At 57.1% G+C, this 115343-nt stretch carries 94 protein-coding genes (2 of these 94 only partly in view); 52 read left to right on the top strand and 42 right to left on the bottom strand.

Annotated features, from left to right (window positions below; all coding sequences use genetic code 11):
• From GBK02_RS11285 to GBK02_RS11265, 5 genes are all read left to right on the top strand, one after another.
• Positions 1 to 1693: the 3' portion of a type IV secretion system DNA-binding domain-containing protein gene (locus GBK02_RS11285; RefSeq protein WP_203466769.1), read on the top strand. 50 nt of this gene lie to the left of the window's left edge; the window shows 1693 of its 1743 coding nt (coding positions 51–1743); its start codon lies off the left edge, out of view; the stop codon is at positions 1691 to 1693.
• A 90-nt stretch (positions 1694 to 1783) separates the two neighbouring features.
• A complete protein-coding gene (gene mobF / locus GBK02_RS11280) occupies positions 1784 to 4492 on the top strand; it encodes a MobF family relaxase (RefSeq protein WP_203466768.1) in 2709 nt (902 codons plus the stop codon).
• Positions 4493 to 4554: 62 nt separating this feature from the next.
• Entirely contained in the window at positions 4555 to 4830 is a 276-nt protein-coding gene (locus tag GBK02_RS11275; protein ID WP_203466767.1) for a hypothetical protein, read from the top strand.
• Complete coding sequence (locus tag GBK02_RS11270) at positions 4830 to 5117, top strand: hypothetical protein (protein WP_203466766.1); 288 nt, start codon at positions 4830 to 4832, stop codon at positions 5115 to 5117. The genes GBK02_RS11275 and GBK02_RS11270 overlap by 1 nt, the downstream gene beginning before the upstream one ends.
• A complete protein-coding gene (locus tag GBK02_RS11265; protein ID WP_203466765.1) occupies positions 5110 to 5514 on the top strand; it encodes a hypothetical protein in 405 nt (134 codons plus the stop codon). Before GBK02_RS11270 ends, GBK02_RS11265 begins: the two co-directional genes overlap by 8 nt.
• A 139-nt stretch (positions 5515 to 5653) precedes the next feature.
• On the opposite strand, the gene GBK02_RS11260 is transcribed toward GBK02_RS11265, so the two are convergent.
• Positions 5654 to 6823, bottom strand: coding sequence for an IS4 family transposase (locus tag GBK02_RS11260; RefSeq protein ID WP_203466764.1), 1170 nt, complete (start codon positions 6821 to 6823; stop codon positions 5654 to 5656).
• Between the two features lie 607 nt (positions 6824 to 7430).
• Between GBK02_RS11260 and GBK02_RS11255 the strand changes: the two genes are divergently transcribed.
• From GBK02_RS11255 to GBK02_RS11170, 19 genes are all read left to right on the top strand, one after another.
• Entirely contained in the window at positions 7431 to 7754 is a 324-nt protein-coding gene (locus GBK02_RS11255; protein ID WP_203466763.1) for a hypothetical protein, read from the top strand.
• Positions 7755 to 7772: 18 nt separating this feature from the next.
• A complete protein-coding gene (locus GBK02_RS11250; RefSeq protein ID WP_203466762.1) occupies positions 7773 to 8165 on the top strand; it encodes a DUF6573 family protein in 393 nt (130 codons plus the stop codon).
• A gap of 3 nt (positions 8166 to 8168) precedes the next feature.
• A complete protein-coding gene (locus tag GBK02_RS16990) occupies positions 8169 to 8297 on the top strand; it encodes a hypothetical protein (protein WP_256435906.1) in 129 nt (42 codons plus the stop codon).
• Between the two features lie 399 nt (positions 8298 to 8696).
• Entirely contained in the window at positions 8697 to 16229 is a 7533-nt protein-coding gene (locus GBK02_RS11245) for a type I polyketide synthase (RefSeq protein WP_203466761.1), read from the top strand.
• A complete protein-coding gene (locus GBK02_RS11240) occupies positions 16226 to 17545 on the top strand; it encodes an aminotransferase class I/II-fold pyridoxal phosphate-dependent enzyme (RefSeq protein ID WP_203466760.1) in 1320 nt (439 codons plus the stop codon). The genes GBK02_RS11245 and GBK02_RS11240 overlap by 4 nt, the downstream gene beginning before the upstream one ends.
• A gap of 119 nt (positions 17546 to 17664) precedes the next feature.
• Complete coding sequence (locus GBK02_RS11235) at positions 17665 to 18759, top strand: hypothetical protein (RefSeq protein ID WP_203466759.1); 1095 nt, start codon at positions 17665 to 17667, stop codon at positions 18757 to 18759.
• Positions 18749 to 19552: an ABC transporter permease gene (locus GBK02_RS11230; protein ID WP_203466758.1), complete on the top strand. Its 804-nt coding sequence runs from the start codon at positions 18749 to 18751 to the stop codon at positions 19550 to 19552. The genes GBK02_RS11235 and GBK02_RS11230 overlap by 11 nt, the downstream gene beginning before the upstream one ends.
• Positions 19549 to 20205 (top strand): ABC transporter ATP-binding protein, encoded by a 657-nt coding sequence (locus GBK02_RS11225; protein WP_203466757.1) that lies wholly within the window; start codon positions 19549 to 19551, stop codon positions 20203 to 20205. The genes GBK02_RS11230 and GBK02_RS11225 overlap by 4 nt, the downstream gene beginning before the upstream one ends.
• A 5-nt stretch (positions 20206 to 20210) precedes the next feature.
• A complete protein-coding gene (locus tag GBK02_RS11220; protein WP_203466756.1) occupies positions 20211 to 23678 on the top strand; it encodes a methyltransferase in 3468 nt (1155 codons plus the stop codon).
• Between the two features lie 16 nt (positions 23679 to 23694).
• A complete protein-coding gene (locus GBK02_RS11215; RefSeq protein WP_203466755.1) occupies positions 23695 to 24924 on the top strand; it encodes a hypothetical protein in 1230 nt (409 codons plus the stop codon).
• 1 nt (position 24925) lies between these two features.
• The gene (locus GBK02_RS11210; RefSeq protein WP_203466754.1) at positions 24926 to 25318 is read left to right on the top strand and encodes an adenylyltransferase/cytidyltransferase family protein; all 393 of its coding nucleotides are present in this window, start codon (positions 24926 to 24928) and stop codon (positions 25316 to 25318) included.
• Between the two features lies 1 nt (position 25319).
• A complete protein-coding gene (gene wecB / locus GBK02_RS11205; protein ID WP_203466753.1) occupies positions 25320 to 26426 on the top strand; it encodes a non-hydrolyzing UDP-N-acetylglucosamine 2-epimerase in 1107 nt (368 codons plus the stop codon).
• Positions 26423 to 28486: a glycosyltransferase gene (locus GBK02_RS11200; protein WP_203466752.1), complete on the top strand. Its 2064-nt coding sequence runs from the start codon at positions 26423 to 26425 to the stop codon at positions 28484 to 28486. Before wecB ends, GBK02_RS11200 begins: the two co-directional genes overlap by 4 nt.
• Positions 28487 to 28570: 84 nt before the next feature.
• Complete coding sequence (locus tag GBK02_RS11195) at positions 28571 to 29743, top strand: polysaccharide biosynthesis/export family protein (RefSeq protein WP_203466751.1); 1173 nt, start codon at positions 28571 to 28573, stop codon at positions 29741 to 29743.
• Positions 29744 to 29838: 95 nt separating this feature from the next.
• Positions 29839 to 30987: a glycosyltransferase family 1 protein gene (locus GBK02_RS11190; protein WP_203466750.1), complete on the top strand. Its 1149-nt coding sequence runs from the start codon at positions 29839 to 29841 to the stop codon at positions 30985 to 30987.
• On the top strand, positions 30974 to 32008 hold the full coding sequence (locus GBK02_RS11185; RefSeq protein WP_203466749.1) for a beta-3-deoxy-D-manno-oct-2-ulosonic acid transferase: 1035 nt from the start codon (positions 30974 to 30976) through the stop codon (positions 32006 to 32008). Before GBK02_RS11190 ends, GBK02_RS11185 begins: the two co-directional genes overlap by 14 nt.
• Positions 31960 to 33231 (top strand): capsule biosynthesis protein, encoded by a 1272-nt coding sequence (locus GBK02_RS11180; protein WP_239002986.1) that lies wholly within the window; start codon positions 31960 to 31962, stop codon positions 33229 to 33231. The genes GBK02_RS11185 and GBK02_RS11180 overlap by 49 nt, the downstream gene beginning before the upstream one ends.
• Positions 33228 to 33986 carry an SDR family oxidoreductase gene (locus tag GBK02_RS11175; protein WP_203466748.1) on the top strand — a complete coding sequence of 253 codons (759 nt, stop codon included), beginning with the start codon at positions 33228 to 33230 and terminating at the stop codon, positions 33984 to 33986. Before GBK02_RS11180 ends, GBK02_RS11175 begins: the two co-directional genes overlap by 4 nt.
• Positions 33976 to 35496, top strand: coding sequence for an LTA synthase family protein (locus tag GBK02_RS11170; RefSeq protein ID WP_203466747.1), 1521 nt, complete (start codon positions 33976 to 33978; stop codon positions 35494 to 35496). The genes GBK02_RS11175 and GBK02_RS11170 overlap by 11 nt, the downstream gene beginning before the upstream one ends.
• Positions 35497 to 35554: 58 nt before the next feature.
• Here the strand turns inward: GBK02_RS11170 and GBK02_RS11165 are convergent, their stop codons facing one another.
• Positions 35555 to 36649 carry a site-specific integrase gene (locus tag GBK02_RS11165; RefSeq protein WP_203466746.1) on the bottom strand — a complete coding sequence of 365 codons (1095 nt, stop codon included), beginning with the start codon at positions 36647 to 36649 and terminating at the stop codon, positions 35555 to 35557.
• A gap of 332 nt (positions 36650 to 36981) precedes the next feature.
• Between GBK02_RS11165 and GBK02_RS11160 the strand changes: the two genes are divergently transcribed.
• Together GBK02_RS11160 and GBK02_RS11155 are read left to right on the top strand one after the other, a co-directional pair.
• On the top strand, positions 36982 to 37158 hold the full coding sequence (locus tag GBK02_RS11160) for a hypothetical protein (RefSeq protein ID WP_203466745.1): 177 nt from the start codon (positions 36982 to 36984) through the stop codon (positions 37156 to 37158).
• 114 nt (positions 37159 to 37272) lie between these two features.
• Positions 37273 to 39465, top strand: a complete 2193-nt coding sequence (locus tag GBK02_RS11155) for an EAL domain-containing protein (RefSeq protein WP_203466744.1) — start codon at positions 37273 to 37275, stop codon at positions 39463 to 39465.
• A 30-nt stretch (positions 39466 to 39495) separates the two neighbouring features.
• Here the strand turns inward: GBK02_RS11155 and GBK02_RS11150 are convergent, their stop codons facing one another.
• The 4 genes from GBK02_RS11150 to GBK02_RS11135 are packed head-to-tail and all read right to left on the bottom strand — an operon-like array spanning position 39496 to position 42003.
• A complete protein-coding gene (locus GBK02_RS11150) occupies positions 39496 to 40074 on the bottom strand; it encodes a YceI family protein (RefSeq protein WP_203466743.1) in 579 nt (192 codons plus the stop codon).
• A gap of 27 nt (positions 40075 to 40101) precedes the next feature.
• Complete coding sequence (locus tag GBK02_RS11145) at positions 40102 to 40653, bottom strand: YceI family protein (RefSeq protein WP_203466742.1); 552 nt, start codon at positions 40651 to 40653, stop codon at positions 40102 to 40104.
• 1 nt (position 40654) lies between these two features.
• Positions 40655 to 41197: a cytochrome b gene (locus GBK02_RS11140; RefSeq protein WP_203466741.1), complete on the bottom strand. Its 543-nt coding sequence runs from the start codon at positions 41195 to 41197 to the stop codon at positions 40655 to 40657.
• An 11-nt stretch (positions 41198 to 41208) separates the two neighbouring features.
• Entirely contained in the window at positions 41209 to 42003 is a 795-nt protein-coding gene (locus tag GBK02_RS11135; protein ID WP_203466740.1) for a class III extradiol ring-cleavage dioxygenase, read from the bottom strand.
• 95 nt (positions 42004 to 42098) lie between these two features.
• On the opposite strand from GBK02_RS11135, the gene GBK02_RS11130 reads away from it, so the two are divergent.
• From GBK02_RS11130 to GBK02_RS11120, 3 genes are all read left to right on the top strand, one after another.
• Entirely contained in the window at positions 42099 to 42980 is an 882-nt protein-coding gene (locus tag GBK02_RS11130) for a LysR family transcriptional regulator (protein WP_203466739.1), read from the top strand.
• A 74-nt stretch (positions 42981 to 43054) separates the two neighbouring features.
• Positions 43055 to 43831: a response regulator gene (locus GBK02_RS11125; protein ID WP_203466738.1), complete on the top strand. Its 777-nt coding sequence runs from the start codon at positions 43055 to 43057 to the stop codon at positions 43829 to 43831.
• Between the two features lie 19 nt (positions 43832 to 43850).
• On the top strand, positions 43851 to 44426 hold the full coding sequence (locus GBK02_RS11120; protein WP_203466737.1) for an SCO family protein: 576 nt from the start codon (positions 43851 to 43853) through the stop codon (positions 44424 to 44426).
• A 9-nt stretch (positions 44427 to 44435) separates the two neighbouring features.
• Here GBK02_RS11120 and GBK02_RS11115 read toward each other — a convergent pair whose 3' ends face one another.
• A complete protein-coding gene (locus tag GBK02_RS11115) occupies positions 44436 to 45359 on the bottom strand; it encodes a LysR family transcriptional regulator (RefSeq protein WP_203466736.1) in 924 nt (307 codons plus the stop codon).
• Positions 45360 to 45458: 99 nt separating this feature from the next.
• Here GBK02_RS11115 and GBK02_RS11110 point away from each other — a divergent pair, with 99 nt between their 5' ends.
• The 3 genes from GBK02_RS11110 to GBK02_RS11100 all read left to right on the top strand — a co-directional run bounded on the left by GBK02_RS11110 (position 45459) and on the right by GBK02_RS11100 (position 49060).
• Positions 45459 to 46235, top strand: a complete 777-nt coding sequence (locus GBK02_RS11110; protein ID WP_203466735.1) for a ferredoxin--NADP reductase — start codon at positions 45459 to 45461, stop codon at positions 46233 to 46235.
• A gap of 106 nt (positions 46236 to 46341) precedes the next feature.
• Positions 46342 to 47664, top strand: a complete 1323-nt coding sequence (gene rimO / locus GBK02_RS11105; protein WP_203466734.1) for a 30S ribosomal protein S12 methylthiotransferase RimO — start codon at positions 46342 to 46344, stop codon at positions 47662 to 47664.
• Entirely contained in the window at positions 47639 to 49060 is a 1422-nt protein-coding gene (locus GBK02_RS11100) for an FAD-binding oxidoreductase (protein ID WP_203466733.1), read from the top strand. Before rimO ends, GBK02_RS11100 begins: the two co-directional genes overlap by 26 nt.
• Before the next feature lie 31 nt (positions 49061 to 49091).
• Here GBK02_RS11100 and GBK02_RS11095 read toward each other — a convergent pair whose 3' ends face one another.
• Positions 49092 to 49526, bottom strand: coding sequence for a MarR family winged helix-turn-helix transcriptional regulator (locus tag GBK02_RS11095; RefSeq protein ID WP_203466732.1), 435 nt, complete (start codon positions 49524 to 49526; stop codon positions 49092 to 49094).
• Positions 49527 to 49586: 60 nt separating this feature from the next.
• Between GBK02_RS11095 and GBK02_RS11090 the strand changes: the two genes are divergently transcribed.
• Complete coding sequence (locus tag GBK02_RS11090) at positions 49587 to 50777, top strand: PLP-dependent aminotransferase family protein (RefSeq protein WP_203466731.1); 1191 nt, start codon at positions 49587 to 49589, stop codon at positions 50775 to 50777.
• On the opposite strand, the gene GBK02_RS11085 is transcribed toward GBK02_RS11090, so the two are convergent.
• The 5 genes from GBK02_RS11085 to GBK02_RS11065 all read right to left on the bottom strand — a co-directional run bounded on the left by GBK02_RS11085 (position 50758) and on the right by GBK02_RS11065 (position 57208).
• The gene (locus GBK02_RS11085; protein WP_203466730.1) at positions 50758 to 52116 is read right to left on the bottom strand and encodes a HAMP domain-containing sensor histidine kinase; all 1359 of its coding nucleotides are present in this window, start codon (positions 52114 to 52116) and stop codon (positions 50758 to 50760) included. The two genes, GBK02_RS11090 and GBK02_RS11085, sit on opposite strands and share 20 nt — an antisense overlap.
• Positions 52113 to 52994: an Hsp33 family molecular chaperone HslO gene (locus GBK02_RS11080; RefSeq protein ID WP_203466729.1), complete on the bottom strand. Its 882-nt coding sequence runs from the start codon at positions 52992 to 52994 to the stop codon at positions 52113 to 52115. Before GBK02_RS11080 ends, GBK02_RS11085 begins: the two co-directional genes overlap by 4 nt.
• Positions 52991 to 53335 carry an arsenate reductase gene (locus GBK02_RS11075; RefSeq protein WP_203466728.1) on the bottom strand — a complete coding sequence of 115 codons (345 nt, stop codon included), beginning with the start codon at positions 53333 to 53335 and terminating at the stop codon, positions 52991 to 52993. The genes GBK02_RS11080 and GBK02_RS11075 overlap by 4 nt, the downstream gene beginning before the upstream one ends.
• A 75-nt stretch (positions 53336 to 53410) precedes the next feature.
• Positions 53411 to 54733, bottom strand: coding sequence for a ferric reductase-like transmembrane domain-containing protein (locus tag GBK02_RS11070; protein ID WP_203466727.1), 1323 nt, complete (start codon positions 54731 to 54733; stop codon positions 53411 to 53413).
• A gap of 129 nt (positions 54734 to 54862) precedes the next feature.
• Positions 54863 to 57208, bottom strand: a complete 2346-nt coding sequence (locus GBK02_RS11065) for a Tex family protein (RefSeq protein ID WP_203466726.1) — start codon at positions 57206 to 57208, stop codon at positions 54863 to 54865.
• Between the two features lie 117 nt (positions 57209 to 57325).
• On the opposite strand from GBK02_RS11065, the gene fliW reads away from it, so the two are divergent.
• Positions 57326 to 57772 (top strand): flagellar assembly protein FliW, encoded by a 447-nt coding sequence (gene fliW, locus GBK02_RS11060; RefSeq protein ID WP_203466725.1) that lies wholly within the window; start codon positions 57326 to 57328, stop codon positions 57770 to 57772.
• Between the two features lie 48 nt (positions 57773 to 57820).
• Here the strand turns inward: fliW and GBK02_RS11055 are convergent, their stop codons facing one another.
• Genes GBK02_RS11055 through GBK02_RS11045 form a run of 3 tightly spaced genes read right to left on the bottom strand, consistent with a single transcriptional unit; the run spans position 57821 to position 60059 of the window.
• Entirely contained in the window at positions 57821 to 58342 is a 522-nt protein-coding gene (locus tag GBK02_RS11055; protein ID WP_203466724.1) for a gamma carbonic anhydrase family protein, read from the bottom strand.
• Between the two features lie 17 nt (positions 58343 to 58359).
• Positions 58360 to 59640, bottom strand: coding sequence for a nucleotide sugar dehydrogenase (locus tag GBK02_RS11050; protein WP_203466723.1), 1281 nt, complete (start codon positions 59638 to 59640; stop codon positions 58360 to 58362).
• A gap of 41 nt (positions 59641 to 59681) precedes the next feature.
• Positions 59682 to 60059 carry an Mth938-like domain-containing protein gene (locus tag GBK02_RS11045; RefSeq protein WP_239002985.1) on the bottom strand — a complete coding sequence of 126 codons (378 nt, stop codon included), beginning with the start codon at positions 60057 to 60059 and terminating at the stop codon, positions 59682 to 59684.
• 98 nt (positions 60060 to 60157) lie between these two features.
• On the opposite strand from GBK02_RS11045, the gene GBK02_RS11040 reads away from it, so the two are divergent.
• Positions 60158 to 61387, top strand: a complete 1230-nt coding sequence (locus GBK02_RS11040) for a pyridoxal phosphate-dependent aminotransferase (RefSeq protein WP_203466722.1) — start codon at positions 60158 to 60160, stop codon at positions 61385 to 61387.
• A 44-nt stretch (positions 61388 to 61431) separates the two neighbouring features.
• A complete protein-coding gene (locus GBK02_RS11035) occupies positions 61432 to 62742 on the top strand; it encodes a homoserine dehydrogenase (RefSeq protein WP_203466721.1) in 1311 nt (436 codons plus the stop codon).
• 206 nt (positions 62743 to 62948) lie between these two features.
• Here the strand turns inward: GBK02_RS11035 and GBK02_RS11030 are convergent, their stop codons facing one another.
• The 5 genes from GBK02_RS11030 to GBK02_RS11010 all read right to left on the bottom strand — a co-directional run bounded on the left by GBK02_RS11030 (position 62949) and on the right by GBK02_RS11010 (position 70032).
• The gene (locus GBK02_RS11030; RefSeq protein WP_203466720.1) at positions 62949 to 65102 is read right to left on the bottom strand and encodes a PAS domain S-box protein; all 2154 of its coding nucleotides are present in this window, start codon (positions 65100 to 65102) and stop codon (positions 62949 to 62951) included.
• Between the two features lie 249 nt (positions 65103 to 65351).
• On the bottom strand, positions 65352 to 66245 hold the full coding sequence (locus tag GBK02_RS11025) for a patatin-like phospholipase family protein (RefSeq protein WP_239002984.1): 894 nt from the start codon (positions 66243 to 66245) through the stop codon (positions 65352 to 65354).
• 98 nt (positions 66246 to 66343) lie between these two features.
• Positions 66344 to 66847, bottom strand: a complete 504-nt coding sequence (locus tag GBK02_RS11020; RefSeq protein ID WP_203466719.1) for a Spy/CpxP family protein refolding chaperone — start codon at positions 66845 to 66847, stop codon at positions 66344 to 66346.
• A gap of 112 nt (positions 66848 to 66959) precedes the next feature.
• Positions 66960 to 68909 (bottom strand): DNA topoisomerase IV subunit B, encoded by a 1950-nt coding sequence (parE, locus tag GBK02_RS11015; RefSeq protein WP_203466718.1) that lies wholly within the window; start codon positions 68907 to 68909, stop codon positions 66960 to 66962.
• Positions 68910 to 68979: 70 nt separating this feature from the next.
• Complete coding sequence (locus GBK02_RS11010) at positions 68980 to 70032, bottom strand: PHB depolymerase family esterase (RefSeq protein WP_239002981.1); 1053 nt, start codon at positions 70030 to 70032, stop codon at positions 68980 to 68982.
• 142 nt (positions 70033 to 70174) lie between these two features.
• Between GBK02_RS11010 and GBK02_RS11005 the strand changes: the two genes are divergently transcribed.
• Positions 70175 to 71116, top strand: coding sequence for a DUF808 domain-containing protein (locus GBK02_RS11005; RefSeq protein WP_203466717.1), 942 nt, complete (start codon positions 70175 to 70177; stop codon positions 71114 to 71116).
• Positions 71113 to 72162, top strand: coding sequence for a serine endopeptidase (locus tag GBK02_RS11000; RefSeq protein WP_203466716.1), 1050 nt, complete (start codon positions 71113 to 71115; stop codon positions 72160 to 72162). Before GBK02_RS11005 ends, GBK02_RS11000 begins: the two co-directional genes overlap by 4 nt.
• Positions 72163 to 72189: 27 nt before the next feature.
• On the opposite strand, the gene nfsB is transcribed toward GBK02_RS11000, so the two are convergent.
• Together nfsB and GBK02_RS10990 are read right to left on the bottom strand one after the other, a co-directional pair.
• Entirely contained in the window at positions 72190 to 72843 is a 654-nt protein-coding gene (nfsB, locus tag GBK02_RS10995) for an oxygen-insensitive NAD(P)H nitroreductase (protein WP_203466715.1), read from the bottom strand.
• A 181-nt stretch (positions 72844 to 73024) separates the two neighbouring features.
• The gene (locus GBK02_RS10990; protein ID WP_203466714.1) at positions 73025 to 73393 is read right to left on the bottom strand and encodes a YajD family HNH nuclease; all 369 of its coding nucleotides are present in this window, start codon (positions 73391 to 73393) and stop codon (positions 73025 to 73027) included.
• 116 nt (positions 73394 to 73509) lie between these two features.
• On the opposite strand from GBK02_RS10990, the gene GBK02_RS10985 reads away from it, so the two are divergent.
• The 3 genes from GBK02_RS10985 (at position 73510) to GBK02_RS10975 (ending at position 78829) form a co-directional block, all read left to right on the top strand.
• Entirely contained in the window at positions 73510 to 73935 is a 426-nt protein-coding gene (locus GBK02_RS10985; protein ID WP_203466713.1) for a thioesterase family protein, read from the top strand.
• A gap of 3 nt (positions 73936 to 73938) precedes the next feature.
• Positions 73939 to 74829 carry a radical SAM protein gene (locus tag GBK02_RS10980; protein ID WP_203466712.1) on the top strand — a complete coding sequence of 297 codons (891 nt, stop codon included), beginning with the start codon at positions 73939 to 73941 and terminating at the stop codon, positions 74827 to 74829.
• 178 nt (positions 74830 to 75007) lie between these two features.
• On the top strand, positions 75008 to 78829 hold the full coding sequence (locus tag GBK02_RS10975; protein ID WP_203466711.1) for an S-layer family protein: 3822 nt from the start codon (positions 75008 to 75010) through the stop codon (positions 78827 to 78829).
• Positions 78830 to 78862: 33 nt separating this feature from the next.
• On the opposite strand, the gene gcvA is transcribed toward GBK02_RS10975, so the two are convergent.
• Entirely contained in the window at positions 78863 to 79807 is a 945-nt protein-coding gene (gene gcvA / locus GBK02_RS10970) for a transcriptional regulator GcvA (RefSeq protein WP_203466710.1), read from the bottom strand.
• A gap of 5 nt (positions 79808 to 79812) precedes the next feature.
• Between gcvA and GBK02_RS10965 the strand changes: the two genes are divergently transcribed.
• On the top strand, positions 79813 to 80142 hold the full coding sequence (locus tag GBK02_RS10965; RefSeq protein WP_203466709.1) for a hypothetical protein: 330 nt from the start codon (positions 79813 to 79815) through the stop codon (positions 80140 to 80142).
• A gap of 17 nt (positions 80143 to 80159) precedes the next feature.
• Here the strand turns inward: GBK02_RS10965 and GBK02_RS10960 are convergent, their stop codons facing one another.
• Positions 80160 to 81368 carry an MFS transporter gene (locus GBK02_RS10960; protein WP_203466708.1) on the bottom strand — a complete coding sequence of 403 codons (1209 nt, stop codon included), beginning with the start codon at positions 81366 to 81368 and terminating at the stop codon, positions 80160 to 80162.
• Positions 81369 to 81451: 83 nt separating this feature from the next.
• Between GBK02_RS10960 and GBK02_RS10955 the strand changes: the two genes are divergently transcribed.
• Together GBK02_RS10955 and GBK02_RS10950 are read left to right on the top strand one after the other, a co-directional pair.
• Positions 81452 to 82243 (top strand): helix-turn-helix transcriptional regulator, encoded by a 792-nt coding sequence (locus GBK02_RS10955; protein WP_203466707.1) that lies wholly within the window; start codon positions 81452 to 81454, stop codon positions 82241 to 82243.
• A 68-nt stretch (positions 82244 to 82311) separates the two neighbouring features.
• A complete protein-coding gene (locus tag GBK02_RS10950; protein WP_203466706.1) occupies positions 82312 to 83007 on the top strand; it encodes a YecA family protein in 696 nt (231 codons plus the stop codon).
• 129 nt (positions 83008 to 83136) lie between these two features.
• On the opposite strand, the gene GBK02_RS10945 is transcribed toward GBK02_RS10950, so the two are convergent.
• From GBK02_RS10945 to GBK02_RS10930, 4 genes are read right to left on the bottom strand one after another with little or no spacing between them, the layout of a single operon-like run.
• Complete coding sequence (locus GBK02_RS10945; RefSeq protein WP_203466705.1) at positions 83137 to 83703, bottom strand: SRPBCC family protein; 567 nt, start codon at positions 83701 to 83703, stop codon at positions 83137 to 83139.
• A 10-nt stretch (positions 83704 to 83713) separates the two neighbouring features.
• A complete protein-coding gene (locus GBK02_RS10940) occupies positions 83714 to 86803 on the bottom strand; it encodes an efflux RND transporter permease subunit (RefSeq protein ID WP_203466704.1) in 3090 nt (1029 codons plus the stop codon).
• Positions 86800 to 87927, bottom strand: coding sequence for an efflux RND transporter periplasmic adaptor subunit (locus GBK02_RS10935; RefSeq protein ID WP_203466703.1), 1128 nt, complete (start codon positions 87925 to 87927; stop codon positions 86800 to 86802). Before GBK02_RS10935 ends, GBK02_RS10940 begins: the two co-directional genes overlap by 4 nt.
• Positions 87924 to 89159: a TolC family protein gene (locus tag GBK02_RS10930; RefSeq protein ID WP_203466702.1), complete on the bottom strand. Its 1236-nt coding sequence runs from the start codon at positions 89157 to 89159 to the stop codon at positions 87924 to 87926. The genes GBK02_RS10935 and GBK02_RS10930 overlap by 4 nt, the downstream gene beginning before the upstream one ends.
• 64 nt (positions 89160 to 89223) lie before the next feature.
• On the opposite strand from GBK02_RS10930, the gene GBK02_RS10925 reads away from it, so the two are divergent.
• Entirely contained in the window at positions 89224 to 89910 is a 687-nt protein-coding gene (locus GBK02_RS10925; RefSeq protein WP_203466701.1) for a response regulator, read from the top strand.
• Positions 89897 to 91264 carry a sensor histidine kinase gene (locus GBK02_RS10920; RefSeq protein WP_203466700.1) on the top strand — a complete coding sequence of 456 codons (1368 nt, stop codon included), beginning with the start codon at positions 89897 to 89899 and terminating at the stop codon, positions 91262 to 91264. Before GBK02_RS10925 ends, GBK02_RS10920 begins: the two co-directional genes overlap by 14 nt.
• Positions 91265 to 91314: 50 nt before the next feature.
• Here the strand turns inward: GBK02_RS10920 and GBK02_RS10915 are convergent, their stop codons facing one another.
• Both GBK02_RS10915 and GBK02_RS10910 read right to left on the bottom strand, forming a co-directional pair.
• Positions 91315 to 91773, bottom strand: coding sequence for a CreA family protein (locus tag GBK02_RS10915; RefSeq protein WP_203466699.1), 459 nt, complete (start codon positions 91771 to 91773; stop codon positions 91315 to 91317).
• An 8-nt stretch (positions 91774 to 91781) separates the two neighbouring features.
• Positions 91782 to 92639, bottom strand: coding sequence for an exonuclease domain-containing protein (locus GBK02_RS10910; RefSeq protein ID WP_203466698.1), 858 nt, complete (start codon positions 92637 to 92639; stop codon positions 91782 to 91784).
• Between the two features lie 189 nt (positions 92640 to 92828).
• Here GBK02_RS10910 and msrA point away from each other — a divergent pair, with 189 nt between their 5' ends.
• A complete protein-coding gene (msrA, locus tag GBK02_RS10905) occupies positions 92829 to 94136 on the top strand; it encodes a peptide-methionine (S)-S-oxide reductase MsrA (RefSeq protein ID WP_203466697.1) in 1308 nt (435 codons plus the stop codon).
• A 15-nt stretch (positions 94137 to 94151) separates the two neighbouring features.
• Here the strand turns inward: msrA and GBK02_RS10900 are convergent, their stop codons facing one another.
• The 3 genes from GBK02_RS10900 to GBK02_RS10890 are packed head-to-tail and all read right to left on the bottom strand — an operon-like array spanning position 94152 to position 99381.
• On the bottom strand, positions 94152 to 97643 hold the full coding sequence (locus GBK02_RS10900; RefSeq protein ID WP_203466696.1) for an AAA family ATPase: 3492 nt from the start codon (positions 97641 to 97643) through the stop codon (positions 94152 to 94154).
• The gene (sbcD, locus tag GBK02_RS10895; RefSeq protein ID WP_203466695.1) at positions 97640 to 98860 is read right to left on the bottom strand and encodes an exonuclease subunit SbcD; all 1221 of its coding nucleotides are present in this window, start codon (positions 98858 to 98860) and stop codon (positions 97640 to 97642) included. The genes GBK02_RS10900 and sbcD overlap by 4 nt, the downstream gene beginning before the upstream one ends.
• A gap of 32 nt (positions 98861 to 98892) precedes the next feature.
• Positions 98893 to 99381 carry an RNA methyltransferase gene (locus GBK02_RS10890; RefSeq protein WP_203466694.1) on the bottom strand — a complete coding sequence of 163 codons (489 nt, stop codon included), beginning with the start codon at positions 99379 to 99381 and terminating at the stop codon, positions 98893 to 98895.
• 307 nt (positions 99382 to 99688) lie between these two features.
• Here GBK02_RS10890 and GBK02_RS10885 point away from each other — a divergent pair, with 307 nt between their 5' ends.
• Positions 99689 to 100696: a toll/interleukin-1 receptor domain-containing protein gene (locus GBK02_RS10885; RefSeq protein ID WP_203466693.1), complete on the top strand. Its 1008-nt coding sequence runs from the start codon at positions 99689 to 99691 to the stop codon at positions 100694 to 100696.
• 590 nt (positions 100697 to 101286) lie between these two features.
• Here GBK02_RS10885 and GBK02_RS10880 read toward each other — a convergent pair.
• The 6 genes from GBK02_RS10880 to GBK02_RS10855 form a co-directional block, all read right to left on the bottom strand.
• Positions 101287 to 101760, bottom strand: a complete 474-nt coding sequence (locus tag GBK02_RS10880) for a DUF2141 domain-containing protein (protein ID WP_239002979.1) — start codon at positions 101758 to 101760, stop codon at positions 101287 to 101289.
• A gap of 139 nt (positions 101761 to 101899) precedes the next feature.
• Positions 101900 to 102754, bottom strand: a complete 855-nt coding sequence (locus tag GBK02_RS10875; protein WP_203466692.1) for a M48 family metallopeptidase — start codon at positions 102752 to 102754, stop codon at positions 101900 to 101902.
• 4 nt (positions 102755 to 102758) lie between these two features.
• Positions 102759 to 103202 (bottom strand): YbjQ family protein, encoded by a 444-nt coding sequence (locus GBK02_RS10870; protein WP_203466691.1) that lies wholly within the window; start codon positions 103200 to 103202, stop codon positions 102759 to 102761.
• Between the two features lie 3 nt (positions 103203 to 103205).
• Positions 103206 to 103520 (bottom strand): YbjQ family protein, encoded by a 315-nt coding sequence (locus GBK02_RS10865; protein WP_203466690.1) that lies wholly within the window; start codon positions 103518 to 103520, stop codon positions 103206 to 103208.
• Between the two features lie 110 nt (positions 103521 to 103630).
• Positions 103631 to 105127, bottom strand: a complete 1497-nt coding sequence (locus GBK02_RS10860) for a YdiU family protein (RefSeq protein WP_203466689.1) — start codon at positions 105125 to 105127, stop codon at positions 103631 to 103633.
• A gap of 120 nt (positions 105128 to 105247) precedes the next feature.
• The gene (locus tag GBK02_RS10855; RefSeq protein WP_239002977.1) at positions 105248 to 106135 is read right to left on the bottom strand and encodes a hypothetical protein; all 888 of its coding nucleotides are present in this window, start codon (positions 106133 to 106135) and stop codon (positions 105248 to 105250) included.
• 126 nt (positions 106136 to 106261) lie between these two features.
• On the opposite strand from GBK02_RS10855, the gene purL reads away from it, so the two are divergent.
• Complete coding sequence (purL, locus tag GBK02_RS10850) at positions 106262 to 110200, top strand: phosphoribosylformylglycinamidine synthase (protein ID WP_203466688.1); 3939 nt, start codon at positions 106262 to 106264, stop codon at positions 110198 to 110200.
• A gap of 70 nt (positions 110201 to 110270) precedes the next feature.
• Here purL and GBK02_RS10845 read toward each other — a convergent pair whose 3' ends face one another.
• Positions 110271 to 111056, bottom strand: a complete 786-nt coding sequence (locus tag GBK02_RS10845) for a PhzF family phenazine biosynthesis protein (RefSeq protein ID WP_239002976.1) — start codon at positions 111054 to 111056, stop codon at positions 110271 to 110273.
• Positions 111057 to 111072: 16 nt separating this feature from the next.
• A complete protein-coding gene (locus GBK02_RS10840; RefSeq protein WP_203466687.1) occupies positions 111073 to 111396 on the bottom strand; it encodes a DUF2917 domain-containing protein in 324 nt (107 codons plus the stop codon).
• Positions 111397 to 111537: 141 nt separating this feature from the next.
• Between GBK02_RS10840 and GBK02_RS10835 the strand changes: the two genes are divergently transcribed.
• The 3 genes from GBK02_RS10835 to tpx form a co-directional block, all read left to right on the top strand.
• On the top strand, positions 111538 to 112962 hold the full coding sequence (locus GBK02_RS10835; protein ID WP_239002975.1) for a PLP-dependent aminotransferase family protein: 1425 nt from the start codon (positions 111538 to 111540) through the stop codon (positions 112960 to 112962).
• Positions 112963 to 113087: 125 nt separating this feature from the next.
• Complete coding sequence (locus GBK02_RS10830) at positions 113088 to 114974, top strand: SurA N-terminal domain-containing protein (protein WP_203466686.1); 1887 nt, start codon at positions 113088 to 113090, stop codon at positions 114972 to 114974.
• Positions 114975 to 115105: 131 nt separating this feature from the next.
• Positions 115106 to 115343 carry the start of a thiol peroxidase gene (gene tpx, locus GBK02_RS10825; protein ID WP_203466685.1) on the top strand. 266 nt of this gene lie beyond the right edge of the window, so only the first 238 of its 504 coding nucleotides appear in the window; it begins with the start codon at positions 115106 to 115108; its stop codon lies off the right edge, out of view.

Genomic DNA, 115343 nt, shown 5'->3' with positions numbered 1-115343 from the left:
TTCCGTCGCCGGTTATAACCTTGTCTGGTCGCCAGACTGGCAGGAAAAGCGCTGGCCAGAAACCCAGCTGCGCGCCGCGTATGTAAGCTCGATGGCGCGCGCCCTAGTTGATTTTTCGGGAACAGAAAAGGAGGTTTTACTCCAGCGCCAACTGCAAAACTATGACCCAGAGATTGAAACGAAAATCTTCAACGGCGTCCTGTTTTCGGTGGGATTGTCGCTTCTACTGACGGCCGCTACCGCTTTGCTTCCCGCGCTGGCCGGAAGCGGGAAAGAAGGCCGCATTCGAGGGGCAAGGCTGGTCACTGCGCTTCTGTTAAGGCGTGAGCTGTGGTGGCGAGAAAACAAGAAAGCCGTCCTGCTGGGCGGGGTCTATGCCGTGTTTTTTTCGTTGTCTGGCCTGTTGATGTTTAAGAGCGCCTTGGCCGTGCCTGTTGGCTGTGCCCTTGGCCTGGTTGTATTCATCGTGGCCGAGCGCGTCAGCGCCAAGCCAAGGCCCGCCCAGGTGCACCTCGGCGGCATCCCCATCCCCCGAGAAGCCGAAGGGCGGCACACTTGCGTTTTCGGCACAACCGGCAGCGGCAAATCCATGGCCATCTATGGTGTCATCCTCGATGCCCGCCGCCGGGGCGATCGTGGGATCGTCGCCGATATCGGCGGCGCCGCCATGCAGCGATTTTTCCGGAAAGGCGATGTGGTTCTCGCCCCTGGCGAGACCTGGGCGACTGCCAAATGGAATCCTTTCTGTGAAATCCGCCGGGCGACGGACTTCGCCGAGATGGCCGCGAACGCCATCCCGGACAGCCCTGGCGAGAATCAACAGTGGGTGGACATGGCCAGAGTGTTGCTGGCCGAGGTGATGAGGAGCCTCTACAACAGCGGAGAACACTCCGTTAGCCGCCTGCTGCATGTTTGCTGTGTGGCCAGTCGTGAAGAAATGGCCCCGATTGTGGCCAATACGCCTGCGGCCGTATTTACCGCCGACGATGCCGATAGGTTGTTGGTGAGCGTCCGCTCAGTGCTGGGCACTGCCCTGTCAGGTTGGCAAACCCTCGACGACCAAGGCAACTTTTCGCTTCGGGAGTGGGTTCGCACCGCACCGCCTGGGCAGTGGCTGTTCATGCGCTACACAGACGGCAACGTCCGAGTCATGCGGCAGCTGCTGGCGACCTGGCTGAAAAGCGCGATCTCACAAACGATCAGTGACGATAAAAACGTTCCACCGCCAACGTGGTTCGTCGCAGATGAATTCTCTAGCCTTGGCCAAGTGCCCAGCGCCGCAGATGGCGTCTCTAAGCTGCGCCGCTACAACGGCAAGATTTTGTGGGGCGTGCAATCAGTGGCTCAGTTGTGGACGACCTACGGCCGCGACGGTGCAACGGTGCTCCTCAGCTGCCTGAACACGAAGCTGTACCTGGCAGCCGGCGACCCCGAGACGGCGGAATGGTGCGCCAAGGCCATCGGTGACCAGGAGCGCATCCGCCAGGAGCAGAGTCGCAGCCGGCGGGGCCTGTTCGGCCTGGGCGGCGACCCGTCGAAGTCGGAAGCGGAACGGCGGGCGATAGAAAAGCTGGTTCTGCCATCCGAAATCGAAACACTGCCGGCTTTGCGTGGTTTTCTGAAGCTCGCTGGAGATCATCCAGTAGCAAAGGTGAAGATCCCGATCCCCGCATGTGAAAAGCGACTGAGCTAACACCCAAACCCCGGAAAACCGGGGTTTTTGTTCGTTTGGTTCGCGCTGGCGACATAAAGCAGTGTCACCCACAAAAAAGGAACACTGCCCATGATTCGCTGCACCAATGTGGCCGCCAGACAGGCCGAATCTTATTACTCGCGGGACGACTACTACACCCAGGACAATCCACCAGCCTCCTGGTACGGCAAAGGGGCGGCGGCGCTGGGCCTCTCCGAGGACAACGCCGACCGCCTGTTTGGCGATCTGCTGCGCGGCAAGCTGCCGAACGGCGAGGAAATTCCGGGCGGGCAGGGCGGCAAGCACCGTGCCGGCACCGATCTGACCATTTCGGCCCCGAAAAGCGTCAGCATCGCCGCCCTGGTTTATGCCGATGCCCGCGTCACCGAAGCGCATAACGCGGCCGTCAGGGCTGCCCTGGACGCCGCAGAAAAGCGGATTCAGGCCCGCATGGTGGGGCCGGACGGTAAAACCATCACCGTCGACACCGGCAACCTGATCGCCCGCACGGTCCTCCACGACACCAGCCGCGCCGCCGACCCGAATCTGCATACCCATTGCGTGCTGATCAACGCGACCCAAACGCCGGACGGCCGTTGGCGTGCCATGGAAAACCGTGAGCTCTTCAAAATGCAGCGCGAACTCGACGTGCATTACAAGTCGGAACTGGCGGTGCGCCTCGCTGAGCTGGGCTACCAGCTGCGCCACAACAAGAGCGGCTTCGAGCTGGCCACGGTCAGCGATAACCAGATTAAATCCTTCTCGACGCGCACGGCAGCCATCGACGCCGCCCTGGCAGCGCGGGGTTTGAGCCGGGAGGAGGCGAGTGCCGAGCTGCGCGACAAGACCGCGCTCGACACCCGCGACCGGAAGGTTCACTACGACCGGGATCTGCTGGTCGCAGCCTGGCGCGAACGCGCCGCCGAACTGGGCCTGGCCGTTTCGCTGCCGGCCGGCCAATTGCCTGGACTGGCACGCGACTCGAAGGAGGCAGCCCAGGAGGCGATTAAATTCGCCATCGGCCACCTCTCCGAGCGCGAGGCAGCCTTTGAGCAGAAGGATTCCATGGCGGCAGCTATGTCCGTCGCCTATGGCCGGGCTACGCTGGCCGAGGTTGAGGCGGCATTCAACAAGGCGCTGGCCTGGGGCGACCTGGTTCAGAAATCGGACGGCCGCATTACCGATCGCGCCTCGATCGCCCGTGAGCAGCGCATGCTGGAGGTCGAGTTGCTGGGGCGTGGGGCCGTTCGGGCGATTGCATCGGGCACGCTGTCCCTTGACCCCAAGTTGAACGAACGCCAACGGGCAGCCGTTGAGGCGGCGTTGACCACCACGAACCGCATCACCGGCATCCAAGGTCTGGCCGGGGTTGGAAAGACAACCCTTCTCAACGAATTCCGCCAGCAGGCCGAGGCCTGCGGCTACACCCTGGCAGGGGTAGCGCCGTCGCACGGCGCCGTCAAGGCGCTGGCCGAGGCCGGCATCGAGGGCAAGACCCTCCAGAGCTGGGAGGTCTCAGGCTCCAAGCTGGACGATAGGACGATCCTGGTCATCGACGAGTCGTCGCTGGCCAGCACGCGGCAACTGGCGGAGGCCGTGATTCGTGCGGAAAAGGCGGGGGCACGCGTCCTCGTGGTCGGCGACAGCGATCAGTACCAGAGCGTGGAAGCAGGCCGAGGCTTCCAGCAGTTGCAGCAAGCCGGGATGCAGACGAGCATCGTCGACACCATGCTGCGCCAGCAGACCGACATTACCCGCGAAGTCGCCCAGTTGGCCGCCGAGGGCAAGGGCGCCGCCGCCCTGGAGGCGCTGGCGAAGGCGGGCGGTGTGGTGGAAATCAAGGACGAGGCGCAGCGCCTGGCGGCGATTGCCGCCGATTTCTGCGCCCTTCCGGCGGAGGAGCGCCGGGAAACCTTGGTCCTCACCGGCACCAACGAGGCACGCCGCCAGATCAATGCTGCCGTGCGGGAAGGCCTCAGCCTGGCGGGGCAGGGGAAGACGGTGGAGACCTTTGAGCGTGGCGATCTGACGGCAAATCAACAGCGCCGGGCACAGTTCTACGCCGAAGGGGATGCTGTGCGTTTCGATAAGGATTACCGCAGCCTGGGGGTGAAGTCCGGCGACATTCTCAAGGTCAAGGCAATTCGTACGAACGAAATTGAACTCGCCCGGCCGGATGGCTCTACAGTGACGTTCACCCCGGCCAACCTCTCCGGCAAGGGCTGGACCGTCGGCAGAACAGACCGGCGCGAGTTGTCAGCTGGCGACCGGATTCGCGTCACGGGCGATATTGCGGCCACCGGGGAGCGCCTGCGGAACGGCCAGCGCGCCACGGTGCTCGCCATCTCGGACAAGCAGATGCAGGTGCAACTGGATGGCGGCAAGAAGGTTGCGATCAATCTGGAGAACGGCAAGCCGCTCTCCCTCGACTATGGCTATGCCGCGACCGGCCACTCCGCCCAGGGCCTGGGCGCCAAGCGCGTGCTCCTGGAGCGCAGTTCGGCCTGCCGTACGGCAAGCCAACGCGAGTTCTATACCGATGTGACCCGCGTGAAACAGGAGCTAAAGGTCTACACCGACGACCGCGCCAAACTCGGCAAGGCGGTCCAGAAGCAGACCGACAAACACCAGGCGCTGGAGCAGTCGAACGACGGCGGCGACCTGGGCAACAGCTTTTCTGAGAAGGCGATGGAGACCAGCGAACAGGCCCACGAGCTGGTGGACAAGATGCGTGACCTCGCTGACAAGTCCCGCGATATCAGCCGCCTGGCTCGGGATTTTATGCAGTTCGGCCTGTGAGTCGGCGTTTTGGGTTCGCGCTGGCGCCATAAGAGGTATGGCCCACTCTTTCAAGGATCGTTATGAAGCCAACTCCCCTACCGCCGCCGCCTTTGCCCAAGGCGTACGGCATGGCGATTGCGCCGCATTGCAACATGCTCGCCGCCCGCACGGTGTCCTGTCATTTGAAGCCTGACGGCTTTCTGCTGCTGACCTACCAGCTCGACGATGGCGATACCAAAACGGTGCGCCTGGCTGCTGACCGGCCACCGCCCCGGCCCGGTCAGCCGGTCCTGATCTGGTTCGAGACCAACGGCGAGCCCCTCCGTTTCACCACCCTACCGCAAAGGAGTATCTGATGAGCAGCAAATCCATCCTGAAGCCGGCGTCTGCCGCTGCTTCCGTGTCGTTCCGTGTCCCGGCCGAGCTCGCCGCCCGCCTGACGGCCGTGCGGGCGGCTTCGCAACCCCTTGGCCTGGTGCTCGATATCGAACCGGCCTTGACCAAGGCGCTGTCGCGCCTGGTCAGGCAGGCCGAGGCCGAGCTGGCGGCATCCGCAGCGCCTGTGGCCGCTGGTCCGGAGCCGGTTGCGGTTTCTTCCGCCCCTGTTTTTGAATCGGTGTCCCCGGAGGTGCAGCATGTCTGATGGCGTCTTGTTCGTCGATATCTTCTCACCAGAGCAGATCATCGGCTTTCGGAGCCAGGTGCTCGATCATCTTCAGCAGATGGACGAGGATGCTTGGCTGTCCTTCCGCCATCACGATGCCTTGATGGAAGATCGTTGGGTGACTGGCGATCTGTCATCCGATGCGGTGCTCGCCTTGACCCGTGAGGATCTGGTTTTGCGCTATGTGTCGTCGTCCAATGTGCCAGCCGAGCAGCTTCGCCTGCTCGGTCGTCGCTGGATCACTATCGGCACGATCGAGGATTCACCCATCTGGTTTTCTCGTGCTTGTGGCATCTACTACTGGGCCATGGCGCCGGATGCTCCGCACACGCTCGACCTTTGGCTGTCGTTCCCGGCATTGCCTCGCCGTTGGTAGCGCCCGGCGCTTGTCGTCAAACAGGGCCGATATATGTCCGATATATCGGCCCTGGTTTGCTGGCGTTGTCGGATGCGAGGTTGGTGTCGTCAAACATGTCCGAAGGTTAGGACATATATCGGCCCTCAGTGGTGTCCGGTTAAAACGCGAATAGATTCAATTGGTTGCAATCGCCGATCGGTTCTGAAGTGTAGCTGCCGCCCGCAAAGGCTTGCTGGATGGGCATCTTCTCGAACAGGGTGAGCGAAAAAATCTGTAGCAAAGTGTAGAGCGAAGCGTCGAGGTTCAGCCGCTTCTTTACGATAGCAACGAGGACATAGACCGACACGGCAATCCAGATTTGCGACTTCACCGCATTCTCCGACGTGCTGTAGAACTTCTTGATACGAAGATGCTGCTTGATCCACTTGAAAAACAACTCGACCTGCCAGCGGCTCTTGTAGAGCGCGCAGATAGTGGCTGCCGGCAGCGCGAAGTTGTTTGTCAGGAACACCAGCGTCTTGCCGGACTCGGTATCCCTGAAACGGATGCGTCGCAGATGCGCCGGGTAGTCCTTGCCGGTCTTGTAGCCGTTGAGGCCGATCGTCTGGTCGCAAATGATCCCCGTGCTTCGGTCGGTGGTTGCGGAATAGATTCGCCGAGCATCCATGTTCGATTTGGCGCGGGTTACGAAGAAAGCGCTGGCCTGATCCATGGCGTACAGCCGAGCGAAGTCCAAGTAGCCGCGATCCATGACGTAGATTGCGCCCGCTTCCGGCACCAGAAGGTCGAGCACATTGACGTCGTGCAGCTTGCCGTTCGAGATGTGGATGAAGCTGGGAATGCTGCCGCGCAGATCGAGCAGCGTGTGCATTTTCACCGCCGCCTTGGTCGTGCGAAACGGCGCCCACGGAAACAGCGACAAGGAAAGATCGATGGTCGTCGAGTCGAGCGCGTACGCCGTGTTCTCCAACTCGAAGCCCAGACTGTCGCCGGTGTAGAGCTTTCTGGCTTGGTTGATCAGATGTTGAGCGAAGGCTGCATGAACACGCCAGTCTCTCGCCTCGTTGGCATCGGCCAGCGTCGAACGCTTGATCTCCTGCCGAAATCCCATGTGGTAAAGCTTGGCCGACTGCGCCGAGAGACAGACCTCGATGTCGCGCAGGCTTTCGCGGTAGGTCAGTTGCGCGAAGGCCATCACACGGAATTGCTCGGCGCAGGTCATCGACTTGACGTAGCGATCGCCGTCGTGGCGATCGACAATGCGATGAAAAGTCTTCCATGGCAGGAAATCCATGAGTTGGGCGAACAGTGTCTTGCCGAGATTCATCGGCGTCTCCGGCGAATTCAAAGCCGACAGACTGCCCGATCGGCAAATCGCCGTTCAAATCGGGGACAGGAAAAAAGTCGCCGAAAGTCCCTCCAGTTCTTGGTTTCAGGCTCATGGGGTGCGTTTTAACCGGACACTACTGATCGGCCCTATGTTCTGTTCGGCGAATCGGCCGAGGGCCGAGCGGGTTCTGCCAGGGTAGCCGAGTCAGGCTCGGCTATCTCCCCGCAAAGCGGTGAGAAAACCCTTCTGCCCCCTTTCGCTTGCGCCGTCCCGGCGCTGTAGGGGCTAAAGCCCCGGCCGCTGCGCGGCAGTCAGTCGGCCGATAAATCGGCCTTTGGTGGCTGGAAGCCGTTGATCTACGGTGCGCTTCCTTTCCCTAAAACCGTCTTAAACGCATGCAGCGCCCTAAAACGCCGACGTGTAACACGCCAGCGCTCCCTGCAAGGGCCGGGCTTCGCCCTGAAATCCGCGCCCGTTCGGTCCTCGCTGCGCTGCGGTCCGCATGCGGCCTGTGGTTTCTCCCTTTCTGGTCGCTTTTCCTGGCGTGTTCCTCGACGGCACGGGCACTGCAAGCAAGACGGATCTAGGAAAAGGAGAAACAGCCATGCACGCACATCAACAACCAGCCACCACAAGCAAAAGCCAGGTACGGGATGCAGCAATCCAGATCAGCAAACCCCAGACCCTGAACAGCCACCCGATTACCTGCGAAACGCTCGATGGCGCTTCCTACTTCAGCACCACCCGCCGGGGCGTTCATTACTGCGCTTACAAGCAACACGACAGCGATCAATGGTGGGTTTCAACGCACCGTATCGCCCTCGGGTCGATGCACATCGGAGGAGGGCGCTACTACCGGGATCTCAACGATCTGGCTGCCAACTGCAAAGCCTTTGCCGCACTGCCGGCCCTTCTTCCCCTCATCTAAGACCACCAGGAGCAAACCATGAATGCAATTTTCGGTGACGTGATCTACGCCTATACCCGCGCCCAGGCGATCGAGGATGGCGTATTGGTCGATTTTTCCTATCCGGAGAGTGATACCGCGCCGGTTTGCCGCCAGCACTACAAATTCCCGGTCGCCGCTACCGCTGCGGTGTTCGAGGTGATGCAGAAGGCCGTGGATAACCGGAATTACTGCAACAGCTACGCCGGAATCCTCCACGACATGCTTTGGATGAGCCGCGCAGCCGGCCGCAAGCTGGACGAATCCACCGTGGTTTTCCCCGTGATCATCGCGGGCGCCGGTCGCCGCCGCAACTTCGAATTCAAGCTCGTCGTTGGCCCAGGCGACCAGGGCGAGCTGGTGATCACGATCATGCTGCCGCACGAAGACTAAGACATGAGTCGCGTTCAGATCCTTTCCATGATTTTCTTCTGGTCAGCCGTGCTGGCCGTGGATATGTACGCCTCTATCAACCCTCCCCCCGAGCCGGTTCAACTCGGCCGGGAGGCATGGGATCTGAGCTGATTTTCCACAGCACCGATACACCAGCGCCAATTAACGAAAGGTGAAAAATGGCCTTCAATAAAAGCAGTTCAACGTTCTCGAAACCCTCGGCTTTCGAGGCATGTATTTCCAGTAAAGCGGCCGACTTATCTCCGTCAGGCCGGCATCCCGCTTCCTTCAAGCGGTAGCGGCGTGGAAATGAATTTGTAGGGCCGACCTATTGCGTTGGTCATATCGTCAGTTTCAGGTCAATTTGATACAATTAGAAATGTTACTTTCAAGCGAAAATTGCGTTTTGCATATATCGATAGGGTTTTTGCAAAATGCGCTAAATGAGTTTTGTCAAAAAAAAATATAACAAGGATGTGTCAGGAAATTGATCCTGCGAGGGATGCATTGGTGGCGCGGCTTGATGTAGGGATGCCTATCGCGATCACCGGTTTGTCTTTTCGCTTGCCCGGTGATCTAGGTGAGGAAGATGAATTCTGGCGCGCGTTGCTAGAGCGACGCGATCTGGTCACCCAAATTCCCGAGGATCGCTGGGCGACTGCTGAGTTGCAGCATGACAAGCGATCCGAGCCGGGGCGTAGCATTACGTTTTCGGCGGGGGTTCTGTCGCGCATTGACGAGTTCGACGCGGGGTTTTTCGGCATTTCGCCCCGTGAGGCTGCGCTTTTAGACCCCCAGCAGCGATTGCTCCTCGAGCTGTCCTGGGAGGCCATGGAGAATGCGGGTGTGCCGCCTTCGTCATTGGCTGGCACCAATTGCGCGGTCTATATAGGAATTTCTGGGTTCGATTACGGCATGCGGGGGGCGGACGACCTCTCGGTCCTTACGTCGCACTCCATGACGGGCAACACGCTGAGTATTGCCGCCAATCGTCTCTCGTACATTTTCGATCTGCACGGCCCCTCGCTGGCTGTCGATACGGCGTGCTCGTCTTCTCTGGTCGCTCTCCATCACGCCTGCAATAGCCTGCGCAATGGCGAAGCATCCAGTGCGCTGGTCGGTGGGGTCAATCTGCTATTGCACCCCCAGCCATTCATCGGGTTCACCAAAGCATCAATGCTTTCCGCTGATGGCCGCTGTAAATCCTTCGATGCTGCCGGAGACGGTTACGTGCGGGCCGAAGGTGGTGTTGTACTGTTGTTGAAGCCGCTCGATGACGCATTGGCTTCAGGGGATCAAATCCATGGCGTGATTCTGGCCAGTGGTGTCAATGCTGATGGCGCTCGCAAAACAGGCATCACCATCCCCAGCAGCGAAGGCCAGGCGGAACTGATGCGCAAAGTCTTGGCTCGTAGCGGCTTGGCTGCTGGCGATATCGACTTTGTCGAGGCGCACGGAACCGGAACATCCGCGGGCGACCCCATCGAGACGGCTGCGATCGGTGCTGTCTATGGTCAAGGCCGCGTCAAGCCCTTGCCGATTGGTTCGGTGAAGGCAAACCTGGGGCACCTTGAGCCGGCATCCGGCTTGGCGGGTTTGGTCAAAACGGTGGTTGCCCTCAAGAACCGCGCGTTGCCCCCATCGCTCCACTTGCATACGCCAAATCCGCGCATCGATTTCAAGAAGCTGAATCTCGAACTTGTTACCGATTACAAGCCGCTAACAAAAGAGAACGATAAGCCGCTCACCGCTGGCATCAACTCCTTCGGGTTTGGTGGTGCCAATGCGCACGTGCTGCTCCAGGAGTTTGTCCCCTCCGTTGATGAATCGCGTGACGTTGCAAAGGATATTTCCTTGCCGCCGCTCGTTCTCTCGGCACGCACGGATGCGGCGTTGCGCGCTATGGCTCGACGTTATGCAGAGTTGCTGAGTGGAAAATCAGCAGAGGACTATTACGACATCGCCTATGCCTCGGTTTTCCACCGTGAGCGTATGGAGAAGCGCCTCGCATGCATGCCCGATTCGGTCGATGCAGCGGTCAAGCTTCTTCAGCGCTACGCGGCCGGTGAGTCACCTGCCGGCATCACGGTTGAAGACGCGCTGCCATCCGAAGGGGATGTTGCCTTTGTCTATTCGGGAAATGGTGCCCAGTGGGTCGGCATGGGGCAGGTTCTCATGCTCGAATCCCCGCGCTTTGCCGAACTGCTTGCCGAAGTCGATAACGTCATGCAGCCGCTGGTTGGGTTCTCGGTTATTACGGAACTCCAGGCCGATCATGCTGCAGCCAGAATTGACGACACGACCGTCGCTCAGCCCTTGCTCTTTGCCATTCAGGTGGCCATCACCACGCTGCTGAAGGAAGCAGGCATCGCCCCGGCGGCCACGACCGGGCACAGCGTTGGAGAAATCGCGGCTGCCTGGGCAGCGGGAGCCCTTGACCTTGAGCAAGCCATTCACGTGATCGTGGCGCGCAGCCAGGCACAAGGTCTTACGCGCGGCACCGGGCGGATGGCGGCGGTCGGCATGTCGGCTGAAGCTGTTGGCCAACTGATCGCTGAGCTGGGTAACGCTTCAGACGTAGAAATCGCAGGTATCAACAGCCCGGGCAATGTCACCCTTTCCGGTAGCCTGGAAGCCCTGCACAAAATTCAAAACATGGTTGAGACGCGTGGCGGTTTCTTCCGGCTGCTTGATCTCGACTACGCCTTCCACAGTCGGCAAATGGAGCCGGCACGGGCTGATCTCGCACAGCGGCTCGAAGGCTTCAAACCAGCGGGCCAGGAAAATGCCTTTTTCGTGTCTACCGTTACGGGTGACATCCTTGATGGTGCGCAGCTGGATGCCGAATACTGGTGGCGCAACGTTCGCGAGCCGGTGCGCTTTGCCGATGCGGTAGGCCGGTTAGCGAAACTGGGCTGCCGGGTGTTCGTCGAAATTAGCCCGCATGCCATCTTGCAGCGCTACATCAGCGAGTGTCTGACTGCGGCAGCAACCAAAGGGCGCGTCATCTCCACCTTGCGCCGGAATGACGATGGCCAGGAAAGAGTGACCGAGGCAGCTTTGCGCATTCAGTTGCTCGCTGAACAGCCTGCATGGCAATCCTATTTTCCGCATCTTGGTCGGCAAGTGCGGTTACCGAACTATCCCTGGCAGCGCGAACGGCATTGGCACTCAACTACCAGTGAGGGTTTGCTGTCTATCCAACGCCACCGCGTCCATCCTCTGCTGGGTTGGCGCATGCATGGTGCAGATGCCGCTTGGGAAAATGTGCTCGACCCCATCGCTCAGCCGTGGCTGGCGGATCACCGAGTGGCGGGCGCCATCGTCTATCCCGGGGCGGCTTATATCGAAATGGCCCTGGGTGCTGCCCGTGAATATTTCGGCGGCGAAACGCAGGAGCTTGAAGAACTTGACATTGTGGCGCCGATCGTTTTCGACGGCGATCACGCGCGCAGCATCCGTCTCGACCTGAGCCTGCGTGACGGTAGCTTCCAGATTCGCAGCCGCCAGCGTCTTTCCGACGACGAATGGGCACTCAATGCTTCGGGACGTCTGCTCGGGGCGGTCAGCGGCTATGTCGCTGGAGAATCAGCCGCAATTGCCGATGGTGAGGCAACGGTAGATCGCCAAACCCATTACCGCCTGGCCCACGAACTCGGTCTTGACTACGGCCCGCTCTTCCAGGGCATGGCCCAGGCCAACCTGGTTGGTAGCTCACTCGAAGGGCGCTTTGAATCGCAGGTCGATCTGAATCTGGAGGATGAGTCCTGGCTGCTGCATCCAGCCATCGTCGACGTCTGTTTCCAGTCGTTGCTCGATTTTTTTCAGTCCGAGATCGAGGCCGGCCTCGGCCTGCCTTTGCTACCCGTCAAGGTCGGCCGGCTGCGCTTGCTAGGCAAACAACCGATTGGCGCCTTCCGCACGCGCATCCTGCGCCGCAGTCTGCGCTCCGTGCTGGCTGAATTCGAGTTGCTCTCGGTCGATGGCACCAAAGTGGCTGTTCTGGAAAATTGCCGTTTCCGCGCTGCGTCGTTGCGGCAGGATGGCAGACAGGTGCCGGCCTGCTGGGAAATCCGCCCGGTCGTGCAGCCGGGTGCATTGGCTGCCGCTACAGCCGCATTGCCAGAAGTCCATACGCTGGTCCAACAACTGAAGGAATGGTTTGTCGACTGCGAGGATGATCTACGACGCAATGCCTACTTCGGCGAGGCGCAACCCTTGTTCGATGCTCTGGTCAGCGCTTTTGCCAGCGAAGCCATGCAGGCCTTGCTTGCTGCCAAGCCGACTGAGGCGGGAAGCTGGCTAGACGAAACCGTGATCGTCAATGACGAGCACCGCAGCATATTGGCCTGGGTACGCGACCTGTTGCTTGAGCAGTCCTATCTGGCGCGGGACGAAGAAGCTTGGCGACTGACCAACAGCGATCTGCCGCCTGCTGAAGAAATCTGGCGGACCCTGCTGGCGGAATACCCGGAAGCCATGCCCGAATTGATCCTGGTTGGACGCATGGGCCACGCCCTGTTGCCGATGCTGGCCGGGGATCTGGCTCCTTCGGCACTGGCTGCCAACTTGCGATGCAGCCACCAGTTCGAAACCCTGTTCGACGATTCAATCACTTACCGTGGCAGCCGCCTGGCTGTTGAGCAACTCCTTGAGGCACTGGCCCGGGGGGGGCCGGCCAACCGTCAACTGCGCGTGCTGGAAATTGCTGCAGGCCTGAGCGAGGTACCCCGGCAACTTGGCCATCGAGTCCCGACTGATTCTATCGATTACGTGCTGGCTCACGGCGACGCAGAGGCCTGCGACCATCTGCGCCATGAATATCAGGACGATGAGTGGATCAGCGTTGCCGAACTGGAGATCTCACCGCCGGCCCTCAAGGCGAAATGTTCTTTGCCTGCCTGCTATGACGTAGTGGTTTTCCGGCATTCCCTGAACAGTGTTGCCGATCACCGTGCGATGCTGGTCTGGGCCAAGGCCAACCTTGCCAATGGTGGCCTGCTCGTCTTGGCCGAGCGCCATGCCGATCTTGCCGCCGACCTGGTCTGGGGAGCTGGCCGTTTGGCAGCCCCGCAAGCCTGGCAGATCGAACTCGAAACCCTCGGTTTCGATGAGGTTGAATTGTGTCGTGAGCCGGCAGGGGAGGGGAGCCCCGCAGGGGCTTACTTATTGCTTGCCAAAGCGCCAGCAACAGCGGCCGCCGAAACCACGCCAGATACAGCGCGTTGGCTGCTGCTGGCTGGTGATGCGCCAGCAGCCGAGCTGGCGCAGTCCCTGCAACAAATCATGGTGACTCGCGGCCAGGTAGCCGTCGGCATCGAGATTGGCGAGCACTTGCGCAGCCAGCAGACGGCGGCTGCCCTGCTGGCCGACCTGAAAAGTGAATTTGATGGCGCTATCGATCGGGTTCTGCTGATTGCTGGTGATCATGGACGGGACGACACCAGCCTGCCGGCCGATGCGCTGAATCTGGTGCAGGCGCTGACAGGCCTCGCTCAAGCACCGCAGCTTGGCTTCGTGACACGCGGCGGCGTTCCCGTCGATGGCCTGCTCGATGCCCATAACTGCAATCCTGCCCACGCGGCCCTGTGGGGATTCGGGCGGGTGGTGATGAACGAGTATCCGATCCTCGCGTGTCGCCTGATTGACCTGCCTCAGCAGGACAAGATCCCGTTGCCTTCGCTTGGTGAATTGTTAGTCGACGAGTTACTTCATCCGGATGGCGAGAGCGAAGTCGTACTCCAATCGGCCAATCGGCATGCCCTGCGCATGTTCCATACCCACCTGACGGCGCCCCGGCAGGACACCGGCGACGCCCGACACTTCCGCCTCGATTTCCGTGTTCCGGGCCAATTGCGCAACCTGCTCTGGCTGGAACAACCAGTACGCGAACTGGCTGCCGACGAGATCGAAGTGCGCCCGGTCGCCACCGGCCTTAACTTCCGCGACATTATGTACGTTATGGGCCTGCTGCCCGACGAGGCCGTCGAACACGGCTTTGCCGGCGCTAGCTTGGGCCTAGAGTTTTCCGGTATCGTCACGCGCGTTGGCCACCGGGTAGACGAATTCGTCCCTGGCGATGCGGTGATGGGCTTCGGCTCAGCTTGTTTCGCCAGCCATGTCGTTACGCGCGCCAATGCCGTGACGCCCAAGCCTGAGGGATGGTCCTTCGAGGCCGCAGCAACGGTACCAACCGCTTTCTTTACTGTCTATTACGCCTTGCGCCAGCTGGCCAACCTGCAGCCGGGCGAGCGCGTGCTGATTCACGGCGCCGCGGGCGGCGTCGGCATTGCCGCGGTGCAGCTGGCCCGGCATCTGGGAGCCGAAGTATTTGCGACAGCCGGCAGCGACGAGAAGCGGCAATTCGTCGCACTGCTTGGCGCCGACCATGTCTTCGATTCGCGCAGCCTCGCCTACGGCGAACAAATACTGGCGGCGACCGGCGGTGAGGGCGTCGATGTTGTCCTTAATTCGCTGGCCGGCGAAGCCATCCGCCGCAACCTGCAGGTTCTGCGACCCTTCGGTCGCTTCCTCGAACTCGGCAAGCGCGATTTCTTCGAGAATACGCCAATCGGTCTGCGCCCCTTCAAGGACAACATCAGCTATTTCGGCATCGATGCCGATCAACTGCTGATATCCCGGCCCGACCTGGCTGGCCGACTCTTCCGCGAGGTGATGGCGCTCTTCCGGAGTGGTGTGCTGACACCGCTGCCGGTGCGTGCCTTCCCCGCCGAGCGGGTGGTTGATGCTTTCCGCTATATGCAGCAGGCCAAGCAGATCGGAAAGGTGGTGGTCAGCTTCGAGGGCGCCCGCCTCGTACCGCAGGCCATACAGCCACAACACCCGCGTATCGAATTTGCCGGTGACGGCGCGTATCTGGTGACCGGCGGCATTTCAGGTTTCGGTCTTGAAACGGCCCGCTGGCTGGCCCGCCACGGCGCCGGCCAACTGGTCCTGCTCAGCCGGCGCGGTGCATCGACACCTGGAGGCGAGGAGGCAGTTGCCAGCTTGCGTGCCCTCGGCGCCCAGGTGCTTGTGCTTGCCTGTGACGTGGCAGATCGGGCTTCTCTGGCAGAAGCCTTGAGGCATCCGGATATCCTGCCTCTAAAGGGGGTATTCCATGCCGCCATGGTGATCGACGATGCCCTGATGGCCAATCTCGATCCCGAACGTATGGACCGCGTGCTGGTTCCCAAAATTAAAGGGTCGTGGAACCTTCATGAACTCACCCACACGCTGCCGCTTGATCACTTCATGCTCTATTCGTCGGTAACCACCTTCATCGGCAACCCGGGGCAGGCCAATTACGTCGCCGGTAATGCCTGGCTGGAAGGCTTGGCCGTGCTGCGTCGGGCAGAAGGACTGCCGGTGACCTGCATCGGCTGGGGGCCAATCGGCGACGCCGGTTATCTGACCCGCAACCAGGTAGTCAAGGATAGCCTGGCCAGTCGCCTTGGTGCCGAGCCGCTGAGTGCCGAGGGAGCCTTGCGCATGCTCGGGCTGGCTTTGGCTGCGCCCCAGTCCAATGTGGCGATCGCGGATTTCCAGTTTTCTGCACTAGCCCGCCTGTTGCCGTCGGCCCAGGGGCCACGTTTCAACAGCCTGCGCCGGCATGGTGCCGATGCGTCGGCTGGAGCCGAGAGCCTGGATGACTTCAAGGCAATGATCGAGGGCAAATCGTCCAGTGAGGTGCAGGCGCTGGTTGCCCAGCTGGTAACCCAGGAGGTGGCGCAGATTCTCGCCGTGAGCGCCGAACGTATCGACCCGGCCCGCTCGCTGCATGATTTGGGCCTGGATTCGCTGATGGGTGTCGAACTGGCTCTCAGCCTGGAAAAGCGTTTCGGCATACAGGTGCCGGCCATGCTGCTGAACGAAGGCCCAACGGTTGAAAGGGTGACGGCACGCATTTTGGAGCGCCTGACTACGACGGATAGCACAGACGATGACGCCAGCAACCTGGCTGCTACCGCCCACGGCATGGCCGCCCAGCACGGAGAAGCGGTGTCGCAAGAAATTATCGATGCGGCCCTGGCCGATATCCAGAAGAAACAGACAAGCGCATGAGCAAGCAAAATTTCGGCCTCGTCGGTAACGCCAAGGAGCAACTCGTCAAGCGCTTCCTGGCCCGGCGCAACAGTCAGCCTGAGGTGGCGGGAGTGATCCCACGGTCGACACCGAATCTCGCCCAAATTCCGGAAAAGTTCTGCCGTTTCGACAAATTCCCCGGCTATGAGAAGGTCGCTATTCCGCAAGCGGCGGCCCGCAAACTCGGCATCGAGAATCCGTATTTCAAGATGCACGATGGCGTTGCCGATGCCACCACCATCATTGGCGGCAAGCCCTACATCAACTTCTCCAGCTATAACTACCTGGGCTTGTCAGGCGACCCGCGGGTCAACCAGGCGGCGAAAGACGCAATTGACCGTTACGGCACATCGGCCTCGGCCAGCCGTCTGGTGGCAGGCGAGCGCCCGATCCAGCGTGAACTCGAAGAAGCGATTGCCGGCCTTTACGACGTCGACGACTGCATCGTCTTCGTCAGCGGCCATGCCACCAACGTCACCACCATTGCAACGCTATTCGGCCCCAAGGATCTGATCGTCCACGACAGTCTGATTCACAACAGCGTTTTCGAAGGCATCAGGCTCTCCGGTGCCACACGTCGTGCCTTCAACCACAACGACCCGGAATCGCTGGAGCGTGTCCTGACCGAACTACGTGGCAATTTCGAACGCACGCTGATCGTTGTCGAAGGCCTTTACAGCATGGATGGCGACATCCCGGACCTGCCGCGTTTCATCGACATCAAGCAACGTTACAAAGCCTTCCTGATGGTGGATGAAGCGCACTCGATCGGCGTTCTCGGCCAGACCGGGCGCGGGATTCGCGAACACTACGGATTGCCCGGCAATGCCGTGGATATCTGGATGGGGACCTTGAGCAAGGCTTTTGCCAGCTGCGGCGGCTACATTGCCGGGGAGCGGGCTCTCATCGAGCACCTGAAATATGCGGCGCCCGGTTTTGTCTATAGCGTGGGTATTGCCCCGGCCATGGCTGCTGCTTCGCTCGAAGCCATCCGCATCATGCTGGCCGAACCTGAGCGCCTGGTCGGCTTGCGCGAACGCGCTACCTATTTCCTCGAGCAAGCCCGCAAACATGGCATCGATACCGGCCTCTCACAAGGCTACGCCGTCATTCCCGCCATTATTGGGAGCTCTTTGAAGGCAACCAAGCTTTCTCAGCAGCTATTCGAACAGGGCATTAACGTACAGCCGATCATTCATCCGGCAGTTGAGGAGCGGGCAGCGAGGTTGAGATTTTTTATTAGTTGTAGCCATGATGTATTACAAATTTCGAAAATAATTGCATTGTTGGTTTGATTGCCATTGCGTGATGCGATTTATGTTTTTTTGAAAAATAGATAAGCAGCATATCAGAAATAAGGTTTGATGGTTTCGATATGGTGAGTTTTGATTGAGAATTTAATAGGTAAATTTTTATGAAGCGTTTTTTTAAAGATCGCTTGTTGGTGGCAACGACGATATTGCCAACGCTAGTTTCAATAGTATATTTTGGTTTTGTTGCCTCGGATTTATATGTCTCTGAGTCGCGATTTGTTGTTCGCAGTCCAAGCAAGGAAAACTCTTCTCCTTTAGGGGTTTTTTTGAAAGGGGCCGGGATTTCAAAAGCCCAAGATGATTCTTATGTGGTGCAGGACTACATCACCTCACGTGATGCGCTTAAGTTATTAGATGACGATTTAAAAGTTAGGGCTTCCTATTCGTCGAGCAATGCTGAGTATCTAAGTCGATTTGCTAGTTTTGGAAGGGATGATGGACTGGAGTCTTTTTACGAGTATTTCGAGAAAAAGATAAATTTAAAGTTGGACTCAACCTCTTCTATTAGTACGTTATATGTTAAGGCTTTTACAGCTGAGGAGGCTAGAGCAATCAATGACAAATTAGTTGAATTGGCCGAGCAGTTGGTGAATAAGATTAATTATAGAGCCCAGCAAGATGCGATTAAATTTGCTTACGATGAAGTTGAAAATGCTGAAAAAAAAGCTAAAGACGCATCAATTGCTTTGGCAGCGTATCGTAAGGAAAAGGGTGTATTGGATCCAGAGAAACAGTCTCAAATCCCTCTTCAGCAAATCGGTAAATTACAAGATGATTTAGTCGCAGCAAAAGCGCAATTGTCTAGCTTGCAGAAGTTGGCAAGCTCTAATCCTCAAATTCCAAGCATAAAACAGAGAATAGCGTTTTTGGAGGCTGAGATTTCTTCCGAAACAGAACGGGTTACAGGTGGGGAGCGATCACTATCTGGAAAGGCTGTTACCTATCATCGACTGTTGCTTGAAAAAGAGTTTTCTGAACGTCTTCTTGTAAGTGCGTTGAACTATTTAGAGCAGGCGAGATATGAGGCGCAAAAAAAGCAGCTGTATCTTGAAGTGATATCCAAAGCCCAGATTCCCGATAAGGCTGTTGAACCCAAAAGATTGCAGATTATATTGGGTACGTTTTTGATCGGTCTGGTTTTGTGGGGGATTTCAAGTATTCTTGTAGCAGGAGTGCTGGAACATCATGATCATTAATGCTGATAGTTATAAGAACTTTTTTTCGGCATTGAAGGTGCAAAAGCGGGTAATTTGGGCATTGTTGATGCGCGAAATAATTACCCGCTATGGAAGAGAGGGGTTGGGGATATTATGGTTTTTTGTCGAGCCTCTTATGTTTATTGTTGGCGTTTCGGTGCTTTGGTCGATGGGGGGGCAAAGAGAAATGTCGACAGGAAGTGTCGCGGAATTTGCTTTGGTTAGTTATTCAACGATTTTGCTTTGGAGAAACTCAACTAATAGAATGAGCAAGTCGATCGAGGTTAACAAGCCATTACTCCACCATAGACCGATACGAGCAATGGATTTTTTCTATTCGAGGCTAATTCTTGAGTTATCGAGCGTGACCGCTTCGACATTTGTTTTGTACTTGATATTTTATTTTTTGGGTATATCTCATCTTCCGCAAGAGCCACTTTCGATGATTCTTGGCTGGTTGATGATTGCTTGGTTCACATTTGGCTTTGCAATTTCAATTGGCGCTTTGTCGGAAATTAGTGAAACGATTGATAAGATAAGTCATGTTTTGTTGTATTTTATGTTACCGGTTTGTGGAGCATTTATTCCGACCTATCTTATTCCTGAGCCGGCTCGAACATATGTTTTGTACTTTCCGTTGGTCAATTGTGTTGAGTATTTTAGATATGGTTATTATGGTGTTTATATGAAATCATATTTTGACATTCAGTATACGATTGTTGCTAATCTTGGATTGACGCTGGTTGCGTTATTGCTTTTGAAATCGGCCATACGAAAAAACGAGTCGTCATGATTAAAATAAGGGGTGTAACGAAATCCTATTTAACGAACCACGGTAAATCAAATCGGATTATTCTCAACGATGTTAATTTGACGATACGGCCAGGGGAAAAAATAGGGATATTGGGGCGTAATGGAGCAGGAAAATCAACTTTAATAAGGTTAATTAGTGGAGCAGAAAAGCCTCAATTTGGAATCATAACAAGAAGTATGTCAGTTTCTTGGCCGCTAGCGTTTGGTGATGCATTTCAAAGCTCACTGACTGGGCGCGATAATGCGAAATTGATTTGTAGAGCGTATGGGATTGACTTTCAGAGTGCAATCAAATTCATCGAGGATTTTTCTGATTTAGGTTCATATCTGCGTGAGCCAATAAAAAATTACTCTTCTGGAATGAGTGCCAGATTGGCTTTTGCGATTTCAATGGTCGTTGAATTTGATTGTTATTTGATAGATGAAGTAATTGCTGTTGGGGATTACCGATTTGTTGAGAAATGCGAGCGTGAGTTATTCCAAAAGAGATCCGATAGAGCAATGGTGATGGTTTCTCATAACTCTGAATTTATATCCAAACATTGTCATAAGGTGGCTGTTTTGCACGAAGGTAGGCTTTATGAGTTTGATGATGTCGATACGGGTACGAAATTTTATTATGAAAAGTCATAGTCTAAATGATGGACAAAGTTAACTCGCTGGATTATTGGGATAGGCGATTTCAGGAAAACTGGGAGAGCTTGAATGGTCGACATCAATCTCGGTTTTTTTCAAAAATTGCTATAAAAAATTTACCGGATTGGCTTGTTAGAGAAATAAAATCGGAAAAGCTGTCTATAACTGATTGGGGATGTGCCTTGGGAGATGGCACTGACCTGATTAAGTCATCTTTTCCTGATTCGCATGTTGTTGGCGTAGATTTTTCGAAGTCTGCAATTGATGATGCAATTAAGCATTATGCATCGATTGAATTTCGTTGCGAAGATTGGATATCGAGTACGAAAAAACCGATACCGATGCGCTCGGACATCGTTTTTTCGTCTAATGTGCTAGAGCATTTTGAGGATTGGAAATCCGTTTTATCTAATTTGATTTTGAAAGCAGAAAAGGCAGTTTTATTGGCTCTGCCTTTTAACGAGGAAGATAGAGATCTAGAGCATTTTGTTTCATTTTATGAGCATAGCTTCTCACTCGTTCTGGAAGACGATTTTGTTCTCGCGTGGGCAAAAGTTGTAGATTGTCGTGATATCGAAAATACGCGTTGGTTAGGTGAACAGATCATTCTAGTCTATGCGAAATCTGACTGGTTGAGATCGCTTAATTTGACATTAGGTGAATCTAGATTTTTGTTAAATTCTAATTTTTCGAATTTGAATTCGATTGAAAGATTCGGTGATTTTTTCAAAGAGGTTTTTAGGGATAAAGAGCTTTTATTGGAAGATAATAATAGGTTGCAGAGAAATATTGCTGACCTTGATTTTTCTTTTGGTTTGGAAAAAAGGTCTCTCCTCGAAAAAATTGATCGAATTGAGAATGATCGTGATGAGGTGCTGGGACAGTTAGATAGCTTGAGGGTTGAACTTGATAATGCCCGCATGGCTATTATAAGTAACGATTCCAATCATAAAATCCTTTGTTCTGAAATTGATGATTTAAAGCAAAGTCGTGATGCTTTAATAAATCAATTGTCGAACTTGGAAGATGAGATAAATAAGTCTTGGCAGGAGAGGTTGTCAGAGAAAGAATTTTATCTGGCGGCGCTGAGGCAAGAACATGAAGAAAGTTTACTTCTTGAGTCCCAAAACCAAGAGAGACTACGCGAAGAAATTCGTTGGCTCGATCGAGAATTTAAGATATATCAAAATGAACAGCATGAGTCTTTGGTCAAAGAGCGTTTGCGATATGAAGAAGATTATGAAAATCAGAAAAATAATCTAGAGGCAAAGATTGGGGTTTTGAATCGTTTTCTTGAAATTACTCAGTCTAAGTTAAGTAGTATTGAGACAGAAAATTCAGAATTAAAAGAAAAATGTCATCAAGGCACCTTGCTCATTTCCGAATTTCAGTTGGCTTTAAATAAAATTGAGTCTGATAAGATTGTTTTGGAAAATGAACTATCTCAGGCTAATTTTATATTAGGGAAGCTAGAGGCTGATAAAAAGCAATTGGAAATTGATCTTTTGAACGAAAAATCCAGTTATCTGAGTTTTGTTGAAGAATCAAAAAGCCTTCGGGAGCAACTGAGTCGTAGAATTGACGTTGAAATTGAAAATTCGAATTTATTGCGGAAAAATCTTGATGACTCGAGATTGAGCCACGATCAAGATTTGATCTTGTTGAACGAAATTGGCCCTTTGTTAAAAGAGATTGATGAAGAAGTAAATAGACTGCGGTCAGGTTTTTTGTTCAAAATATTTTTGTTTTTTTGTCCTTCCAGGAAAGCTTATATTCCTAGAGTTGTCTCTTCTAGGCTAAATGATTATCTAACGACTTGTCAGGTTAATATGAATTCGAAAATCGATATAGAAGAATTGCTTTCGCTACATGGCGAAGAATTTATTAATAAAGCGTATTGGTATGCGCTGAAGCGAGAGCCTGATGTTTCTGGTTATGAGGAATATAAGAAACAGCTCGATCGCGGTGTGGCTAAAATCGATATTGTTAAACAGCTTGTATCCTCTAAAGAGGGGAAGGCTAACGATAATAATATTGTTGGATTAGGATCGAAAATACTTGCTCATAAATTGGCGCTGATGCCGTTCTTTAGATTATTTAGTAATGCTGCTTGGCTTGACCGTCGCCTGAATGTTATCGAGGAGCGTTTGTTTCAGATTGGCGATGCTATTGATCGCTATATTCCAAAGCTTCAACGTGGCGTCGCGGAATACGCTGGTGAGGTAAGCTCAAAGGATGCAGTGATTGCGGAGCTTCAAGAGAAAATTTCAAGCAAAGAGGTTAGTATTTTTGAGTTAAATAATATTATAAACGATAAGCAAGGCATAATTGATTCTGTTCGGTCATGTACTGATTTGAGTTGGGAACAGTTCAATTCCCAGATTCTCTCTAATCGAAATTTTTATAAGGGGATTTTCGTCCAAGAGACAATTATTGATTGGAATGTTCCGCTCTATCAACGTCCGCAGCATATTGCTTCTGCATTTGGTCGGCTCGGTTATTTGGTAATCTATAAAACAGCTAACTGGAGCGGTGATAATGTCAACGGATTTAGGCAGGTTGCACCTAACGTATGGTTGAGTAATAAAGTTAATGAAATTGACACACTTGATGGTGTAGTTAGATCAGTCTACTCAACCGCCTATGCTGAATCGCATGATCGGTTGTTGGAGAATGGGCGAAGGGGCGTTATGGTTTATGAATATATTGACCACATTGACCCCAAAATCAGTGGTGACGAAGCTAATATAAGACGATTGCTTAATCAGAAAAATTGGGCATTTGGTGGTGGTGCCGATTACGTTGTTGCGTCGGCTAAAGTTCTGGCTGATGAGGCAATAAATGAAGTTGGCGAGAGCAAGGTTATTCTTGCACAGAATGGTGTGGATACTAGGCATTACCGAAACCCTGTTCATAATTCAACTCAGCTGCCGCAAAATTTAATTGATTTTAAAAACAAATACACAAAAATCGTTGGTTATTTTGGGGCGCTTGCACCTTGGCTCTGGTATGACGTTATTGCTGAATTAACAAAACTGAGGCCTGATATTGGTTTTGTTTATATTGGACCTGATTACTATGGTGGAAGTGAAAAGCTGCCGGTTGATGAGAATGTACTTTATCTTGGTACTGTAAATTACCAGGTATTGCCCGCGTATGCTCGGCAATTTGATGTATGTTTTATTCCTTTCGAGCCAGGTGAAATTGCGCGAACCACATCACCGCTTAAATTGTTCGAGTATTTTGCACTTGAAAAACCCGTTGTTGTTACTTCAGAGATGTTGGAGTGTGTGGCTTTTGAGGAGGTTTTCTCGGGTGGATCAGCATTGGAGTTGAGTCTAGCAATTGATCGGGCATTCTCAATAGCGCATGATCTCGCTTATAAGCGCCGCTTGGCAACACTGGCGGATCAGAATGATTGGGATCAACGTGCTCGTGCATTCGAAAAGTGTTTCGATGATTTAAAATAATATAAAAATTGATACTATGCATCCTGCTGACTCATTACGACTGGCTTGCCGAAATTTAATTAACTGGATTCAATACAGCGGGTTTGGGGATTGGGTATTCAGAAGGCCTGTTCCTTTTTCTTTCATATCCCCTGATTCCAAAAGGGAACTAGCTGAAAGCATCGGTTATTTTTGGGATAGTCCGAACCAAATTTGGAAGCATTTCGATGAGGTTTTTGAATTGCCGCCACGATTCGGTGATTACTGGAGCAGCGAACGTTCCTGCTCTCTATTCGGTGATTTGAGACACATAGGATGTGATTTATTTGAGGCTTCTGCAGATTCGAAAAATAATAGGCAGGGAGTCGCTCGTTCTTCTGATCGGTGGCTCCTGAGAAATATTTTTGGGGTTAATTTTGATGATTTTGTTATTGGGTATATAAAGAAAAATATTCGTGGCTCGTCGTTGTATAGTGATTCAGAAATTATTTCCGAGGGATTGATTTCAATTTTATCGGCTATGTTCAGAATGGATCAACCGAATAATTATTCGGTGCAATGTGAGTTGAGAGATATTTTGAGTGATTTTATCAACAAAATTTGTTACTCCAATTTTGCTCAGCAACATGTTTTTGATACCTTGCAGCCACTTGTTGCATTAGCGGATTTGCGTATTACTACTCATGGCGCCGCTCGTCCTTTTTCTATGTACGATAGTGATTCTCTGACGCATCTTATCGATACAACGAGTAGTTTTATTGCTGATTGTGAAAAATTTGGTTTTGATGCCTGTGTCGGTTTCGGAAATGCGTTAGGGGTTGGTCGCGAGGGTATGTTTTTAGATCATGATTGTGATCTGGATATCATATTAGGAGGAGGTTCAGTTTCCTTAGAGAACCATATCGCACTAAGGTCTGACTTATTTGAGAAGTTGGGAGCTTTGGGCTGGCGTTGTTCCATATTTGATGAAGCTTATCCCGATGCTCCTAATTTTTATGTCGAGAGATTCGACGCGATACATAACGGGCGTCCGGGATTCTCTGGTCTTGAACCAAACTTGATTTATGATACATCCGATAAAGAAAATGTTGATCTATCCCATCTAAAGTCGAAGCTAAAGTGGAGTTATTTATTTCCCGCCAATGAAATAGATTTGTATGGTGGAAAAATTAAAGTTCCAAATAGTATTTGTGATTATTTGGAAGCGCAATATGGTCCAACTTGGCGGATATCTAGGCCTTATGCAGTAACGTGGAATTCAGACTGAAATGATTACAGTGATAACTTATGGGACTTTTGATCTGCTCCATTTTGGACACATAAAATTGCTCAGTCGTGCCGCTAAATTGGGGGATCGTCTTGTTGTCGGTTGCTCCACCGATGGGTTTAATAAGATTAAAAATAAAGTCTCCGTTCAGTCTTACGATGAACGTGTTGAGATGCTTTTGTCATTAAGATTTGTGGATAAGGTTATTCCTGAATCATGTTGGGAGCAGAAGCGCTCAGATATTTTTCGCGAGGAAGCCTCCATTTTTGTAATGGGTTCTGATTGGTCAGATAAATTTGATGATTTAAAAGATATCTGTACCGTGATCTATCTCCCAAGAACTGATGGTGTTTCCACTACATTGATTAAAAGAGTGATGTCGGAAGGATCGTAAATTGAAAAAAATTCTTTGTGTAGTTGGTACCAGACCGGAAGCGATTAAAATGGCACCGGTTATTCTTGAGTTGCAAAAAAATCCGGATTTTGATGTGCGCATTTTGGCAACGGCACAGCATCGCCACATGCTTGACCAGGTTCTGGGTTTTTTCAATATCGATCCACATATTGATTTGAACATCATGCGGCCAAATCAAGCTTTGACAACGCTGACGGCCCGCCTGCTTCTGGAGCTGGATGATGTTTTACTTGAAGAAAAGCCGGATGTAATTCTTGCTCAAGGTGACACGACAACCGTGATGACGGTCGCTTTGGCTGCCTTTTATCATCGTATTCCTTTTGGCCATGTCGAAGCTGGTTTGCGCACTTGGGATATGCAGAATCCTTTCCCGGAGGAGGCAAATCGTGTCATTGCTGGGCGGTTGGCAAAATGGCACTTTGCTCCGACGAAAGGTTCTAAAGAAAATCTGTTGCGCGAAGGGGTTGTTGATAGCGATATTGTTGTCACAGGGAACACTGTGATTGATGCACTTCTGATGACAGCCGATAAAGATATCGAAATCGGGATTGATTTACCTGCTGATAAGAAAATCGTTTTGGTTACCTCTCACCGGCGTGAGAATTTCGGTGAGCCGTTTAATGATATTTGTCGCGCTTTAAAGCATTTGGCGTTGAATAATCAGAATGTGCATTTGCTATATCCGGTTCATCCGAATCCCAATGTGCATAAAGTTGCCCATGATGTATTGTCCGGGATCGATAATATAACGCTTTGTGATCCTCTTGATTACGCTCCTTTTGTTGCGGCAATGAAAAGAAGTTATTTCATTATTAGCGATTCCGGTGGGGTGCAAGAGGAGGCTCCAGCCCTTGGTAAACCCGTTTTGGTGCTACGCGAAGAAACAGAGCGCCCGGAGGCTGTGCAAGAAGGTGTTGTTGAATTGGTTGGTGCGAGTTTTGCGAAAATTGTCGCAAGTACTCAAAAGCTATTGGATGATACAGCTGTTTATAGCGAAATGGCTCGCGGGGTTTCTCCTTACGGGGATGGTTTGGCGTCCAGAAGAATTAGTGGTGTTTTGAAGGAGTATTTCGATAAAAAGAAATGATTTTGACTATGGTTTATAAAAATAATAATGCAAACAAGTTGATGTTTGTGATTAAAAAAGAAATCAAGTCGACAAGTCGTTGGGTGTGGCGGAAATTTGTTGTCAGGAATGTATTGAAAATAAGAAAGATTACTCTGTCTTTCTTTAGATTCAGTCCGAAGGATATCTATCTTTCTGCCGCCTCTACTAATGATGGGCCGGATTATTTTTTATTTGGTGTCATAAATTGGCATTTTCGTTATCAGCGACCACAACAACTTTCCAGTTCGCTATCGGCTTTAGGGCGGCGGGTTTTTTATATTTCTTCTGATTTTTATGAAGACGCCCGTCCCGGATTCTCGTGTGAGCCTCTGGATGATTCTGGGAAATTGTTTCAGATTAAGTTGTTTTTAAATAATCCCAAGGTTATTTATCATAATGCGCCAGATGAGACTGATCTCAAGCAATTGAGGGCGGGTATTGGGCAGTTGCTGAAATGGGTTGAAGGGCGTGCGAGTGTTTCGTTGATTCAGCACCCGTTTTGGTTTGATATTGCCAGGGTTATTCCGAAGACCACGGTTGTTTATGATTGTATTGATTACCACGATGGTTTTGGTAATAATTCGAGTCAAATAATCGATTTGGAGAATAGGACAATCGAACATTCTGATGCCTTGGTGCTGACTTCTGAGTGGTTGAACGATTTTATTGGTCGGCGCCATTCGAATAAGATGGTCATTCGGAATGCCTGTGATTTCCAATTTTTCTCGAAGCGGCCAGGTGTTGTTTATCGGGATCGATTTGATAGAAAAATTATTGGATACTTTGGGGCAATTGCATCATGGTTTGATGTCGATCTGGTTCGCCACGTTTCAGAGGCTTTCCCGGATTGCTGTATTTTGTTAATTGGTGCGGATACGGTTGCTGCTGGTGCCAAGTTATTCGAGAGGGGTAATGTCGAATTTGTTGGCGAGGTTGAATATTCAAGATTGACCGAATATTTATATTCTTTTGATGTGGCAATTCTTCCGTTCAAGGTTCTTCCTCTCACCCTGGCTACTAATCCTGTCAAGGTATATGAGTATTTGTCGTCGGGTTGTCCGGTTGTTTCGGTTGATTTGCCTGAGATGCGTTTTTTTGATGACTGTGTCGACGTTGTGACTAATGTGCCGCAGTTTATCGAACGTATTGCAGAAAAGCTCAATCGCAGTGAAGACGAAGGATTGATTGTCAAGAGAAAGGCTTTTGCTGAAGCTCAAACTTGGGAATCCCGCGCGCGTGATTTGGCCGGTTTTGTCGAAAAATGGGGCGCTCGACCAAAGGTTAGTGTTATTGTGGTTGCGTATAACAATATTGCGTTAACTAAGGCTTGTTTGGATAGTATCGATTCCCATTCTGGCTGGGATAATTTGGAACTCATTGTTGTCGATAATGGTTCTACTGATGGTACGGTAGATTTTCTAGGTGATTGGAGTGCTAATTCTGATCGCAGATTGTTTATTAATAATGGTGAGAATCTCGGTTTTTCCGCTGCTAATAATATCGGTCTTTCACATGCCTCTGGCGAATTTTTTGTTTTATTGAATAATGATACCTATGTCACGCCTGGCTGGTTGCACGGTTTGATTGGTCATTTGATGAATGATGACAGTCTCGGTTTGGTTGGTCCTGTTACAAATAACATTGGGAATGAGGCGAAAATCAAAATTGACTATTCGTCTATGGATGAAATGATGGTAAAATCCAACGATTTTACTATTCGGCATTTGGGTGATTTGTTGTATTTGAATAACCTGGCTTTTTTTTGTGTCGCCTTTCCCAGAAGAGTTTTTGATCTGGTTGGAGGCATGGATGAATCTTTCGGCCTTGGTTTTTTCGAGGATGACGATTATTGTCGGCGCGTGGCTAGCCACGGCTTAAAGATCGCATGCGCGCAAGATGTTTTCGTTCATCATCATTTATCGGCTTCATTTATGAAAATGGATCGTGATGAAAGACGCCAGCTGTTTGCGGATAATAAAGCGCGTTTTGAAAAAAAGTGGGGGCGCTGGGATGCTCACAAAACGATTAAGAGGGGGTGACTTTGAGTTCGCCTTGTTTGCCGACCGTCGAGTGCTCCTTGCTTTTTTTGCCTCTGAGTCGCTGTATTCTTGGTTCTTGTTGATATGAAACTGCCCGTTTTTTCCAGATCGCACGTTTTTTCATTGTTGCTGGCGTTGGAAGCGATCTTCTTGGCTTCTTGCTCTAGTCTACCTTCAGCTGGCGCTAACAAAGCCGAGTTGGAGCGTGCGGAAAGTAGCTCATCATTGCCTATTCAGGTAGTAGATGTGGATGAGGCTACCGCCCGCAGGGTTTTTGCTGCAGATAAGCGCATTCGCTTTGCTGATGTTTTTTCGGCCGAGAGGGCGCTGGGCTATCGAGTTGGTGCAGGAGACGTTATCGAGGTTTCCATATGGGAGGCACCGCCGGCGACCTTATTTGGCGCTACGGTTCTCGATCCGCGCCTTGGTGCCGCAACCACGCGGGTGACCACCTTGCCGGAACAGATGGTCTCTTACGAAGGAACGGTTAATGTTCCTTTCGCTGGTGCTGTTCCTGTGGCGGATAAATCTCCTCAGCAAATAGAGGTTGAAATTGCTCGGCGTTTGAATGGCAAAGCCAACCAGCCCCAAGTGATGGTGCGCGTGACGCGTAATGCAACGTCCAATGTGACGGTGGTGGGTGAGGTGACGCAAAGCATTCGCATGCCCCTGACGGCCAAGGGGGAGCGCTTGCTGGATGCGGTTGCGGCGGCAGGCGGTGTGCGGCAGCCGGTGGGGAAGATGACCTTGCAGGTAACGCGCGGCGAGGTGGTTCAGGCAATGGCCTTGGATACGGTGATCCAAGACCCCAAGCAAAATATCGTCTTGCAACCGGGGGATGTCGTGACGGCTTTGTTCCAGCCCTTGAGCTTTACGGCGCTGGGGGCGACGGGCAAGAACGAGGAGATTCCCTTTGAAGCGCAGGGTATTTCCTTGGTGCAGGCGTTGGCACGCTCGGGCGGCTTGCAGGATCAGCGGGCCGATGCGCGCGGCGTCTTCATCTTCCGCTATGAAGAACCGCTGGTGCTTGGCGTGGCGAGTGAAAATCCGCCACTGACGCCGGATGGCAAGGTGCCGGTCATTTATCGCGTGGATCTGAAGGATCCGCGCAGTTTCTTTGTGGCCCAGGGTTTCCCGATTCGCAACAAGGATGTCATGTATATCTCCAACGCGCCAGCGGCGGAACTCCAGAAGTTCATGAATATCCTGGCTTCCGTCGTGTTCACGGCGCAGGGTTTGGGGGCGATCGGCAAGTAATGGGCCGGATGCCGCATGTTGGCGAAGTTTTGTCTGCTTGTTGTAAGTGCCGGGGGCTGGTGCCGCCCGGTACTTTCCTGTCTTGAGTGCCTGGCGTGCTGATTGATGTCACGCGTTTAGCGGATCGCTTCCTGCAACATCGGCTGCCGACCGGGGTTGATCGCGTCAGCCTTCAGTACCTTCAGCACTTTGCCGAGCGGGCGCATGCCTTGGTGCGTTTTGCCGGACGCTGGGTTGAGTTGGGGCAGAACGATTCGCGCCGGGTATTCGATTCCCTCGTGGCTTGGGCGCCCAGTGGGCGGGCGTGCTTGCGCCGCTGCGTGGCGGAGGCCTATGTGTTGGGCTGGCGTCGGCCGCCGGCCGGGGTTTTGTTCAATACCGGGCATAGCGGCCTGGATCGCTCGGATTACGCGGGCAAGGTGACGCGGCGCGGCCTCAAGCCGGTATTTTTCCTGCATGATCTGATCCCCATTTCCCATTCCGAATATTGCCGGGCGGGTGAGGCGGTCCGGCATCATCGCCGGCTGGATACCATGCTCTCGGTCGGCCACGGCTTGATCGTCAATTCGCAGGCAACGCGCGATGAGTTGCTGGCTTATGCGGCGGCACGCAACATCACGGTGCCGCCCTGCGCGGTGGGCTTGTTAGCGCCGGCGAAGCTGCCTGACCCTCACCGCAGTCGACCGCTGGAAAAGTCGTATTTCGTGGTGCTGGGAACCATAGAGCCGCGCAAGAATCACTTGCTGTTGTTGCATCTGTGGCGGCAGTTGGTTGCCGAACTGGGCGATGCGGCACCGCAGTTGGTTGTGATCGGCCAGCGCGGCTGGGAGTGTGAGCAGGTGGTCGATTTGCTGGATCGCTGCGTGTCCCTGCAAGGGCATGTGACCGAATTGCATCGTTGCGACGACCGCGAGTTGGCAACCTGGCTTGCACACGCGCAAGCCTTGTTGTTTCCCTCGTTTATCGAAGGCTTCGGCATGCCACTTGTGGAGGCGCTGATGCTGGGCGTGCCGGTGATTGCTAGCGATTTGCCGGTATTTCGTGAGATTGCTGGAGATATTCCGCGTTATCTCGACCCAATCGACGGGCCAGGTTGGCGGCAGGCGGTGTTGGAGTATGCGTCGCCGCATAGCTTGGCCAGGCAGAATCAGATCGCCCGCATGGCGGGGTATGCGCCGCCGACTTGGGAGCAGCATTTCGAGGTGGTCGAGGCGTTATTGAGAGAGATTGATGTACGTGCTTGAGCGACCGCTTTACGCGCTCAATTTTTCATTCTGGAAGCGGCCTTATGTCCGGCAGTTCTTTCATGGCAGGTTGATTCACTTTGTTGAAAATCCGGAAAGTGTCCCCACTGGTAGCACGCTAATCATCTGGGGTATGCGCGATGCGGGCTCAGTCATACTGAATGGCGTCAATGTGTTGCGCATCGAGGATGGTTTCATCCGCTCTGTGGGGTTGGGTGCCGACCTCATCCGGCCGGTGTCGTGGGTGATCGACGATCTCGGCATTTATTACGATGCGACGCGGCCCTCGCGACTTGAGCGCATTCTGGCCGAGACAGCATTTGATGATGCGGCCTTACGGCGGGCTGAAGCGTTGCGTTTGCGTATCGTGGCTTCGCGCCTAACCAAATACAACGTTGGTGCAGGTGCTTGGCAGCGTCCGGGTAATGGACGGCGGCTGATTTTGGTGCCCGGGCAGGTGGAGACCGATGCATCGATTGCGTATGGTGCTCCCGAGGGAATTTGCCTGGTACGCCGCAACATGGATTTGCTGCGCGCGGTGCGTGAGGCGAATCCGGATGCCTGGGTAGTCTATAAGCCGCACCCCGATGTGCTGGCCGGCTTGCGTGTCAAGGGGCTCGACGAGGATGCTGCCTTGCGCTGGTGCGACGAGCAGGTTATCGATGTGTCTATGGGGGAGATGCTGGATGGCGTCGATGAAGTACATGTCTTGACGTCACTGGCCGGTTTCGAGGCCTTGTTGCGGGGCAAACGGGTGACATGCTATGGCCAGCCGTTTTATGCCGGCTGGGGGCTGACGGAGGATATGGTGCCATTGCCACGCCGGATTCGCCGATTGTCACTGGACGAATTGGTGGCCGGGGCGCTGATCGAGTATCCCCGTTACATCAATCGAAGCGGGCAATTAATTACGCCGGAGCTGGCGCTCGACGATTTGTTGGCCTGGCGGGCAGAAGGATTGGCGCTCCCGTGGTGGCGCAAGCCCTTGCGCTTTGTTTTGCAGCGCTTTTACCAGCGATGAGCAAGCGCCGTTTCCTGTTTCTGCAAGGCGTCTGCTCGCCTTTTTTCGGACAGTTGGCCGATCGCCTGCAGGCAGGTGGCCACCATGTGCAGAAAATCAACTTTACAGTGGGCGACAGCACGTATTGGGGCGGGCGGGCGTCCCTTGCCTTCCGCGGTCGACTGGAAAACTTGCGTGATTTTCTTGATGACGTTTATCGGCGCTACGGCATCACCGATCAGGTGCTGTTCGGCGACCGGCGGCCGGTACATCGCCCGGCGGTTGAGCATGCTGAAGCGCTGGGTATTCGTACCCATGTGTTCGAGGAAGGCTATTTCCGGCCATATTGGGTAACGCTGGAGCGGGAGGGGGTGAACGGCCATTCGCTGCTGCCGCGCGATCCGGACTGGTTCTGGGCGGTGGGTGGCGACCTCGGGGTGGTTGAATCGGTTCAGCCGTTTGCCTCGCCTTTTTGGGTGCGTGCTGTGCACGATGTGGCCTACCATCTGGCGGGTGTTGGTAATGCCTTGTTATTCCCGCATTACCGGACGCATGCCGGTATGACGGCGCCGGTGGAATACTTGGGCTATATCCGCCGTTTTTCCTTGCTGCGCCTATGGAAGCCGCGGGATGCACGCTTGATTGCGGACCTCATCGCCAACCAATCAGTGTATTACGTGTTGCCGCTGCAGTTGAACACAGATGCGCAGATCCGTGACCATTCACGCTTTGAAGACATGGCTGAGGTTATCGAGTTCGTCATGGCGTCGTTTGCGCGGCAAGCACCGTCGGGGAGCAGGTTGGTCATCAAGAATCATCCCCTGGACATGGGGCTGCTTGGCTATGATCGTCTGATCAAGCGGCTGGCGCGCAAATTCGACGTGGGCGGGCGCATTGACTATCTGGAATCCGGCGATCTCGATTCGCTGGTTCGACATTCACGCGGGTTGGTGACCGTTAACAGCACGGTGGGTGGTGTTTCGCTGGGGCTGGATTGCCCGACGCTGGCCCTGAGCGACCCGATCTACAATTTGCCAGGCCTGACTTTCCAAGGAGCGCTGGATGATTTCTGGCAGCAGGGAGAGGCGCCTAACCGCGAGTTGTTCCGCCGTTTCCGCAATGCCGTGATCCACGCGACCCAAGTTAACGGGGGATTCTATTGCCAGCGAGGCATTGAACTGGCTGTTCGCAATAGCGTGGCCATACTGGAAGGCGAGGTTTCGCCGCTGGAAGCGTTGCGATGAACCCACTGCAGAAAATCCTGATTACCGGCGCTACCGGTGCAATCGGAGGTGCCTTGGCGGAGGCCTACGCGGCCCCCGGAGTGGAGTTGTATCTTCACGGCCGGAATGAGGCCGCGCTGGGTTCTGTTGCCGAACGATGTGCAGCATTGGGCGCCGATGTAATTTGTGAGCGCCTTGATATTCGCGATACCCCTGTGCTGCACGCTTGGTTGAGTACGCTGGGGCCGCTGGATCTGGTCATCATCAATGCCGGTATGAATAGCAACATTGGCCCAGCCAGCGAGCCCGAGCCTTGGTCTGAAGTGGAGGCTCTCCTGGATGTGAATCTGAAGGCTGCTTTGCTCATTGCGCAGACTGTATTGCTTCCTATGCGAGAGCGGGGCAAGGGGCAGATTGCCTTGGTGAGTTCTCTAGCAGGGTATTTTGGTCTGCCCGTCACCCCGGCGTATTGCGCCAGCAAGGCGGGGCTTAAGGCTTACGGCGAAGCGCTGCGTGGCTGGCTTGGGCCGGAAGGAATTCGAGTGAATGTGATCATGCCTGGCTATGTGAAGTCACCGATGTGCGACGGTATGCCGGGCCCTAAGCCCTTTATGTGGTCTCCTGAACGGGCTGCTCGGACGATTAAGCGAGGTTTGGCGCGTGACAAGGCACGGATCAGTTTTCCATTCCCGTTGAATTGGGGAACCTGGTGGCTGGCGGTCTTGCCAGCCGCAGTATCAGTACGTATTGTGCGCTGGCTGGGTTATGGTGGCTGATCCTGACTTCGTTTCGGTGATTGCTGCATCGCTGATCGGCCTGATGTTGTCGGTGACGGTTGAGCGTTTGCTGAAACCTCGACCACCGCTTTGGCGGCCACCGGCGGCTTGGGGATTGCACGCCGGGGTTTGGCTGGCGACTCATGCCCTGCTGACACTGTTGCTGGGCCGCCCTTGGTTCGCCTGCGCGGTGGCTCTGGCTTTGCTGCTGACGCTGGTGCTGGTGAATAACGCGAAGGTGACGGCGTTGCGCGAACCTTTCGTTTTTCAGGACTACGAGTATTTCACCGACGCAATCCGGCATCCACGTCTTTACATACCATTTTTGGGATGGTGGAAATTTCTGGGCGCTGCGGCCGGGTTTATTGGTGCCGTATTGATTGGCTTCTGGGGTGAGGCTGCACCAGAGCATCGTTTTGCTTTGTCTGGCCATCTGGGCGCTATCCTGCTCGTGGCCGGGGCAGGGGGATCGCTGCTGATGTTGGGCAGCAGGAAATCTTTGCCGGTACGCTTTCAGCCGGAGCACGATATTCTGAGCTTGGGTTTTATTGCCTGCTTATGGCGCTATGGTGAGGAGGCGCGCCATCCGTTAGTGGTTGCGTCACCATTCGATTTCCTCGTTCCGCAGGATGGCAACGGCGAATTGCCTCATTTGATCGCGGTACAGAGTGAATCCTTCTTTGATGCCCGATCCCTGTATGCTGGTATTAGGCCTGATGTGCTGGAGCAGTTTGATCGGCTGAAGGCCGAGGCCGTTTGCCATGGTCGCTTGAAGGTGCCGGCTTGGGGGGCAAATACCGTCCGTTCGGAGTTCGCTTTTCTTGCTGGTGTTAGCGACGACAAGCTGGGCGTACACCGCTTTAATCCTTATCGTGCGATTGCCGCTGGTTTGGCGTCGCCCTCGTTAGCTTCTTTTTTGAAGAGCTTGGGCTATCGCACGATTTGCATCCACCCGTACCCCGCAAGCTTCTACCAGCGTGACCGTGTTTCCCCTCACTTGGGTTTTAGTGAATTTTTGGATATCCGCGAATTCGACAGGAACCTCCGCTTTGGCCCCTACATTAGCGATGCGGCAGTGGCCGATAAGATTGCTGAAATAGTGCGGGAGGCATCGGGGCCAGTGTTTGTGTTTGCCATCACGATGGAGAACCACGGTCCCCTGCATCTTGAGAATGTGGCACCTACCGATATGGCTGAGTTGTATTCCATACCACCACCAGCGGGATGTGACGATCTGACAATCTATCTGCGCCATCTCCGGAATGCCGATCGAATGGCTGCCAAGCTGCGTACGCTTCTCTCCGAGTGCGAAAGGTCAGCCAGTCTATGCTGGTTCGGTGACCATGTGCCGATCATGCCCAGGGTGTATGAAACGTTTGGTGCGCCAAATGGTAAAGTTGAATATGTTCTTTGGCATAACCAGATAAGCCAACCGTCAGAAAAGATTGATGGGTCTGTTAGTGAGTTAGCCATTGGATGGCTTTGTACGGCTGGTCTATGCCGACTTTGACCGTTCTGGTGATCATTGCTCGCCGGGCGCTATGCCAACATATAGAGTGGCGGCTACATTACGACGCGGCTTTTAACGATTCAAGCATTGCGAGCCTTTGAGCAACGTCAGCCTTGCTCAAGTGCGTATAGCGTTTAAGCATCTGAAGAGTCTTGTGTCCGCTGATCTCGCTCACCGTCATCGCATCAAGTCCAAGTTCGAACAGGCGGCTGATAGCCTCATGACGCAGATCGTGAAAATGTAGATCAGTCATAAAATCTGGATCGACTTCTGTGCCAGCTTCTTCGCAGTCAGCCATGTAAAGCCGATGCGCGCGCTTTACGGCACGTTTCCAGCTCTGGGCAAGCGCTTCTTGTGTTGTCGCGAAGACGGGGCCACGTAGCGTGCGGGGGAGGGCTTCCAGCACGGCCAGCGCGGAAGGGGAGAGAGGCACAACCCGGCGCTCTCCATTCTTCGTATCTTCGAGCGTGGCAGTCCGTTTTTCCTTGTCGATATGTTTCCATGTCAGCATCAGAACTTCGCCCTGGCGCATGGCTGTTGCCAGGGCAAACCGGATGGCAGGGGCAATCCACGGGTTTGCCCTGCTCTTTCCATCCTTGTCGACTGCTCCAGAATTCTCAGCGGCAGAGAGCAGATAGCGCTCTTCTTCGCGAGATAGCCGCCGCTCGCGGGACTTTCCCTGGCTCGGCATTTTGACGTTGCGAAGCGGGTTTTCTACTGCGATTCCCCATTCCTTCGCGGCGATGTTGAATAGATGCGCGATCAGCTTTAGTTCATGGCGAACCGTCTGTGTGCTGACGATCTTCAAGCGAGCGTCGCGGAATGAAGCGAAGTCTGAAGACTTCAGGCCGGCGAGCGATTTTTCTGCAAAGTCTTTGCGCTCAAGCCAGTGCTTGATAAAGCTCTTCTCCTGCCGCTGGGCTTTCTTCTTCGATGTCACTTCGCGCTCATAGCGCTCCAGGGCGGTGCGCAGCGTCGTCGTTTCAGCTTCGCGGCGGTCTTGAAAGACCCCGCGGTCCATTTCATTTTCGATCTTCCGCGCCCAGGTCTCAGCATCTACCTTTTTTTCGAAGGTCCGGCTTTGTGTTGCATGACCTTTGCGCCGGATTTTCGCTTGCCACCAGCCGGATTCTCGCTGCTCAAAAGTTGCCATCACTGTCCCCGTTTTGTCCCGGAAAATATAGTTTATGATGGTAATTTCTCTTAAAACCCTTGTCAAATCGTTGTTCTGTGGTTTTTAGATTTTCCGCCTTCTAAGCAGCAGGTCGGGGGTTCGAGTCCCTCCGGGCACACCAGCGCAAATTCTTCTGCTGCGCTTTGGTTTCGATAAATCCATTTGGTAAGTACTTGGCGGTTCACCGTGTCTTTTGGTGAGCCCCATTCGCCAGGCAAAGAGCCATGTCGGCTCAACCTGGCAAATCCATCGTGTCGTGTGGCACGGTGGTTATGGCGCGGACAGCGCATCAAGGAAGCAAGAACGTAATAATGATTGTTGAACAACTAAGAGACAAAGCACTCAAGCTTTGCGCTGATCATGGCATTACCGCCCAGCCTTATGCTGGTGGTTGGTGGCTTGTAGGTGAAAAAATAAATCGTGTCGTTGGCGAGTTGGCTGGCCTGAGTGCCTCTGACCTGATGCCATTGCCGATCATGGCTCGATAAAACGGGTCTATGCTGTAAAAACAAAGCCGGGGAAACCCGGCTTTTTGCTTGATTGGGCGTCACACCGGTTATGCTATGCCCTTTGCAATACACGGCAATTCGCGGGAGAGGTTGATGCTGTCCGGAATACCTGATGATGAACCGCTGAGTTTCATTGATGAGCCTGAGTTGCCCGAAGGCGGGGATTTGCCTGTCTGGCGGATTCTGGTGGTTGATGACGAGCCGGATGTCCATGAAGCCACGCTGCTGGCACTCAAGGACATGCAGGTTGAAGGGCGCGGGCTGGCGTTTGTTCATGCCTATTCCGCCGGCGAAGCCAGGGCCTGCCTGACCCAGTATGACGACCTGGCTGTCGTGCTGCTCGATGTGGTGATGGAATCCGATGACGCTGGTTTGCGTCTGGTGCGTTTCATCCGCGACGAATTGGGAAATCGCGCCATGCGCGTGATTCTGCGCACCGGCCAGCCGGGCTATGCGCCGGAAATCGATACGATCCAGCTTTATGACATCAATGATTACAAGACCAAGTCGGAGCTGACCAGAGTTCGGCTGTTTACCTCGTTGACCGTGGCGATCCGCTCTTACTGGCAGATTCATCAGCTTGAAGCGAGCCGGCGTGGCTTGGCCCTGATTGTGGGTGCTGGTAACGAGTTGAGCAAGCCGCGTGGTCTGCAGCGTTTTGCCGAAGGTGTTGTGACTCAGTTGTGTGCCTTGCTCGGGATTGGTGAGGAAGGCTTGGTCTGTGCGGTTGATGGGGATTTTGGACGCCCCCCGACCGTGCTGGCTGCCGCTGGGTGTTACGCCGGATGGATGGGCCGGTCGCTCGACGATATTTCCGATAGGCGGGTGCGCGAAGAACTGGAGAAGGCTTTTTCCGGACGCAGCCACCAGTTTGGCGAGGCTACCTGCCTTTATTTCGGCGGAACGGGCAACCAGGCGTTGGCGGCATTCGTCGATGTCCAGCACCCACTCAGCACGCTTGATCGCAATTTGCTGGAAGTGTTCTGCAGCAATATTTCGGTTGGCTTCGAGAATATGCAGCTTTACCGTCGGATCAGTAACCTCGCTTTCGAGGATGGCCTGGTCAAATTGCCGAATCGCAATAGCCTGCTGACCCTGATCGATCAACGCCCCAGTGCGGCAGATACCCTTGCGCTGGTCGATATCGATGGCTTTGCCGATATCAACAGCATTCTGGACCAAAGTTTCGGCGATGCCGTGCTGGTTGCTGTGGCAACAAGGTTGCGCCAGATGTTTCCGCCCACGGTGGTGGTTGCCCGCGTTGGTAGCGATGTTTTCAGCGTGCTGGGACCGGCGACAGAGATTACGCCGGAAAGCATCGCACACATTTTCTCGGCGCCTTTCACGGTCGACGCAGAAAACTTGCGACTTTCGGCCACCGCAGGCCTGGTCAATTTGAGTGATTCGTCGTTCAAGGGCGTCGAGTTGCTCAAGAATGCTGCGGTTTCGCTCAAGCTGGCGAAAAACTTCAGCCGTGGCAAGTCCCTTTATTTCGAGCCGGCGCACGCCAATTCGGCGCGCGAACGGATGCAGTTGCTCAGTCAGCTGCGCCAGGCTTTTTCTGCCGAACGCCTTTTCCCTGTCTATCAGCCATTTGTCGATCTGGCGAGTGGCCGCTTTGTCGGGGCGGAAGTGTTGTTGCGTTGGCGGACTGAGGAGGGGGCATTCGTTCCGCCGGATCGTTTCATTCCGCTGGCCGAGCAGTCCGGCCTGATGGTGGCGATCGGCGACTGGGTGATGCGCAGCGCCTTTCAGTTTCTGGCGCGTCTGGCAGCCATCGGGCTGACTGATTTCCGGATGGCGATCAATGTGTCGCACGTTCAGTTTCGCGAACCCGACTTCGTCGACCGCCTGGTTTCAGCCATGGCTGAATACAAGGTCAGTCCGGCCAACGTTGAAATCGAGCTGACCGAATCGGTGGCTATCGACAATATTGAACTGATCGGTAAAAAGCTGGCTGCCGTGCGTGCCGCCGGTGTTGCAATCGCGATCGACGATTTCGGGACGGGCTATTCGTCGCTCAACATCATTCGCCAGTTGAACGTCGATCGCCTGAAGATCGATCGTGCCTTTGTCAGTGGTGAAGGCAGCAGCGACGATCATTACGGTATTGCCCACATGGTGATTCAGCTGGCTGAACAGCTTGGGCTGGAAACCATTGCCGAAGGGATAGAAACCGATGCACAGCGTGATTCGCTGCTGGCCATGGGTTGTCGCGACGGCCAGGGATATCTCTTTTCCCGGCCGTTGCCGGCCGAAGAGTTTCTTGCCTTGCTGCGGACTTGAGCAAACAGCCGCCCAAGTCCGCGCAGGTTTTTACTCCTTGATTGCTTCGATGGCGATGTCGATGCGCACTTCGTTACCGACGTAAGGCGCGTACTTGCCGGCGTTGAATTCGGAACGCTTGACCACGGTAAAGGCGTTGGCGCCGATCGCATCCTTCTTCATCATCGGGTGCGGCATGGCCTGGAAGGAAGTCACGGTCAGGGTCACCGGCTTGGTCACACCCTTCAGCGTCAGGTTGCCTTCGATGCTGGCCGGTTTGTCACCTTCGAAAACCACTTTGGTGGACTTGAACGTAGCCGTCGGGAACTTGGCGGTGTCGAGGAAATCTTCGCCCTGGATGTGCTCGTTGAAGGTCGGGTAGCCGGTATCGACCGATTTGGCATCGATCACGATGTCGACCGCGCCGCTCTTGGCGGCCTTGTCGAAGATGACCTTGCCGGTCGTCTTGTTGAAGCGGCTGAGCTGGGTGGAGTAGCCGAAGTGGCTGTACGAGAAACGCGGATAGGTGTGCGTGCCTTCAACCACGTAGGTTTCCGGTGCGGCCAGTGCCGGGATGGCAACGGTCGAAGCGAGGACGAGGGCGGCGGTGAGTTTGCTCAGTTTTTGCATGGTGATTCTCCTGTTTTGAGGTTGGGGTTACTTGCTGTTGGCGGTGATGCGGAATTTGATCAGGACATCGTTGGCGACAATGTCAAACTTGGCCCAGGTGCCTTCGCCAATTGAAAAATCGGCCCGGCGGATGGTGAAGCTGCCATCGAAAACGCCGCTTTTGCCTTGTGCCGCAAAGGTGGCAGGAACGACGACATCCTGCGTCTTGCCCTTGATGCTCAGTTGACCGGTGACTTCGTACTTGTTGCCGCCGAGGGCCTTGACGCTGGTCGAGACAAACTTTGCCGTCGGGAAGGCCTTGGTGTTGAACCAGGGCTTGCCGGCCACTTCATCGTCGCCTTCCGGTGCGCCGGTATCGACGCTGGCCAGTTCGACATCGAAGCTGGCCTTGGCGGCTGCCGGCTTGGCTGGATCGAAGGTTAGTTGGCTGGAAAAGCGCTTGAATTTGCCGTCGACCGCGACACCCATCTGCTTGTACGTAAAGTTGATGGCGCTCTTGTCGGCTTGAACCTGGGTGAATTCGGCGGCCTGTACCGAGAAGGCGGTGGCCAGTGCAAAGGCGAGGGCGATGCGTTTCATGTTAATGCTCCTTGGAATGGCGGGGCAGCATCCGGCGAAGGATGTCGTCCTTGTCGATAAAGTGGTGTTTGAGGGCAGCAGCGATGTGACCGAGCAGCGTTGCCACAAAAAGCAGGTTGAGGCTCATGTGAATGGTCTGCAGCAACTGGCCGAGTTCCTTGTCCTTGCCGATCAGATCGGGGATCGGCAGCAGGCCGAACCAGACTGTCTGGAAGCCTTTGGCTGAACTCATCAGCCAGCCGGAAAGCGGAATGGCCAGCATCAGCAGGTAGAGCGCGAGATGCCCGGCATGGGCAACCCATTGCATGAGTTTCGGCATGCTGGCCGGCAAGGCGGGGGGCTGATGTGTGATGCGCCAGGCCAGCCGGACCAGGACGAGCAGGAAAGCACTGACGCCAGCCCACTTGTGCCAGGAATAAAGTTGCAGTTTTTCCGGCGAAAGCGGCAGGTCATGCATGTAAAAACCAAGTGCCAGCAGGCCGATGAGCAGGATGGCCATCAGCCAGTGCAGGCTTTTGGCGGTGCGGGTGTAGTGCTTTGTCACGGTCAACCTCCTTATTGCGGCAAAAATGAATAAGCGTCCATGGCGATGACGTAATCGTCGATGCCGGCATGAATGCGCTGTGGCTGTGCGTTCCGCCCGGCTGCACCGAGGGCCACGTAAAGGGGCAGCAGGTGTTCTTCGCTCGGGTGCGCCTGAACGCCTCCGGGGGCCTGGCGGCGATAGTCGAGCAGGGCGTCGATGGCTCCGGCGCTGATCTGCTCGCTGATCCAGGTCGAAAACTGGCGGACATAAGCAGGCGTCTGCCCGTCGCTGGCTGCTGCGGCCTGATAGTCGCGCAGGTTGTGCGTCACATTGCCCGAGGTGATGATCAGGAAGCCGCGAGCAACGAGCGGAGCCAGTGCCTGACCCAGGCGATAAGCCTGCTGTACGCCGCCCCGGCTCTGGATCGAGAGCGGAATGACCGGAATGTCGGCTTCCGGGAACATCAGGCGCAGTGGTACCCAGGCGCCGTGGTCCAGGCCGCGTCCGGCATCGGCCTGTGCCGGGAGACCGGCTGACTGGAGCGCTGCGACCACTTCTTCGGCAGCTTCGCGGCAACCCGTGGCCGGGTAGCGCAGGGCATAAAGTGCCTCCGGAAAGCCCCAGAAGTCATGAATGGTTTCTGGGCGTTCAGCGAATCCGACCGTCGGTTCAGCCGTATCCCAATGCGCGCTGACCACGATGATGGCCCGCGGCGAGGGCAGGGCGCCGGCGGCGGCGGCAATGGCCGCTCCGGCGGCACCGGGACGCAAGGCAAAGGTCGGGGCGCCGTGAGGCACGAAAAGCGTTGGTAGATGATGTGACATGAAAGCAACTCCTGAATCGATGGGCGTACTTTATTCCTCCTTTTTGAGTCGAAATAGCAGACAATCAACAAATGTTTATTGCTAAATGAGCAACAATGGATCGACTTGAAGCCATGCACCTGTTCGTTCGTGTCGCCGAATTGGGCAGTTTTTCTGCGGTTGCGCAGCAGTTGGGCGTGGCCCGCTCGGTAGTGACACGGCAAATTGCCGCACTCGAAAGTCATCTCGGCATCAAATTGATGGTGCGCAGTACGCGCCGCCTGGCGATGACCTCGGCGGGGACGGCTTATCTGGAGAAATGCCGGGTGATCCTGAATCTGGTCGAGTCGGCTGAAACCGATGTGGCCCAAGAGCGCCTGGCGCCGCGCGGCAATATCCGCATCAGCCTGCCGCTGACTTTTGGCATCAAACGCCTGGCCCCTCTACTGATCGAATTTTCCGGCCTTTATCCGGAGGTTAGCCTGGACATGGATTATTCCGATCGTCGGGTCAAATTGATCGAGGAGGGGATCGATCTGTCGATCCGCATCACCCGCCGTCTTGATCCCGGTGATGTGGCACGCAAGATCGGTTCGGGCCAGATGTACGTTGTGGCCTCTCCGGATTACCTGGCGCGTCACGGTCGACCGCAGCATCCGTCCGAATTGATTCATCACGAATGCCTTGGCTACACGGCCGGTGGCAGCATGCAGCACTGGCAATTCCTGATCGCCGGCCAGCCGGAAAGTTTTCCCGTGCGCAGCAGAATCAATGCCAACAATGGCGAGGTCCTGACCGAAGCGGCTGCCCAGGGCTTGGGGCTGACCTTGCAGCCTGACTTCATTGTCGATGCATTTCTGCAGGCCGGGCGTATTGAAAGCATTCTCGACGCGTTTCCCGTGCCCGAACTGGGCATCTACGCAATGCTCCCGAGTAATCGCCATGTCCCGCACAGGGTGCGGGTCTTGATGGATTTTCTGAGCCAGCGGCTTGGTTAAGTTCAAACAATAATGCGATGACATTATTCTGTTAAGCTCATTCAGGATTTCAATAAAAAAAGCCGGGAATCGTTATGCGAATCATGATCGTCGACGACAACGCAGCCATGCGGAAAGTCCTCGCCGCCCTGTTTGTCAGTGCCGGGCATGAAGTGGTTGCCGTACTTGAGGATGGCAGCCGGCTTGAGCAGTCTGTGCACGATACGGCGCCGGAGTTGCTGTGCCTTGACTATCATTTGCCGGGCCGCAACGGACTGGTGTTGCTGCGGACGATCAATGCGCTGGCGCCGGATGTCGATGTGGTATTCATGACCGCATCGAGCGAACAGAATATTGAAGGCATGGCGGCCGATGCCGGAGCAGCCGGATTTATCCGCAAGCCTTTCAGCCAGTCTCAGATCATCGACGAATTACATGCCATCGAGGAAACGCGCAAGCACGCGCGCCAGCCTCAACGCAAGGGGCCGGCCTTGTTCGGCGGTCGGGTCAGCGGCAGCGTGGTGGTGGCCGATGACAACAGTTCGGTTCGTCTGGTGCTCAAGGGCTTGCTGGAGGAATGCGGCTTGAAGGTTGTCCAGTCGGTGGCCAGCGGTTCTGAGGCGATTACTGCGGCGCGGCAGCACAAGCCGAAACTGCTCTGTCTCGACGTCAACATGCCGGTCATGGGCGGGATCGAGGCGTTGCCGGAGATCGTTGCCGCCAGTCCGGAAACTGCAGTCATCATGGTGACCGGTTGCGCGGACAAGAAACTGGTTGCCCAGGCTGCTGGTCTGGGCGCGCGTGGTTACATCATCAAACCATTGCGCCCGGCTTACGTTCAGGATTTTGTCCGTAAGCTGTTTGGTGTCTGATTCTTTTAAAGGCTTGCCGATGGACCGCCGCCTGTTTCTTGCTCTTCCCTGGCTGCTTGCCGGCTGCAAGCCATCGTCGCCGGCTTTTCGCAATACCGAATTGAACAAGCCGGCTTTCGGCAAACGACTGGATCTGCAAGATCACGAAGGCCGGATGCGCTCGTTGGCCGATTTTTCCGGCAAGGTCATCATCCTTTTCTTCGGTTACACCTCCTGTCCGGACATCTGCCCGACCATGCTTGCCCGCCTGGCGGAAGTGATGAACAAGCTGGGAACGATGGCCGAGCGGGTACAGGTGCTCTTTGTCACGCTCGATCCGGAACGTGACAGTGCCGCGAGGCTGAAGGATTTCGTGCCGTGGTTCCATCCCTCGTTCCTCGGCTTGCGCGGCTCCACGGAAGAAACCCGGCGGGTTGCCGAAGAATTTCGGGTGTTCAGCGCCCGCAAGGAGGTCGGCAGCGAGTTGGGTTACATCCTCGATCATTCGGCCGGCGCCTACTTGTTCGACCCCGCCGGGCAATTGCGTCTGTACGTCGGAGACCAGGCCGGTGTCGACGATATCGTGGCCGATATTCGGCTGCTTCTGGCCGGTTGACCGTGAAATTTACTGAATGAAGGGCAGGTTCAGCGTATCGGTATCGTTTGCTGCACCGCTGAATTCCCGGCACAGATCGAGAAAGGTCTGCATCGCCGGGTTGATGTTGCGCTGGCGGTGCCGGGCAAAATAAAAATGGCGGCGGAGATCGAATTGCGGCGTCTTGATCTCGACCAGGCTGCCACGACGGAAGGCTTCGCGTAGCGACAAGCGTGACAGGCAACCGATGCCGATGCCTGATTCGACGGCCCGCTTGATCGCTTCGGTGTGTTCCAGTTCGAGCTGGATATGGGCATGGGCCAGGGGGCGGGCAATCGCCCGGTCGAACAATTCGCGCGTGCCTGAACCGCGTTCGCGGACAATCCATTTTTCTTCGGCCAGCCGACTTGTCTCGGTCGCGCCCGCTGCAGCCAGTGGATGATGCGGGGCACAAAAAACGACCAGAGCATCGTCAATCCACGGTTCCAGTACCAGATCCGGGTGGTTGGCTTCGCCTTCGATCAGGCCGAGATCGAGTTGATAACCGAGCAGTCGTTCGACAATGCTGTGCGTGTTGGCGACCTGCAAGCCGATTTTGGCTGCCGGATGGCGTTGCAGGTATTCGGCAACGACCAGCGTGGCCAGGTAGTTGCCGATGGTCAGCGTGGCGCCGACAGCGAGCGGCCCGAGCGTGCTGCCGGACAGAAAACCTTCGATATCGGCCGCCCGGGCCAGCATGTTCTCGGCTTGTGGCAACAGTGCCCGGCCGGTGCCGTTCAAATGCAGCGATTTGCCGATGCGGTCGAACAAGGGGCAATCGAATTGCCGCTCCAGTTCAACCAGCGCGCTGCTGGCGGCTGATTGCGACATCGATAATTGCTCGGCTGCGCGCGAGACGTTTTCAGTCCGGGCGATGGCAGCAAAGATTTCAATCTGGCGCAGGGTGATTCGCATATCTGTTTTGTAGTTAGATGTTAGAGAAATTATCCGCTTATATATCTAAGAGGCAAGGCCTATCATCCAGTTCAGCCAATTCTCTGCAGGAACACCACCATGAGCGCACTTGCTACCGAAAAGATCCTCTCCGTCCATCACTGGAACGACACGCTGTTTTCGTTCCGCACGACGCGTGACCCGGGGTTGCGCTTCATCAACGGCCAGTTCGTGATGATCGGTCTTGAGGTCGATGGTCGTCCGCTGACCCGTGCCTACAGCATTGCCAGCGCCAATCACGAGGAACACCTTGAGTTTTTCAGCATCAAGGTACCGAATGGTCCGCTCACCTCGCGCCTGCAGCACCTGCAGCCGGGTGATCCGATCATCGTCAGCAAGAAGCCGACGGGAACGCTGGTCCTGCGCGATCTGAAGCCGGGCAAGCGGCTTTTCATGTTTGCCACCGGTACTGGCCTGGCGCCGTTCATGAGCTTGATCCATGATCCGGAAACCTACGAAAAGTTCGAGCAGATCGTGCTCATTCACGGGGTGCGTCAGATCAATGAACTGGCTTATCACGACTACATCGAGCACGAGATCAAGGAGCACGAATTCTTCGGCGACTGGGCGCGTGAGAAGCTGGTTTATTACCCGACCGTGACGCGTGAAAAATTCCGCAACAACGGTCGTCTGACCGACCTGATCCGGTCCGGCAAGCTCTACGCCGACCTCGGGATAACTCGGCTCGATCCGGCGAGCGATCGGGCGATGATCTGCGGTGGTCCCGACATGTTGAAAGACACGGCGGCTTTGCTCGACGAGCTCGGTTTCGAGGTTTCGCGACACATTGGCGAAGCCGGTGATTACGTGATCGAACGGGCTTTCGTCGAAAAATAACCGGTTTCTTCGGGCTGGCGAAACGCGAACCGGCGGCGCTTTGATACAGGGGCGGGTTAAAATACCGCCTTTGTATTCCGGCGTTTCCGGATAGGGTTTTTACAGCATGCATAACATCGAAAAAGTGCCGACCGTCGGCTTCGTTTCACTCGGTTGCCCAAAGGCTTCCTCGGACGCTGAGCGCATCCTGACCAAGCTGCGCGCCGAAGGTTACGAAATCTCGCCGAGCTACGAGAATTCCGACCTGGTGATCGTCAATACCTGTGGCTTCATCGACGCTGCCGTCGAGGAATCGCTCGACGCCATCGGCGAGGCGCTCAACGAAAACGGCAAGGTCATTGTCACCGGCTGCCTCGGTGCCAAGGGCGACATCGTGCAGAACACCCATCCGTCCGTGCTCGCCGTGACTGGCCCGCATTCCGCCGACGAAGTGATGGGTTACGTACATAGCCACCTGCCCAAGCCGCACGATCCGTACAGCGATCTGGTCCCGGCCCAGGGCGTGCGTCTGACGCCGGATCACTTTGCCTATTTGAAGATTTCCGAAGGCTGCAACCATAGTTGCACCTTCTGCATCATCCCGTCGCTGCGCGGTCCGCTGGTGTCGCGTCCGGTTGGCGATGTATTGGCCGAGGCCGAGAATCTGGCCCGCGCCGGCGTCAAGGAAATCCTCGTCATCTCGCAGGACACCTCGGCCTATGGCGTCGATCTCAAGTACCGCACCGCCTTCTGGGGCGGCAAGCCGGTCAAGAGCCGGCTCAAGGAACTGTGCGAGGCACTGGCCAGCTTCGGCATCTGGGTTCGCCTGCATTACGTTTATCCCTACCCGTCGGTCGATGATGTCATTCCGCTGATGGCCGAAGGCAAGATCCTGCCTTACCTCGATGTGCCATTCCAGCACGCCAGCCCGAAGATCCTGAAGGCGATGAAACGTCCGGCCTCGGCCGAGAACACACTGGAACGCATCGCCAAGTGGCGCGAAATCTGTCCGGAAATCGTCATTCGCTCGACCTTCATCACCGGCTTCCCCGGCGAAACGGAAGAGGATTTCGACCAGCTGATCCAGTTCCTCGAAGATGCCAAGCTCGACCGCGTCGGTGCCTTTGCCTATTCGCCGGTTGAAGGTGCCAAGGCCAACGAACTCGGCCTGCTCCTGCCGGAAAGCGTGCGCGAAGACCGCCGTCGCTGGCTGATGCAGGTTCAGGAAGACATTTCTGCGGCCAAGCTCGAAGCCAAGATCGACACCACCATCCAGGTGCTGGTCGACGCGGTGGATGAAGAAGGCACGATTGCCCGCTCCAAGGCCGATGCACCAGAAATCGACGGCCTGGTGTACATCGACGGCTATTTCGATGCCCAGCCGGGCGATTTCCTGCAAGTGAAGGTTGTCGACGCCGACCATCATGACCTCTTCGCCCAGCCTGTCTGAACGCCTGGCTGCGCACCTGGCTGCGCACCTGGCCGAAGTGGTCGGGGCGCAGCATGTCCTGACCGATCCGGCTGAAATCGCCCCTTTCGTGACGGATTGGCGGGGGCGGTTTCGCGGTGCGGCGCAATGCGTGGTGCGCCCGGCGAACAGCGCCGAAGTGGCCGCCGTGATCAAGGCGTGTGCCGAAGCCGGGGTTCCGGTTGTGCCGCAGGGTGGCAATACCAGTCTGTGCGGTGCGGCGACCGCCGATGATGAGGGTTTGGCCGTCGTCGTCAGTCTGGGGCGTTTGAACCGCATTCTCGCGGTCGACCCTGCCAATCACACTATTTCGGCTCAGGCCGGCTGTACGCTGGCAGCGGTGCAGGAGGCGGCTCGTGCTGCCGATCGGCTGTTTCCGCTGGCTCTGGCTTCGGAAGGCACTTGCCAGATCGGTGGCAACCTGTCGACCAATGCCGGCGGCGTTCAGGTCTTGCGCTATGGCAATACGCGCGAACTGACGCTCGGTCTTGAAGTCGTGCTGCCCAACGGCGAATTGTGGGATGGCCTGCGCGGCCTGCGCAAAGATAATACCGGCTACGATCTGAAACACCTTTTCATCGGAGCCGAAGGAACGCTGGGCATCATCACGGCGGCCGTGCTCAAGCTTTTCCCATTACCGCGCAGCCTGACGACCAGTTTTGTTTGCCTTGCTTCGCCGGCTGCTGCGGTCGACCTGCTGAATGCGGCAAAATCGCGATTCGATGCGCAATTGACGGCTTTCGAACTGATTTCGGAAGAGGCGCTGGGGCTGGTCCTGAAACATATTCCCGATGCGCAGCGACCAATTGCCGGTTCGCCCTGGTATGTGCTGGCCGAGTTTGCCGATGCAGCACCGGCTTCGGTCGAGGCCTGGCTGGGCGAGATGCTTGAGGCTGAAGCGATCAGCGACGCCGTGCTCGCCCAAAGCGAAGCCCAGGCGCAGAAATTGTGGGCTCTGCGCGAGAATATTTCGGAAGCGCAGAAAATCGAGGGGGTGAGTATCAAGCACGATGTTTCAGTGCCGGTTTCACGTATCCCGGAATTTCTCGCCTTGGCCGATGCGGCGCTGCTTGAAGCTTTTCCCGCAGTCCGCATCGTGGCCTTCGGGCATGTCGGTGATGGCAACCTGCATTACAACCTGTCGAAACCGGATGCTCAGGAAAATACGGCTTTCATTGCCAGCCAGCCGCAGGTCAATCGCATCGTGCATGACACGGTCGATGCGCTGAATGGTTCGATTTCGGCGGAACACGGGATTGGCCAGTTGAAGCGCGAGGAACTGCTGCGTTACAAGAGTCCGGTCGAAATGGCCATGATGCGCTCGATCAAGCAGGCGCTTGACCCGCGCAACCTGATGAATCCGGGCAAGATTCTCTAAAACTGCAGCACGGCAGCCCGTGCCTGCCGCTTCAAACCTTTTCCGGGATGGCGGCCATGACTTTCAGCCAACCCTGGGCGGCCTCATCACCTGCGGCAGCGAAAGCCGCCGCAAGGTGGCGGGTCTGGATGCCGGTCAATTCCTCTTCCAACGCGATGCCGGCATCGGTCAGCGTCAATTGCTTGACCCGGCGGTCATGCTCGGCAAGGTCTACGCTGACCAGCGCCGATGCGATCAGTTGGCGCAACGGTCCGTTGAGTGCCTGTTTCGATACGCCGAGGATGCCGAGCAGGGTATTGACCGATGTTTTCGGGTGGCGCCCGACAAAATACAGTATCCGGTGATGTACCCGCCCCAGGTCGCGCTGCGCCAGCAGTTGATCCGGCTGCGAGGTAAAGGCGCGGTAGGCGAAGAAAAACCGCTCGGCGGCGTTGCGCAGTCCATCGATGTTATTTAGGTCAACCATGTTGACATGGTAGTGGGGTTTACCTAAGCTGTCGATAGGTCAACAACATTGACATTAAACATGAGCCCAGCCAATCAAAATCCCCGTTTTTCCCAGCGTATTGCCGATCTGCATCCATCACCGATCCGCGAAATACTTGCCGTCATCGAGCGGCCCGGCATGATTTCATTTGCCGGTGGTTTGCCGTCGGCTGACACCTTTCCCGAACTTACGCTCGATGGCATGCCGATCACCAGCTTGCAATACGGGGCCAGTGAAGGCGATACGGCCTTACGTGAGCGCGTTGCCGACGAGTTGAATGAACGCGGCCTGCGCTGCGATCCGGCCCAGGTCATCATTCTTTCCGGCTCGCAGCAGGGGATCGATCTGGTCGCCAAGCTGTTCATCGATGCCGGTACGCCGGTGGCTGTCGAATCGCCGACCTATCTCGCAGCCTTGCAGGTTTTCCGCTACTTCGGGGCGAGTTTTTCCGAGCTGGATGCCAAGTTACCGCAGGCCGGTTTGTCGAGCGAAAACCGTCCGGCTTTCGCGTATGCCATTCCGACCTTCCAGAACCCGACCGGGCATTGTTACAGCAGCGCCGAGCGGGATAATCTGGCGGCTGCCTGCGATGCCTTGCAGGTCCCGTTATTCGAAGACGATCCCTATCGTGACCTGGTGTTTGACGATTGTGACCGGACGCCGGTTTGCGCTCGGTTGAAACGCGCCTCGTGGGTTTATCAAGGCTCGTTCTCGAAAAGCCTGGCGCCGGGATTGCGTCTTGGTTACCTGGTTGCTTCGCCGGATTTGCTGCCCTACCTGGTGCGGCTCAAGCAGGCGGCCGATCTGCACAGCAACCGACTCAGCCAGTGGTTGGTGCTCGAACAATTGCGCAGTCCCGAGCGCGCCGCCAGAACTGCCGGGCTGGTCGATACCTACCGACGTCGGCGCGATGCGTTTGCCTGCGCACTGGCGCAGCATTTTGCCGGATTGGCCGACTGGGAAATTCCGCCGGGCGGCCTGTTCTTCTGGTTGGAACTGAAAGCGAAAATCGACACGCGCAGGCTGTTGACCGCAGCAATCGAGCGTGGCGTCGCTTTCATGCCGGGCGAAGCATTTTTTGCCGATACAGCGTCAGCCCGCAGTACTTTGCGCCTCAACTTCAGTCATGCCAGTGAAGCGGATGCCGGGCGCGGTCTGGCTCTGCTGGCCGAATTACTGAAAGAGGAAACAGCTCGCCAGCTGGGTGCTGTCAAAGCTGAGAGTCGCTGAGCGGCCGAGCAAATGGCAGGCTGAAACTGAAGCGGCTGCCGACGCCGACCGTGCTTTCAATTTCCAGTTTGCCGCCCATCAGCTCGATCAATTTACGGGCGATCGGTAGTCCGACACCAATGCCGCCGTAACGGCGCATGGCACTGCCGTCGGTCTGGACAAGCATGCCATCGAGCAGGCGGAGTTTATCGGCAGCGATGCCCGGCCCGGTGTCGCTGACACAAAAACGAATGGTCAGCGCATCGTCGCGCGATGATTCGATTTGTGCCGAGATGGTGATTTGGCCATGCTCGGTAAATTTGATGGCGTTGCCGACCAGGTGCGTGAATATCTGGCGCAGGCGGTCGATGTCGCCGATCAGCAGGTTCGGCAGTCGCGGATCGTCTTCCTCGATCAGTTTCAGCCCCTTGGCTTGTGCCGCGCGTTGCTGGTTGTCGAGCAGGGCGCGCAACATCTCGATCACGGCAAACGGCGCAGGGGACAAGCTGATTTGCCCGGCCTCAAGCGCCGAAAGTTCGATCAGATTGTTGATCAGGCGCAGCAACTCGTCGCTGGAACGGCGCAAGGGGACCAGGAGCTCATGCTGTTCCGCGGTCAACGTCTCAAGACTGAGCAATTCACCCAGGCCGATGATGCCGTTCATCGGGGTCCGAAGCTCATGACTGATATTGGCCAGAAACTCGGTTTTGGCCCGATTCGACAATTCGGACTGCAGGCGGGCCTGTTCCAGATGTTCGAGCAGTTGATCCTTTTCGTGTTCGAGCCGGAAACTGTCATGCAGCGTGGCGTAGAAATAGTCGGCACTGCGCGTGGCAATCAGCAAGAAGAGAAAAGTCATCAGGCTGAAGGCAATGTGCAGCAAGTCCATGCCCAGCGAGGCGATGCCCACGGCAAGGATGATTGGCCAGGCATAGAGCCGGAAGGCTATTTTGTCGGCAGCGAGAACAGGGACGGCGCCGGCCACCATGCCGGCCATGACGAAGGCAGTGAATAACTGCAGGGTGGTATCGCTGCCGATCATCAGCAGCAAGGCGCCAATGCTCCAGATCAAGCCGCTGGCCATGGCGCCGACCCGCGCCCGATACAGCCAGCGAACTGCTTGTTCCTGACGTTGCACGTCGTCGAGCCGGGCATGCCGGGCGGCCAGTACAACACGCAGCCCGGCGACGAGCACGGCTGCAACCCACCAAGCCAGCAGCGCGGGGGAGCCGAAAATATCGTGGGCGACCCAGATCAGAAAACCGGCATTGATTACCGACATGATCTGGCCCAGCCGTACGTTGCGGTAGAGCAGTTCTACCTGACGGCCAAGAAAGAAAATGTCGATGGATGGTTTCAATGCAGTGCCTGTCCGGTGGCTTTGGCGAAAAGTTCGGCGACATCGTCCGGGGTGAAACGGTATTCGCGGTTGCAAATATCGTCGCGGATCAGGATTTCACCGTGCTCTTCGAGAATTGATTCAGCATCGGCCTGGCCCAGGCTGATGACCATGTCGCGTACCTTGTCCCAGTCTTCCGGGCAGTGATAAACGACAGGCAGCGGGTCATAGACGCGTACGCCATGATCGGCCGTGTCTTCGTGGAAAAGACGGGTGAGCAGGGCTTCGGCATCGAGTTCGAGCAGCTCGGCTGGTTTGACCGTGCTGGCCATGTGGCTGATCCGATTCCAGCCGTCCGGGTCGTGATTGTCGGCTTGCGGCATCTTCTGCAGGAACAGGCAGGCTGCCGCATTGGGGCCGGCGGTGACGAACAGGCGGGACGGCTGCTGCTCCGATTGTTCGAGGTAATGCTCGAAAATCTCACCGATGCTGTTGCCTTCGAGCGGCACGAAGCTTTGGTAAGGCTGGCGGGCATTCGGCATGTCCAGGCTCATCATCAGCTTGCCGCCCTGGTCGGCGCCGAGCAGGACGGGTACCGGGGCCGGCAGAACGACCGGATTGCTGCGGGCCATGCCACGCATCTGGAGTTGTTCGTTGCAATCCATGATCAGCGACTGGATCGGACCGTTGCCGCGCAGTTGCAGCGTCAGTCGACCCGGTTGCTTGAGCTGGCCGGCAATCAGCGCTGTGACTGCCGCCAGTTCGCCAAGCAGTTGGGCGACTGTCGGCTGGTAGTTGCGGTCAACCTGCATTTGTTGCCAGGAATCACCGAGGTGAACAACCGCACCACGGATATCGAGATGCTCGAAAATAAAGCGGCGGATGGTGCTTTCGCTCATTTCAGTACCTCTTCGTAACGGGCCGGATCAAAACCGACCAGCAAGGTTTTGCCGGTGTCGAGTACCGGGCGCTTGATCAAGCTGGGATATTGGGCCATCAGGCTGAGCGCCTTGGTTTCATCGACATCTGCCCGTTCTTCCTCGCTCAGTTTTCGCCACATCAGGCCACGCGTGTTGAGCAGTTTCTGCCAACCGGCACGAGCGCTCCAGTCGGGCAGGTGAGCCTCGGCCACGCCGGCTTTCTTGTAGTCGATAAATTCATAGGCAACACCTTGTTCGCCCAGCCAGGCGAAGGCTTTTTTCATGGTGTCGCAGTTCTTGATGCCGAATACCTTTGTCATTGCTGCCGATGCTTGTTGCAAAGCAGCAATCATATCAGCCCGATGAATTTCTCTGGGTAGTCGGCTGGGGACTTTTTAGCGAAATTCGAAGGCTTCGCGATGAAAGGCCGGGGTTGGCAAACCGGCTGATCTCAAGGTTTTTTCGAGGGTATTGCCCCACTCGGCCGGGCCGCAGAACCAGACGCTGCTGCCGCTTTTCAACCGGCCGGTGATTTCGCTGGCGGCCAGCGGGCCATCGCGGCTGGTCAGTTGATGGTGCAGGCGAACGCCGGCGGCTTGGCAGCGTGCTTCGAGATTGTCCGGAAAGCTGCCGGCCTGTCGGCTGCAGTAGAAAAGATCGATTTCGGGCTGGGCTGCGACCTGCTTGGCCAGGACTTCCATGCGGGCAAGGAAGGGCGTGATGCCGATCCCGCCGGCGACCCATATTTGCGGATGACCGGCCTTGTCGCGGTCGACCGGTTCGGCAAGGCCAAAATCGAATTGACCGTACGGGCCTTCGAGTCTGACCGCCTGTCCCGGTTCGAGCTGGTGCGGCAGTTGCCTGGTCAGGTCGCCCAGTTCCTTGATCGCCAGGGTCAGCGTTCCTTGTTGCGGATCCCAGGCCGAGGCGATGGTGAAGGGGTGAGCACCTTCGCCGGGGCGACCAAAATCAATGAACAGAAACTGTCCGGCGGCATGTCCGGGCCAGCCCTTGTACGGCCGGCAGACCAGTTCAAGCACGTGATCCGCGTGCCGTTGGAGGCTTTCAATCCGAGCAGGGTATTGCCGGCGCCGGCCAATCCGGTTGGCCAGGGAAAGCAGGGCTGGAATCAGGCCGGCGGCGGCGAGCAGTGCGGTCAGCCAACCGAGTGGTTGTTGCCAGAAATTGCCCGGCATGAGCAGTAGACCGTGGAATGCGCCAGCCACGAAAACAGCGCCGAATCCTTTGTGCAGCAGGCGAAACCAGCGATACGGAATACGCCGGATCAGGGCGATCACCACCATGGCCAGCAGGATGTAACCAGCCCATTCGCCGACATCCTTGGCCAGGCTGATCCACCAGTCTTTCGGTCCTTTCGGGCCACGCACCTGTTCCGGCAACCAGACCAGGCGAGACAGTTTCTTGGGCAGCCATTCAAGCATCCAGTGCATGAAGACGAAGACGCCGGCACCGATTCCGATGTTGCGATGCAGGCGGTAAATCTTGTCGAGTCCGCCAAAACGGCGCTCCAGCCAGCCAGGGCGTCCAGCCAGCAGGATGCCGGCGCTCATCCACCAGAGCGAGAAAATACCGGAGAGGATGACCAGCGTTCGTCGCCAGTCCCAGAAACCGGGGTTGCCAGCCAGGGTGTCAGGCAAGACAAAGGCAGCCCACAAACCGAGTGGCGCCAGGGCAAGAGCAAGCAGGGGATGTTTCATGATGCGACTGTACTGAATCGTCATCAGCCGAGTTTACGTGTTGATCGGCTGGCTGTCTGTTAGCAGGCGGTCATAAAGTGTAAGCAAATGCATCCGCTGACACAGGCCAGCGGATGCGGATAGGGCTTTTCAGCCTTTCAGCTTGGCGAAAGCGGCAGCCATGGCGTTGCCTGCGGGGGGCTGGGAACTGCTGCGTGACTGTTGGTTCATCGGGTTGCCCGGGCGTTGCGGTCTACCCTGATTATTGCCGCGATTTGCCGGCGCCTGGTCGTTGCGCTTGCCCTGGGTCGGTTCGTCGCCCATGCGCATGGTCAGCGCGATACGCTGACGCTGGAGGTCCACTTCAAGCACTTTGACCTTGACCACCTGACCGGCCTTGACGATCTCATGCGGGTCCTTGACGAAGGTGTTGGAGAGCGCCGAAACGTGGACCAGACCATCCTGGTGTACGCCGATGTCGATGAAGGCACCGAAGGCGGCCACATTGGTGACGACGCCTTCGAGAATCATGCCGGGACGCAGGTCGCTGACCTTTTCGACGCCATCGGTAAAGGTCGCCGTCTTGAATTCCGGACGCGGGTCGCGGCCCGGCTTTTCCAGTTCGCGGAAAATATCCTGAACGGTTGGCAGGCCGAAGCGTTCGTCGGTGTATTTGCTCGGACTCAGGCTCTTGACCAGTCGGCTGTCGCCCATGATTTCGCTGATCGGTTTTTTCAGGTCGACAATGATTTTCTCGACCAGTGGATAGGCTTCCGGGTGCACCGAGGAGGCGTCGAGCGGGTTGTCGCCGTTCGAGACGCGCAGGAAACCCGCCGCCTGTTCGAAAGTCTTGTCGCCGAGACGCGGGACTTTCTTCAGTTGGTCGCGGCTCTTGAACGCGCCGTTGGTATCGCGGAACTGGACGATGTTGGTCGCCAGGCTGGCGTTGAGGCCGGAAATGCGGGTGAGCAGCGGAACCGAGGCGGTATTGACGTCGACGCCGACGGCATTGACGCAGTCTTCAACCACCGCATCGAGGCTGCGCGCCAGCTTGCCTTGCGAAACGTCGTGCTGATACTGGCCGACGCCGATCGACTTGGGATCGATCTTGACCAGTTCGGCCAGCGGGTCCTGCAGGCGACGGGCGATCGACACCGCGCCACGGATCGAGACGTCGAGATCGGGGAATTCCTTGGCAGCCAGTTCGGAGGCGGAATACACCGAGGCGCCGGCTTCCGAAACGACAATCTTGGTCAGGCGTGCTTCTGGATAACGTTTCATCACGTCCTGCACCAGCTTGTCGGTTTCGCGGCTGGCCGTGCCATTGCCGATGGCGACCAGCGTGACCTGATGCTTCGCGGCGAGGCGGGCGATGGTGGACATCGATCCATCCCAGTCGCAACGCGGTTCGTGCGGGTAAATGGTGGCGTGGTCGAGCATTTTCCCGGTGGCATCGACGATGGCCAGCTTGCAGCCGGTGCGGATGCCGGGGTCAACGCCCATCGTGACATGCTGGCCGGCCGGGGCGGCGAGCAGCAGGTCTTTGAGGTTGCGGCCGAAAACGCGGATGGCTTCTTCTTCGGCCCGTTCGCGCAACTCGTTCATCAATTCGAGTTCGAGGTGGGTGTAAACCTTCACCTTCCAGGTCCAGCGCACGCAGTCGCCCAGCCATTTGTCGGCCGGCCGGTTTTGCGGCTTGATGCCGAAGCGCACGGCAATGCGTTGTTCGCAAGGGTTCGGGCTGGGTTTGAGGTTTTCTTCGTCGAGTTCCGAGTCGAGCACCAGCGACACCTGCAACATGCCTTCGTTGCGGCCGCGCAGCAGGGCCAGCGCCCGGTGCGAGGGCATGCTGGTGACCGGTTCGGCAAAATCGAACCAGTCGCGGAACTTGGCGCCTTCCGTTTCCTTACCTTCGACGACGGTCGACCGCACCAGACCGTGTTCGCTGAGATATTCGCGCAGGGAGCCGAGCAGTTCGGCATCTTCGGCGAATTTTTCCATCAGGATCTGGCGGGCGCCGTCGAGCACGGCCTTGCTGTCGGCAAAGCCCGCTTCGAGATTGATGTATTTGCCGGCTTCTTCTTCCGGCGTCAGCATCGGGTCGGCCAGCAGGCCGAGGGCGAGCGGCTCGATGCCGGCTTCGCGGGCGATCTGGGCCTTGGTGCGGCGTTTCTGCTTGTACGGCAGGTACAAGTCTTCGAGGCGTTGCTTGGTTTCGGCATTCATCACCTCGGCCCGCAGTTCCGGCGTTAGCTTGCCCTGTTCGTCGATGCTGGCCACGATGGCGCTGCGCCGGTCTTCGAGATCGCGCAGATAGGTCAGGCGTTCTTCGAGGTTGCGCAGTTGGGTGTCGTCCAGTTCGCCGGTGACTTCCTTGCGGTAACGGGCGATGAAAGGCACGGTGGCGCCTTCGTCGAGCAGGGCGATGGCGGCGTTAACCTGGGCAGGGCGAACCCCGAGTTCGGAGGCAATGCGTTGTTCGATCGGTGGGAGCATGGGTGCGGCAGCGCAGCAAAAAGGGGAGTGGACTATGCGGAATCCGGCGGGAAATTACAACCGCAAGCTGCTTGGTGTAGCATGCGGCGATAAGCAGTCCAATTCAGAGGAGGAATAATGCAAGTTGAAACCTATTTGTTCGGCTCGGTCGAGGTCAATCCCGAGAGCATCATCAACTTCCCGAGCGGCTTGGTCGGCTTCGAGAACAGCAAGCGCTTCATGCTGGTGCACGAAGAAAACGCGCAGGGCGGGGCCGCCAGTTTTACGCTGCAGTCGGTCGATGATCCGGCTTTCGCTGTCCAGATCATTGATCCGACCACGCTGGGTTTCAACTATGAATTGGCCCTTTCTGATTCCGAAAATGCTTTGCTGGCTTCGCCCGTGGCCGAAGATGTCGCCGTGATGCTGGTTGTGTCGCGTCAGGCGGAAAGTGCAGCGTCGGCAGTGAGCGCCAATATTCGTGCGCCGCTGGTGATCAATACTCGGGCACGCGTCGGCTTGCAGAAAGTCATGCAGACCCTTCGTCCGAATATCACGCTGAGCAATCTGGTGAACGAAGTCTAAGGATTCCCGGCCGGAATCAGACGCGGGGCTGCGGCCCCGCGTTGTCGTTTACAGCGGCGACAGTGTCTCGCGGTAACGCTGGGCGTTATTGACGTAATGCGCCGCCGATTGCTGCAGTTTGGCGACGTCTTCATCGGACAGTTCGCGTACGACCTTGCCCGGCGAGCCGACGATCAACACACGATCCGGAAAAACCTTGCCTTCCGGAATCAGCGTATTGGCCCCAACGATGCAGCTCTTGCCGATCACGGCCCGGTTGAGAATCACCGAGCCGATGCCGATCAGGCTGCCGTCGCCGACGGTGCAGCCGTGCAGCATGACCAGATGGCCGACGGTGACGTTGTTGCCGATATGCATCGGAACACCTTCGTCGGTGTGCAGCACCGAACCATCCTGAATGTTGGTGTTGTCACCGATGTGGATCGGGTCGTTGTCGCCGCGCAGCGTCGCATTCCACCAGATAGACGCATTCTTCCCCAGACGGACATCACCGATCACCGTGGCATTCGGGGCGACCCAGGCGTTTTCGCCGACAACCGGTTTTTTTTCGCCGAGTTGAAACAAAGACATGGCTTTTCCTTTTTCGCTTACAGACGCCAGACCTGAATGCCGCGCTCGGTAAAGTCTGTGGCCTTGAACATGCTCTTGACGTCGGTGATCACGCCATCCGAAGCCAGCTTGGCAATGAAGTCGCTGGCCGGGCGAGCCTTGAATTCGGCGTGGTTGACCGCGGCAACGATGGCAGCCGATTTCGGCAAGTCGTCCCAGGCGACCAGTTCGACACCGTATTCGTGGCGAGCTTCGGCGGCATCGGCCACCGGGTCATGGACGACGACCTTGGCGCCATAGGATTCTAGTTCGCGGATGACATCGATGACGCGCGAGTTGCGCAGATCGGGGCAGTTTTCCTTGAAGGTCAGGCCGAGCACGATGATCGGACAATCCTTGACCGGATGGCCGCCGCGGACCAGTTGCTTGATCGTCTGTTCGGCAATGAACTTACCCATGCCGTCGTTGATGCGGCGGCCTGCAAGGATGACTTCCGGGTGGTAACCGAGCTTCTGCGCCTTGTGCGTCAGATAGTAAGGATCGACGCCGATGCAGTGACCACCGACCAGACCGGGACGGAAGGGCAGGAAGTTCCACTTGCTGCCGGCCGCCTCAAGCACTTCGACAGTGTCGATACCGATGCGGTCGAAAATGATCGCCAGTTCGTTCATCAGGGCGATGTTCAGGTCGCGCTGGGTGTTTTCGATCACCTTGGCGGCTTCAGCCACTTTGATACTGGAGGCCGGGTAAACGCCGGCCGTAATCACGCTGCTGTAAATTTCGCTGACCGTGGCCAGGGTTTCGGGCGTATCGCCGGACACCACCTTGACGATCTTGGTGACGGTGCGTTCCTTGTCGCCCGGATTGATGCGTTCCGGTGAGTAGCCGACGAAAAAATCCTGTTTCCATTTCTTGCCGGAATACTGCTCGATGATCGGAATGCAGACTTCCTCGGTAGCGCCGGGGTAAACCGTCGATTCGAAAACGACGATGGCACCGGGCTTCAGATTCTGGCCGACGGCTTTCGAGGAACCGACGAGCGGGCTGAAATCAGGCTGGTAGGCGTCGTCGACCGGGGTAGGGACGGCGACGATGACAAAGTCGGCTTCGCGCAGTGCGGCCGGATCGGTGCCGACTTCAAGCAGCGTTGCCGCCTTGAGGTCGGCGCTGCTGACTTCACCCGTCGGGTCGATGTGCTGCTTGTAGCTGGCGACTTTTTCAGCCGACAGATCCAGGCCGATAGTGCGGAATTTCTTGCCGAATTCCACAGCCAGCGGGAGGCCAACGTAACCCAGTCCAACAACGGCAATTGTTTTCATCGTTCAGTTCGTCAATAAAGGTTGATTGTTCGGGCTGGCGCTCAGCGTGGATCGAAGAGCAGCGCAGCAGCCACTTTACGGCCTTCCGCCGCGAGGATGTTATAGGTTCTGCAGGCTGCCTGCAGGTCCATGATTTCGATGCCGATACCGGCTGCGGCAAACGGGCGGAGCAGCGGGCCGGGCGGGAAACGCAGGCGGTCGCCGGTGCCGAGCAGGATGATCTCGGTGCCCAGTTCGAGCAATTTCTGCATGTCGCTTTCGGCCAGCGTGGTGACATCCGCGGTCGACCACTCGGAAATGATGGATTCCGGCAGCAGGATCAGGTTTTTCTCGTATTTTTCATTGTTGACCGCAACATAACCTGCGCCATAGGCGGTGAACATGTTGAGTCCGGCGATGTTGGATTGATGAAGTTTCACAAGGATATTTGCCTAAAAAGCCCGCCGAAATTGCGGTGCACCATTCGATAGATTAGGATTATACCTTTGGCTCATTGCCACATAGCGGGATAGCTGTCGTGAAACTTATCAAGAAATCCGCCAAACTCGCCAACGTCTGCTACGACATCCGCGGCCCCGTGCTGCAGAAAGCCAAGCAGATGGAGGATGAAGGCCACAAGATCATCAAGCTGAACATCGGCAATCTGGCCGCGTTCGGTTTCGATTCGCCGGAAGAAATCCAGCAGGACATCATTCGCAATCTGCCGAATGCGGCGGGTTACACGGATTCCAAGGGGATTTTCGCGGCGCGCAAGGCGATCATGCATTACACCCAGCAGAAGAACATCAAGGGTGTGACGCTGGAGGATATCTACGTTGGCAATGGCGTTTCCGAACTGATCGTCATGGCAATGAATGCCTTGCTCGACGCCGGTGACGAAGTGCTCGTGCCGGCGCCGGATTACCCGCTATGGACAGCCGCGATCAGCCTGTCCGGTGGCACGCCGAAACATTACCTGTGCGACGAGAACAACGGCTGGTATCCCGATCTGGAGGATATCCGCAGCAAGATCACGCCGAAAACCAAGGCCATCGTCATCATCAATCCGAACAATCCGACCGGCGCGCTGTATCCGGACGAGTTGCTCAAGGAAATCATCGAGCTTGCCCGCCAGCATCACCTGATCATCTATTCCGATGAAGTCTACGACAAGGTGCTTTACGACGGCGTGACCCACACGGCGATTGCTTCCTTGTCCGAGGATGTACTGACCATCACCTTCAACGGCCTGTCGAAGAACTACCGTTCCTGCGGCTACCGCGCCGGCTGGATGGTGGTGTCGGGCGACAAGCGCCACGCCAAGGATTACATCGAAGGCCTCGATATGCTGGCTTCGATGCGCCTGTGCGCCAATGCGCCGGGCCAGCACGGCATCCAGACCGCACTTGGCGGCTACCAGAGTATCGACGATCTGGTCGGCGAGGGCGGCCGCATGCGTCGCCAGCGCGACCTGGCGCACGAGCTGATCTCGGCCATTCCCGGCGTCAGCTGCGTCAAGCCCAAGGCGACGCTGTACATGTTCCCGCGTCTCGATCCCAAGGTTTATCCGATCAAGAACGACCAGGCCTTTATTTCCGAACTGCTGCAGGAAGAAAAGGTGCTGCTGGTCCAGGGCTCCGGCTTCAACTGGCCGCATCCCGACCACTTCCGCCTCGTTTTCCTGCCGCACGAAGATGATCTGCGGGAGGCGATCGGCCGGATTGCGCGCTTCCTCGAAAACTATCGCAAGCGTCACGGCACCAACTAAGCCGTTCGCCCTCCATTAAACCTGTCTATCTGATACTGAAAACTATGAAACCCATGAATGTTGGCCTCGTTGGCATCGGCACCGTTGGCGGTGGTACCTGGACTGTTCTGAAGCGCAATGCGGAGGAAATCACCCGTCGCGCCGGCCGTCCGATCCAGATCACGACTGTGGCCGACAAAAATGTCGAGCTGGCCAAGCAGATCACCGGCGGCGCCTGCAAGATTACGGACGATGCCTTTGCCCTGGTCAATGATCCGGAAATTGATGTCATTGTCGAACTGATCGGCGGCTACGGTGTGGCCAAGGAACTGGTCATGAAGGCGATTGCCAATGGCAAGCACGTGGTCACCGCCAACAAGGCGCTGCTCGCCGTGCATGGCACCGAAATTTTCAGCGCAGCCCAGGAAAAGGGCGTCATGGTCGCTTTCGAAGCGGCTGTGGCCGGCGGCATTCCAGTCATCAAGGCACTGCGCGAAGGCCTGAGCGCCAACCGCATCGAATGGGCGGCCGGCATCATCAACGGCACGACCAACTTCATCCTTTCCGAAATGCGTGACAAGGGCCTGTCCTTTGACGACGTGCTCAAGGAGGCCCAGCGCCTGGGTTACGCCGAAGCCGATCCGACTTTCGACATCGAAGGTGTCGATGCAGCTCACAAGGCCACGCTGATCGCCTCGATCGCTTTCGGTATCCCGGTGCAGTTCGACAAGGCTTACGTTGAAGGCATCACCAAGCTGGAAGCTTCCGACATCAAGTACGCCGAACAACTCGGTTACCGCATCAAGCTGCTCGGCATTGCCAAGCGCCGCGAAAAGGGCATCGAACTGCGCGTTCACCCGACGCTGATTCCGGCCAAGCGCCTGATCGCCAATGTCGAAGGCGCGATGAATGCCGTGCTGGTCAAGGGCGATGCCGTTGGCGCCACGATGTACTACGGCAAGGGCGCCGGTGCCGAACCGACCGCTTCCGCCGTGATCGCGGATCTAGTCGATGTCACCCGTCTGGCCACGGCCGACGCAGCGCATCGTGTACCGCATCTGGCCTTCCAGCCGGATTCGATGTCCAACCTGCCGATCCTGCCGATGAGCGAGATCGAAACCGGCTACTACCTGCGTCTGCGCGTCGAAGACAAGCCGGGCGTTCTGGCCGACGTCACCCGCATCCTGGCCGATCAGGGCATCTCGATCGACGCCATGCTTCAGCGCGAGCCGGAAGAGGGCGAAGGCGAGACGGATATCATTATCCTGACCCACGTCTGCAAGGAAAGCGCAGCCGATGCTGCGATTGCCAAGATCGAAGGCTTGGCCGCCCAAAAGGGTAAGGTCAAGCGCATTCGCCTGGAAGAGCTGCAGTAAGTCGTTTCTTGACTGCATGCAAAAAGGGGCCGATGGCCCCTTTTTTATTTGTACTGGAATCCGATTCGACGCTGTTCAAATTCAGAAATTCTGTTGTGTTGACCAGGGTGGTCGGCAATCTATCTATTGCTGCCATTCTCAATTTCTCAAGGCCGTGCCTGTTTTTCGTTAACAAGCTGTAGCCCATCCATATCGAGTTGCCTGGTTTAAATTTGGAAATCTTCCGCAACGGAACTTTGTGCTTCGCTTTTTGGGTCGCCTTTCGCCAGCTTAATCGTGGCCCAAAAGGTACTACCACTACCCAAGATGCTTTCGCAGCCTGCATCACCCCCCATTAATTTGGTGAGTTTTTTGACGATTGCCAATCCAACACCGGTACCACCATATTTTCGCGTATGAGAATTGTCAGCTTGCTCAAAGTGTTCAAACAACCGCCCAATTTGGTTGGGATCAATACCTACCCCTTGGTCTTGAACCTCCAGGCGAACCATTATGCTTCCCATATCTTCGTTCAGTTTGCGCACTCGAATCGTAATGACTCCCCGCTCTGAGAAGGTGATTGCATTATTGCAGTAGCAACTGAGTATGGTTGTCAGGTGTCTAGCATCGCCCATTAATGGGCTAGGAAGATTGGATACTTCATGGTGAATGGTCATGTTCTTTGCTGAGGCGCGCTCGGCCAGCAGCGATGTAACATCGATGACAAGTTGGTCCATGTCGATGGGGACAAGTTTGACCTCAGTTGAGCCCGCTTCGATGTCGACAAGAGTCAGAATCCCTCCAATAACAGTATCCAAGCGTTTTACAGCAGTTTCCAGCATGCCAAGTCGGTGCGATTGTTTATCACTCAGTGAGTCTCGGCGAAACATCCCGGCAACACCAGAAATCTGATGAAGAGGCGTTCGCATCTCATGTGACATGTTGCCGAGAAAGAGTGTTTTAGCACGGTTAGCTGCTTCTGCTGCCACCCTTGCTCCTTCCAGTTCAGCCATGAGTTGCTTGCGAAGGGTGATGTCCTCAATGACCGCAGTTGTGAATTTGACTTTGCCTTCCTGTCCGCGAACGGCATGGGCCGAGACGTGAACCCAGATAACCTCTCCGTTTTTGCAAACCACACGCTTTTCAAGGTCAAGGCTGCTGCCATTTTCAGCAAACAACTGCCTCATATGCTCCTGTTCATTTGCCCGGTCATCAGGATGGGTTAATTGAGCGGGCTGCATTTTGTTGAGTAGTTCTTGCCGGTCATACCCGGTCATTTCACAATAGCGTTCGTTGACAAGCTGAAACTTGCCGTCGGCATCTAATTGAACAGCACCCACCGCCATGTTCTCGAAGTAGCCTCGAAACTGTTCATTGACTTCGCGAATACGCTCCTCGGAGGCTTCTTCAACTCTGGTTTTTTCCAGATGCAAAAGACGATAGGCTTGTTTGCGATGGCTATAGACGTAATAGCCTGCACAGACAGCTAAAACAATTCCAATAAACAGGATGCCTTGCTGCTGACTAGACCTTTTCCATTCGGCGATGGCCGCATCCGACTCCCTGCTAACGGCTACTACCAGAGGTGTATTTGCCGTGCCTTCTATGGGTAGGATGGTTTGAATGGCGACAAGGCGAAGGTCATTGGTCGCTGTTGCCCGGTCAACCATAAAGCTACTTTCGCGACCGCTTCTCAGGTGTTGGTTGAATAGCGAATCTGGTTTTTTGCTCAGGTCAAAGCCTAAAATTTCCGGTGTGGCTTGGGTGCTGAAAATTACCTTTCCATCGCCATGGGCGACTGATAGTCGCATGTCGTGTGCGTAGAGCAAGGATTGCATGAGCACGCCAAAATAAGCTGGGTCGAGAATGGCCAGTAAATAGCCATCAAATCGTCCGTCGGTGCCAACAATCGCTTTGCCAAAGCTTGTCGTAAAAATTCCTAGTGGGGTTTTGAAGGGAGGGGAAATGTACAGTGTAGTCGGATCGTTACCCGTCTTGATGACTTGATAGCGTTCGCTATCTTTGAAATTCTGCCCAATCAATTCCGCACGGTTACTTGCAATTGCTGTCCCATCAGCATTAATCAATAGGAGACTGCGGATGCCAATCACTGACTCTGTGAGCAGCGCCATTTTGTTGTTTAGGCGCGCCACACCATCTGGTCTTGCAAGCAAATCCGGTAGGTCATGACGTAACCCATCGAGCATTCGTGACGATGCACGTAATTGCTCTCCAATATTTGCCTTCAAGGCATTGGCTAGCGAGATGAGGCGCTGTTGCTCGTTTAATAAAGTTTTTTCGCGTTCGTCATAAATCTCAAACGTCAGCGCAGCCCCGAGTAATACCAATAAAAGACCAATCGATTGCCAAGGCCGTGACATGACTCCCCCATTTTTTATCTTATTGGTTACAAATTTATGTAGCTATTGAAGGTCAATCATTAAAAAAGTTCAAGGTATTACTGGATTTTGGCTTTCGGCCGAAATATTTTGCTAGTTTGAGATTATTGGCTGTTTTTTGACTATTACACACCAACAGCAGCAATTGGTCGATTGCCGCCACTACCTATTATTCAGAGCAACGCCAGCCATCTATTTCCGTGACCAAACGGTCAGTTCGGCAATCCAACCCTAACGCCCCAGTTTTTGCCTTATCGCCGGTAAAGCCGCCTGGGCGGCGCGTTCGCCTTCGAGTACGGCTTCGTGTCGGGCGGTGAAGTCCCAGGATTTGACGTAAGGCAGCTTGGGGCGAATGACGATGTCGGCATCGCGCAGTTCATTCTTGCTGATGATGCCGCCCATGATGGTGGTTGTTTGCCAGAGAATGGCCGAAATGCTGTCGATGGGCTGACCGTTGGCCTGGCTCGAAATATCGACGGCGATGACGAAGTCGGCGCCCATCTCACGGGCCGCCTGAACCGGCACCGGGCTGGTCAGGCCGCCATCGACATAGGTGTGGCCGCGAAACTGTACTGGCTGGAAAACGCCGGGGACAGCAGCCGATGCACGCACGGCCGTACCTGTGTCGCCCGTTCGGAAAACGACGCGCTCGCCACTGTTCAAGTCGGTGGCGACGGCGGCAAAAGGTTTGTTCAGTTTTTCCAGCGGCCGTTTGTTGAGTTGCTGATTGACGTAGTCCTGCAATGCTTCGCCCTTGAGCAGGCCGCGTCCGCCCAGCGTCCAGTCGGCAAATATTTTTTCATCGAGCTGGATGGCAATTTTCTGGATGGCGTAAGCATCGTTGCCGCCGGCATAGAGTGCGCCAACGACTGCGCCGGCGCTGGTACCGACAATGTAATCAGGGACGATGCCTTGCGATTCCAGCATCTTGATCACACCGATGTGGGCGAAGCCACGGGCTGCGCCACCGCCAAGGGCCAAGCCGATTTTGGGTTTCTGGATGACAGCAACCGGTGTCGGCGGTGCCGGTGGTTTTCCGGCAAGACTGGAACAGCCGGCCAGGACGAGGGCGAAGCCGATCGAGAGGGCCGATGAGCAGGATTTACGCAAGGCTGAAATGAGCACGGTGTCGAGAATGGTGGATATAGCCCACCATTCTAGCCTTGCCTCAGGGGTGTCCTGCGTAACGATCCGTATCCATCGGCCCCTGGATTGTCAGGCGATCAGTTGGTCGGTGCTGGCGCGCCCGGTCCCTGCGGGCCGGCACCGCGACCGCCGCGTTGACCGCGTTGGCCCATCTGGCTTTGTTCGTCGAAGGCTTTTTTCTGCTCCGGGGTCAGTTGACCGTAGAAATCCTTCATGGCAACGAGATGTTTGCTCATGCCTTCCTGATGCTGCTTTTGCAATTCCAGCATCTTTTCAGCCCGTTCCGGAGCCGTCAGCTTGGCCATGTCGGCCTGGGCCGGGCGGTTGGCGGTATTGTTGAACGGATGGGATTCCTGGAACTTGGTCCAGGCCGGTTCCTGCTGTGGCGTCAGCTTCAAGGCATCGTGCAGGCGTTGCTGATGCTGCTTCATGCGGTCGCTGAAACGACCTTCGGAAAATTTTCCACCGGCTGAACCGTTACCCATGCAATCGCCGCGTTGGGCGAAGCTCGGGGCCGAAATCGCAACTGCACTGATCCCGACAACCAGCGCTGCGATATGCAATTTTTTGTTCTTGAACATGTTTGACTCCTTGATCATGACTGGCGGGAATTCCGCGCTGGAAATGATTAAAGCGCAAACATGTAATTCAGTTATTTCTGGCGATACCGAAAGTGTTGCAAGCTGTTTCCGGTCAAACGTCGGCTTCGACCAGGCCGCCGTCCTTTTCCATCCACGCCCGGCGTCCGGCGGCTTCGCCCTTGCCCATCAGCAGGGTGAAAGTGGTGGTCATTTCCTTGATCATTTCGCGGCTGGCCTGGAAAGGCACGAGACGGCGGGTGTCCGGGCAGAGCGTCGTTTCCCACAACTGGTCCGGGTTCATTTCGCCGAGGCCCTTGAAGCGGGAAACGGTGATCTTGTTTTCCGAAACGCCTTCGTCACGCAGCTTTTGCAGCGTCTGCTCCTTTTCCGACTCGTCGAGGCAATAGACCTTGCGCGTGTGACCACGGGCTTCGACGTCGACGCGAAAGAGCGGTGGCTGGGCGACGTGGATGTGACCGTGTTCGACAAGTGCTGGAAAGTGCTTGAGGAAGAGCGTGAACAGCAGCACCTGAATGTGCGAGCCGTCGACGTCAGCATCGGACATGACGATGATGCGGCCGTAGCGCAGGCCCGTGACGTCGATCGTGTCGAGCTGGTCGATGCCGTGCGGGTCGACGCCGATGGCGACCGAGATGTCATGGACTTCGTTGTTCTTGAACAGCTGGTCGCGTTCGACTTCCCAGGTGTTGAGTACCTTGCCGCGCAGGGGCAACACGGCCTGGGTTTCCTTGTCGCGCCCCTGTTTGGCCGAACCGCCGGCCGAGTCGCCCTCGACCAGGAAAACTTCGTTGCGGCTGAGGTCGTCCGACTCGCAGTCTGTCAGCTTGCCGGGCAGGGTGGCGATGCCGGAGGATTTCTTTTTTTCGACTTTCTGGGTCGATTTCATCCGGTTCTGCGCCGCCTTGACGGCCAGCTCGGCGATCTTCTTGCCGAAATCGGCATGGCTGTTCAGCCACAACTCGAACGGGTCGCGGACCATTTGCGAGACCAGCTTGTAGGCATCGCGGCTGGTCAGTTTTTCCTTGGTCTGACCCTGGAATTGCGGGTCGAGGACCTTGGCCGAGAGCAGGTAGGTCATCCGGCCGCAGACATCTTCCTGCGCCAGTTTGACCTTGGCCGGCAGGATGGCGTGGTGGTCGGCGAAGGTCTTGATCGCTTCGAAGACGCCGGCCTTCAAGCCGGCTTCGTGCGTGCCGCCGTCGAGCGTCGGAATCAGGTTGACGTAGGATTCCGGCTTGCCGCCGCCTTCCTCGAACCAGGCCAGCGCCCAGGTGGCGCCTTCGCCGACGGCGAAACCGTTGGCCGTCTCGACATATTTCTCGCCGACGAAAATCGGTGCCACCGGCGTGCCGACCATCATTTCATTGAGGTAGTCGGCCATGCCGTTCTGGTAGCACCAGGTCTTCTTGGTTTCGCCCTCGATTTCGAGGTCGACCGTGACATTCGGCATCAGTACAGCCTTGGAGCGCAGCAGGTGTTCCAGTTGGCCGAGATTGATCTTCGGCGAGTCGAAATATTTCGCATCGGGCGAGATGCGCACCGTGGTACCCGTATTGCGCTGGCCGCAATCGGCAATCCGGGTCAGCGGCTCGATGACGAAACCGTCGGCGAAAACGATGCGGTGCACGCCGCCGCCGCGCTTGATTTCAACTTCCAGCCGGGTGGACAGGGCGTTGGTCACCGAGACGCCGACACCGTGCAGGCCGCCGGAGAAACGGTAGGCGTTGCCCGACTCCTTCTTGTTGAACTTGCCGCCGGCGTGCAGTTTGCAGAACACCAGTTCGACCGCCGGACGGCCTTCTTCCGGATGCATTTCGACCGGAATGCCCCGCCCGTTGTCGCTCACCTCGATCACGCCATCGGCCCGGACCAGGACGCCGATGCGTTTGGCGTAGCCGGCCAGCGCCTCGTCGGCCGAGTTGTCGATGACTTCCTGGACGATGTGCGTCGGGCAGGTTGTTCGGGTGTACATGCCGGGACGTTCCTTGACGGGCTCAAGGTCTTTCAGGACGCGGATGGAGGAGGCGGAGTATTCAGTCATTCGTTTCGAAAATCAGGCAAATTGGGCCGTCGACCGCAGCACGGCGGTCGATAAATGTTTGGGGCGGATTTTACCGTTTCGGCGGCTGGGCGAGTGTGTCAATCATCGCCCGGATGGCGCGCATCTGGACACCGTCGCGCGTGTGGTAGTCGGCGCCGGTATAGCCCCACCAGTCCCAGCAGCCTTTCGGGTTGAGCAGCCATTGGGTCGAGCCGAAGGCAAAGCCGCTGCGTGCGATGGTTTGCGGATAGAGGACGATCAGCCGGTTGCTGGCTGCCCAGTGGTTGTACCCGGCGCCTTCGACAAAGCGGCGACCGACTTCGCCGACATTCTGGCGACAACCGTGAAAAGCCACGTGCACCCGGCAATTGCCGCTGCGGCAGGCGTTCGGGATAAAGGCGTAACCTTCGTCGGCCAGGCTGGCATCAACGGCTGTGCCGCCGATGAAAGGGCGCTGGTCGAAGGCGATGATGTCGCCGTCTGTCGCCGAGGTCGATGGCTTGATTGAGCCGAGCAGATGGCTCAGCAACTGTCCGGCCGCATCGAAATCCTTGCAGCGGTTGATGAACGGCGGGTTCGAGGTGTTGCAGGCGTTGGGCTGGATATCGCTGACCGATGGCATGGCATGGCCGGCATCAGGCAGTTTGACGTAGCGGATGGCGGTTTCCGGCAGGGCTTCGCGGTAGAAGGCGGCCAGGGCGTCCATGACGGGCGGAGCGACGGTTTTGTCGTTGCCGCCGGAGAAAAGCCAGACGCGATCGTCACGCAGATGTTCCGGGGCATCGATTTTGCCAGCCTTGGCCAGTTGCCGGATGGTGTTCAGCGTTTCGGCCGGCTGCGGTGGCGTGTCCTTGCCGGAGGCCTCCATGCAGTTGGCGAGAGCCCGATTGACCGAACCGCTGGCGCAGTAATAAGGCCCGCCGGCGATGATGCCCGCTCCGTGTACCAGTGCTGAATAAGCGACCTGGAACTGAACGGCCATGTAGCCACCGGAAGAAATGCCGGAAACCGTCAGGTCGTTTGTCGTCGCGCCGAGTTGGGGCAGGGCTGGGGCCGCCTGGGGCGCAGTGGCGAGCAAGGCCAGCGAAAAGGCGAATGCCGAACGGCAGGAAAGCAGGGACATGATGCGGCAGACTCCGAGGATTGGGTCGTTGCAGGGGTAACGCGGCAATTTCAGCCGGGGCAGGATAACAGATCGACTGCTTTATCTATCCTGCAGGTTTTATTCTTTAGAATGGCATTTTATTCAAAATGAAAGAATTTCAATGGCCGGAGCCAGCCTGCTGCTTCTGATGGACGACATTGCCTCGGCGCTCGACGATGTTGCGGCGATGACCAAGGTTGCGGCCAAGAAAACAGCCGGTGTGCTGGGCGACGATCTGGCACTCAATGCCGAACAGGTTTCCGGGGTCCGTGCCGAACGGGAATTGCCGGTTGTCTGGGCCGTAGCCGTCGGCTCGCTGAAGAACAAGCTGATTCTGGTTCCTGCGGCCCTGGCGATCAGCCTGTTGATGCCGTGGGCCATCCTGCCGCTGTTGATGATTGGCGGTTTCTATCTTTGTTTCGAAGGTGTCGAGAAACTGGCCCACAAGTTTTTGCACCGTGCCGATGACGCCGGCCACCATGTCGATACGGTGGCCGCAGAACCCGAAACGATCGGCAATCTGGCCGAACTGGAAGCAGAAAAGGTCAAAGGTGCGATCCGGACTGATTTCGTCCTTTCGGCTGAGATCATCGTCATTGCGCTGGGGACGGTCAGCGACAAGCCGTTCATGACCCAACTGGCCGTTCTGGCCGGCATCGGGCTGATCATGACTGTCGGTGTCTATGGCATCGTGGCCGGCATCGTCAAACTCGACGATCTGGGCTTTTATCTGCTGCGCAAGCGCAATGCGCTGGCTCGCCAGTGTGGCCGGCTTCTGGTTCAGGCCGCACCGTGGCTGATGAAAGCTTTGACCGTCATTGGCACCGCCGCGATGTTCATGGTCGGTGGCAGCATCATTGCCCATGGCATTCCGGCTGCGCATCATGCGATTGAACTGGCGACGGAATGGGCGGCGACAACCGGCGGATTGGCGATGTTGCTCAAAGTGCTGACGCCGGTCATGCTCGATATGGCGGTCGGTTTTGTCGGTGGTGTACTGGCCCTGGTCGGCGTCAAATGCGTCTCGGCTTTGGGGCGAATCAGGAAAGGAAGCCCGCAATGAGCAAGGCGCTTCGTTTGTCGGAAAAATGGTTTCGCTTCGGCCTGTGGCTGGTTGCCTTCGTTTTCGCCAGCTTTTTGATCGGGCTGGGCGGTACGGTCGTCGAGAATTTGCCGAAGGTCGAGCATTACTACACGCTTGAGGATTTCATCGACAAGCCTGCCGCCGAGCAGGCGCGTGCCACGATCAAGCAAAGCCAGGCAAGGGCGCAGGATGCCCAGGAAAAACTGGAGCAGGCCCGCCTGAAACACAACACTGCACGTGCCAATGCGGGTAGCGCGCGGGAAACCTTTAACAACTGGCTGGCCACCCGGCACGCGACCCAGCGGCCGGAACAGGATGCTGAACTGCTGAGCCGGACGAAAGCACTTGATGAACTCAAGGCGGCAGAACGCAACGCCCTGACCGCGGTTGAAAGCCAGCAACAAGTTGCGCTCGATGCACAGCAGGCCGAGCGGCATGCCCGTCATCGCTTGGGCGAACTGGAAAATGCGGCGGCCAGTCAGTTGACCGCGGCACAGCAAAGTCAGGAGTTGCGCGTCTTCGGGTATCGCCTGCTGCTGACTTTGCCCTTGTTGGGGGTGGCCGGCTGGTTATTCGCCAAAAAGCGCCAGAGTACCTGGTGGCCTTTTGTCTGGGGCTTCATTTACTTTGCGCTGTTTGCCTTCTTTGTCGAACTGGTGCCGTATTTGCCGAGTTACGGGGGTTACGTCCGCTACGCAGTCGGGATCGTGGTGACGGTACTGGTCGGTCGGCAGGCGATCATCGGGCTGAACCGTTATCTTGAGCGCCAGAAACAGGCCGAGGCGATGCCTGATCTGGAGCGTCGCAAGGAATTGGGTTACGACACGGCACTCGCCCGCCTAGCCAAGAAGGTTTGTCCCGGCTGCGAGCGTCCGGTTGATTTGGCCAATACCGCAATCGATTATTGCCCGCACTGCGGTATCTGCCTGTTCGATCACTGCGAGCAATGCGCCGCCCGGAAAAGTGCTTTTTCACGTTTCTGCCATGCCTGCGGTGCTGCGGCCAGGGCTGTGGCCGGTCTGTGAAGATCAGGCGGCTTGTGCCGCCTTGCTTCAGATTTCAGTCAGGACGGACTCAACCGGCAGGCGTGATTTCGGCAGCTTGGCATTGAAATCATTCGCGCTGCGGTAGCCCAGGGCCAGCAAGGCAACGCTGGTCAGTCCCTGGCTGCGCAGGTCTAGTTCCTCATCCAGAATGCGAGCGTCGAAACCTTCCATCGGGCAGGCATCGATTTCGAGCGTGGCTGCGCCGAGCATGGCTGTGCCCAGTGCCAGGTAAACCTGCTTTTCGATCCAGTGCTGTGCATCTTTCTGGTCGTAGCGATGAAGATTGACGTAAAAGCTGCGCGAGGTGTTCTGGGCTGCCTTGGCTTCCGGGGTGGCGAAACGGCCATCCTGCTCTTCGCTAGCCAGCACCTTGGCCAGATGCGACTCATCGATCCCGGTGCGGGCGCAGAAAACGATGACGTGCGAGGCATTCAGGATTTTCGGTGTGTTGTAGGCGAAGCCGGTTTCGGTGGCCTTTGCCACTCTGGCCTTGCCTTCGGTCGTACCGGCAATGACAAAGTGCCATGGCTGCGAATTGACCGACGAAGGACTGTTGCGCAACAGGGTCCGCATCTCGGCCAGGGTTGCATCGGGGATGGTTTTTGCCGGGTCAAAGGCTTTGGTGGTGTAGCGGGCTTGGGTGAATTGAGCGATGTTCACGGTGTTGATCCTGAAAGAAGTGGGGTCAGTATCGGGTTTTTACGCCAGCCGAAAAACTGTTTGATCGGCGAATCTGTTTCAATCAAAGATTGATAATCGTGTGGCGTCACGCTGGCTGGCATGAAAATCGTGTTTTCAGCCGGTCGACCGCAGCAATCCGTCTGAATGGCCGGAGGCTGATTTAGGACTTGTTTTTGAGCATGCCCTGCAGTGCGGCGAAGGGATTGTGCGTTGCACCGCCGCCGCGAGGCGAGTTGCCGTCGGTGTAGCCACGGTCGGCCTCGATCTGTTTCTGGTGTTCGTTGTCGTGGCAATACAGACAAAGCAACTCCCAGTTGCTGCCATCGGACGGATTGTCATCGTGGTTGTGATTGCGATGGTGCACGGTGAGCTCACGCAAGTTGGCGGTGGTGAATTCACGCGCGCAGCGACCGCAGATCCACGGGTAAATCTTCAGTGCGCGCTCGCGATAGCCTTCAGCCCGGGTATCGGCCGCCTTGCGGGCATCGCTGACGATTTTGTCGAGACGGTTGTGGTCGATGGCTTTCATGGTGTGCTTCGCTTTGGAATGGAGTAGACAGGCTGGAATCGTAGTCCGGCCGGGTGCTGTGCGGCAAGCCGGTTTGCCGCATAGAATGCCAGTCTTTGCCTTTCTTACGGATCATCATGCCGCGCATCAAGATTGATTTACCCGAGACCTTCATCTTCTCAACCGACCTTCCGATCTATATCAATCACATCAACTACGGGAATCATCTCGATAATTCCGCGCTGATTTCGCTGGTTTCCGAGGCCCGAGTCCGCTTTTTCAAGTCACTCGGTTACTCCGAACTGAACGTCGAGGGGGTCGGGGTGATCGTTGCCGACGTCGCAGCCCAGTACAAGTCGGAGGCTTTCCACGGCGAAGTGATGCAGATTTCGATGACGGCCAATGATTTCAACAAATACGGTTGTGATCTGGTCTGGCAAATCACCGATCAGGCGAGCGGCCGCGAAGTGGCGCGCGGCAAGCACGGCATCATGTTTTTCGATTACACCGAACGCAAGCCTGCGACGGCACCTGCGGCATTTGTTGCCCGGTTTGGCGGCTGAGTCATGCTGCCGATTCGCTACGTCGAGCCGGTTTTCCGTCCTCCGAGCGAAGCCGATTCGCTGATTTTGCCGGTGACGGACGGTTGTTCGTGGAATAAATGCACTTTTTGCGAGATGTATACGGCACCGCAAAAACAGTTTCGCGCTCGCGAGCAGGATGAGGTGCTGGAAAGTATCCGGCTGACCGGGCAACGCTATGGAGATCAGATCCGGCGCGTATTTCTGGCCGATGGTGACGCCCTCGTTTTGCCAACCCGGCGTTTGCTGGCCATCCTTGAAGCAATTCGAACGCACATGCCGGCGGTTCGTCGTATTTCCAGCTACTGTTTGCCGCGCAATCTGAGCAAGAAGAGCCAGTTGGAAATGAATCAGCTGGCTGCCGCCGGACTGACGATGGTTTATGTCGGGGCCGAATCCGGTGACGACGAGGTGCTTGCTGCGGTCAACAAAGGTGAAAGCTTCGAAACGACGTGTGCAGCACTCGACAAACTGGGTGAGGCAGGAATTACCCGCTCGGTCATGATCCTGAACGGGTTGGGTGGCCAGTGCTGGACGCACCAGCATGCCGAAAACTCGGCTCGCCTGGCCAATGCGACGCAACCCGAGTTTCTGGCAACGCTGGTGGTCAGTTTTCCCAAGGGTGAAGCGCGTTTTCGTCAAGGCTTTCCCGGCTGGGAGCCGCTCGATCAACACCAGTTGTTCGTTGAAATGGAGCAGTTCCTGCAGGCACTTGATCTGCGTCGCACGGTGTTTCGCAGCGATCACGCTTCAAACTGGCTGGTACTCAAGGGAACCTTGGGGGCGGAAAAGGAGCGGCTGTTGACCCAGGTACGTCAGGCGATCATGCAACCCGAGGCCGCCGGACTCCGGCCGAACTGGGCGCGGGGCCTGTAATGGGCGGGCAGGGCTGCGGTCGACGTTCATCCTGTGCCGATTTTCTTGCCCCGGTGCTTTAGAGACGTGTTTTCCGTGTTTTTTGCTAAACTTGGTCAGTTGCTGATTTTTTCTTATATTTTGCACATTTAACCGCTTTGTTTAAGCGAGCGGTCAATACAATTGTCGGGGATGACGGGTGAGTTTGCTCTCTAAAGCGGTCAAGTCGATCATGGCTCCGATTGGCAAAGCCTTGAACGGTTTGGGCATTCATGCGCTCAACTCGATTTATGGTGTTCGCCCGAAATCCGACGCGCCATCTCCGGCGGCCGCTCCGACCAGAGCCCCCATTTCATCACTGACCACCGCACAGATTGCCGGCCTGACGTCTACGCAGATTCAGGCCTTGTCGACCACGGATATTGCCCAATTATCCGTCGAGCAACTCGACGCTTTTACGACATCCCAGATTCAGGATTTTTCCTCATCGCAGGTGGGGGCATTTTCCCCGTTCCAGATGTCTTCCTTCCTGACGAATCAGATCGGCGCATTTACCTCGACGCAGCTCAGTAATGGATTTACCACGGCGCAAATCGCCGCACTGACTACTGACCAGGTGCGTCTTGGCTTGAGTACCAACCAGATTCAAGCCTTGACCACGAGCGAGATTGCCGCACTGAGCAGCCTGCAAATTCAGAGCGGTTTGACCACCGACCAGCTGGTTGCGCTGACCACCGGGCAGGTCGCAGCGTTGACCACCGGACAACTTGTTACGCTCAGTACGAATCAGCTTCAGGCAATGGAAACGCAGGATGTGGCCGCCCTGACCAGCAGCCAGATTGCAGCGCTGACCACGACCCAGATCAGCCAGGGGCTGAGTACCGCCCAACTGATTGCACTGGGGACGGCCCAGGTTTCTGCCTTGACGACGGAACAGATTCAACGTGGTTTGAGTCCGGCCCAGCTATCCCTACTGGGATCAGCCCAGATCGCCAGTCTGACTACGTCGCAAATCGGTGCGCTGACGACAGACGAAATTGCCTCGGGTCTGACGACCGCCCAGATCGTCGCGCTGAGCACCGGCCAGATCGCCAGCCTGAATAGCATCCAGTTGCAGGCCTTGAGCACGACGCAGGTGGCAGCTATCGAAACGGTCGACATCGCTGCGCTGACGACCAGCCAGATCGTCGCCCTGACCACCGAACAAATCAGCCTTGGCCTCAATACCCGGCAAATTCAGGCGTTGACCACGACAGAGGTGGCGGCGCTGAGCAGTGACCAACTGCAAAACGGCCTGACCACGGATCAGCTGGTTGCGCTGACGACCGGGCAGGTGGCAGCGCTGACCACTGGGCAGCTTGTTACGCTCAGCACGAACCAGCTTCAGGCCATCGAAACCCAGGATGTGGCCGCCCTGACGACCAGTCAAATTGCCGCCCTGACCACCCACCAAATTCGCCAAGGCCTGACGACCGCACAATTGCAGGCCCTGAGCACGACCCAGATCGCAGCCCTGACCACCGAGCAAATCCAGTCCGGCCTGAGCACCAGCCAGATTCCGGTACTGACCACGGAACAGATCGCGGCCATCGAAACGACGGATATCTCGGTTCTGACCACAGCGCAAGTCGCCGCGCTGACGACCGCTCAGATCGTCGCGCTGACCACCCACCAGATCGCCAGCCTGAACACCAGCCAGTTGCAGGCGCTGAGCACGACGCAGGTGGCAGCCATCGAAACGGTCGATATCGCTGCATTAAGTACGCTACAGATCAACCAGGGGCTGGCGACAACCCAGATTGCTGCGTTGTCCACTAACCAGATTTCGGCTTTGGGTACCGAGCAGCTCAAATTTGGTTTGAGTACTGCGCAAATCCAGGCGTTGACTACCACTGAACTGGCTGCACTCAATACGACACAAATTCAGTCGGGCTTGAGCACTGCCCAGATCGTTGCCTTGACGACCGAGCAATTCGCCGCATTCAAAACCGATCAGTTGCAAGCGTTGGGGACGGCCCAGGTGAATGCGATGGAGACCCGCGATCTTGTGGCCTTGTCCACCAGTCAGATCGTTGCGCTGACGACGAGTCAGATTCGCCAGGGTTTGAACACGGATCAGCTAGACGACCTGACCACGGCTCAAATTGCCGCGCTGACCACGGAACAAATCAGCACCGGTTTGAGTCCGGCGCAGTTTGCAGTACTGACCACCGAGCAAATTGTTGCTTTGCGGACCAGCCAGATTGTGGTCTTGACCACCGATGAAATCGCCAATGGTCTGACGACAACTCAGTTCGCAGCGTTGACCACCGAGCAATTGAGTGCGCTGACCAGTCTCCAGATTGCTGCTTTGAGTACTGACCAGATTGCCAGTTTGCTGGGTACCGCTCAGCTAGGCGTGTTGACGACCAGCCAGATTGCCAGTCTGACGACGGACCAGATCGCTGCACTCAGTACCAGCCAGATCGCCAACGGACTGGGAACCGCCCAGGTTGCCGCACTGACGACGGAGCAGGTGCAGGCGCTGACAACCAGCCAGCTGACAGCCTTCAGCACAGGGCAGATTGGCGCACTTGAAACTGCCGATCTGGCAGCCTTGTCCACATCCCAGATTGCTGCACTGACCACCGAGCAGATCAATTCGGGCCTGAGCACGACGCAAATTGCGGCATTGACGACGACAGAAATTGCCGCCCTGACGACCACCCAGGTTCAGAGCGGTTTGAGTAGCGCACAGATTGTCGCCCTGACTACCGGGCAAGTGGCCGGATTGACTTCAAACCAGCTGATCGCGTTAAGTACTGCACAGATTGTGGCGCTTGAAACTCAGGATATTGCTGCACTGACCACCGGGCAGATTGCCTCCCTGGCAACTGATGATGTCGCTGCGTTGACCACGACCCAGATTCAGTCAGGTCTGACTACAGAACAAATCGTCGCACTGACTACGCAGCAGGTTGTTGGCCTGACCACCGGGCAGTTGGTTGCATTGACGACAAATCAGCTTTCGTCGATGGAAACTGCCGATGTTCTGGCGCTACAAACGACGCAGCTTGTGGCTTTGACCACGACGCAAATTCAGGCAGGCCTGACGACCGATCAGGTGCATATTTTCACGACCGACCAGGTTTCGGCACTGACCAACGATCAGCGTGCCGCCTTGACGACCGATCAACTGGCCGCCATGAACGACCAGATTTCCTACCTCTATGTCACGCCGATCGTGCTTGATCTCAATGGTGACGGCATCTCGACCTTGAGCATTGAGAATGGCGTCCAGTTCGACATGCTGGGCACTGGCCAGAAGATTGCGACCGGCTGGATAACCGGCGGAGATGCCTTGCTGGTCATGGACCGCAATCACGACGGCCTGATCAATGATGGCAGCGAGTTGTTCGGGGGAGCAACCGTGCTGGCCAGTGGTGAAACAGCAAGCAATGGCTTTGTAGCCATGCAGGCCCTGGATAGCAACGGCGATGGTGTGCTGACGCAAGCCGATGATGCCTGGGGTGATCTCGGCCTTTGGGTGGATGGCAATGCAGATGGTGTTAGCCAGACGGATGAATTGAAAACGCTCGATTCGGTCGGTATCACGCAGCTTGATCTGACTTCGGCCAATACCGCATCGTTTGATAACGGCAACCTGATCGGCCTGACTTCAAGTTACGAGACGCAGGATGGCTCGGCGCACCAAATGGCCGATGTCTGGTTCCGGGCCGACAAGGCTCCGGCCAGTTCAACTGATACCGCGTTGCAGGGCAAGGTCAGCAGCCTGGTCGATGCGATGGCGTTGTATCCCGATACGCCGAATGCGGCTTTGCCGGGCATTGCGCCAATGATCCCAGCGGCGAATGAAACCCCGGTTGCCGGCAGCATGGCGGGTATCCTGGGGAACTTCGATGCCAACGGCAATTCGTTGAATGCCAGCCCGCTGATGCAATGCACGGGACTGCCGGGTGTCTCCAGCGCCACGCTGCCAGCAGGGACGGCGGGGGGAAACCTGCTCATTCCCGAACGCTAGCAGCGTCGCCTGGCGAATGTCGCGGTCAACGCTTCAACGAGCGTTGATTTCGGTCTGCAACCATTGTTCAAAGGCGAGAACAATGCTTTTTTCTGCCACGCTTTTGGCGGTGACCAGAAAATAAACGTAGGCCGAAGGCATGCTGATGTCAAAGGGAATGACCAGGCGACCGGCGGCCAGATCGGCTTCGATCAACGGCTTGAGGGCCAGCGCGACGCCTTGACCTTCCAGCGCCGCCTCAAGTGCCATCAGGGAATTCGAAAAACGTGGGCCGCGTTCGCTATCAACACCGCTGACATCGGCCAGCTTCAACCATTCGTCCCAGCTCGGACGCATATCAACGAGCGGAATCGATTCGTCGTGAATCAAGGTTTGGTGCCGCAAATCTTCCGGTTGCAGCAGGGGAAACGTTCCTTCAAGCAAACGCGGGCTGCACACCATGACGAATTCCGGGGCAACGATTTTCCTGACCTGGTAGCCCGGATACTGCCCGGTACCGAAACGGATCGCCACATCAATCCCTTCGCTGCGCTTGCCGGCGGTCGCTCCGGCAGGAACGGTCAATCCCTGCTGGCCGTCGATATTGTCGCGCAGGCTTGAAATCCTGATAGCCACGTCAGGGTGGGCAGATGAAAAGCGGGGCAGGCGAGGGACCAGCCAGCGTGTTGCGAACGAAGGCGGGGCACTCAGGTTCAGCGCAAGCTGACCATCGAGCCGCGTCGCTTCAATGCCGGCTGAAAAGCAGTCCAGGCCTTCCCGTATTTTCGGGTGCATGGCCAGACCGGCTTCGGTCAGCTGCAGGCCCTTTTGGTGGCGTAGAAAGAGAGCAACCCCGAGATGGGTTTCCAGTGTCTTGACTTGCTGACTAACCGCGGCCGGCGTAACGCACAACTCTTCAGCCGCTCGCTTGAAACTGAGGTGGCGGGCAGCTGCGTCGAAAGTACGCAGGGTGGAAAGGGGAGGAAGGCGGTAGGGCAAGAGAAATGATTCGGGTCAGCGGGTTAAGTAAAACTAATGCTGACCACAATAAATCATTGTTTGCTGCGCTGCAACATAAAACCTATATTGCAGCCATCAACTTTGTTTCATGTAAGGAAATCACCATGTCGCTGACCGAAATCTTTGCTCAGTTAAATCGTTTCAAGTCGGCCAAACAGGCCGAAGTGATGAGTTATGCCGATGTTTTTGAAGCCGATGCGGGCGCCCCCGTCGTCTCGATCGGGAAAACAACGCCTTACCTGCCGGGCATGCGGATGGTTGAAAACGATGTCGATGCCTATTTCAAGGAAGTGTTTGCCGGGCCGGTGTTCTGACCCGGGCAACCGACAGATCAGATGGTCTTGCTGACACGCAAAGCGGTAAAGATCGCCAGTGTCTGCAAGACGGCGATGCCGATCAGGACATCGCTGTAACGTCCGCCATCCATCAACTGGCCGAAAACGGCAGGGGCTAGCGCCAGCCCGACATCGAGTCCGGAATAGACAAAACCGTAAATCCGGCCGAAGGCCGCCTGGCCGAAACGAGCGGTCGCTGCCCGCCGAACCAGCAAGTCGCGCGATGGACCGGCGATGCCGGTGCAGAAACCGATGGCCGCCATCAGTGGCAGGATGCTCCAGCCAGGCAGAATGCCGATTGCGAGCAGTATGGCCAGGGCGGCAGCGGTGCCCAGTGCTGCGGTAATCAGGCGTTCCTGTTCGCCTTTCCTGGCCAGGAAGCCGCCGAGCAGAATGCCGCCAGCCCCCCCAAAAAGATAAGCCGATAAAGCGCTGGCAGCACTGGTGATGGTCAGTCCGTAAAGAGCCTGCAGGATAGGGCTGGCAAAGTTCTGAATGGCGCCGAATGCCGAAGTGATCAGCAAGAAAAACAGAAAGCAGAGCCAGACGGCACGGACCGTCAGGAAATCGAAAATCGAAGCATTGCTCGATACTGTTTTGTCGGCTTCCTCAATGAGTGGGCTGGCCAGTGCTGAACGTCGCCAGAGCAGCAGAGCCAGTGCGCTCAGGGCCAGCAGCGAGGCGCCGAGGGCGGCGTAGCGCCAGCCTGCGTAAGCGGCAATGCTGGTCATGAAAATGGGCGCCAGACCCCAGCCGATATTGCCGGACAAGCCATGAATCGAGAATGCGTGGCCCAGTCGCGGTTGCGAGACATGGCGGTTGAGTACGGTGAAATCAGCCGGGTGAAAAACGCTGTTGCCCAGGCCGGCAATCGCTGCGACGGCAATCAGCATGGCGTAGCCGTTGGCAAAATAAAGGACGACACCTGACAAGGCAAAGCAGCCAATGCCGATTGCCAGTATGCGCGCCGCACCAAAGCGGTCGACCAGAAAACCGGCTGCCGCCTGGCCTATCCCGGAAATGACAAAGAACACGGTCATCGTGACGCCGATGGCCGTGAAGCTCAGCCCGAATTCCGCCATTAACCATGGAAAGAGCGGTGGAAGCAGCAAATGAAAGAAGTGCGATACGCCATGTACGAAACCGATCAGCGAAATGGTTTCGAGATCGCGGCGTGCATCCGGCGAGGTATGAGATGAAGGCATGGCTGAAAGATCAGAAAACGAGAGCCTTAGTCTAGAATGCTTCGTGCTGACCTATTTTCAGTAATGAGACAAAAACTATTGCGATGCTGACACATCTGCCTTTTGATCCTGTCCCGCGTCGAGCGCCGACAGTCGATGAGCCGGTAACGGTCAATCTGCGGTCGCCACCCGCCGATGTGCACGTCCCTTCACACCGCCACGATTGGGCGCAACTGGCTTATCCCTTGCGCGGCAGCATCCGCATTTCAGCCGCCGGGATGGCCTGGCTGGTTCCGGCCTTGCGTGCCGTCTGGATTCCGCCGGGTATCGAACATGATGTCGTGATGCTGGGCAAGGTTGAGTTGCGGACGGTGTACGTGGCGGCCGAAGTGGTTCCGTTGCCGCTTGATGCCTGTGCTGTTGTCGAGGTTTCCGACCTGATGCGATCCTTGATCGAGGCATTGAGTGAAATTGAGCCCGATCGGGCAGTCGACCGCGAAAGACGCCGCTTGATGATTGCCTTGTTGCTCGAAGAAATGCGCCGCGCTCCACCGCTCTCGCTGGGATTTCCCCTGCCGAAAGATCGTCGCCTGCAGGCCTTGTGCAGTGCGTTGATGGACGACCCCGGCTCGCCGCTCAGTCTGACGCAGTGGGCCGAACGGGTCGGGGCCAGCGAGCGGACCCTGGCGCGCTTGTTCAAGAGCGATCTGGGCACTCATTTCGCTGCCTGGCGGCAGCAAGTCCGGCTGGCCCGGGCGCTTGATCTGATTGGCCGCGGCTGGCCACTTGGCGAAGTAGCGCATGCGCTTGGCTATGCCAGTCCTGCCGCTTTTTCGGCGATGTTCAAGCGGGCCTTCGGTGTGCCGCCCAGCTCTTTTCTGCAAAGTGCCATCTGACGGTTGGCGCACTCGTCCCGGCCACCTATACTTGGCTTTGAACCAAAATGTCCGACAGGAAAAACAACATGAACCTAGCTCCACTCAACGACAGCGATCTCGACCGGCTTGAACAGGTACTTGAAGCCGACGTATTTCAGGGCGATGCGATGCGCCTGGACGAAATCCAGGCGATTCTTTGCGCCATTGTCAGCGGCCCGATTCCGGTTGCTCCTGCGGTCTGGTTGCCGGATGTGCTCGGCAAGGGCGCCGAAAAGACGGACGATCCGCAAGTGGCCGAGGCCCTCGAATTGCTGATGCGCCTGAACAACGATATTGCAGCGGCCCTGCTGGCTGACGAGACCGTTTCGCCGGTGCTTTATCCGATTGATGAAAGCTGCGAGAACTACGATTACGCTGCCTGGGCTGATTCCTACGTCTATGGTGCGGGCCTGGCCGGCGATTGGTACGAACTGGCCGGCAAGCATGCCGAAGATCTTTCGGAATTGCTGGAGCCGATGTTCCTGCTCAACGGCATGCTCAAAGAAGACGTCGAGAAAAGTGGCGATCGCTGGTTCTCGCCGGCGGAAGAGGCTCGCCTGATCGATGATATCCAGGAAAATCTGCCGGTCATCGTCCAGGCGCTTTACAACTTCTGGCGCAACAAACGTTCGGGCGGCACGGTCAGAAACGAAGAACCGAAATCTGGCCGGAACGATCCTTGCCCCTGCGGCAGTGGCCGGAAATTCAAGCAATGCTGCGGTCGACCGGATAAATTGAACTGATTCCAGCGCTTTTCCAGCGGCAGTTTTTTTCCGGCCGGTACTGGTCAGCTAGCGGTCAGGAGAACTCGGCAAGATAGCCGCGTAACTCCTCCTAGAAAGACTTGGCCCGTTCTCGTAACGGGCTTTTTTTTAGCGGTGGGCGGAGAGTTGCTGCCGGCGCTCGATTTCGTGGGCAAGTGCGGTGAACTGCTCATGAAGTTCGTGACGCATGATGCTGATTCCAACACCTGACGGTATCCAGTGCTCAGGTTCCATGTCGAGATGGTAGTCGATCCGGGTTCCGTTCCCGCTGGCCTGGATATGCAATTCGCTGTGCATCGACCTGGCTGTGCCGGCAACTGCCTGGGAAACCAGCTTTCCTCCCGGTAGCAGTTCGACCCGTCGCTGGGAGGCAAAGCGGATACTGAACGGCCCGAAGCCGGCACGTCCCTGCTGCTCGATCATGAATACGTTGCCGGCATGCGAAATGATCCGGCTGTGGGTCAGATTGGGCACAAATTCCGACATGTGATCGAAATCTGTCAGTACTTGCTGTGCCACGTTGGGCTGGGCGGCAGTCTGCAGACTCAGGGTCGCGTAATAGTGCCCGTTTCGATAGTCGACCGCGATATCTTCCTGGCGCAGTACGTCCTGTCCTGGAGCGGCATGTAACGCCGATACCAGGATCAGTCCGCAGAGCGCGAGGAAGTGTTTCACCGTGGATGGCTCAATGCAGTGCCTTGGCAAAACGTGGGTGAGTCGAGACGAAGTAATACAGCGTTGGCAGCACAAACAAGGTCAGGATGGTTGCTGTAATCAAGCCGCCAATCACGACCAGTGCCAGCGGACGCTGGGTTTCCGAACCGATGCCGTGCGACAGCGCCATCGGCAGCAGGCCGAGCATGGCGAGCAGTGCGGTCATCAGCACGGTGCGCAGTCGTGACATTGCTCCCTGGAAAATTGCCTGGTAATCGTCCAGGCCTTCTTTTTTCAATTGGTTGATATAACTGACCATGACCACTCCGTTCAGGACCGCCTGGCCAAACAGGGCAATGAAGCCGATGGCTGCCGAGACGGACAGGGGAATACCGGTGAGCAGCAGGGCGAAAATGCCGCCGATCAGGGCAAACGGAATGTTGCAGATGATGATCAGTGCATCGCGGAACGATTCGAAGGCATCGAACAGCAGCAGGAAGATGAACAGGATGGAGAGTGGAACGACCAGCATCAGGCGTTTCATCGCACGCTCCTGATTCTCGAACTCGCCAGACCAGGTGATCGAATTGCCCTGTGGCAGCTTGATGTCGCGGGCGTGTACCTGCATGTCAGCGACCACGCTGCCCATGTCGCGATCGCGGATGAACACACCGATGGCCACAACGCGTTGTCCCGATTCGCGGGCAATGTTCATGGCGCCGCTACCCAGCTTGAAATCGACCAGGCTGGCGAGCGGTATTTGCGCCCCGGAAGGCGTCGGGACTAGCACATCCTTGAGCTGATCGAGTTGGCGGGCCTTTTCGTCAAGACGGAGAACTACGCTGAAATGACGGTCGCCTTCCCACAGTTCAGTGGCTGCCTTGCCGGCCAGTGCGGTCTCGACGACATCCTGGACATCCATCACATTGAGTCCGTAGCGGGCCGCGGCTGCCCGATCGATTTCCAGTCGATATTGAGGCAGGTCGCCGTCACGGTCGATGAATGCCTTGACGACGCCCGGCACGTTGCCGATCTTGTCGAGCAACTGATTGGCATTGGCTTTCAGGACAGTCAGGTCGTCACCAAAAAGCTTGATGACGATCTGGCCGTCGATTTGCGAAATGGATTCGAGAATCTGGTCGCGTACCGGCTGACTGAAGGTTGGCTCGATTCCTGGACGGTCGTTGAGCTTGTCTTCCATTTCGCGGACCAGTGCATCCTTCGACATCCCTTTGCGCCATTCCGATTCCGGCTTGAGGTCGACCAGCATTTCAGTCATGTTGATATTCTTGGGATCGGTGCCATCCTCGGGGCGTCCGCCCTTCGAAATGACCGCATTCACCTCCGGGAAGTCGGCGATCACCCGGCGCAGGGTGCGCAGTTCCTTCTTGGCTTCATCAACCGAGACCGAGGTCGGCAGGGTGATATTGATCCAGATCGATCCTTCATTCAGCTCGGGCAAAAACTCGGTACCCAGTTGCGGCACCATGGCCGCAGTAAACGCCAGTGCACCGAGCGCAATCAGCAAAACCCGTTTGGTATTGGCCAACACCCATTTGAGAGCCGGTTCGTAGCGATTCATGAACCAGTGCATGAGTTTGGTTTCCTCATGCGGCACGTGGTTCTTGAAAGCTATTTTCGACAGGAAGGGAACCAGCGTCAGGGAAAGGATCAGCGAGGTGATCAGTGCAGCCACGACGGAATAGGCCATGGGAGCAAAGATTTTGCCTTCGTGGCGCTGCATCGTGAAAATCGGCAGATGGGCAACGATGATGATGATCATTGAAAACACGGTGGGCCGGCCGATCTCGATGACGGCTTCCTGAATGGTCCGCGACTGCGGCCGGTGATCATCGTCGCGGTGGGCTTCACCCAGGCGCCGGAAAATGTTTTCAATGACGATCACCGCACCATCGACGATGATCCCGAAGTCCATTGCGCCCAGCGACAGCAGATTGGCCGGAATGCCGACGGCCGACAGCCCCATGAAGGTGCCAAGCAGGGCGAGCGGGATGATCGAGGCGACAATCCCGGCAGCACGCAAATCGGCGAGGAAGAGATAAAGCACCAGGGTGACGAGCAGGGCGCCTTCCAGCAAGTTCATGAAAACCGTCTTCAGCGTCTTGCTGATCAGCCATGAACGATCGTAAAACGGAATCAGCTTGACGCCGCTTGGCAGGACACTGCTGTTCAGGGTATCGACCTTGGCTTTCAAGGCATCGAGCACCATCGACGGATTTTCATCCTTGCGCAGCAGGACAATGCCTGAAACCACGTCATCCTGATCGCCCTGTGCATCGCTGACACCGACAATGCCTTGCTCGGGAACGCGCGACTCGACCACCTCGGCAACGTCACGGACAAAAATCGGCGTGCCTTTGTTTTCGGCAATCACGACCTGGCCGATGTCGGCTGAAGAGTGAAGCAGGCCAAGCGAACGAATCAGGAACTGCTGCCGTCCCTGCGCCACGGAGCCGCCGCCGGCATTGGCATTGGCGCGCTGCAAGGCAGAGAAAAGCTGGCCGATGGTCAGCTTGTAATCGCGCAGCTTGTCCAGATTGGGGCGAACCTCGTATTGCCGAATCGGGCCGCCAAAGGAGACGACATCGGCAATACCCGGCACTTGCTTGATATGGCGGGCCACCGTCCAATCCTGAATGGCACGGATTTCACTGGCCTTGAGGCCCGGGGCTTCGAGGCGATAACGGAAAATTTCACCGGTTGCCGTGGCCGGTGGTGCCAGTTCAGGCTCGACTCCGGCCGGCAGGTCCAGTCCGCGCAGGCGTTCCTGGATCAACTGGCGGGCCATGAAAAGACTCGGTTTCTCGTCGAAAGTGACGACGATGAACGAGAGCCCGAACTGCGTGTGGGAGAACATGCGGATCGAGTTGGGGACACCGGCCAGGGCAATTTCAAGCGGAATGGTGACCTGCTTTTCGACTTCTTCCGGCGCCCGGCCGGGGTAGAGTGAAATGATGGTGACCTGGGTGTCGGTAACGTCCGGGAAAGCTTCGATCGGCAACGAACGGAAAGCAGAAATGCCCAGGCCGATGAACAGCACCAGCCCGAGAATGATGAACAGGGGCTGATTCAGTGCAAAGTGAACGATGCGCTTGATCATTGGGCTGCCTGTTTGGGCACATTGCTGGCCGGCTTGAAGTATTTTTGCAAATGCAGGTTGCCTTCGGTAACGACCTTGTCACCGAGTTTCACCCCGTTCAGGATGTCGACCCAGCCATCTCTTTCGGCCCCGGCCTCAACTTGCTGGCGCAGGTAGCGGCCCTGGCCTTCTTCAATGAATACATGGCGTTTGTCGCCAACGAGGAACACGGCACTGGCCGGAACGCGCAGGGTTTGGGTCGCCGCCAGTTCGATCAGGGCATTGACGAACATCTCGCCTTTCAGGCGTCGGTCGGCATTGGCAATTTCTCCCCGAACCTTGATTGTCCGGGTCGTCGGGTCGACAAAGTCGGCCACGTGGCGGATGGTTCCCTGGAAGCGCTCTCCCGGATATTGCTTGCTTTCGATATGCAGCGGCTCACCCTTTTTCAGATTGGCCAGGTCCGCTTCACCCGCATCGAGCTGAATCCACAAACTGGCCGGGTCGGTTACGACGAAAAGCGGTGCGGCACTTTGATCCGGCCTGAATTCCATGCCTGGATTGAGATTGCGTTCAACGACGACGCCGGACAGCGGGCTACGCAGGGTATAGGCACCATTGCCGCCCCCGCCGAGGCCGGCCAACCGCTGATTGGCCCGTTCGGCTTCGGCTTGCGCCCGGACCGTATCATTCTGGGCTTGCTGCCAGTCTTTCTCCGCGATGACGCCGGCTTCACGCAGAACCCGGTTGCGCTCCAAGGCTTGAGTTGCCAGTTGGGCATCAGCCTGAGCCTTGCGTGCATCAGCCTGCGCTTGCCCGTAATCGGGAGAACTCAGCGTGGCGAGCGCCTGTCCGGTTTTGACCGTGGCACCGACGTCGACCGCAATACTCTGCACCCGTCCGCCCAACTGGGGGAAAATACGCACGGTTTTTTCCTCATTCCAGACCAGTCGACCGGGCAGGCGCAGGGTGCTGCCTTTGTCGCGGTCTACCGTCGCAGTTTTGAGAAAACTCGATTTTTCAGGTTCACTCAAGACAAGGCGTTCTCCCTCGATCTTGACGGGGGCTGTCTTGATGGCTTCAGGCTCGCCGGAACATGCGCTCAGGGCAAGCAGGATGGCTGAAAGAATAAGATTGTGCTTCATTTGTTTTTCCTGAACTCGGCCTGAATCTGCCAGTCCGATAAAGCCTTGGCGTAGTCGGCGCGCGCACTGGCCGCCTCCATCTGGATTTGTCGCAAGGTCCGCCGTGCATCGAGCAGGTCCATCAGACCCATGGCGCCTTTGGAGTAAGCGAATTCGGCGGCCTTGGCGACTCGCTCGGCATCGGCCAGCAGCCCGCCCTCCAGGCGTTTGTAACGCGCCTGGGCAGAAAGCAGGGTGCTCCGTGCTTGCGCCACTTGTCCCGTCGCTTGTGCCTGCTGGCGTTCGAACTGCTGGCGGGCATTGTCGTAGTCGGCTTCGGCACGCGCAATTTCACCTTCGTACTCATGCCAGGCGAAGAGCGGAACGCTGAAGCCAATGCCGTAGCTGTTGGTCGGCGCATTCTGCAAATTGTGTTCGTACTGAACGCCCAGCGTGACATTGCGTTTTTTCAGGGCGCGGGCCAGGTCGCGATCCGTCTCGGCTGCCGCCACCCGTTTGCGTGCCGCTTCAAGATCCGGGCGCTGGTCGAGCGGGGTTTGGGTCAGTGCCTGTTCTTCAAGCGCGGGCCAGGGATCTGCCGCATAGAGCGTTTCAGGATCACGCCCGATCAGGTAGGCCAGCTCCAGTTGGGCCTGCTCCAGTTCAGCCTGTGCCTGGCGCGCCTCGCTATCGGCGCGGCTTTTATCAATTTGCAAGCGGGAAAGATCGATCGGGGCGATGTCGCCAGCCTTCAGGCGCAGACGGCCGGCATCGCTGCTTTTGCCATAAAGCTCGGCCGTTTCTTTGGCGAGCAGCAGTTTTTCCTGGGCCAGCCGCAGGTTGTAATAGGCGTAGCGCAAGGCGCCTCGTTGCTGGCGTGCCGTGTCGTCAAGATCGAAGCGTGCTGCTTCGAGCCGTGCTTCCGCTCCCTTGACCCGGAGTTCCCGTTTGCCGCCACGCTCGATGGTTTGATCGAGCCGCAACTGGGTATCCATCTTCTTGTCTTTCCAGCCACCGCTGCCGTAACCGGACCATGGGCTGATTGAGAGGGTATTCAGCGAAACGTCGGGATTTGGAATCTGACCGGCTGTCTTGAGATCGGCTGCCGCGCCGCCGACCGCAGTTCTGGCCAGGCTGATTTCCCGGCTGTGCGCCTGCCAGAGTTTTTCGGCTTGATCGAGTGACAAGGGCGCTTCGTTTTGCGCCATGGCCAGCGCAGGAAACAGAAGTAGCGATAAAAGTAAGCTGCGCATCGGTGAACCACTCAAGTAGGAATGGTATCGTATGAGGCTAGCCTGACCAATTACTGACATAGATATGCGCATTCTTCTCGTCGAGGACGATCCCCTGCTGGCCGATGGTTTTGCACGTTCATTACGGAAGTCAGGCTATCTGGTCGAGGTTGCCGGCGATGGAAAAACTGCGGATCGCTGGCTTGAAACAGAAACCTTCGATCTCGCCATCCTCGACCTTGGCTTGCCCGAACTGGATGGCACCACAGTCTTGCAGCGCCTGCGCCTGCGCAAGCAACGTACTCCCGTCTTGATTCTTTCTGCCCGGATGGCGCTTGAAGAGCGGGTTCGACTGCTCGATCTCGGGGCTGACGATTACATGGTCAAGCCGGTTGCCCTGGTCGAACTTGAGGCGCGTGTCCGGGCGCTGATCCGGCGAGGGCAGGGTGCGCCGGAACCCTTGATTACCCTGGGCCGCCTGCAACTCGATACCGTAGGCAAGCGGGCCTGGCTTGAAGGTAACGCCCTCGAACTGGCGGCACGGGAATGGGCTGCCCTTGAGTTTTTGGCCAGCCGGGTAAATCGCATCGTGAACAAGGAACAGATTACCCAGGCGCTTTATAGTTGGGAGGAGGAAATCACGCCCAACGCCATCGAAAAATTCATTTCCCGCCTGCGTACCAAGCTGGAACCGGCTGGCGTGAACATCCGAACCGTGCGCGGCCTGGGCTACTTCCTCGAAAAACCTGAAGATACCCATGAAGCAGGGTAGCCTGCGCTTCCAGCTCCTGCGCCGTTTGCTGCCAGCCATGCTGGCGCTTCTGCTGGCCGGGGCGGCGACGGCTTACTGGGTTGCCTGGCGCAGTGCAACCAAGGCTTACGACCGGGCCTTGTTTGACACCGCGCTGGCTATTGCCCAGCAGCTCCAGGTTGTCGATGGCAAGCCGCAGCTTTCCCTGACGGCGCAGGCCAGCGCCATCTTGCTGACCGACAAATACGACCGAATTTTCTACGCGGTGCGCGGCCCTGACTCCCGCCTGATGGATGGCGACGCGGGTTTGCCGATGCCGCCACAAAGAAGTTATGACGTGGCGGAAAACCAGGAGCGCTATTACTTCGATGGCCTGTTCAAGGGCATGCCGATTCGTGTTGCAGCACTCAAAACGGAAATGTCCGGGCAGAGCGTGACGGTGCTGGCTGGTGAAACACTGGTCAAACGCAACGCGCTGATCCGGGAAATCATTCTCGGCATGTTGTTGCCGGAGCTTTTGCTCACCTTGGTCAGTATCAGCGTCGTCTGGTTTGGCGTGCGTTCCGGATTGCATCCGCTGTCAGCCTTGCAGCAGGAGTTGGCCGGCCGCTCGCAAGCCGACTTGCGTCCCGTTCGCGTCGATGTGCCCGAAGAAATCCAGCCGGTGGTGCGCGAAATCAACGCGCTTCTGAAGCAGCTCGAACATTCGCTGACCAGCCAGCGTAATTTCGTCTCGGATGCGGCCCATCAGTTGCGTACGCCGATTGCGGCCTTGCAGGCGCAGGTCGAGGCCGCCTTGAGTGATCTTGCGCCGGCCGGAACGCACAAGCTCGATGGCGTGCTCAGTGCCGCCCGGCGGCTTTCGCATCTGGTCGACCAGTTGCTGGCACTGGCCCGGGCCGAACCCTCGCTTGCCGAGACTCAGACCGAAGTGCCGCTTGAAGAGGTCGTGCTGCAGGTTGGGGAAACCTGGCTGCCGCAAGCGATACGTCGGCGTATCGACCTCGGCTTCGAGCTGGCGCCGGCTTTTGTCCGGGGCAATGCCTTGCTGCTGCAGGAATTGCTCGGCAACCTGGTCGACAATGCTTTGCGCTACGCCCCGGAGGGCGGCACGGTGACGGTCAGTTGCGGACAGTCCGGCAACGAGGCCTGGTTACTCGTCGAAGACAGCGGCAAGGGCATTGCCGAGGAAGAGCTGGAGCGGGTTTTCGAACGTTTTTATCAGCCGTCGGGCAGCCAGCGCGATGGTTGTGGCCTGGGGCTGGCGATTGTCCGGGAAATTGCCCGGCAGCACAGTGGCAGTGTCGTTGCGGCAAAGTCTGCAGGCCTGGGCGGCGCTGCGTTCCGCGTGACCCTGCCGGGAACCTCAGTGTAAACGTCAGGAAAATGCCTTGTTTTGCGGTCGACCGCGCAACAAGGCAAATTTCAACGAGTCCCCCACGGTTGTACCGGAACGGTTGAAATGGCATTGGCCGGCGCCCCTTCGATGATCTTCCGGCTGATCGCCAGATAGATCAGCACGTTGCGTTTTTCATCGAAGGAACGGTGAATCGACGTTTCCTTGAACATCAGCGAAGTGTCTTCGCTGAACACAATTTCGTCCTTGCTCAGTTTGGCCGGCAAGCTGATCGGGCCGATCTGGCGGCAGGCCAGCGAGAACTGCGATGGGTCTTCGGCCAGACCGAAAGTGCCTTTGACGCCGCCGGTCTTGGCCTGGCTGAAGTGACAGGTGACGCCGGGGATTTTAGGATCGTCGAAGGCATAGACGCAGACACGATGGTTGGCCCCGATCAGTTTCCAGGCAGTGGTGACGCAGCCGACTTCCTCTGCCATCACGGGCAGGGCGGCAAAGAGTGCGGCGAGCAGGGCGATGCGTGATTTCATGGCATTCCTCAGGAACGGCTGGGCTTGCGGTTGTAGGCCGGGAGCAATTGGCGGATCAGGCTGTTTTCGCGCAGTTGCGCCTGGGTATTGTCGGCGATTTCGTGCCACTCGATGCGCCGCACCGAGCGAGCCAGACGCGCCTTGCGCTCGCTCGACGGATTGGCCACGAAATGGCCGAGGATGTGCTGGCGAATGTCGCGGCAGCGACCGACGTAGAGCGGCGTTTCAGGTTTTCCGAGATGCTCGCCGTAAAACAGGTAGATGCCGGGCGATTCAGGCAGTTCGTCGAGAATGCCCGGATCGATTTCGGCCGGCAGCGCCGGTGTGGCGTGCTGCAGGTCGAGCGCTGCGGCGATGGCGGCGGTGTCGCGGTCGACATGGATTTTGTGCCAGAACTGGTGAATCAGCTGGGCATCGGCCAGTGCCCGGTGACGGGCGGCCGCCACCAGGTTGTGGCGTTCGATCAGGCTGTCGAGATTGTGGCGCTTGTGTTCCGGGTAAAGGTCGCGCGATAGCTTGACGGTGCATACCGAGCTGGCGCGAAAAGTGACGTCGAGGCGCTTGAATTCGCTTTTCAGAAAACCGTAGTCGAAGCGCGCGTTGTGTGCGATGAACAGGCGGCCTTCAAGGCGGCGCAGGGTTTCGCAAGCGACATCGGCAAAGGCCGGGGCATCGGCCACCATGGCGTTGCTGATCCCGGTCAACTGCTCGATGAAGGGAGAAATGGAAATGCCCGGATTGACCAGTTGCTGCCATTCGCGCACGGTACCATCGGGATCGACTTCAACAATGCCGATTTCGGTGATACGGTCAGTGGCGGCGGTGGCGCCGGTGGTTTCCAGGTCGACGAAGGCTAAAGGGCGCATGTCCCGGATTTTCGCACGAGCGGGAAGATTTTTTTGCCTGCATGTAAGGATTCGCCGCGGATAACGACTAATCGATGGAACCTCCCGCTTTTTGCATCGTCCACCCGCAGCAGGCAAGGCACTCTTTGCGTGTCCGAAGCCATCGAAAGGCAAATCATGTTTTCGCGTCGTTTTTTTCAAGGAATGATCTTGGCTCTCTCTACCAGTTTTCTGATCGGCGGCTGTGCCGATGACAAAGTCCAGGCGACGACCGCCAAGGTTCAGCCGGCCAGCGGTCAGGTCGATTCGATTGTTCTCGGCATGGGCTGTTTCTGGGGTGCTGAAAAGCGCATGGCGGCCATTCCCGGCGTACTCGATGTCGAAAGTGGTTATGCCAATGGCGACGTGGCAGGCACCTACGATGCCGTGCTGGCCCACGAGCGACTGCTGCAGTGGGGCAAAAGCACGCAGCGCAATCACGCCGAAGTGGTCAAGGTGACTTTCGATCCGGCCAGGGTCGATCTGGAACGGGTGTTGATCCAGTTCTGGGAAAGCCATAACCCGACGCAGGGCGACCGCCAGGGCAATGATGTCGGGACCAATTACCGCAGTGCCATCTATACTCACGACGAGAATCAACGCCTTGTTGCACTGAAGACGCGCGACGCCTATCAGTCGGCCCTCAGTGCCGCGAAGCTGGGTGCCATCACGACCGAAATCGCGCCGCTGAAAGCGTATTTCACTGCCGAGGAATATCACCAGGATTACCTGCAGAAAAATCCGAACGGCTATTGCGGATTGGGTGGGACCGGCGTCAAGTATCCGGTTGCCGCGGTCGACGGCTCGAAAATCCAGTCGGTCGCTGCCAAGACCCCGCCGCTGGATGGCAAAAAACTCAATTTCGAGCGCCAGCTGGTCGTTTTCGAAGCCGAGGATTGTGCCTTCTGCCGCCAGTTCAAGGCCGATGTGCTGGATCACTGGAAGTCGCCGGTGGCCGTTGTGCGCACGCTCAGCCCCGAAGCGCCGAGCGGCTGGTCGCTGGAGAAAGCCTTGTTTGCCACGCCGACCATGGTGCTGTTCGAAAACGGCAAGGAAGTTTCCCGCTATACCGGCTTCAATGGGGAAACCGCACGCTTCTGGCAATGGCTGGGACAGCGCCTGCTGACGCCGGAGCAGCGTCGCATCGCTTTCGAACAGGGGACGGAACGCCCATTTACCGGCTCCAACCTCGATGAAAAGCGACCCGGTACCTTTGTCGATCCGGTCAGCGGCGTCGCCTTGTTCCGCAGCGATACCAAGTTTGAAAGCGGCACTGGCTGGCCGAGCTTCTTCAACCCGTTGCCCGGCGCTATCTCCGAACATGTCGATGCCAGCCACGGCATGCGCCGGGTCGAAGTGCGCAGCGCCAGCTCCGGTATTCATCTCGGCCATGTGTTCGATGACGGCCCGGCGCCGACCTACAAGCGTTACTGCATCAATGGCAATGTGCTGAAGTTCGTGCCGGACAGCGATAAATAGGGCGTTATCCGGCCGCTAGATGCTGATCCGCGAATGGCCGATGCCGCCGCCCTTGTCTACCTTGATCTGGGCTGGAATGCGCTCTTTAAGCCCCTCGACGTGACTGATCACGCCGATCATCTTGCCGCTGGCGTTCAGGGTGTCGAGTGCGTTGAGCGCCACTTCCAGCGTGTCGGCATCGAGCGTGCCGAAGCCTTCGTCGAGGAATAGCGAGTCGATCGAGGTTTTGTGGCTGACCAGGTCGGAGAGCGCCAAAGCCAGCGCCAGGCTGACCAGGAAGCTTTCGCCGCCGGACAGCGTGCGCGTATCGCGGGCGACCTCGCCTTGCCAGCTGTCGACGATGTCCAGTTCCAGTTCGCCGGTCGATTTTCGGCGCAGCAGGTAGCGGCCGTGCAGCCGGGCAAGGTGATGGTTGGCGAGGTGCAGCAGATGGTCGAGCGTCAGGCCCTGGGCGAATTTACGGAACTTGCTGCCGCTGGCCGAGCCGATCAGGCTGTCGAGCCGTTGCCAGATATCGCTTTCGGTCGTTTGCGCGGCAATTTGGGCGAATAGCGCCTGCTGGCTCTGGCGGGCCTGTTCGTCGCGGGCGAGCAGGGCACGCACGGCGCCCAGCTGTTCGCTCAGACTACGTAAATCGGTTTCGCCGGCCGCCAGTTGCTGTTCAAGCACCGGCAATTCGGAAATGGGCTGATTTTGACCGTCGACCGTGGCACTCTGCGGTGGTGCCGCCTGCAGGCGGGCCAGCTTGTCACGCGCTGCGTCGCGCAAGGCTTCGGCCTTTTGTTTGGCCTGCAGGCAGGTTTCCTTGAGTTGCGTCAGCCTTTGTTTTTCATCCGCGGCCAGCAAGGCGGCGGAGAAAGTCGCGAGATCGACAAAGGGGCTGGCTGCCAGTGCGTTCTGCCAGTTTTGCGTGGCTTCGCGCAAGGTCGTCTGCTGGCGGCTCCGGTCGCTGTCCAACTGCGTCTGGCGTCCGGCCAGTGCGGCCAGTTGCTGGCTGAGTTGTTCGATGGACTGGCTGTCTTGCTCGAGTCGGCTGATCAGTTCATCGTCGTCTGAAGTGCCGGGGATTTCCACGCCCGTCGCTGCCTGGCCATCGACAATGGCGAGCGCATCGCGTCGGTTGAGCCACTGTTCAGCCTGAGCCTGTGCCGCTTCGCTGCGGCTTTGCTGCCGGCTGATGGTTTCGGCCAGTTCCTGACGGCGGCGCTCATTTTTCTGCCATTCCTGCCACTCGCTTTCACGCATTTGCAGCCAGATCGCCGGTTGATCGGGCCGGTCGTAGCCGGCGAGCTTGAAGGCGCTGTTCAAGCCTTGGTCGAGTTCATCCAGTTCCTGCTGCTGGCTGGCCAGCGTTTTCTGGTTTTCAGCCTGCCTTGTCAGGCCATTGTTGAGAGCTTGATGTTGCAGGGCATGCTGGTTGAGCGCCGTTTGCGCAGCCTGGGCGCACTCGGTCAGCTGTTTTTCGGCCAGTTTGACGGCTTGTTCGCAATGCTCGGCGGCTTGCAGTGACTGACTCAGTGCTGCGACAAGTTGCTCGGCAGCGAGCAGGCGTGCGGCCAGCAAACTGGCATCCTGCCAATCATCGATGCCCGGTGCAGTGCCGGCCAGCGCGGTGCAGTGTCTGGTCCAGTCGCTGAGTTGCCCGGCACTTTGCTGTTCGAGCTTGAGGCGTTGCGCTTCACCTTCCTTCTGCTCGGTCTGGCTGGCGATCAGCGCATCACGTGCTTTTTGGCCGGTTTGCGTATTGGCTTCAAGCGCCGCTTCGATGTCCTTCACGGCGCGTTCGGTGGCCGAGACATCGAGCGATTGATACGCCGTAATGGCCGGATGCTCGGCCGAGCCGCACAGCGGGCAGGGCTGGCCGGGCTGCAGATGCTGGCGATGGGCTTCCAGATCGCGGATGCGACGTTCCTGCTCCAGCAGTTTCTGTTTGTCGTCGAGTTGTGATTTGAGCGATTTGTGTTGTTCGCGCAGCGCCAGCAAGGCTTTGTCCTGCGCCTCGATTTTCAGGGTCTGTTGCACCGATTGCGTCTTATGGCGGGTGAGCTGGCTTGCCAGGTCGCGGCGCTGGCCGGCGAGTTGTTCGAGCTGCCGCCAACTGCCGAGATGGTTTTGCGCGATCTGCCATTGCTGGCGCAGTTCGCCGAAATGACGCCCGGCGAGCAGCTTGTTCTGCTCGTCACGCGCTTTTTGTGCCGCAGTCTCGGCCTTGGTTTTGGCCTGATTTGCATCGTTGACCGCGACAAGCCGGGCGGCCAGTTGGCGCTCATGCTCAAGCTGCTCACCGGCCAGTTGCTGCTGCATTTTTTGTGCGCTCAGCACGTTGTTGAGCAGTGTCTGGCGTTGCTCGAACTGGCTGCGCCAGACAGCCAGTTGTTCGCCCAGCCGGGCGCGTTGCGGGTGGCGGGCGCTGAATTCGGCCAGTTGCCGGCTTTCCGTTTGCAACATGTTGAGCTGCGTGGCAGCGCGCTCGGCCAACCGTCCAGCTACGGCGCAGGCGCTGTGATGGCGGGTTTGCAGGGCGCTCTGCAATTGCTGCTGCTGTTCGCCCAGCGTCTTGAGCGATGTTTCACTTTCAGCGCATTGCCGGGCACTTTGTTGCCAGTGCAGATGCAGTGGCTTGATTGCTTCGGCTGGCTCGCTGTCGCTCAAGCGGCGGAGTTCCGGCGCGGCAGCCTCCAGTGCGTTGCCGGCCGCGCGCAGTTTTTCTTCGGCGCTCAGCATTTCCTGTGCATTCAGGGCGAGATCAAGACGCCACTGGTGCTGCTGGCGGACGAGCTGATGCTGTTGTTGTAGGGCGCTTTGTCGGGCGTCGAGGCTGATGATGTCGAGTTGCTTGCTGTTGCGTTCCTCGTCGCTCAGCAGCGCCATGCCCTCGGCCCGCGCTTTCAGTTGATCGAGCTCGGCCCGCGCATCGCGCGCCTGCTCGAAAACGCGCTTCGAAATATCGCCATAGATTTCGCTGCCGGTGAGTTCTTCGAGCAGTTCCGCCCGGTCGTTGGCGCTGGCATTGAGGAAGGCGGCAAAACCGCCTTGGGCGAGCAGCATCGACTTGGTGAAGCGAGGGAAATCGAGGCCAGTGATGTCGGCGATGCGCTTCAGCTTGTCGTTGGTCTGCGTACTGAGGATGCTGCCTTCGCCATTCGCTTCGATTCTGGCCAGTTCGACCTTGGGCGCTTGCAGCGCGCCATCGAGCCTGTCGCGCGAACGGCGCTGGCTCCAGAAGGCGCGGTAGACCGTGCCTTTGACCTCGAATTCGACCTCGGCCAGACAATCGGCGGTATGCCTTGTCATCAGGTCGTTATCGCTGGCCGAAATTTTGTCGAGCCGCGGCGTCTGGTGATAAAGCGCCAGACAGATGGCGTCGAGCAGCGTCGATTTACCAGCGCCGGTTGGGCCGGTGATGGCAAATAAACCGTTATCGGTGAAGGGCGGGCGGGTGAAATCGATGCGCCATTCACCCTTCAGCGAATTGAGGTTCTTCAGGCGCAGGGTGAGGATTTTCATAGGCCCGGCTCCTGCAGAGCCGCGACCACGCTGCGGTAACGCTCGTTGAGCGATTGCTGCATCTCGTCGCTCAGTTCTTCCTGGGCCAGACGTCGGGCAAACACATCGTCCGGGCTGAGTTCGTCCAGCCTTTCGCTTGCTGCGGCCACCAGTCTTGCGGTGGCGTTGCCGCGCTGGCGGCGGATGCGCAGCACCTCGACCGGCCAGCCTTCGGTCAGTGCTTCGATGCGCGCCGGCAGGTCGGCCAGGTAATCGTCTTCGGCAACGGTGACTTCCAGCCAGGTCGGGCGTTCGCGCGTGCCTTCTGCTGCTGCCGCACCAATCGGGCCGGACAGCGTGGCGAGGCTACCGCTGACTGCAACCAACCCCTGGAAGCGCGGCGCGAGCAGGGCGCTGACCGATTGCAGACCGCTTGCATCGAGTTCGACGAGCAGCATTTCCTTCTGCTGTTTGGCCTCATCGAAACTGAGCGGAATGGGCGAACCACTGTAGCGGATATGTTCCAGTCCGCCGACTTTCTGCGGCCGGTGAATATGGCCTAGGGCAATGTAGTCGACCGGCGGAAAGGCGCTGGTCGGGAAGGCTTCGAGCGCACCGACGTAAATTTCGCGGACCGATTCGCTGGTGCTGGCACCGACGGTCGTCAGGTGGCCGCTGGCGATGATCGGCAAGCAGATCGCCAGAGCGTCCATTTTTGCCTGCGCAGCCGCGTAGACCGCAGCATAGTGCTGCTGGATGGCCAGTTGCAGCGACAACTGTTTTTCCTCGGCACTTTGCCCGGCCTGGCTTTTAAGCAGGTCACGCGGGCGAATGAAGGGAATCGCACAGAGCAGGCAGCCCGGCTCGCCGTTGCGTTGGTTCAGCAGCAAAACCTGTTCGGCCGGATCGTCGCTGATCGTCGGGATCACGGTCGCGCCGAGCCGCGTGAGCAGGGCGCTGCTTTCGCCCAGTGTCGCCGCCGAATCATGGTTACCACCGAGCAGCACCAGCGGCACGCCGGCCGTGTGCAACCGGACAACCAACTGGCTGTACAACTCGCGGGCATAGCTTGGCGGCGTACCGGTATCGAAAATGTCGCCGGCAATCAGCACGGCATCGACCGCCTGTTCCTCAACCTGGGTCAGCAGCCAGTCGATCAGCGCCTGATGCTCGGCCTGCCGGCTCTTGCCCATGAAGTGCTGGCCGAGGTGCCAGTCGGAGGTGTGGAGAATGCGCATGTCGGGAATTGAAAACCGGAAGAGGATGGATTTTAAGCGCTGGTGCGGATCGCCTTGAGCATCCGGTCATAGAGCACTACATTCACCGTCGCTGCGAGGTTCATACAACCGTGCGTCGGGATATAAATGATGTCCTGGCACCAGTCGGTAACGCTTTTTTTCAGGCTGCCGTCTTCCGGCCCAAAAATATAAAAAGCCCGCTCCGGATGGCGGTATTCAGTCAGCGGTTTGGCATCGGGGTGAATCTCGATCGCCACCGGCGTGCAGCCAAAGGGAATCACCCCCTGCAAATCATCAACGCCGATCAGCGGCAATTGCAGATGAACCTGCTTGGTATCGGTCCGAAATTCCGCTGCTCGCTCGTAGCGTTTGCCAGTGTAGAACACCGAATTCACACCGTAACACCCCGCCGCCCGCATGATCGCCCCGACGTTTTCCGGGCCTTTCGGGTTGTATAAGCCAAGACAGGCATAGCCGGTGTAATCCTTGATAGCCTGGTTGCGGGTGAGGGTGGTCTTCATTCGGGAGATTCAACAGTGCAAACGCGGGCCGCCATTATCTTCCGGGGAGAGGCTGTTGGGGCGGGATTGTCGAACTTGAAGTCAAGCAGCCTGCAAATTTTCAAGTGAGTTTCTATCAGCTATCACCCGATTGGTAAGTGATCTGGCTCGATTCGGCCAAGAGCGGTCTTTCAAGAAATTGCCCAAACGGAGACACTCGCAGTCACTACTGACAAACACTGGCTGCATTGATATTTCATATAGTTCACGGCACGATGCGGGCATAACTACTAGTTTTCTACAGCGTCGTGATATCTAAGGATCCCAAATGGCCGACGATCAGATTGAACCCATCGCAAAGTCATCTAACCCTCTCGTTTTCATCAGTCACGATACGCGAGACGCGGAACTGGCCGAGGCATTCAGCAATCTCTTGAAGAGTGTCAGTGCAGGTGTCTTGAAGTCATTCCGAACGTCCGATCGACGTGGAAATCAAGGGATTGAGTACGGCGTCGAGTGGTATCCGGAGATCATCAAGAATATTCAGGGCGCCTCCGACGTCGTGTGTCTTTTGACCAAGCGAAGCGTTGATCGACCATGGATACTTTTCGAGGCTGGTATGGCCAAGGGAAAGCTAGACACGCCTATCCTTGGTGTGGCGTTAGGAATTGAACTAAAAGAAGCATCCTCCGGGCCATTCGCGCAGTTTCAGAATTGCAGCGATGACGAGGATTCCCTAACAAAACTCGTCTTTCAACTGGTAAATCGAATTCCAAACTCTGAGCCAGATAAGGACACAATCAAGTTTCAGGTCGGGAAGTTTAAGCAGGCGGCCGGAGAAATTCTCAAGAAACTAGACGGGTCAGGGGCATCTGAAAGCGGCAAGAAGTCCACGGCACACGTGAAGGAGATTGAGAACTCATCTGCCAAATTGTTCGAAGAAATAAAGATCATGTTCCAAGATTTGCCCTCTAGGATTGAGCGCGCAAATCCGCCAGAAGGGAGAAGAAGAAAGCGGCGACTTCCCCCGGGAATGCTGGACGAAATGATGCATTTCTCGAAGAACCCTAAGATCGGATTGAAGTTTGCTCTCAGTCTTTATCGAGAAAAGATGCCATGGGTCTACGACGAAGGGATCGCGTTGCTTAACCGGTTGGAAGCATCGAAAACTCCGTCAACCACTAAACGAGTTCTACACGAATTTGAGGAACTGCTAATGGTCAGCACGCGCAATCAATTCGTTGAGGAGTTCTTGGCCGAGGACAAGGATGAGTTCATCATCTTCATAGAGCTACCTAGAATAATTCTGCGAAACCTTGAGCGTCTGGTGCTATGAAAAGGTATAACCCTTTGCTCAACTGGACCTGCGCGAAAAGCAGCGCAGGTCGGTTAGCTCCGCGTTCCTGAGCGTCGGCTTTCCAAACGGGCCTATGTCCGCAAAGGGCACACTGCTGCTGTTCTGCTTTGGCTGGTCAAGTTGCCAATTTTGTCCGGTGAGATCGAGCGGTTTAGTGGTCAATTCAGCATGACTCTGCGAGCAGGTGATGTAAGCGTCACCCAATCTTCCAGGGGTACTTCCTATCCTTCGTTTGCTACAGAAAGAAGTCACCTAGTCATTTCTTCAAGCGCACTAGCCATGGCTATGTACTTGCTTCACCGTTTAGCTCTCTGTAACTGGCTCATGCTTGTTCGATAATCCACTGGCTTGAGGGAAGTAACTAAGCGGTTCGAATTATTGGCCGCAAGCCCGGAAGACTCTTCAGGCAGTTGAACTCAGGTCTTCAGGTCACGTTGAGCAGGTTAAAAACTCTCGCTGAGGGAACTGGAACGGCCTGAGGCGATTTTGCGATCTGGTGATTTTGACTAATCAGCTGATGACTTACTGCGGCATGGCGAACTACGCCTGTTGCTGCAAAGCGTGTTGCCTTAGTAGGCGATTTTGATCGTAATCCGATTTTCCCCCGGCTTGAGATCGAACGCGCTCTCCGAGAATTTAGGCGGTCCCATGACGACCGGATTGTTCGACAAGCCGTAACCCTCTGTGGGAAACATGCCGAAGCGAAGATTGAGTTTTTGGTCATTGTTGGCGTCGTGATAAACCATCACTGCATAGCGGCCTGGGGCCAGGCCATCGAGGCTGAGCGTGATGTTTCCTGCACGGGCCGGCAGGGATACGACTTTTAATGCCTTCTCTTCTTTCCTGAAGCTCTCCGGGTCGCTGTAGATCGAAGCGCGAATCTGGCCGCTGTCATCACGCACATTCTCAAGCTCGACGAGCAGCTTGCCGCTATCGGCAATCACGCTCCCAGTTCCCAGCAGGCAGGCCAGCAAAAACGCCCCGATCGGCCAGCGTGATGGCGCAGTTGTAGTATTTCTTATTTTCATTTGAGCTTGTTTCATGTTCATCAGCGCCAATGATCTGACGTGTATCGGAGAGATGTCGAGGCAGTGGAGGTTTTTGCTTTCGCTCGAATAGCGTAAGCACACCCAACACCTTGGCGAAGTAGTTCGCTTCCAGCGGTAATGCTTGCGCTTGGTATCAAGGTGATTTTGCCCCGGCTTTTATTCCGTCGGGCAAATCGACCAGAACGACCTTTTCTTGCGCCGGATGGGTTTTGGCAAATTGCCGGATGCGTTCGATGCGGGCTTCGGTACCGGGATGGGTGTTGAACAGGGCGGGGCTGCTGGCGCTCGATTCTTGTCTGGCGACTTGTTCGAAGAAACCCGTCGCACCCTCGACGTGGCCGTAAAGCCGATAGAGCGCTTCAAGTGCGTCGGCATCGGCTTCTTCTTCCTGGCCGCGACTGAAGGAGAGAACCGGCAACATGCCGAGGCCGCCGACCCATTGCTCCATCAGGCCGTCACCCAGCCCGGAGAGACTGCTCAGGGTCAGCGCGACGGCGAAGCCGCGGCCGATGGCGACAATCGGGTGGCGGTTGCGGACATGGGCAATTTCGTGGGCAACGACCATGGCTAGCGCATTTTCATCCGGCAGGCTGTCGATCAGCCCCTGAAACACGATGATGTGGCCGCCCAGTGTCGCCATTGCATTGACTGTGTCGGATGAGGCGTAATGCACCGTGATGCTCATGCCGGGCGGCAGCTTCATGACTGCACCAAGGCGGTCGGCCAGGTTTTGCAGATAGGCTTGCCGTTGCTGGTCAAGCTGGTTGCCGGCAGTTGTCGGCCAGCGGGTGGCCAGGCTTTCGGCCAATGCTTTTTCCTGGGGGAACGGAATATGGCGGGCAAATTGGCCGGCCAGCAGCGAGACGACCAGTGTGACGACGAGAATCAGCCCCGATATGCCGGCGACCAGCAGCGCAAACTCTCGCAAGGGGTGGCTGGGTGAAACGTTGATCCCTTCCGGGACGGGGCGATTCTCGTAATCGGCCATGGATTTAGCGCGGGGTCACTGCCGTGCCGTAGGCGACGACCTCGACCGCACCTATCCCCTGTGCCGCATTTTTGCTGATCGATGCGGTTTCAAGACGAATGTTCCAGACGCTGGTTGCACCGCGCGCCCGGGCTTCGGCTTTCATGCGCAGGATGGCTTCCCGTCGGGCCCGTTCGAGCAAGGACTCGTAAGCACTGACCCGGCCGCCGATGAAATTACGCAGGTTGGCGACGAAACGTTTGAAAAAATCGACCGAGATGACGACGCTGCCAGAAACCAGAGCGGCATCGATCGGCCCTTGCTCAGGAATTTTTCTCTCGCTGAAGCAGAGAATGTCGCGCAGCTCCTGCTCACGCTGAATGATGCTGCGAAAGTGCCGTTTTTCGGCGATCTGCCCGAAGATGAAACCGAGCAGCAGCATGACGCCAAATAAAATCAGATCGTACATCGCTTAATCCACTACAACGGCCGTGCCGTAGGCGAACAATTCGGCCGCACCGACGGCAACGGACGAGGTTGAAAAGCGGACATTGACCACGGCATTGGCACCGATGGCCGTGGCTTGGGCCAGCATGCGCTCAACGGCTTCTTCGCGCGATTCGGTGAGCAGTTCGGTGTAGCCCTTCAATTCGCCGCCGAAAATGTTTTTCAGGCCAGCCATCAGGTCGCGTCCGGCGTGTTTCGAGCGAACGGTGTTGCCGCTGACCATGCCGAGGTGCTTGATGATGTTTTTGCCGGGAACGGTTTCGATATTGGTGACGATCATGGAGTGGCCTTTTAACTTTGAATGTGAGGGTGATGATGCGTGCAGGCCGCATATCGCCGGTCATTTTATGCGTCTGTTGTTATTTGAAAAGCATTTTCGCCAACGGGGACTCAAGTCCCGCAAAAAGTCTGATAACCGGCGGTGACTTCGGCCGGCGCCGGTTCGGCATAGAGCGCGTCGGCCGGGTGTTCGTCGAATGGTTCGGCCAGTACGCCGAGCAGGCGTTCGAAAGGGGTGAGGTCGCCGCGGTCGACGGCTGCTTCGAGGGCATTTTCAACCAGGTGGTTGCGGGCGATGTAGCAGGGATTGGCCTGCTTCAGGGTTGCGAGTTGGGCCGGGCTGCGCTGTGGTTGGCGGGTCAGCCAGCGGGTTTGCCATTCAGCGTAGCGGCTGTTCTGGCCGAGCAGTTGCCTGATCGCTGCATCGCTGCCGTTGGCGGCGTTGAACAGGGCGCGGAAAGCGTTGGTGAAATCGGCTTGCTGTTGTTGCAGCAGTTCGAGGAAATCGCTTGCCAGCGCACGGTCGACCGTGGCATCGCCTTCAGTGTCGAGACCGAGCTTGTCGCGCATGACCTTGAGCCAATGTCGGGCGTGCCGCTCGGGGAAGGCTTCGATTTCTGCCACGGCCAGGCGCATGGCTTGTTCTTCATTCGGGTCGATCAGTGGCAGCAGGCATTCGGCCAGCCGGGCGAGGTTCCACTGGGCGATGTCGGCTTGCTGGTCGTAGGCGTAGCGGCCATGGCGATCGATCGAGCTGAATACGGTGGCCGGGTCGTAGGCTTCCATGAAAGCGCAGGGGCCGTAGTCGATGGTTTCCCCGGAGAGAGTCATGTTGTCGGTATTCATCACGCCATGAATGAAGCCGACGCCGAGCCAGCGGGCAACCAGTTCGGCCTGGCGTTCGGCGACTGCTTCGAGCAGCCCGAGATAGGGGCGCTCGGTGCCGGTCAGCTGCGGGTCGTGGCGCTCGATGACATAGTCGGCCAATTGCCGGACTTTTTCAGGGCCGTGGTGAGCGGCGAAGAATTCGAAGGTGCCAACCCGCACATGGCTGGCGGCGATACGGGTGAGCAGTGCGCCGGGCAGGGCGCGTTCGCGGCGCACCATGTCGCCTGTGGCAACGACGGCCAGCGCCCGCGTAGTCGGGATACCCAGGCTCGCCATTGCTTCGCCGACGATGTATTCCCGCAGTGCCGGTCCGAGCGCGCATTTGCCGTCGCCGTTGCGCGAAAACGGGGTGCGGCCCGATCCCTTGAAGGCAATGTCGCGGCGCTTGCCATGGCAGTCGATCACCTCTCCGAGCAGCAAGGCTCGACCGTCGCCGAGGCGGGGTGAAAAACCGCCGAACTGGTGGCCGGCATAAGCCTGCGCCAAGGGATCTGCCCCGATGGGCAGCAGGTTGCCGGCCAGCACGGCGATGCCTTGTGGGCTGGCCAGTTGATCGGCATCGGCGCGTAACTCTTCGGCCAGTTGCCGATTGAGGCGTATCAGTTGCGGCTTGGGGGCTGTTTCCGGGAGGCAGCGACGATAAAAGCCGTCGAGCTGACGGGCGTAGCTGTTGTCGAAATCGAACAGGGTGGGGCTGCCGGGGGCGTTGTGGATGGACATGTTTTTTCGGGGCTGGGCTGGCCGGGCATGCGGCGCCAGCCGGAGTGCGGGCAGCCGATGGGCGTCGGATTCGACTGACGCCACCGGCGATGGTTCCGGAAATCCGCGCTGGTGCAGGTTTTAGCGGCAGCGCCCGCCGTGCATCCGGCTGAATCCGAGGCCGCTGCTGTCGCTGCTGCCGGGCTGAATGCAGATGGTGACGCCGAGCGAACGGGCGGCTTTGTCGATGTCCGGCGGGAAGGGCGAAAACGGCACCGAGCGCTCGATGACCGACTTGATGTAGGCAATTTCATCGGCTTGGTCGCCGGCATTGAGTACGACGAAGGATTTCAGCGAGCCGTCCGGATTGAGCCTGAATTGCACCGAGGCCGGGCGTATGCCCTTGCTGCGCGGATCGTTGCGGACATAGGCGGCGCTGCGGTTGAGACGTCGCACCAGGCCATCCATATACATTTCCAGGCTGAAAGGATCGGCCGGCGGACCGTTCGGTCGACGTTCCAGCATGGCTTCGCCGGCCTCATCCTGCGCCGCCAGTTGGCGAGCCTGCTCACGGGCCATGGCCAGCGAGCGCTGTGCTAGCGTGGGTTTTGGGGCGGCTCTGGCTTGCTGGTCGATTTCGTTGAGAAAGCTGTCCATCTCCGCTTTTTGGGCGGCGGTCCAGGTCGGTGTTGCGGTGTTGCCGGGCTTGTTTGTGCTCAGGACACGGGGGCGTGGCGTGTTTTTGCTGTTTTTGGCCGGTGTTGCCGCTTTCTTTTCAGGAGGTGCGGCACTTGTTTCGCTGGCGGTCGGTTGGGCTGGCGGCGCCAGGCTGGCTTCCAGACGCAATGCGCCGGCCGGACTGCTGGGCGGGGCGGTGTGGACTGCGAACAAAAGCAGCAAGTGAATCACCAGGGAAACGGCAAATGCCCGGTGCAGGGCGCGCTGTTCGGGTGATGTATCGGAAATCGGCATCGGCGGGATTTTAAGCGCAGCAGGGCGGGCTGATGCACCGGGAAATTGGTGGTTCAAGGTAAATAATCGAAAATATTGCTCGGATCGCGTGACAAAACCGGTTCGTGCTTGCCAGCCGAAGCGCGGCTACTCCAGCCTCAGGTATAATGCCGGCCTTCCCGCCTAACACTGAAATCACTCTCAATGGCCGACATTCTTTGCCTCAAGGGCGACGCCGCCTTTTCCGCCTTCCGTCTGCAACGCCTGCAAGCCCGCCTGGTCGCGGCCGTGTCGGACATCGAATCGGTGGTCGCCGATTACTGGCACGTTTCCGCGCTGAAGCGGACGTTGACCGCGGAAGAGCGCGCCAAGCTGGCGACGCTGCTGGAAGAAAAGGCTGCCGGTGCCGAGGCGGGGGAACTGTTCCTGGTCGCGCCGCGCATCGGCACCATTTCGCCGTGGTCGTCGAAGGCGACCGACATCGCCTGGAACTGCGATCTGGACGCCATCGAGCGCATCGAGCGCGTCGTTGCTTTCCATGTGGTTTTGCAGAAAAACCGGGTGTTGACCGCCGCAGAGAAGAAAACCGTCGCCGGTCTGCTGCATGACCGCATGACCGAATCGGTGCTGCCCGGCTTCGACGCCGCCGGCGAATTGTTCCGCCATTTCGAGCCGAAGCCGCTGAATACGGTCGACGTGCTCCAGGGCGGCAAAACCGCGCTGGTTGAAGCCAACGGCTCGCTCGGCCTGGCGCTGTCCGACGACGAAGTCGATTACCTGCTCGACGTGTTCACCAAGGCCGGCCGCAATCCGACCGACGTCGAACTGATGATGTTCGCCCAGGCCAATTCCGAACACTGCCGCCACAAGATTTTCAACGCGTCGTGGGTGATCGACGGCGAGAAGAAGGACAAGACGCTGTTCGGCATGATCCGCGAAACGCATGCCGCCGCCCCGCAAGGCACGATCATGGCCTACGCCGACAACGCCTCGATCATTGAAGGCGCCACCATCCAGCGCTTCTACCCGGATGCCGACCGCGGCTATTCCTACAAGGAAGAGCTGACCCACATCCTGACCAAGGTCGAGACGCACAACCACCCGACGGCTATTTCGCCGTTCCCGGGTGCATCGACCGGTTCCGGCGGCGAAATCCGCGACGAAGGCGCCACCGGCAAGGGTTCCAAGCCGAAGGCCGGCCTCTGCGGTTTCTCGGTTTCCAACCTGAATCTGCCGGATGCGCCGCAGCCCTGGGAACACGCCTACGGCCGCCCGTCGCGCATCGCTTCGGCCCTCGACATCATGCTCGAAGGCCCGATCGGTGCCGCCGCCTTCAACAACGAATTCGGCCGCCCGAACCTGACCGGCTATTTCCGCACCTACGAGCAGGACGTCGCCGGCACGGTGCGCGGTTACCACAAGCCGATCATGATCGCCGGCGGTCTGGGTTCCATCCAGGCCGAGCAGTCGTTCAAGGAAGAAACCTTCCCGGTCGGCACCAAGTTCATCCAGCTCGGCGGCCCCGGCATGCTGATCGGTCTGGGCGGCGGCGCCGCCTCGTCGATGACGGCCGGTGCCAATGCCGAAGATCTCGATTTCGCCTCGGTGCAGCGTGGCAACCCGGAAATCCAGCGCCGTGCGCAGGAAGTCATCGACCGCTGCTGGCAGATGGGCAAGAACAATCCGATTCTGTCGGTGCATGACGTCGGTGCCGGTGGCGTCTCCAACGCCCTGCCGGAACTGGCCCATTCGGGCGGCGTCGGCGCCATTTTCGATCTGCGCAAGGTGCCGACCGAAGAGCCGGGCATGTCGCCGGCCGAAATCTGGTCCAACGAATCGCAGGAGCGTTACGTGCTGGCCATTCCGCCGAACCGCATCGCCGAATTCCAGGCCATGTGCGAGCGTGAGCGCTGCCCGTTTGCCGTGGTCGGCGAAGCGACCGGCGACGGCCACCTGACGGTGACCGATGCCCATTTCGGCGTCAATCCGGTCGACATGGAAATGGAAGCCCTTTTGGGCAAGCCGCCGCGCATGACGCGCGACGTGACGCACCAGCCGGAAACTTTCGTCTCCTTCGACGCCGCCTCCATCGAACTCAAGGACGCCGCCTATCGCCTGATGCGTCTGCCGACCATCGCCGACAAGACCTTCCTGATCTCGATCGGCGACCGCTCCGTTGGCGGCATGACGGCGCGCGACCAGATGGTCGGCCCGTGGCAGGTGCCGGTGGCTGACGTTGCTGTCACCACCATGGGTTACCAGGGTTACCTCGGCGAAGCCTTCGCGATGGGCGAGCGCACGCCGCTCGCCGTGTTCGATGCGCCGGCTTCCGGCCGCATGGCGATCGGCGAGGCGCTGACCAACCTGGCCGCCGCCGATGTCGGCGCCCTGGCCAAGGTCAAGCTGTCGGCCAACTGGATGGCGCCGTGCGGCGTCGCCGGTGAGGATGCCCGCCTGTTCGACACCGTCGAGGCCGTGTCCGACCTGTGCAAGGCGATTGGTGTGTCGATCCCGGTCGGCAAGGATTCGCTGTCGATGCGCACCGCCTGGGAAGATCAGGGCGTCAAGAAACAGGTCGTCTCGCCGCTGTCGCTGGTGGTGACCTCTTTCGCCGCGGTCGACGACGTGCGCAAGACGAAAACGCCGCAACTGGCCGTCGATCAGGGCGAAACCGAACTGCTGCTGCTCGATCTCGGCCAGAACCGCCTCGGCGGCTCCTGCCTGGCGCAGGTGTACAACGCCACCGGCAGCGATGCGCCGGATGTCGACGAGCCGGCCAAGCTCAAGGGCCTGTTCGATGCCGTGCAAAAACTCAATCGCGACGGCCTGCTGCTCGCCTACCACGACCGTTCGGACGGCGGCCTGTTCGTCGCTGCCTGCGAAATGGCATTCGCCACGCGCCGCGGCGTGTCGCTCGATCTCGACGGCATCTGCTACGACGCCGGTGCCGGCGATGTCGATGGTTCGGAAAAGCTGACCAACCTGCTGGCCGGCCGTGATTTCGAGAACATCGTGCGCGCGCTGTTCAACGAAGAACTCGGCGCCCTGATCCAGATTCGCCGCGCCGACCGCGAAAAGGTCACGCCGATTCTGCGCGCCTGTGGTGTGCCCTACCACTTCGTCGGCACGATGAACGAGTGGGACGAAATCCGCGTCACCCGCAACGCCAAGCGCGTGCTGCGCGAGAAGCGTGTCGACCTGCAGCGTGCCTGGTCCGAGACCAGCTACCAGATGCAGGCCATGCGCGACAACCCGAGCTGCGCGCAGCAGGAATTCGATCGCATCCTCGACGTCGCCGATCCCGGCCTGACGCCGAAGCTGACCTTTGATCCGCAGGACGATTTCACCAAGGTTTATCAGGACGTCAGCGGCCGCCCGCGCGTCGCCATCCTGCGCGAGCAGGGCGTCAACAGCCATTACGAAATGGCCGCCGCTTTCGACCGTGCCGGTTTCGCCTCGGTCGACGTGCATATGAGCGACATTTTGGCCGGCCGCGTCAGCCTCAAGGACTTCAAGGGCCTCGTCGCCTGCGGCGGTTTCTCGTACGGTGACGTGCTCGGTGCTGGTCTCGGCTGGGCGCGGACCATCCTGATGCACGATGGTTGCCGCGACGAGTTCGCCGCTTTCTTCAGCCGCAAGGACACCTTTGCTCTCGGCGTCTGCAACGGTTGCCAGATGATGAGCGCGCTCAAGTCCATCATCCCGGGTGCCGAACACTGGCCGGCTTTCCGCCGCAACAAGGTCGAGCAGTTCGAAGCGCGTTTCGTGATGACCGAAATCCTCGATTCGCCGTCGATCTTCTTTGCCGGCATGGAAGGCTCGCAAGTACCCATCGTCGTCTCGCACGGCGAAGGCCGCGCTGTCTTCGACAATGCCGACGACCAGAGCAAGGTGCTTTCCGCCGTGCGCTACGTCGACAACAAGGGCGAGCCGACCGAAGTCTATCCGTACAACCCGAACGGCTCGCCGAACGGTTTGACCGCGGTGACCACGGCCGATGGCCGTTTCACGATCATGATGCCGCACCCGGAACGCGTTTTCCGCACGGTGCAGATGTCCTGGCACCCGGAAAACTGGCTTGAAGGTGAAGGGGATTCGCCGTGGCTGCGCATGTTCCGCAACGCGCGGCGCTGGGTCGGTTAAGTCATTCGGGCCTGAAACGAAAAAGGAACGCCGCGGCGTTCCTTTTTTATTGCCTGAAGATTGGCTTGGCTCAAATATCCAGTGAAATTTCACCGGTCATGAAAGTTACGGCCGATCCGGCCAGGATGACGCGGTCTACAACGATTTCGCAGTCGATATCACCCCCTCGCTGCGACAGTTGTCGGGCGCGCAGCCTGGTTTTATTGAGCTTTTCCGCCCAGTAGGGGGCCAGGGTGCAGTGTGCCGAGCCGGTGACCGGGTCTTCCGGAATGCCCAGTTTCGGCGCAAAAAAGCGACTGACAAAATCATGTTCTTCACTGCGGGCGGTCACAATGATGCCGCGCTTGTCGAGTTGGCCGAGCAGATTTTGATCGGGCTGCAGGCGGCGGAGATCGGCTTCGCTGTCGAGTACGACCAGGTAATCGTCGGCAACCAGCAATGTCTCTATCGGTAAGCCGATCGCCTGTTGCAGCAAGGCCGGAACGGTGCAGGGAAGGGCTTTGATAGCCGGGAAGTTCATCTGTAGCTGATTATTTTTCCGTTCGACACCGAGTCGCCCGCTGCGTGTTTCAAAAGTGATGGCCGGTTTGTCGTAACCGAGGTGTTCGAACAGCACATGGGCGGCAGCCAGCGTTGCGTGGCCGCAAAGATCGACCTCGGCGAGCGGGGTAAACCAGCGCAGGGCAAAACGATCACCGGTCGGTACAAAGAAAGCCGTTTCCGAAAGGTTGTTTTCTGCGGCGATGGCCTGCATCAAGCTATCGTCGAGCCAGCTGTCGAGTGGGCAGACCGCAGCCGGGTTGCCTTCAAAACGACGGCAGGCGAAGGCGTCTACCTGAAATTGGCGGATTTTCATCGATCAGTCCTGTCTTTCAGCTTCTGGATAGTTGGAGGCTGACCGGTCGGGCTGTTTCGCCACGACGGTCAAAGCTGGCGGCAATCCATCTGGGCCAAGTGAATTTACGGGGAGGCGCGATCATTATTTTTCCGTCGCCGATGCTTTCAATCAGTGCCAGGCCGTTCGCTGCGATGGTGTGCTTTTGACTGGGGCGCAGGAAAGTGTCTCCGGCTTCACCATCGACGGTTATCCAGATAATGCCGGCAGTGCACAGGATGGTCAGGCCACGGGCCTCTTCAAGGCGTATTGGTTTGTTGTCGGCGAGATAAAGTTCGCCTGAGCAGAAATTGATTTTCATGGTTTTCTCCGTGTTGACCGTGACGGAAAGTGTAGTTCCCTGCTGTTGAGTGATACAGTTCCAATAAACTGAAATTGTGACCAATACAGTGTTTGATTTTGATAACTGTGCTGGCCTTCGATCACGACAACTGTATTGCTCATGCTGAATACCGAACCTTTGCTTTACGAAAAACTCGCCGCCGAACTGGGTGGCATGATCGCTGGCGGCGTGCTGCGCCAGGGGGAGCGCTTGCCTTCGGTGCGCTGTCTTGCCAAAGAGCGCCGTCTTTCGGTGTCGACCGTGGTACAGGCATTCCGGCAGCTTGAAGATCGCGGATTGGTCGAGGCTCGGCCGCAGTCGGGGTATTTCGTACGTCGATCGATGGTGCTTCGTTCTGAGCCATTGCCCCGCGCCACGCCGGACGAGGCGGTACCGGTCGATGTCTCGCAACGTCTGGTCAGCGTCTTGAACGACGCGATGAAGCCCGGCATGACGCCGTTTTCAGCCGCTTTGCCGGCTGCCGAGCTATTGCCGGTGGCCGCATTGCAGCGACTTTATGCCGGAGTGGCGCGGCGCCACCCCAAATTGCTTGAAGGCGGAAGCCATTTCAACATGAACGAGCCGGCGCTGGTCCGCCAGCTGGTTCGCCGCTCGCTGGCCTGGGGCGGGCCGCTGGCGGCCGAGGAAATCGTCATTACCAATTCGTGTACCGAGGCGCTTGGCTTGTGCTTGCGCGCAGTTACCAAGCCGGGCGATACGGTCGCCGTCGAATCACCGGCTTATTACCTGATGCTGCAACTGATCGAAACCTTGGGCTTGAAGGCATTGGAAATTCCGACCGATCCGCGCGATGGCATGTCGGTTGAAGCGCTCGACATGGCCTCACGCAATGGGCAGATTGCAGCTTGCCTGCTGGTGCCGAATGCCAGCAATCCGCTGGGCAGCATGATGCCCGACGAGAAAAAGCGTCAATTGGCAACGTTGACCGCGGCACGCGGCATTGCGGTGATCGAGGACGATATTTATGGTGACCTGTATTTTGGCAAGCAGCGTCCCTGGCCGATCAAGGCATTCGACAAGACTGGCAACGTGATGCTTTGCTCGTCATTCTCCAAATGTCTTTCACCTGCCTTGCGTATCGGTTTCGTTGCCGCCGGACGTTATCGAGCGGCGATTGCCCTGCAAAAGGCAATTACCAGCGGCGGAACCAACCCGATTACCCAGAACGTGCTGGCCGAGTATCTTGAATCAGGTTCTTACGAACGTCATTTGCGTAATTTGCGGCGTATTTATGAGCGGCAGGTGGAGAGCATGCGCGCGGCAGTCAGTCGCTATTTTCCGGCAGAAACGCGGATTTCACAGCCGCAGGGGGCTTTTGTGCTGTGGGTCGAATTGCCTGAGGAGATCGACACCAGCGAAGTGTACGAACGGGCGATCCGGGACAATCTGGTCTACGTGCCGGGGGAGCTGTTCTCGGCCAGCGGCATGTATCGCAACTGTTTGCGGCTCAATTGCGGCAACCCGCATACCCCTGAAATCGACGATGCGGTTCGTCGTCTGGGTGCCTTGATGACAAAGCCTTGATTACATCAAATTGAGCCGGTGGAAACTACGGTATCATTGGCGTTTGGCTAAGACTGGCCGGCATTGTCAGTTGCAGGCCGACAGGTGTTCGCTTCCTAAATCGTATCCGAAGGGTTTTTCCTCTCATGTTTGACGCAGTCCGGAATAACAAGAAGATCGTCCAGATATTTCTGGCTCTGATTACGCTGCCATTTGCCTTTTTTGGCGTCGAATCCTATGTGCGCAGTGTTGGCGCAGGGGACGATGTTGCCAAGGTTGGCGATAGCGCGATTACCCAGCAGCATTTCCAGCAAGCCCTGCGCGATCAGCAAGAGCGTCTGCGTGCCCAAATGGGCGGGCAGGTCGATCCCAAGATGCTCGACAACCCGCAGGCTCGCAAAGCCATTATCGATGATCTGGTGGATCAGCGCCTGCTGATGCTGGAAGCCAATAAAAAGCGCATGTTCGTCAGCGACGAGGCCATTCGCCGCACGGTCGGCGGAATCGATGCCTTCAAGGTCGATGGCAAGTTTTCGAGCGAACGCTATGAAGCCGTCTTGCGCGGACAGGGGATGACGCCGGCCAGTTTCGAGGCCCAGTTGCGCCAGGACCTGACGCTGCAACAACTGGCCGGGGCTGTTGCCCAGTCCGGTGTGAGGCCGCACAGCCTTACGGATCGCATTCTGGCTTTGCAGACGGAAAAGCGTGAAGTCATGGAATATCGTTTTGCCCTGGATGCCTATCTGTCCAAGGTCAAACTGAGCGACGATGCCGTCAAGAAGTTCTATGACGAGAATGCACGTCAGTTCCAGATGCCGGAACAAGCCAAGGCCGAATTCGTTGTCCTGTCGATGGATACGATTGGCAGCCAGCTTGTTGTGACGGATGCCGAAATCAAGGCTTGGTACGATGGCCACAAGGATCGTTTCCTGCAGGCCGAAGAGCGTCGTGCCAGCCATATCCTGTTGGCAAGCGACAAACACGGTAAAGACAAGGCCAAGTCCAAGGCTGAAGAACTGCTCAAGGAAATCCAGAAAAACCCTGCCGCATTCGCTGATCTGGCCAAAAAGAACTCGGATGATCCGGGTTCTGCCAGCAAGGGCGGCGATCTCGGATTTTTCGGGCGTGGCATGATGGTCAAGCCTTTTGAGGATGCCGCTTTCAGCCAGAAAGAAGGCGATATTTCCGGTGTGGTTGAGTCCGATTTTGGCTTTCACATCATCAAGGTGACCGGTATTCACGCCGCCAAGGAAAAACCGCTGGCCGATGTTCGCGCCGAGATCGAAGGTGAATTGAAGAAAACGGCAGCCTCGCGGAAGTTCGCCGAAGCGGCCGAAGCATTCAGCAATACGGTTTATGAGCAGTCGGACAGCCTGAAACCGGTTGCCGAGAAATTCAAGCTAAGCATCAAGCAATCCGACTGGATTGGTCGCCAGGCCAACCCGGCCAATGGCCCGCTCGGTAATGAAAAATTGCTGGCCGCTTTGTTCTCCGATGATTCAGTGAAAAACAAGCGCAATACGGAAACTGTCGAAACGGCAGCCAATACGCTTGTTGCCGCACGTATCGTTGATTACAAACCCTCTGCCCTGCAACCTTTCGATAGCGTCAAGAGCAATATCGAGAGCTTGCTCAAGCGTCAGGAGGCTCAGACTCTGGCACGCAAGGATGGCGAGGAGCGTCTTGCTGCGCTGAAGAAGGGCGAGGACAAGCTGAGCTGGGGGGCTGCGAAATCGGTTTCGCGCATGGATGCACGACTTGTTCCGCCGGTTGCTGCGCCCGCTATTTTCAAGATTGATACCAGCAAGCTGCCGGCTTATACCGGCGTTGATTTGCCGGGTGTGGGTTATGCCTTGTACAAGCTGACCAAGCTGGATGCCGGCGACAAGCTCGATGAGGCACGCAAGCAGGCGCTGGTACGTCAGCTCGACAATCTTCATTCGCAGGAAGATGTTCAGGTGTTTCTTGCCGCATTGCGGACTCGCTACAAGGTTGAAATCAACCAGTCCGTACTGGAAGCAAAAGAGAAATAAGAGCAAACACTCTACAGAAACGGGCCTTTGGCCCGTTTTTTTTGCCTTGATTGGTAATCTCTGGAATTTATTGTGCGCACCCCGGTCTGAAACCGGCGATCATGTTTTTCAACCGAGATAAAGGAATCCTGATGTCAAATACCGTAACGCTTGGCGGCAATCCGATTGAAGTGACCGGCTCTTTTCCTGCAAAGGGTGAGCAGGCTCCAGCTTTCTCTCTTGTTGCCAAGGATTTGTCGGATCTGAGCCTGGCTGCCCTGGCCGGCAAACGCAAAATACTGAATATTTTTCCGAGTGTTGACACGCCGACCTGTGCAACGTCGGTGCGGAAATTCAACCAGTCGGCCAGCAATCTGGCGAATACTGTCG

This window comes from Dechloromonas sp. TW-R-39-2, assembly GCF_016864195.1.
Lineage (GTDB): Bacteria > Pseudomonadota > Gammaproteobacteria > Burkholderiales > Rhodocyclaceae > Azonexus.
Note: the sequence above shows the minus strand (reverse complement) of the source record. Positions and strands in the feature narration are given on the sequence as shown.

What these genes read in the sequence shown, in the direction of transcription:
- mobF (WP_203466768.1), top strand. Translation starts at nt 1,784, where the DNA reads ATGATTCGCTGCACCAATGTGGCCGCCAGACAGGCCGAATCTTATTAC.
- GBK02_RS11275 (WP_203466767.1), top strand. Translation starts at nt 4,555, where the DNA reads ATGAAGCCAACTCCCCTACCGCCGCCGCCTTTGCCCAAGGCGTACGGC.
- GBK02_RS11270 (WP_203466766.1), top strand. Translation starts at nt 4,830, where the DNA reads ATGAGCAGCAAATCCATCCTGAAGCCGGCGTCTGCCGCTGCTTCCGTG.
- GBK02_RS11265 (WP_203466765.1), top strand. Translation starts at nt 5,110, where the DNA reads ATGTCTGATGGCGTCTTGTTCGTCGATATCTTCTCACCAGAGCAGATC.
- GBK02_RS11260 (WP_203466764.1), bottom strand. Translation starts at nt 6,823, where the DNA reads ATGAATCTCGGCAAGACACTGTTCGCCCAACTCATGGATTTCCTGCCA.
- GBK02_RS11255 (WP_203466763.1), top strand. Translation starts at nt 7,431, where the DNA reads ATGCACGCACATCAACAACCAGCCACCACAAGCAAAAGCCAGGTACGG.
- GBK02_RS11250 (WP_203466762.1), top strand. Translation starts at nt 7,773, where the DNA reads ATGAATGCAATTTTCGGTGACGTGATCTACGCCTATACCCGCGCCCAG.
- GBK02_RS16990 (WP_256435906.1), top strand. Translation starts at nt 8,169, where the DNA reads ATGAGTCGCGTTCAGATCCTTTCCATGATTTTCTTCTGGTCAGCCGTG.
- GBK02_RS11245 (WP_203466761.1), top strand. Translation starts at nt 8,697, where the DNA reads ATGCCTATCGCGATCACCGGTTTGTCTTTTCGCTTGCCCGGTGATCTA.
- GBK02_RS11240 (WP_203466760.1), top strand. Translation starts at nt 16,226, where the DNA reads ATGAGCAAGCAAAATTTCGGCCTCGTCGGTAACGCCAAGGAGCAACTC.
- GBK02_RS11235 (WP_203466759.1), top strand. Translation starts at nt 17,665, where the DNA reads ATGAAGCGTTTTTTTAAAGATCGCTTGTTGGTGGCAACGACGATATTG.
- GBK02_RS11230 (WP_203466758.1), top strand. Translation starts at nt 18,749, where the DNA reads ATGATCATTAATGCTGATAGTTATAAGAACTTTTTTTCGGCATTGAAG.
- GBK02_RS11225 (WP_203466757.1), top strand. Translation starts at nt 19,549, where the DNA reads ATGATTAAAATAAGGGGTGTAACGAAATCCTATTTAACGAACCACGGT.
- GBK02_RS11220 (WP_203466756.1), top strand. Translation starts at nt 20,211, where the DNA reads ATGATGGACAAAGTTAACTCGCTGGATTATTGGGATAGGCGATTTCAG.
- GBK02_RS11215 (WP_203466755.1), top strand. Translation starts at nt 23,695, where the DNA reads ATGCATCCTGCTGACTCATTACGACTGGCTTGCCGAAATTTAATTAAC.
- GBK02_RS11210 (WP_203466754.1), top strand. Translation starts at nt 24,926, where the DNA reads ATGATTACAGTGATAACTTATGGGACTTTTGATCTGCTCCATTTTGGA.
- GBK02_RS11200 (WP_203466752.1), top strand. Translation starts at nt 26,423, where the DNA reads ATGATTTTGACTATGGTTTATAAAAATAATAATGCAAACAAGTTGATG.
- GBK02_RS11195 (WP_203466751.1), top strand. Translation starts at nt 28,571, where the DNA reads ATGAAACTGCCCGTTTTTTCCAGATCGCACGTTTTTTCATTGTTGCTG.
- GBK02_RS11185 (WP_203466749.1), top strand. Translation starts at nt 30,974, where the DNA reads ATGTACGTGCTTGAGCGACCGCTTTACGCGCTCAATTTTTCATTCTGG.
- GBK02_RS11175 (WP_203466748.1), top strand. Translation starts at nt 33,228, where the DNA reads ATGAACCCACTGCAGAAAATCCTGATTACCGGCGCTACCGGTGCAATC.
- GBK02_RS11170 (WP_203466747.1), top strand. Translation starts at nt 33,976, where the DNA reads ATGGTGGCTGATCCTGACTTCGTTTCGGTGATTGCTGCATCGCTGATC.
- GBK02_RS11165 (WP_203466746.1), bottom strand. Translation starts at nt 36,649, where the DNA reads ATGGCAACTTTTGAGCAGCGAGAATCCGGCTGGTGGCAAGCGAAAATC.
- GBK02_RS11160 (WP_203466745.1), top strand. Translation starts at nt 36,982, where the DNA reads ATGATTGTTGAACAACTAAGAGACAAAGCACTCAAGCTTTGCGCTGAT.
- GBK02_RS11155 (WP_203466744.1), top strand. Translation starts at nt 37,273, where the DNA reads ATGCTGTCCGGAATACCTGATGATGAACCGCTGAGTTTCATTGATGAG.
- GBK02_RS11150 (WP_203466743.1), bottom strand. Translation starts at nt 40,074, where the DNA reads ATGCAAAAACTGAGCAAACTCACCGCCGCCCTCGTCCTCGCTTCGACC.
- GBK02_RS11145 (WP_203466742.1), bottom strand. Translation starts at nt 40,653, where the DNA reads ATGAAACGCATCGCCCTCGCCTTTGCACTGGCCACCGCCTTCTCGGTA.
- GBK02_RS11135 (WP_203466740.1), bottom strand. Translation starts at nt 42,003, where the DNA reads ATGTCACATCATCTACCAACGCTTTTCGTGCCTCACGGCGCCCCGACC.
- GBK02_RS11130 (WP_203466739.1), top strand. Translation starts at nt 42,099, where the DNA reads ATGGATCGACTTGAAGCCATGCACCTGTTCGTTCGTGTCGCCGAATTG.
- GBK02_RS11125 (WP_203466738.1), top strand. Translation starts at nt 43,055, where the DNA reads ATGCGAATCATGATCGTCGACGACAACGCAGCCATGCGGAAAGTCCTC.
- GBK02_RS11120 (WP_203466737.1), top strand. Translation starts at nt 43,851, where the DNA reads ATGGACCGCCGCCTGTTTCTTGCTCTTCCCTGGCTGCTTGCCGGCTGC.
- GBK02_RS11115 (WP_203466736.1), bottom strand. Translation starts at nt 45,359, where the DNA reads ATGCGAATCACCCTGCGCCAGATTGAAATCTTTGCTGCCATCGCCCGG.
- GBK02_RS11110 (WP_203466735.1), top strand. Translation starts at nt 45,459, where the DNA reads ATGAGCGCACTTGCTACCGAAAAGATCCTCTCCGTCCATCACTGGAAC.
- rimO (WP_203466734.1), top strand. Translation starts at nt 46,342, where the DNA reads ATGCATAACATCGAAAAAGTGCCGACCGTCGGCTTCGTTTCACTCGGT.
- GBK02_RS11100 (WP_203466733.1), top strand. Translation starts at nt 47,639, where the DNA reads ATGACCTCTTCGCCCAGCCTGTCTGAACGCCTGGCTGCGCACCTGGCT.
- GBK02_RS11095 (WP_203466732.1), bottom strand. Translation starts at nt 49,526, where the DNA reads ATGGTTGACCTAAATAACATCGATGGACTGCGCAACGCCGCCGAGCGG.
- GBK02_RS11090 (WP_203466731.1), top strand. Translation starts at nt 49,587, where the DNA reads ATGAGCCCAGCCAATCAAAATCCCCGTTTTTCCCAGCGTATTGCCGAT.
- GBK02_RS11080 (WP_203466729.1), bottom strand. Translation starts at nt 52,994, where the DNA reads ATGAGCGAAAGCACCATCCGCCGCTTTATTTTCGAGCATCTCGATATC.
- GBK02_RS11075 (WP_203466728.1), bottom strand. Translation starts at nt 53,335, where the DNA reads ATGACAAAGGTATTCGGCATCAAGAACTGCGACACCATGAAAAAAGCC.
- GBK02_RS11070 (WP_203466727.1), bottom strand. Translation starts at nt 54,733, where the DNA reads ATGAAACATCCCCTGCTTGCTCTTGCCCTGGCGCCACTCGGTTTGTGG.
- GBK02_RS11065 (WP_203466726.1), bottom strand. Translation starts at nt 57,208, where the DNA reads ATGCTCCCACCGATCGAACAACGCATTGCCTCCGAACTCGGGGTTCGC.
- fliW (WP_203466725.1), top strand. Translation starts at nt 57,326, where the DNA reads ATGCAAGTTGAAACCTATTTGTTCGGCTCGGTCGAGGTCAATCCCGAG.
- GBK02_RS11055 (WP_203466724.1), bottom strand. Translation starts at nt 58,342, where the DNA reads ATGTCTTTGTTTCAACTCGGCGAAAAAAAACCGGTTGTCGGCGAAAAC.
- GBK02_RS11050 (WP_203466723.1), bottom strand. Translation starts at nt 59,640, where the DNA reads ATGAAAACAATTGCCGTTGTTGGACTGGGTTACGTTGGCCTCCCGCTG.
- GBK02_RS11035 (WP_203466721.1), top strand. Translation starts at nt 61,432, where the DNA reads ATGAAACCCATGAATGTTGGCCTCGTTGGCATCGGCACCGTTGGCGGT.
- GBK02_RS11030 (WP_203466720.1), bottom strand. Translation starts at nt 65,102, where the DNA reads ATGTCACGGCCTTGGCAATCGATTGGTCTTTTATTGGTATTACTCGGG.
- GBK02_RS11020 (WP_203466719.1), bottom strand. Translation starts at nt 66,847, where the DNA reads ATGTTCAAGAACAAAAAATTGCATATCGCAGCGCTGGTTGTCGGGATC.
- parE (WP_203466718.1), bottom strand. Translation starts at nt 68,909, where the DNA reads ATGACTGAATACTCCGCCTCCTCCATCCGCGTCCTGAAAGACCTTGAG.
- GBK02_RS11010 (WP_239002981.1), bottom strand. Translation starts at nt 70,032, where the DNA reads ATGTCCCTGCTTTCCTGCCGTTCGGCATTCGCCTTTTCGCTGGCCTTG.
- GBK02_RS11005 (WP_203466717.1), top strand. Translation starts at nt 70,175, where the DNA reads ATGGCCGGAGCCAGCCTGCTGCTTCTGATGGACGACATTGCCTCGGCG.
- GBK02_RS11000 (WP_203466716.1), top strand. Translation starts at nt 71,113, where the DNA reads ATGAGCAAGGCGCTTCGTTTGTCGGAAAAATGGTTTCGCTTCGGCCTG.
- GBK02_RS10990 (WP_203466714.1), bottom strand. Translation starts at nt 73,393, where the DNA reads ATGAAAGCCATCGACCACAACCGTCTCGACAAAATCGTCAGCGATGCC.
- GBK02_RS10985 (WP_203466713.1), top strand. Translation starts at nt 73,510, where the DNA reads ATGCCGCGCATCAAGATTGATTTACCCGAGACCTTCATCTTCTCAACC.
- GBK02_RS10980 (WP_203466712.1), top strand. Translation starts at nt 73,939, where the DNA reads ATGCTGCCGATTCGCTACGTCGAGCCGGTTTTCCGTCCTCCGAGCGAA.
- GBK02_RS10965 (WP_203466709.1), top strand. Translation starts at nt 79,813, where the DNA reads ATGATTCGGGTCAGCGGGTTAAGTAAAACTAATGCTGACCACAATAAA.
- GBK02_RS10960 (WP_203466708.1), bottom strand. Translation starts at nt 81,368, where the DNA reads ATGCCTTCATCTCATACCTCGCCGGATGCACGCCGCGATCTCGAAACC.
- GBK02_RS10955 (WP_203466707.1), top strand. Translation starts at nt 81,452, where the DNA reads ATGCTGACACATCTGCCTTTTGATCCTGTCCCGCGTCGAGCGCCGACA.
- GBK02_RS10950 (WP_203466706.1), top strand. Translation starts at nt 82,312, where the DNA reads ATGAACCTAGCTCCACTCAACGACAGCGATCTCGACCGGCTTGAACAG.
- GBK02_RS10940 (WP_203466704.1), bottom strand. Translation starts at nt 86,803, where the DNA reads ATGATCAAGCGCATCGTTCACTTTGCACTGAATCAGCCCCTGTTCATC.
- GBK02_RS10935 (WP_203466703.1), bottom strand. Translation starts at nt 87,927, where the DNA reads ATGAAGCACAATCTTATTCTTTCAGCCATCCTGCTTGCCCTGAGCGCA.
- GBK02_RS10930 (WP_203466702.1), bottom strand. Translation starts at nt 89,159, where the DNA reads ATGCGCAGCTTACTTTTATCGCTACTTCTGTTTCCTGCGCTGGCCATG.
- GBK02_RS10925 (WP_203466701.1), top strand. Translation starts at nt 89,224, where the DNA reads ATGCGCATTCTTCTCGTCGAGGACGATCCCCTGCTGGCCGATGGTTTT.
- GBK02_RS10920 (WP_203466700.1), top strand. Translation starts at nt 89,897, where the DNA reads ATGAAGCAGGGTAGCCTGCGCTTCCAGCTCCTGCGCCGTTTGCTGCCA.
- GBK02_RS10915 (WP_203466699.1), bottom strand. Translation starts at nt 91,773, where the DNA reads ATGAAATCACGCATCGCCCTGCTCGCCGCACTCTTTGCCGCCCTGCCC.
- GBK02_RS10910 (WP_203466698.1), bottom strand. Translation starts at nt 92,639, where the DNA reads ATGCGCCCTTTAGCCTTCGTCGACCTGGAAACCACCGGCGCCACCGCC.
- GBK02_RS10900 (WP_203466696.1), bottom strand. Translation starts at nt 97,643, where the DNA reads ATGAAAATCCTCACCCTGCGCCTGAAGAACCTCAATTCGCTGAAGGGT.
- sbcD (WP_203466695.1), bottom strand. Translation starts at nt 98,860, where the DNA reads ATGCGCATTCTCCACACCTCCGACTGGCACCTCGGCCAGCACTTCATG.
- GBK02_RS10890 (WP_203466694.1), bottom strand. Translation starts at nt 99,381, where the DNA reads ATGAAGACCACCCTCACCCGCAACCAGGCTATCAAGGATTACACCGGC.
- GBK02_RS10885 (WP_203466693.1), top strand. Translation starts at nt 99,689, where the DNA reads ATGGCCGACGATCAGATTGAACCCATCGCAAAGTCATCTAACCCTCTC.
- GBK02_RS10880 (WP_239002979.1), bottom strand. Translation starts at nt 101,760, where the DNA reads ATGAAACAAGCTCAAATGAAAATAAGAAATACTACAACTGCGCCATCA.
- GBK02_RS10875 (WP_203466692.1), bottom strand. Translation starts at nt 102,754, where the DNA reads ATGGCCGATTACGAGAATCGCCCCGTCCCGGAAGGGATCAACGTTTCA.
- GBK02_RS10870 (WP_203466691.1), bottom strand. Translation starts at nt 103,202, where the DNA reads ATGTACGATCTGATTTTATTTGGCGTCATGCTGCTGCTCGGTTTCATC.
- GBK02_RS10865 (WP_203466690.1), bottom strand. Translation starts at nt 103,520, where the DNA reads ATGATCGTCACCAATATCGAAACCGTTCCCGGCAAAAACATCATCAAG.
- GBK02_RS10860 (WP_203466689.1), bottom strand. Translation starts at nt 105,127, where the DNA reads ATGTCCATCCACAACGCCCCCGGCAGCCCCACCCTGTTCGATTTCGAC.
- purL (WP_203466688.1), top strand. Translation starts at nt 106,262, where the DNA reads ATGGCCGACATTCTTTGCCTCAAGGGCGACGCCGCCTTTTCCGCCTTC.
- GBK02_RS10845 (WP_239002976.1), bottom strand. Translation starts at nt 111,056, where the DNA reads ATGAAAATCCGCCAATTTCAGGTAGACGCCTTCGCCTGCCGTCGTTTT.
- GBK02_RS10840 (WP_203466687.1), bottom strand. Translation starts at nt 111,396, where the DNA reads ATGAAAATCAATTTCTGCTCAGGCGAACTTTATCTCGCCGACAACAAA.
- GBK02_RS10835 (WP_239002975.1), top strand. Translation starts at nt 111,538, where the DNA reads ATGCTGAATACCGAACCTTTGCTTTACGAAAAACTCGCCGCCGAACTG.
- GBK02_RS10830 (WP_203466686.1), top strand. Translation starts at nt 113,088, where the DNA reads ATGTTTGACGCAGTCCGGAATAACAAGAAGATCGTCCAGATATTTCTG.